We start from the raw sequence: 113666 nt of genomic DNA, 5'->3' as shown, positions 1-113666 counted from the left end.
TGGCGCCAAGCCGCCCGCCGCGCCGCCACCGGCGCATGTCACCGTCGCCGTGCCGCTGCAACGCGACGTGACCGACTGGGACGAATATGTCGGCCGGTTCGAGGCGATCCAGGATGCCGAAATCCGCCCGCGCGTGTCGGGCACGATCGATCGGGTGCTGTTCACCGACGGTCAATATGTCCGCGCCGGGCAGGGCCTGTTCACGATCGATCCGCGCCCCTACCGCGCCACCCTGATGCAGGCGCGCGCGACGCAGGCGAAGGCGCAGGCGACATTGGTCAACGCTCGCAGCGAACTGGCGCGCGCCGCCAAGCTGCTGGAAGCGCAGGCGATCTCCAAGGAGGAGTTCGAGCAGAAGCAGGCCGCCGTCGGCACCGCCGCCGCGGATGTCGAGGCCGGCCGCGCGTCCGTCGCCACCGCGCAGCTCAATCTCAGCTTTACCACCGTGCGCGCGCCGGTGTCCGGCCGCGTCTCGGATCGTCGCGTCAGCAAGGGCAATTTCGCCACCGAGGGCACGACGGTGCTGACCCGCGTCGTCTCGACCGATCCGATCTGGTTCTCGTTCGAGGGCGCGGAAAGCTTCTACCTCAAATATCTCCGTCAGGCGCAGGCCGGCGTGCGCGGATCCTCGCGCACCACGCCCAACCCGGTCGATATCAAGCTGGCCGACGAGCCGACCTATCGCTGGCGCGGTCGCATGGACTTCCTCGATAACGCGGTCGACCAGAATTCGGGCACGATCCGCGCGCACGCTCTGGTCGCCAACCCGCAGGGCTTCCTCACCCCCGGCATGTTCGGACGCGCGCGTCTGCTCGGGTCCGGCAGCTACAAGGCGATGCTGATCCCGGACGAGGCGATCACCACCGATCAGACGCGCAAGCTGGTCTACGTCGTCGGCAAGGACAACAAGGCCGTGCCGCATCCGATCGAGACCGGTCCGCTGGTCGAGGGCCTGCGCGTCGTGAAAACGGGGCTGGGGCCGAACGATCATGTCGTCGTCGATGGGTTCACATCGCTGCAACCCGGCGCGGCGGTGACGCCGAAGCTGATCCGCATGCAGCCGCGCAGCAAGGATACCGGGCCGAACGCGCAGATCGACACCGCGCCGCCGCCATCCGAAGCCACGGCGCGCTGATCCCGTGAAATTCCCGCATTTCTTCATCGAACGGCCGATCTTCGCGGCCGTCCTGTCGATCCTGATCGTCGTGTTCGGGCTTGTCGCCTATCCCGGCCTGCCGGTCGCGCAATATCCCGAGATCGCGCCGCCGACCGTCGTGGTCAGCGCGACCTATCCCGGCGCCACGGCCGAAACCTTGGCCGAAACCGTCGCCGCGCCGCTCGAGGAATCGATCAACGGCGTGGAGGACATGATCTACATGTCCTCGTCCAACACCGGCGACGGCGTGATCGCGATCACCGTGACGTTCAAGCAGGGCGTCAATGTCGATCAGGCGCAGGTGCTGGTGCAGAACCGCGTCGCCACCGCCGAGCCGCGCCTGCCCGATCAGGTGCGCCAGATCGGCGTCACGGTGCGCAAGAACTCGCCCGACATCCTGATGGTCATCGCCTTGACCTCGCCCAATGGGTCGCTGTCGGAGCAGTACGTTTCGAACTATGCGACGACGCAGATCATCGATCGCATCTCGCGCATTCCCGGCGTGGGCGGCGTGCGCTCGTTCGGCGGGCGCGATTATAACATGCGCGTGTGGATCGATCCCGATCGCGCCTCCTCGCGCAACCTCACCGTGGACGAGATCGTCACGCAGATCCGCGCGCAGAACGCTCAGGTCGCGGTCGGCTCGGTCGGTGCGCCGCCGTTCAACCAGGGCACCACTGCGTTTCAGTTGGGCGTGCAGACCGAAGGCCGCCTGACCAATCCTGATCAGTTCGGCGAGATCATCATCAAGCGCGACGATCAGGGGCGGCTCACGCGTCTGCGCGACGTGGCGCGGATCGAACTCGGTGCGCAGGATTACACGATCAACGCGCGCTTGGGCGGCAAGCCGATGACGGCGCTCGGCATCACGCAGCTGCCGGGGTCGAACGCACTGACCACGGCGGACGCGGTGCGCAAGGAAATCGCCGAAGCGTCCAAGAGCTTCCCGGCGGGCATGGCTTATTCGATTCCATACAACCCGACCGAATACATCTCGGAATCGATCAACGCGGTGTATCACACGCTGGGCGAGGCGATCGTGCTCGTTGCCCTGGTCGTCCTGCTGTTCCTGCAAACGTGGCGCGCGACGATCATCCCGCTGGTCGCGGTGCCGGTGTCGCTGATCGGCAGCCTGATGGCGATGGCGCTGTTCGGCTTCTCGATCAACAATTTGTCGCTGTTCGGCATGATCCTGGCGGTCGGCATCGTCGTCGACGACGCGATCGTGGTGGTCGAGAATATCGAGCGCCTGATGGAGGAAAAGGGCCTGTCTCCGCGCGAAGCCGCGCATGAGACGATGGACGAAGTGTCCGGCGCGCTGATCGCGATTTCGCTCGTGCTGTGCGGCGTGTTCATCCCGACCAGTTTCATTCCGGGCATTTCCGGTCAGTTCTACAAGCAGTTCGCGCTGACGATCGTCTCGGCGGCGGTGATCTCCGCGTTCGTGTCGCTCACGCTGTCGCCGGCGCTCGCCGCGTTGATCCTGAAGCCGAAGCACGATCATGAGCCGGCCCCCGGCTGGCGCGGCGCGCCGACGCGCTTCGCCAACGGTTTCAATCGCGGGTTCCAGAAGGTCGCCAACCGCTTTGGCCGCTTCACCGCGCGTGCGGTGCGGTCGCTGGCATTGGTCGGCATCGTCTATGTCGCGCTCATCGCACTGGCCGGCTGGCGCTTCGGCGAGACGCCGTCCGGGTTCATTCCGGCGCAGGATCAGGGCTATCTGATCGCGGTCATCCAGTTGCCGCCGGGCAGTTCGCTGCAACGGACCAATGCGGTGATGGATCAGGCGGCGAAGATCGCGCTCGCCAATGGCGCGACCAATACGACGGTCGCCTTCTCGGGGCTGGACGGCGCGACCTTCTCGACCGCCTCCAATGCCGGCGCGATGTTCATTCCCCTGAAGGCGTTCGGCGACCGCAAGAGCGCAGACGAAGTGGCGAACGAAATGCGCAAGGCGTTCGGCGCGATCTCCGGCGGCAACGTGCTGGTCATCCCGCCACCACCCGTACGCGGCATCGGCACCGGCGGCGGCTTCAAGATGATCATCGAGGATCGCACCAACCTCGGCTATCAGGCGCTCGAAAAGGCCGCCTTCGGCATGATGATGAAGGCCAATACGACCGAGGGCCTGACCAGCGTCTTCACGACGTTCAACACCAAGACGCCGCGCGTGTTCGCCGATATCGACCGCGAGCGCGCCGAGCAATTGGGCGTCCCGGTGGCCAACGTCTTCTCGACGCTCGGCACCTATCTCGGCTCGACCTATATCAACGACTTCAACTTCCTTGGCCGCACGTTCCGTGTGACCGCGCAGGCCGATGCGCCGTATCGCGACCAGATATCGGACATCGGCCGGTTGAAGACGCGATCGGCCTCGGGCGGGATGGTGCCGCTGGATTCGGTGATGACGCTGAAGAACGACAGCGGGCCGTACCGCGTGGTGCGCTACAACCTCTATCCCAGCGTCGAATTGCAGGGCGATACGGTGCGCGGCTTCTCCTCCGGGCAATCGCTGACGACGATGGCGGGCCTTGCGGGTCAGATTCTGCCAAAGGGTATGACCTATGAGTGGACCGAGCTAGCGTTCCAGCAACAGCAGGCGGGCAATACCGCGGCGATCGCGTTCGCGCTGGCCGTGCTGTTCGTGTTCCTGTTGCTCGCGGCGAATTACGAAAGCGTCGTGCTGCCTCTGGCGGTGATCCTGATCGTGCCGATGTGCCTGTTGGCCGCGATCCTGGGCGTCAACGTGATGGGGCTGGATAACAATATCCTGACGCAGATCGGCCTGATCGTGCTGATCGGCCTGGCGGCGAAGAACGCGATCCTGATCGTAGAATTCGCGCGCCAGAACGAGTTGAACGGCATGGATATGTATGCCGCTGCCGAACATGCCGCCGAACAGCGCCTGCGACCGATCGTGATGACCTCGATCGCCTTCATCCTCGGCGTGTTGCCGCTGGTGATCGGCTCCGGCCCGGGCGCGGAGATGCGTCAGGCGCTGGGCGTGGCGGTGTTCTTCGGGATGATCGGCGTGACGACTTTCGGCCTGCTTTTCACCCCGGCCTTCTACATCATCTGCCGCAAGCTCGGCGATTGGGTGACCGGCCTGTGGCGCGGCAAGAAATCGGACCAGCATCCCGATAATCCCCCCAACGATACGGGGTCGCCACCGCCGATCGCACCGGATCATCAGGTGGTGCCGGTATGAGGACGCGCATCGCTTCGATCCCAGCGCTTACATCGGCGCTGGCACTGTCCGCCTGCGTGGTCGGCCCGAACTATGTAAAGCCGACGACGCCCGCCGCAACGGCGGACACGGCTGCCTTTGCCGAGGCGGCGCGGACCCAGGCGGTCAGCGCCAGCCAGTTGCCGCCCAATTGGTGGCGGCTGTACGACGATGCGGTGCTCGATCGGCTGGTAACCGAAGCGCTGGCGCACAATACCGACATCCGCGTCGCCGCCGCCAATCTGGCGCGCGCGCGGGCAATATTGTCGGAACAGAAGGGCGCGCGGTTGCCCAGCACCGATCTGTCGGCGTCCGCCACCTATAACCGGATCAATCTCGCGGCGAGTGGGATGGGAGCAGATGGCGGCGGAGCGATCGACACCGATCTCTATTCCGTCGGCTTCGATGCGGCGTACGAGGTCGATCTGTTCGGCGGTGTGACGCGCGCGATTCAGGCGGCACGCGGCGATGTCGCGGCGGCGGCGGCACAGCTGGACGCATCGCGCGTCGCGGTCGCGGCGGAAACGGCGCGGGCCTATTCCACCGCCTGCGGCAATGCCGCGCAGCGTGCGGTGGCGCTGGAAACCGTGGCGTTGCAGCAGAAGACGCTCGGTTTGACCAAGACCCTGTTCGACGCCGGGCGCGGCACGCGCCGCGATGTCGAGCGTGCCGACGTGCTGCTGGCGCAGACGCAGGCGACGATCCCCAGCTTCGAGGCCGAACGCCGCGCCTCGCTCTATGCGCTCGCCACGATGACCGGGCGTGCGCCCGAACAGATCGATGCCCAGGCGGACCTGTGCAAGACGCCGCCGCGCGTGAAGACGGTGATCCCCACCGGCGACGGCGCGGCCCTGCTCGCGCGCCGCCCGGACGTGCGTGCGGCCGAACGCACGCTGGCAGCGGATACCGCGCGTGTCGGCGTAGCGACGGCGGCTTTGTATCCCTCGATCCGCCTGCTGGGCAGTATCGGGCTGGGCGGTACATCGCCATCGACCACGTTCAGTTCCGCGGGCCTGTCCTTCTCGCTCGGGCCGATGATCTCCTGGTCCTTCCCCAACCAGACGATCGCGCGTGCGCGCATCCGTCAGGCGCGGGCCGGTGCGGACGCCAGCCTCGCGACGTTCGACGGCACGGTGCTGACCGCGCTGAAGGAAGTGGAACAGGCGCTGGCGCGCTACGCCGGGGCGCTCGATCGCAATGCGGCGCTGGTGCGCGCGGAGAAATCGAGCAACGAGGCGGCGCGCCTGTCACGGCTACGCTTCGATTACGGCGCGGACAGTTTCCTGCTGCTGATCGACGCCGAACGCGACCGCGCGAGCGCCCGCGCTACCCTGGCATCGTCGGATGCGGCGGTGGCGGATGCGCAGATCAGCCTGTTCAAGGCGCTCGGCGGCGGCTGGGAGAATGCGGCGGTTCCGACGCGGCGCGATCCGGCCGGGGCGACGGAGACGCCGTAGTTGTTGCGTCACCCCGGATACTTCGACTTCGCTCAGCAGAGCCTTGTTCCGGGGTCCACCGTGCGGCAATGGCAAGAGGAGAGGCTCAAATCCCGAGCATGACGCTTGGTGGACCCCGGAACAAGTCCGGGGTGACGGGTGTGGGTCTCGCAGGAGCAAGCATGACCACCCGTTCCCGCCGCAGCGCCCTGTTCATGCCCGCCTCCAACGCCCGCGCGATCGAAAAGGCGAGGGGCCTCGACTGCGACGTGGTCATCCTCGATCTCGAAGACGCCGTCGCGCCTGATCTCAAGGCCAGCGCGCGCGCCGCCGCCATCGCCGCCGTGGAGCAGGGCGGCTTCGGCGCGCGCGAACTGATCGTGCGCGTCAACGGCCTCGACACCGAATGGGGCGCGGACGATTGCGCCGCGCTCGGCCGCGCCGCACCGGATGCGATCCTGCTGCCCAAGGTCTCCACGCCCGCCGATCTCGCCATCGCCCGCGCCGAAACGGGCAGCAACGTGCCGCTCTGGGCGATGATCGAGACGTGCGCGGCGGTGACGGGGATCGGGGCGCTCACCGCATCTGCGGCACAGCACGGCCTCACCGGCCTGATCGCCGGTACGAACGATCTCGCCAAGGAAATGCGCTGCCGCCCCGATGCCGCACGCACGCCGCTGCTGCCGGCGTTGGCGGCGCTCGTCATGGCGGCGCGGGCGACCGGCCTGATCGTGCTCGACGGGGTGTGCAACGTGCTGGAGGACGGGCCGTTGCTGGCCGCCGAATGCGAACAGGGCGCGATGTTCGGCTTCGACGGAAAATCGCTGATCCACCCCGCCCAGATCGCCGCCGCCAACCGCGCCTTCGGGGCAAGCGAGGCGCAAATGGCGTGGGCGCAAGCGGTGATCGCGGCGTTCGCGCGCCCCGAAAATGCCGACAAGGGCGCGATCCGGGTGAATGGCGAAATGGTCGAACGCCTGCATCTGGAACAGGCGGAACGGATCATCGGTTAGCCGAAGAAGAATCCCACCAGCAGCTTCACGTTCAGCACGATCACCACCGCCGCTATCCCCCAGGCCGCGATCTTCAGCCACCACGGATTGGCGAACGCCCCCATCTGCGCCTTGTCCCCGGTAAAGCGCACCAAAGGCACGATCGCAAAGGGCAGCTGCAAGCTCAGTACCACCTGGCTCAACACCAGCAACTGCGTCGCCCCCTCCGCACCCTTCATGCCGACCACGATCACTGCCGGCACGATCGCCAGCAACCGCGTCACCATCCGCCGCAGCCACAGCGACATGCGCAGGTTCAGGAACCCCTCCATCACGATCTGCCCGGCCAGCGTGCCGGTAACGGTGGAATTCTGCCCCGAGGCAAGCAACGCGACCGCGAACACCACGCTCGCCATGCCCGCGCCCAGGGTGGGGGAGAGTAGTTTGTACGCCTGGTCGATCTCCGCCACGTCGGTCCGACCGTTCACGTGGAAAGCCGCCGCCGCCAAGATCAGGATCGATGCGTTGATGAACAGGGCGAGGAACAGCGCCACGGTACTGTCGATCGTCGCATGGCGCACCGCGTCGCGCTTGCCCGCCTCGTCCTGATCGTATGCGCGCGTCTGCACGATCGAGGAGTGGAGGTAGAGGTTGTGCGGCATCACCGTCGCGCCGAGGATGCCGATCGCGATGTACAGCATCGCCGGGTTGGTGATCACCTGCGCCTGCGGGATCAGTCCGGCGGCGATGCCCGACAGGCTCGGCTGCGCGATCGCCAGTTCGAACGCGAAGCAGCCCGCGATCACGATCAGCAACGCGACGATGAACGCTTCCAGCTTGCGGAACCCGAAGCGTTGCAACGCCAGGATCAGCATCACGTCGAACGCGGTGAGGCACACGCCCGCCACCAGCGGCAATCCGAACAGCAATTGCAGCGCGATGGCGGTGCCCAGCACCTCGGCCAGATCGCAGGCAATGATCGCCAGTTCGCACAGCAGCCACAGCGAGAAATTGACCACCGGGCCGTATCGCGCGCGGCATGCCTGCGCCAGATCGTGCCCCGTGACGATACCGAGCTTCGCCGACAGCGATTGCAGCACCATCGCCATGATGTTCGAAATCAAGATGACGGACAGCAGGGTATAGCCGAACGCCGATCCGCCCGCGAGGTCGGTCGCCCAATTGCCCGGGTCCATGTATCCGACCGCGACCATGTAACCCGGCCCGGCAAACGCGCCGATCTTGCCCCAGAAGCGACCCTTTCCGGTCGGCACGCGCACCGTGCGATAGCTTTCGGCCAGCGACGGGCGGCGCTCCTGGCCGGAATCGGCGAAGGTGGAGAAAGGCGGCGACATGCTCCATCCCCTCTCGCAAGCGCGCCGCGCCGTCAATCGACATGGGTTAGGAAGAGCGTGGCCGTGAGTACAAGCGTCGTTTTTTGGCCATCATGCGCTGCCAGGGAGGCGCTCCTTCGCCACGGTTACGGCGGATCGAGAGGTTTCTCATGCGATTGACGACTTGGGCGATAGCGTTGTCGCTGGTTTCCGCGACGGCGGCGCAAGCGGCGGAGCCGGTTGCCGGCCGCTGGATGACGCAGAACAAGAAAGCGGTGGTGCAGATCGAACCGTGTGGACGGGCGATGATGTGCGGCCGCATCGTCAAGCTGCTGCCCGCCGCCGATTACGGCAAGACGGTGGACGAGCGCAACAACGACCCGAAACAGCGCGGTCGCCCGCTGGTCGGCCTGCCGCTGCTGCTCGATTTCGCCGATGGCGGGGACCGCTGGCACGGCAATCTCTACGATCCGCAATCGGGCGACACCTATACCGCGACGCTGGATCGGTATCCGGACGGGTCGCTGAAGGTGCGCGGCTGTTTCTTCATCATCTGTAAGACGCAGCGCTGGCCGAAGGCGGAGTAACCGCCCTTCAAATCACTTTCATGTCGCTGCCATAATGGTGCCACGTGAAGATCGCCGCCGCGCCGCGATGCGGGCGCCACGCCTCCGCCAGTTCGCGGGTGAGCTTTTCCGAAGGCCGCGTCTCGTGGCCGAGGATGCGACCGATCTCGATCTGCACCGCCAGGTCGCCCGCCGGCCAGATGTCCGCGCGCCCTTCCGCGAACAGCAGATACACCTCCGCCGACCAGCGCCCGATGCCCTTCACCGCGACCAGCGCCCTTATCGCTTCCTCATCGTCTTCGGGAAGATCGGCGAGATCGAGTCGCCCGCTCGTCACCTCGTCGGACAGGCTGCGCGCATAGCCGGCCTTCTGGCGCGACAGGCCCGCCGCGCGCAGCTGTTCGTCGCTCGCGCGGGCGATGTTGCCGGGGTCGGTCAGGTCGCCGACGATCCCCTCCAGCTTGGTCCACACCGATTGCGCGGAGGCGACGCTCACCTGCTGGCCGATGATCGTGCGCAGCAACGTGGCATAGCCGCGCGGGTTGATCCGCGGCTGCGGATACCCGGCCCGCGCCACGGCGTCCGCGAAGGCCGGTTCGCGCTCGCACAAAGCATCGATCGCGGTGCGGAGCTGGTCGGCGCTCAGGCCCATGCGGGATATCCTTGATCGGGGCGGCATCGCACGGCATGGCGGGAAGACATATTTGCCGGGAGACCCAAGATGCCGAAGCTTATCGTCGTGACACGCGAAGGGGAAGAACGCGAGATCGATGGCGAGGCTGGGCTGTCGGTGATGGAAGTGATCCGGGATGCCGGGATCGACGAGATCCTGGCGCTGTGTGGTGGTTGCTGTTCGTGCGCGACGTGCCACGTGCATGTCGACCCGGAATTTGCGGCCAAACTGCCCAAGATGAGCGAAGACGAGAACGACCTGCTCGATTCGTCGAGCGAGCGCGACGAGTTTTCGCGCCTGTCTTGCCAGGTGGATTTGACGGATGCGTTGGACGGGTTGAAGGTCAGGATCGCTGCAGAAGATTGATCGGCCAAGGTCGCGGCTTTCACTCACTCTAAACCCCGTTCGCCCTGAGCCTGTCGAAGGGCATGTTTAGGGCATGTGCTTCGACAAGCTCAGCACGAACGGGGTTGGCATTACAGCGTCATCAACCTCGAGTCTGATGACGTGAGGTTAAACCACATCTTCCGTCATTCCCGCGAAGGCGGGAATCCATACTGGCTGAACTGAGTGGGTCTCATGACGCGCAGTGATTATGGATTCCCGCCTTCGCGGGAATGACGATGTAGGAAAACCGCGATTCAAACCAAAGTCATCAAACTTTAGACCCGCGTCGTCACCGCATATAGCGCGATCGCCGCCGCATTCGACACGTTCAGACTCTCCACCTTGTGCGAGATCGGCAGCTTGGCGAGTTCGTCGCAATGTTGGGCGGTGTTGTGGCGCATGCCTTCGCCCTCGGCCCCCAGCACCAAGGCGACGCGCGCCTGCTGGCCGATCGCCTTGTCCAAGGTCTGGGTCGCCTCGCCGGCCAGCCCGACACGCCAATATCCCGCCTCGCCGATCTCATCCAACGCCCGCGCGAGATTGACCACGCGAACCCACGGCACTACCTCCAGCGCGCCCGAGGCCGAGCGCGCGATCGTGCCCGATTCGGGCGGGGCGTGGCGATCCGGCGTGATGATGCCCAGCGCATCGAACGCCGCCGCCGAGCGCAGGATCGCGCCGACATTGTGCGGGTCGGTCACCTGATCCAGCACCAGCAACGGGCGATTGTCATCCGCGCCCTGCTGCAACAGATCGCCGAGCCAGATATCCTCCAGCGGATCGACCTCCGCCACCAGCCCCTGATGCGGCGCGTCGCCCGGCACCATTCGGCCGAGATCGGCGACGTCGGCGAACACGATCGGCACGACCGGCGGGATATCGAGCGCCGCCATCGCCTCGCGCGTCGCCCAGATCTTGCGCACCACGCGTTCGGGATTGGCCAAAGCGGCGATCACCGCGTGACGGCCCCAGAAGCGCGGGCGGCCCCCGGCGGCCTGGGATGGGCGATGTCCTTTGCGGGCCATTTATGCGCGCCTTATTTTGTCACCCCAGCGAAGGCTGGGGTCTTGATGGGGATGGGGCGACACGCGCCCCGTTGAGATGCCAGCCTGCGCTGGCATGACGATCGAAGGAAAGTCACGCTCAATCCTCGTCGTCACTATACGCGAACGGATCGGTCACCGCCGGCTTGGTCGGCAATGGCGGACGCGGCAGCGCCTTGTCCGCATTGGCGGCATTGGCGAGGAACGATGCCAGCACGATCGATCCCTGGCGCAGATCGTCGCCCTTCAAATGATCGAACGTGTCGATGCTCGAATGGTGCACGCGGGTGTCGTAATCCAGCGGATCCTGGATGAACTGGAAGCCGGACAGGCCAATCGCCTGCATATAGACGTGATCGGTGCCGCCGGTCTTCTGGATCACCACGTCCTTCGCGCCCATCGGGCCGAAGGGGGCGAGCCAGTCGCGGAAGATCGGCACCACGGCGGGATTGTTCTCGACATAGATGCCGCGCACCTTGCCGGAGCCATTGTCGAGGTTGAAATACGCTGCGAGGTCGCCGTAACCCGGCTTGGGGTTCACCGGCCAGCGGTTCGCCCAGTTGGAATACCATTTGCCACCCGGCTGCGGTGGATCGTTCGGTAGACCGCGCGTCGCCAGATGCGCATTGATATACGCGAGGCTGCCGAGCAGCCCCTGTTCCTCGCCGACCCACAAGGCGAAGCGGATCGTGCGCTTCGGGCGGATTCCGGTGGCGGACAGGATGCGCGCCGCCTCCATGATCATCGCCGTGCCCGCGCCGTTATCCGCCGCGCCGTCGCCCGCGACCCACGAATCGAGATGCGCGCCGGCCATCACATATCCCGCCTTGGGATCGGTGCCGGGGATTTCGGCGATGATGTTGTACGCCTTGCTGTCGCTATCGTCGAAGCGCACGTCGCTGTTGATCTCGACCACCGGGGCCGGGCCGACCTTGGCGAGGCGCGCGAGCCGGCGGTAATCCTCTGCCGCGATCTGCACGCCCGGCACCGTGGCCGTGTCGCCGACGCCGAACAGCGAACCCTCGCCGCTCACCAGCTTGCCGTCGCGATACGCCATCGTCGCATAAGCGACCGCGCCTTCGCTCTTCAGGAACGCGTCGAGCTTCTTGGCGTAATCGACGCGCTTCAGCCGGCGGTCGATCGCGGCGGGGTCGTAGGTCGGCTGGCGATATTGATCGAGCTTCGAGATATCCTCGGAGGTCAGGCGCTGGAACGGTGCCTCCTTCGGTTCGCTGCCGGTGTTGGGCAGAGTGATCATCACGATCCTGCCCTTCAATTGCCCGCGATATTTGTCGAAATCGCGCTCGCGGCGGATCGGCGCGACGATCACCGGCGCGCTGATCGTGCCGTTGGTCGAAGGCGACCAGGCGATCGGGATCGCGACGAGCTGGATCGGGCGCGGTGAGACCATCTTCACGCTGCTGGAAACGATCGACCAGCCCCGGCCGAATTCGAACCCTTCCTTATGGACGTTCTTCAGCCCCCATTTCGCGAACTGCTCCTGCGTCCACCCTTCCGCGACGCGCATCGACGGCGAATTGGTCAGCCGCGGGCCGATCACGTCGGCCAGATGCTGCGCCGTCACCATCACCTCGCTGTGCGACGTTCCTTCGTCGATGATGCGCGTCGCCTGGCTGCGGTCCACGCTCTGCGCGAACGCCGGCGACACGATGGCGATGGCCGCGACGGCGGCGAGGAGATTCGAGCGCATGGAAACACCTGTCCGAACGGAAGCAACAATGTTGCGCACGCTATTCGCGGGGGCCGCGCGGTGCAAGCTTTCACCGCCGCGTACGAACGGGCGTTGACAGGGGCCTCCCGGCTTGGCAGGGGACCGCCTCGCTTTTCGGGCGACACCTGGACAGGTGGCCGAGTGGTTAAAGGCAGCAGACTGTAAATCTGCCGGAGTTTCTCCTACGTAGGTTCGAACCCTACCCTGTCCACCATACCCCGCCGGAGGTTCCGGCGCGTATCCGGGCCGGTATCGTCCAAGCGAAATGTTGACCGCGATGCCGCGTTCGTGGCACTCGGTCCGATAGCGCGGGTATAGCACAATGGTAGTGCAGCAGCCTTCCAAGCTGAATACACGGGTTCGATTCCCGTTACCCGCTCCATCCCCATAAAGAATGCTCCGAAGCAGCGCACATAGTGCTGACCTGTCGGTATCGGCGCCAACCCAACCCCGTTCGCCCTGAGCCTGTCGAAGGGCTGCTTTTCTGCGCCGCGCAATGCATTGCCGAAGGATCAGGAGGGCCGGGCTTCGACAAGCTCGGCACGAACGATTTTATGGAATATCGAATAGCGACGAACGTGGGGGAGAGCGCTCATGGCAAGCTCGATCCCCCACACTGCAATCGCGCCGGTGCCGGTCTGACCCGGCTGGCTCCACTCCACGAACATTGTTTTTATTGTTCGGCGTGACGACAGCGTGGCGAGGCCTATCCGAAATCACGCGCAAAAAAAAGGGGCCAGCCCTATAAAAGGCCGGCCCATGAAAGTTTTAGGAGAGGATGCCTGAAAGGCACCCCCTTTGTGCAGCGCAGCATGATTTGGTGCAAGTGCGAAACGATGCAGTGCGATTGCGTTTTTTGCACTCGTGAGCGAGCCGGCGTCCGGTCGTCGCGAACATCCTTCACGGCTTGCTTACCATTGTCGCGCTAGAGCGGCGGCCATGTTTCACGATCCCGCTTTGGCGCGCGCGGTCCGCACCGCCGATCCGCGCCCCGTCTCCGCCGTCAGCACCGGGTGTGGGCTGGCCGGTCTGGCCGGGCTGCTGGCCTGGGTCGGGGTCGCGCGGTATTTCCAGATGGATGGCCCGTATGCCGCGTTGCTGAACGTCGCGGCGTGCGGCGTGCCGATGATGCTGTGGGCGGTGCTGGTCGACAAGGTCCACCGCAATCCCTCCACCGGCTTCGACTGGGATCATGCCCGGCCGTGGCGCGAGACGATCGACATCAGCCTGACCAAGCTGGCCGGCCTGTGGGCGACCTGGGCGGCGATCGGCCTGATCTATGCCACGGGCCGCTTCTATTGGGAGGGTAACTTCCAATTCTCGATGTGGTGCTTCACGCGCGCCGCGCCGGTGCTGTTCGCGGTGTCCATCCCCTACATCCTCTGGCTGGACCGCCGTGCGATCGATCCGAAGGACGGATGCTGGGCGTTCGGCGCGTGGCTGATGGGCCTGAACGAACCGACCGACACCGCCGCGATCCACAATCACCTGCGCAGCTGGGGCGTGAAGGCGTTCTTCACCGCCTTCATGCTGGCGATCGTCCCGCCCGGCTTCGGCGAGTTCATCCGCGGCGATACCAGCCGGGTGCTCAGCGATCCCGTCGCGCTGTCCAACTGGCTCATCACCTTCATGTTCATGATCGACGTCGCCTTCGCGACGGCGGGGTACATCCTCGCGCTCAAGCCGCTCGACTCGCACATCCGCACCGCCACGCCTTATGCGGCGGGCTGGATGGCGGCGCTCATCTGCTACCCGCCGTTCATCCTGATGGGGCCGGGCGGGCCGTTCGATTATCATCCCGGCACGTCGGAATGGTCGTACTGGTTCGCCGGGCATCCGGTGATCCTGACGCTGTTCGGCGCGGTGCTGGTGGGGCTGACCGCGATCTATGCCTGGGCGACGATGGCGTTCGGCTTCCGCTTCTCCAACCTCACCAATCGCGGCATCCTGACGCACGGACCGTATGCCTTCTCAAAGCATCCCGCCTATCTGTCGAAGAATCTGTTCTGGATGATCTCGACCATCCCGTTCCTCACCACCGGCTCGCTGACCGACGCGGCCCGCGCGACGATCCTGATGGGGCTGGTGGCGGGCATCTATTACTGGCGCGCCCGCACCGAGGAGATGCATCTCGGGCTAGACCCCGCGTACCGCGAGTACAGCGCATGGATGGCGCGCAATGGCTTGGTGCCGCGGTTTTTTGGTTGGGTTGTGGGACGAGGTGGGTGATGGGGCGAAAGGCCTGACCCAAACTTAGCCCCTCCCCTTCAGGGGAGGGGTTGGGGTGGGGCGTCTCAGTCTCATTGAGCCCTGCCTATGTTCTTGCGGCACGGCCCCACCCCAACCCCTCCCCTGAAGGGGAGGGAGCTTTAGATGGGCTCAAAACGTCAGTTCGTCGTAGACCTTCGAAACATCACCGCCCCAGACGCCGTGATACTTCTCCAACAGCACCTCCGCCGGCACCTTGCCGCTCCGCACCACCTCGCGCAGTGGATCGAGAAAGCCGGTCTCGTTGCTGCCACCGGCATCCAGCCGTGCCCGCGCCGTCAGCCCGGCATTGGCGATGTCCAGCACCTCCCCCGCGATATCGCGCAGCTTGCCGCCACCTGCGATCGGCGCGTCCAGCCCCAGCTTCGGCACCGCATCGCGCAAAGCCTGACGTTCCTCGATCGTCCAGCTCTTCACGACGTCCCACGCCGCATCCAGCGCACCCTGATCGTACAACAGCCCGACCCAGAAGGCCGGCAACGCGCAGATCTTGTTCCACGGGCCGCCATCGGCACCGCGCATTTCCAGGAACGTCTTCAGCCGCACTTCCGGGAAGGCGGTCGATAGATGGTCGGTCCAGTCGTCCAGCGTGGGCTTCTCGCCCGGCAGGACCGACAGTTCACCCTTCAGGAAATCGCGAAACGACAGCCCCGCCGCGTCGATATACCGGCCCTCGCGATAGACGAAGTACATCGGCACATCGAGCGCATAGTCGGCATAGCGTTCATACCCGAAACCATCCTCGAACACGAACGGCAGCATGCCGGTGCGCGCCGGATCGGTGTCCGACCAGATATGGCTGCGATAGCTCAGCATGCCGTTCGGCCGCCCTTCCGTGAACGGCGAGTTCGCGAAGAACGCCGTCGCCAGCGGCTGCAACGCGAGGCCCACACGGAACTTCTTCGCCATGTCCGCCTCGGTCGCATAATCGAGGTTCACCTGGATCGTGCAGGTGCGCAGCATCATGTCGAGGCCCATCGTGCCGACGCGCGGCATGTGGTTCAGCATGATGCCATACCGACCCTTGGGCATGCGCGGCAGCTCCGCGCGCGTCTTGTCCGGCCACATGCCGAGGCCCAGGAACCCGATGCCGAACTTCGCGCCGATCGCCTTGATCTGCTCCAGATGCCGGCCGGTTTCGGCGCAGGTCTGGTGCAAATTCTCGAGCGGCGCGCCCGACAGTTCGAACTGCCCCGCCGGCTCCAGGCTGACCGATCCGTCCGCGCCGGACAAGGCGATCACGTTCCCGCCCTCGATCACGGGCTTCCAACCATAGGCCTCCAGCGCCTTCAGCAGATCGCGGATGCCGCCCGACTCGTCATAGCTCGGCGCGTGATGATCGGAGAGCGCGTAGACGAACTTCTCGTGCTCGGTGCCGATGCGCCAGTCCGCCGCCGGCTTCTCGCCGCGTGCGAAGCTGGCGATCAACTGATCGCGCGACTCGATGGTCGGCGAAATCTTCTTGGGCGGAGTGCTGGTCGTCATGGCCGCCATGTAGCGGCGGGCAGGGTAGGGCGCTAGTGGTGCCTCACCAATCCCCGCGCGCCGCCATCCACACGCTCACCGCCGCCGCCGCCGCGGTATCCGCGCGCAGGATTCGCGGCCCCAGCGACACGCCGATCGCGCCCGGCACTGCCTTGATCGCCGCGCGCTCCTCGTCGTCGAAGCCGCCCTCCGGCCCGATCAGGATCGCCGCCGCATCGCCGCCCGCCTGCATCGCCGCGAAAGCCGGCACGCCGCCCGCCTCGTCGGCGAAGAACAACGTCCGCCCCGCCGGCCAGTCGCGCAGCAGCGCCGCCAGCTTCACCGTCTCGGCCAATTCGGGAATCGCGGTCCGCCCGCATTGCTCCGCCGCTTCGATCATGTGCGCGCGCAACCGCTCGGCCTTGGGCTTGTCGACCACCGCGCGGCGCGTGATCACCGGCACGATCCGCGCGACGCCCAGTTCGCACGCTTTCTCGACCATCCAGTCGATCCGCCCTTTCTTGAGCGGCGCGGCGCACAGCCACAGATCGGGCACCGCCTCACGCTCCCGCAACCGCTCGGTCACGTCGAGCATCACATCGCGCCGCCCGACCATATTGGCGACCGCGAGCCATTCGCCGGTCGCATCGTCGAACAATTTGACCGGATCGCCCGCCTTCATCCGCATCACCGACACGAGATAATGCGCTTGCGGACCATCGATGCGTAACGGGCCGGGCGCGAGTTCGCCCTCGACGAACAGGCGCGGCGTGGATTGCGGCGGCCAGGCGGGGGTAGCGGGCATTGGGCCGCTCTAGGGTCTTTTCGAACCGAATAGAACAACCTCCGTTCGTCCTGAGCTTGTCGAAGGGCGTGTCCCGGAACACGTCCTCCGACAAGCTCAGGACGAACGGCGAAGGGGGCGTATCAATCGTCCTTTGGCTCCCGAATCTCCTGCCGCGCCCGATCCGGCTTGCCCGGCCGCCCACCCGGGCCGCCCCGCGTATCGATCCGCGGCAATTCCCGCTTCTCGATTTTCCCGTCGCCATTCGTGTCGAGCAGCGCGAAGCGCGCATCCGCAGCCAGCCTGAACTCCACCGGATCGATCCCGCGGTTCAAATTACGATCCGCCGAGGTGACGGGTTCTGGGAAATCGAGATAGCCGAACCGCGCCGCGCCCTGCTTGCCCTCGACGTTGCGCACCGCGCCGCCATTGCCCGAAGCCTCATCCCCGCCGCCGCCGCCGCCGCGCCGGCCGCCACCCATGCCGCCGCCACCCATACCACCGCCGCCCATGCCGCCACCGCGCCCCATGCCGCCGCCCGGACCACCACCGCCGCCTTCGCCACGCGGTGGACGACCTCCGCCGCCGCGCTTTCCGCCCGGCATCCCGCCGCCGCCACGCACGCGGATCTCTGGGGCCAATTCCGTTTCGTAATATTCGATATCGTCGGGATCGATCTCGCCGTCATGCTTCCGGTCGAGCACGAGGAAGAAGCGCGCTGCATCCGCCTCCATTTCCTCGCGCGTGATCACGCCGTCATGATTGGCATCGGCCCGCGCGAACCACTGGTCCTGCGGCGCATCCTCGCCCGGCCCGCCGTGAAACGGCTCCCCCATCGGGCTGATGAACACCCGCCCGCGAAACCCGCCGCCCGGACCACCCGGCCCGAAGCCAGGCGGAGGACCGTCCGGCCGCTCCGCCGGCGGCGCAATCTGTGCGCTCGCAATCCCTGCGCTGCCCGTCAGCAGAAGTGTCGCAACAAGAATTCCGCGCATGGCCGCTCCCTCGAGATGTTGCGCGCTGCGTAGGTCGCATTTGTCGCAAGAGTATGTCGGCGACGAAACGAGGGGCTCAAGGTCGCCGCCGCCAGGGCCAGCGCCCCAACACCAGCCGCACCACCACCGCCAGCACGAACAGCCCCGCCAGTACGATCGCGCCGATCTGCCCGGCAGCCTGCATCATCGCCCAGAACAACGCCTCGAAAAAGCGCCCGACGGCGACCGACAGGCCTACCATGGCCGGGAGAACGGGTTACGCGACACAGTATGGCGGATAGCCGTCCCAAGGCCCTCTGGCAAAGCGGCGTCTGCGCTGCCATGGATGGCCACGATGACGCCGGATACCGAACATCGCGGCATGATCCGCCTGCTGCCCGCCGCCGCCCGACCGTTCGCCCTGCTCGCGCGGTTCGATCGACCGATCGGCTGGTGGTTGCTGTTCTGGCCCGGTGCCTGGGGCGTGGCGCTGGCCGGCGGGGCGATTGCGCGCTGGGATCTGATCCTGTGGCTGTTGCTGGGCGCGATCGCGATGCGCGGCGCTGGCTGCGTCTATAACGACATCGTCGATCGCGATCTCGATGCGCAGGTCGCCCGCACGCGCAGCCGGCCGCTGGCGAGCGGCGCGGTGTCGGTGAAGGCGGCATGGGTGTGGCTGGCGATCCTGTGCCTGATCGGGCTGGCGGTGCTGCTGCAATTGCACCTCTACGCCGCGATCGTCGCCTTGCTCAGTCTCGCGCCGGTCGCCGCCTATCCCTTCATGAAGCGCATCACCTGGTGGCCGCAGGCGTGGCTCGGCCTCGTGTTCAGCTGGGCGGCATTGGTCGGGTGGAGCGACATCGCCGGCGCGCTGACATTTCCCGGCCTGCTGCTTTACGCCGGTTCGATCGCCTGGGTGATCGGCTACGACACGATCTATGCGCTGCAGGACCGGGAGGACGACGCGCTGATCGGCGTGCGTTCGTCCGCGCTGCGCATGGGCGCACACGTGCGGGGCGGGGTGGCGATCTTCTATGCCGTCGCCTTGCTCTTCTGGGCTGCGGCGATGTGGAGCGTGCGGCCCGATCCGCTGGCCCTGGTCGCGCTTGCGCCGCTGGCGGTGCATTTGGCGTGGCAGGTGCTGACGCTCGATCCCGCCAATGGCGACACTTCGCTGCGCCTGTTCCGCAGCAACCGCTTCGCCGGCTTCCTGATGTTCTGCGCCTGCTTCGTCGTCGGCACGACGCTTTAATGATCCTCCCAGTCACGGGGAGGATAGGCGGTTCCATTCTCCACAAAAATCCCTAAGTCCCCACCCATGCTGACCCACGACCAGGCCCGAGACCGCGCCGCCGATATCGTCACCCGCGCCCGCGCCGCCGGGGCCGACGCCGCCGATGCCGTCTTCGCCGCCGATACCGCGCTTGACGTCTCCGTCCGGCTCGGCGCACTGGAAGATGTCGGCCGGTCCGAAAGCGCCGAACTCGGCCTGCGCGTGTTCGTCGGCAAGCAATCCGCCAGCGTCTCGACATCCGATCTGTCGGTGGGCGCGCTCGACGCTCTGGTCGAACGCGCCATCGCCATGGCCCGCGAGGCACCCGAAGACGAATGGGCCGGCCTCGCCCCCGAAGATCGCCTGCTGCAAGGCAACGTGCCCCAACTCGATCTGGATGATGGCGGCGAGGTCGAACCCGCCGCGCTCAAGGCCGCCGCTTTGGAAGCCGAGGATGCCGCCCGCGCCGTTTCCGGCGTCACCAACAGCGAAGGCGGCGGCGCGTCCGCGTCGCGCAGCATCTGGGCGCTCGCCACCAGCCACGGTTTCGCCGCAGCTTATGCCGCCACCTCCTACGGCGTGTCCGCCAGCGTGCTGGCCGGGGAGGGCGGAGCGATGGTCCGAGATTACGATTATCACAGCGCGCGCCACCGCCGCATGCTTGAATCCCCCGCCGAGATCGGCCGCCGCGCCGGGGAACGCACCGTCGCCCGCGTCAATCCCGGCACGGTGAAGAGCGGTGCGGTGCCGATCGTGTTCGATCCGCGCAACGGCGCGTCGATGCTCGGCCATCTGATCGGCGCGATCTCCGGCGCGGCGATCACCCGCAAGACCAGTTTCCTGCTTGATGCGTTGGGCCAGCGCATCTTCGCGTCGGGCGTGACGATCGCCGACGATCCGCACCGCCCGCACGGCCTGCGCTCGCGCCCGTTCGACGGCGAGGGGCTGCCCGTCTCGCCGACCGAATTCGTCACCGACGGCATGCTGGAAACGTGGCTGCTCGACAGCGCCTCGGCCCGCCAGCTCGGACTGGAGCCGACCGGCCACGCTGCGCGCGGCGTCGGCGGCAATCCCGGCGTCGCGACCAGCAATCTGTTCATGGCCGCCGGGTTGGTCCCGCCCGAAACGCTGATCGCCGACATCGCCGACGGCATCTACATCACCGAACTGATGGGCGGCGGCGCGAACGGCGTCACCGGGGATTACAGCCGGGGTGCCGCAGGCTTCCGCATCCAGAATGGCGAGATCACCACGCCGGTCGCCGAATTCACCATCGCCGGCAATGCGCGCGACATGTTCCTCAACCTCACGCCGGCCAACGATCTCGAATTCCGCTACGGCAGCAACGTGCCGACCTTGCGCATCGACGGGATGACGGTCGCGGGTGCCTGATCTCGCCCATATGTCTTTGGGGGGCGAGATCGCGGCCATCGCGGCCGAAGCTGGCGCGCTCGCGCTGAACACATGGCGCACGGACTTCGCACGCTGGGAAAAATCCCCCGGCAATCCGGTGTGCCAGGTCGATCTCGACGTGAACGCCCTGCTCCGCCAGCGGCTCGAAGCGTTGCTGCCCGAGGCGGGCTGGCTGTCCGAGGAAACGGCGGACAATCGCGATCGGCTGGCCTGTGCGAAGGTCTGGGTGGTCGATCCGATCGACGGCACCCGCGATTACATTCGCGGCCGCCCCGGCTGGGCGATCTCGATCGCCTTGGTCGAAAACGGCCAGCCGGTTATCGGCGTGCTCGACGCCCCCGCCCGCAACGAAGTGTGGCGCGCTGCCGCCGGGCAAGGCGCGACCCTGAACGGAATGCCGATCCACGCCGGCAACCGCACGATCTTCCCCGGCGCCCGCGTGCCGACCGACGCGCTGCCCAAGGTCGACAGCGATCTGGTGCTGGTCGAAAAACCCAACTCGATCGCCCTGCGCATCGCCATGGTCGCCTCCGACCGCGCCGACCTCGTCGCCACGCTCCGCTGGGGCCACGAATGGGACATCGCCGCCGCCGTCCTGATCGCCGCCGAAGCCGGCGCGACCGTGACGGACGCGCTGGGCCAACCGCTCGCCTTCAACACCCCCAGTGCGCAAGCCTTCGGCGTGCTGGCGACCGCCCCGAGGATCCACGCGGCGGCCGTACGAAGATTGAGCGAGCGGGCGAAGGCATTGTCTAAATAGTGCCGCAGGAAACGCGTCGTTATCCTGCGGCCATCAGGTCAAAGATCCTTGCAGGTCTTGCAAAGCGGTAATCCGCCGCTGCCCGAAACCCTGTTGTAGGTTTCGATATTATTGCCGACGGTGCACCTGTTGTCGTTGTGATGGACGCCGGTTCCTGGGAGCTTCGACCGGAATGCTGCAACTTTAGCCACGTAATCTCTCCTTTTTCAGAGCCGCAGCTTATGAGTTCGCTAATCCGGTTCCGAGGCCAATCCCCTCCATTCCCGTCGAGACTCGCGCCAGATACGTTTGAAACGGATGTTCAGCCCGATCCGCCCACCCCATCCTCACGATACTTGATCTCCAGAAACCGCCCGCGCGTCGCCAGCAGGTTCAGGTCGCCCTCGGCCAATTGCGCGGACATGCCGGCGATCTGGTCGTCGATCACCTTCAGGCCGTCCGCCAGTTGCTGGTTCGGCGTCTGGCCGTTGCGTTCCACCCCGCGCAGGGCGGTGGGCACGCGGGCATAGCCTTTCAGCAATTCGGGCAATTGTTCGCCCACCAGTTTGCGCACTTCCGCCGCCGCCGGTTCGCGTTCGTCCAGCGTCTGGAGTTGCGGGGCGAGACCTTCCAGTCGCACGCCGATGCCGTCCACCAGCGTCTGCGCCGGGGCGGGAAGGGCGGGGCGCTGCGTTTCCAGCCATTGTTCGGTCTTCAGCGACAATTGCTTCAGCGGCACCTGCACCAGCGTCTCGGCCTTCACCTCGGGCGTCAACGGGAAGATCGCCAGCAGCAAGGTCGCCGCGATCAGTGCGGCCATCACCAGCATCGCGCCGCCGATCCCCAGCGGCACGATCCAGCCGGCCACCAGCGCCGCGATCAGGATCGCGACGTCTGCGGCCGCGATCCGGCCCAGCCGCGTCATGATCGCGGTGCCCTGCCGCTTGCGCCGCCGCGCGTTGAGCGAGGCCGATCGTTCGCGCGTGCGATCGAGATATTCGCTACTCCGCGCGATCTGGCGGTCCACGTCGGTCACGTCAAAGCGCCTCCAGCTTGAACGTCTCGCCGCCGGTGCCGGAATTCTGCGCCGCACCCTCGGCCCGCGCGATATAGCCCTTCGACTTCTCCACCTCGTTGCCGAGCGTGTTGACCGTAGTCTTCATGCTGTCGAGCGCCTTCAGCTTGAACGTGTCGATCGCATCCATCGTGTCGTAGATGTTCTGGAACGCGCGCTGCAGCACCTCGATCGGGATCGTCGCGCTCGCCGCCTGCTCATGGATCGTCGCGGTCTGGCTTTTCAGCAGCTTGCCGGTGGAATCGATGATGTTCGCGGTCGTCGTGTTCAGCGCGGTGATCTGTTCCAGCACCAGCTTCTGGTTGGTCAGCGCCTGCGCCACCGTCACCGCCGTGCGCAGCGCCGACACGGTCGTGGTCGATGCGCGATCGACCCCCTTCACTAGCTCGACATTGTTCTTCTTGACCAGATCGAGCGCCAGATAGCCCTGCACCGTCACCGCCATCTGGGTCAGCAGATCCTGCGTCCGCTGCCGGACGTAGAACAACGCGCTTTCGCGGATCGCCTTGGCCTTGGCGGGATCGCTATGATCGAGCTCGTTGGCCTTGTCCTCCAGCTTGGCGTCCATTTCCTTGGACAGCACGATCATCTGTTCCAGCCGCCCCATCGCGGTCCACAGATTCGCCCGCTCCACGTCGATCGCGGCATTGTCCATCAACAGCTCGTCCTTGCCGCCCGAGAGCGACTTCAGGATCGAGGAGATGTGCGTCTGCGACGATTTGTAGCTGTCGAAATAATTGCGCATCTTGTCGCCGAACGGGATGATGCCGAACAGCTTCTTGGGCGCGGTCAGGTTGCCGCGCCGGCCCGGATCGAGATCCTCCACCGTGCGGCGCAGCTCGGCCAGATCCTTGCCCACGCCGCTGTCCTGATCCATCGCCCGGGTCGGCCGGTCCAGGAAACGGTTCGATTGCCCCGCCGCGTCGCGGATTTCCTTCTGCCCCATCGCGCTGATCGCATCGACGCGCTTGCCGAATTCCGGCGAGTTCACATCCTGCGCGACCAGATCGTCGACGAACGTCTCGACGCGCTTCTGCAGCTCGCTGCGCTTCGTGTCGTCCACCGGCACCAGCCCGACGGCCTTTTCCGGCGCGACGACGGGTACGGGATCGGGCGGGGTCAGCACCAGCGCCGGTTCGGCAGTGATAGTTTCGGGTGCGGTCGCCATGTCGATCTCCAGAACGCTTGTGCCCGATTTTGGGCGCGAACCGCGCGCCGTTCAAGTGTATTATATGAATAATACGCAAATATCGCCGCTCGCAGCATCGCGATGGCGCTCTGACAGCATTGTCACAAAAGTCGCATCGTCATGACACGAAGTCGCAATGCGCCGCACCTAGGCGCTGCCCCACATCATAAGGGGTCGCACATCATGACTAAATCTTTCCTCCGCGGCGGCATCGCCGCGCTGCTCGCCTGCACGTCCAGCGCCGCGCTCGCCCAAGCCGCGATCCAGCCCGACCCGACGGTCGAGACCGGCAGCGAGGACATCGTCGTCACCGCCCAGAAGAGCGAGCAGCGCATTCAGGACGTGCCGATCACCGTCACCGCGCTGACCGGCCAGCACATGGCCGATATCGGCGTCAACTCATTGTCGGAAATGGCATTGTTCGTGCCCGGCCTGCGCATTCAGGAGCAGAGCGCGAACAACCCCGGCATCGTCATTCGCGGCATCACGTCGGACAGCGGCTCGGCGCAGCAGGGCGCGCGCGTGACGCTTTATTACAACGGCGTGGACATCTCGCGCTCGCGCGGCGCGTATCAGGATCTGTTCGATCTGGAACGGATCGAGGTGGTGAAGGGCCCGCAGGCCACCCTGTTCGGCACAGCAGCCGCGATCGGCGCGGTCAGCATCATTTCCGCCGCCCCGCGCCCCGGCGTCTCGGGCGGGATCAACGCGACCTATGGCAATTACAATCGCACGCAGGTGTCGGGCTTCATCAACGCCGGCAACGATACGCTCGCCGGTCGCCTCGCCTTCGCCTACAAATATCGTGACGGCTATGTCCGCAACATCGCCGGCGACCCCAATGTGCCGAACCAGAATCAGGGCAAGATCGATCAGGACGATCTGAACGGCCAGGATCAGCGTGGCATTCGCGGCTCGCTGCGCTGGACGCCGAACAGCAGCCTGCGCGCCGATCTCGTCCTTACCTATGATGGTCAGCGCAATCCCGGCACCGCGTTCAAGAGCCGCGCCTTCGCGCCGACCGGCGGGCAGACCGGCGATTACGGCTATGCCGAACTCTCCGGCTCACCCTACAGCGCGGCGGTGCTCGGCAACGCCAAGCTTGGCCTGACGCGCAACGTATACGATGCGAACCTGACCGTCTCGGTCGATGTCGCGCCGGGCATCACCTTCACCAGCGTCAACGGCTATCGCCGTTTCGACAGCAACGAGGTGTTCGATGCCGATGGCGGCCCGGCCTGGTATCTCGAATTCGCCGAGGACGCGAAGGGCGATCAATGGAGCCATGAGAGCCGCTTCAACTTCACGGGCGATCATTATCGCGCCTCGTTCGGCTTCAACGCCTTCTTCGAAAACGGTTCGCAGCGCGTGCCGTTCTCGACCGAGGAGGGCACGTACATCGCCTGTTCGGTGGCGAGTGCCTATCTGCCGTTCCGCAATTTGCTGAACGCCAACGGCATCCCGACTGGAACGTCCTGTGTCGCGCCGAACGGCACGATCCCCGCCGCGACGCGCGCCAGCGGCGTGCTGAGCGGCGGACGCCTCACTCAGGTGCCCTATGCGGCGGTGTTCACCAATTTCGGCAATAACGACACCTATTCGATGTTCGCCGACGCGACCTGGATCCCGACGCCGAAGCTGGAAATCACCATCGGTGCCCGCGCGCTGATCGAGGATCGCCAGTCGGGCTATAGCTCCACCCAGCCCAATTCGGTGCTGCTGGCGGCGGTCGGCGTCAACACCAGCCTGCTCGGCACCGCCAACACCAATGGCCGCAAGTTCGAGGCGGAGAAGAGCTTCTCGGCCTTCCTGCCGCGCGTCAACGCGCTGTACCGCGTCACCGACGACATCAATGTCTACGCGACCGTCAGCAAGGGCCGCCGCTCGCCGGTGGTGCAGCTCGGCGCGATGACGGTCGCCGGCGTGGTGGTGCCGAACCTGCAGATCGTGCCGGACGAAGTGGTGTGGAACTACGAAGGCGGGCTGAAGGGCAAGGTCGGGCCGTTCAGCGGATCGGTCGGCGTATTCTATCAGAATTATAACGGCTTCCAGGTCTCGGTGACGAACAATGGCGTCACCACGACGCAGAGCGCCGGCTCGGCCAAGAATATCGGCGTGGAAGCGGAGGGCAATCTGCGCCTGGGTCGTGCGCTGCAACTGTTCGGCACCTTCGCCTATATCGACGGCAAGATCGACAGGAACTCGACCTTCGCACCGACCTTCGCCGGCGCGCGTTTCCGCCTGCAGCCGGCCTATACCGCATCGGGTGGTGCGACGCTGAACCTGCCGATCAACGACGCGGTGAAGTTCTACGCCACGCCCTCTGCCAGCTATCAGAGCAAGGTGTTCTTCGAACTGCCGAACACGGAGGCGATCAGCCAGGGCGGTTACGTGCTGGCGAACATCCGCGCCGGCATCGAACTGGCGCGGGGCCGCTATTCGATCGGCGCTTTCGCGCGCAACGTGTTCAACAAGCGCTATCTGATCGACGCGGGCAACACCGGCGGCGGCTTTGGCGCGCCGAGCTATATTTCCGGCGAACCGCGCTTCTACGGCGTGGAACTGGGCGCGAAGTTCTGATTTCGGCCTGAAGCACGGGCAGGGCACGCCGCTTCTGCGCGCGGCGTGCCTTGTTGCCGTGCAACATTTGCGCTAGGGGCGCGCGCTACAACTTCAAGCAAAAGCACCGGATACCCCTATGAGCCTCCGCAATGTGGCGATCATCGCGCACGTCGATCATGGCAAGACCACCCTGGTCGACCAGCTGTTCCGCCAGTCCGGCACGTTCCGCGACAACCAGCGCGTCGAAGAGCGCGCGATGGATTCGAACGATCTGGAAAAAGAGCGCGGCATCACGATTCTCGCCAAGCCGACCTCGATCGAATGGGACGACGGCAGCGGCACGCTGACGCGCATCAACATCGTCGATACGCCCGGACACGCCGATTTCGGCGGTGAGGTGGAGCGCATCCTGTCGATGGTCGATGGCGTCGTCCTGCTGGTCGATTCGTCGGAAGGCGCGATGCCGCAGACGAAGTTCGTCACCGGCAAGGCGCTGGCGCTCGGCCTGAAGCCGATCGTCGTCGTCAACAAGGTCGATCGCCCCGACGAGCGTATCCAGGAAGTGCTGGACGAAGTGTTCGACCTGTTCGTGTCGCTCGACGCGACCGACGAGCAGCTCGATTTCCCCGTCCTCTACGCATCGGGCCGCAACGGTTACGCCAGCGAGGATCCCGCGCGCCGCGAAGGCACGCTGATCCCGCTGTTCCAGAAGATCGTCGATCACGTACCGCCGCCGGCGGCCGATCCGGACGGTCCGTTCAAGTTCCTGGTCACCTTGCTCGATCGCGATCCCTTCCTCGGCCGCATCCTCACCGGCCTGGTCTATTCGGGTTCGGTGAAGACCAACATGCCGATCCATGCGCTGGATAACGACGGCAAGATCGTCGAGACCGGACGCGCCTCCAAGATCCTGACCTTCCGTGGCCTCGATCGCGTGCCGACCGACGAAGCCAATGCCGGCGACATCATCTCGATCGCGGGCCTGACCACCACGACCGTGTCCAACACGATCTGCGACACGAGCGTCAGCGAGCCGCTGCACGCCCAGCCGATCGATCCGCCGACGCTGTCGATGCGTTTTGCCGTCAACGATTCGCCGATGGCGGGCCGCGAGGGCAGTAAGGTGACGAGCCGCATGATCCGCGATCGTCTGGCGCGCGAAGCCGAATCCAACGTCGCGATCAAGGTGACCGAGAGCGAGGACAAGGACAGCTTCGAAGTCGCCGGCCGCGGCGAGCTTCAGCTCGGCGTGCTGATCGAGACGATGCGCCGCGAAGGCTTCGAACTCGGCATCAGCCGCCCGCGCGTGCTGTTCGGTGAAGACGAAGAGGGCAAGAAGACCGAGCCGTACGAAACCGTCATCATCGACGTGGACGACGAATATTCGGGCACGGTCGTCGAGAAGATGAACATCCGCAAGGCCGAGATGACCGACATGCGTCCCTCGGGCGGCGGCAAGACCCGCATCACCTTCTCGGCTCCGTCGCGCGGGATGATCGGCTATCACGGCGAATTCCTGTCCGATACGCGCGGCACCGGCATCATGAACCGGCTGTTCGAGAAATACGGCCCGCACAAGGGCAAGATCGAAGGCCGCAAGAACGGCGTGCTGATCTCGAACGGCGCGGGCGAGGCCAACAGCTACGCGCTCGGCCCGCTGGAAGAGCGCGGCATCCTGTTCGTCGGGCATGGCGAGCAGCTCTATGAGGGCATGGTCGTTGGCGAGAATGCCAAGCCGGATGATCTCGAAGTCAATCCGATGAAGACCAAGCAGCTGACCAACTTCCGCGCATCGGGCGGCAAGGACGACGCGATCCGCCTGACCCCGCCGAAGAAGATGACGCTGGAACAGGCCATCGCCTATGTCGACGATGACGAGATGGTCGAAGTGACGCCGAAGACGATCCGCCTTCGCAAGCGCTATCTGGACGCGAACGAACGCAAGCGCGCAAGCCGCGCCAAGGTCGCAGCTTAAGGCAAGGCGGGCCGGGCCAGCCGCAGCGAAGCTGCGGCGCGCCTCCAGGCCCGCCCGGCCGGCCTCGCCAAAGCGAGGACCGACGACGCGGCTTTGCCGCGGCGCTGGCTAGTTTAAGATCGCCGTCCCACATCCGTTCGCGCTGAGCTTGTCGAAGGGCAAGCACAGCGCGTGGGTGCCCTAACCCCGCGCCCACCCCTCCCGCGCCGGCTCCAGCGTCTCCAGAAACGCCGCCGCACTCGCGCGGTAGTCCGCCCGCGCCTCGTCCGACATCCGTCGCCAGGTCGCGTACATGTTCCCCATCCGTATATTCCCCGCGAGCCGCTTCTCGTGGCGCGCCAGGAAATCCCAATACAGTGCGTTGAACGGACACGCGTCCGGCCCGGTCTTCTGCTTCACGTCGTATCGGCACCGCCCGCAATAATCCGACATGCGATTGATGTACGCCCCGCCCGAGGCATAGGGTTTCGAGGCGATCATGCCGCCATCGGCGAACTGGCTCATGCCGACGACATTGGGCAGTTCGACCCATTCATAGGCATCGAAATACACCACCAGAAACCAGTCCGAGACCGCTTGGGGGCTGACCCCGGCGATCAGCGCGAAATTGCCCAGCACCATCAGCCGCTGGATATGGTGCGCATAGGCCTCGCGCTTCGTCTGCCCCACGCTTTCGCTCAGGCAGCGCAGATCGGTCTCGCCGGTCCAGTAGAATTCCGGCAGCGGCCGCTCCGCCGCCAGCGCGTTGCGCCCGGCGAATTTCGGCATGTCCCACCAATACATGCCACGCATATATTCGCGCCAGCCGATGATCTGCCGCACGAAGCCCTCGACCGAATTGAGCGGCGCGTCCCCGCGTTCATAGGCCGCCACCGCCGCCTCGCACACCTCCAACGGGCACAGCAAACCGATGTTGAGGCACGGCGACAGGATGCTGTGATAGAGATAGTCCTGCCCCGCGACCATCGCGTCCTGATACCGCCCGAAATCGGGCAGGGCGGTGGCGATGAAGTGCGCCAGCGCCTGACGGGCCTGCCCCCGCGTCACTGGTAGTTCGAACGGCAACAGATCGCCGAAATGATCGCCGAACTCCGCCGCGACCAGCGTCAGCACCGCATCGGTGATCTCGTCCGGGACGAAGCGGGAAGGGGAGGGATAGTTCAGCCCGCGCGGTGGCGTCTCGCGATTGTCCTTGTCGTAATTCCACGCCCCGCCCTCGGGCTTGCCCTCGGCGGTCATCAACAGGCCGGTGCGGCGGCGCATATCGCGATAGAAATATTCCATGCGATATTCCTTCCGCCCCTGCGCCCAGGTGTAGAAATCGCTCAGGGGGCAGACGAAACGGTCGTCCTCCAGGATCTCGACCGGCAATCCGGTACGGTCGGCCCATTCGTCCTGAATCTGCCGCACGCGATATTCCGCCCCCGCCACCATGCGGATGCTGCTCGCCTTATGCCGTTCCGCCGCGCGCCGCACCTCGCCGGTGAAGCTCTGCGTATTGGCCGGATCGTCCAGCGCGACGTAATCGACCGTCCAACCGGCCTGCCGCAGCTCGTCGGCGAAGTGTCGCATCGCCGAGAAGATCAACGCGATCTTCTTCTTGTGATGGCGGACATAGTGCGTCTCCGCACGCACCTCCATCAGCAGCACGATCGCATCGGCGCGATCCACCTCCCGCAAACTGGCAAGCGTTTCGGACAATTGGTCGCCAAGCACGGGAATCAGGATCGTCATCGCGGCACAACGTACTGCGCGCGCGCTTGTGTCCTCAACCGCCCATCTTCAGGATCGTGGCCCATTCGGACGCGCTGACCGGCGATACTGACAGCCGTGACTGACGCAGCATTTCCATCCCGGCCAATATCGATTCGGCCTTCATCGCCGTGAGCGTGACTGGCGTGGCGAGCGCCTCCACCGGCTTGATCTCGACCGAAACCCAGCGCGCCTCGTCACCATCCTGCCTGGCCGTACGCGTCACCTCCGCCACGCCGACGATCGCCTTGGGCTTGCCCGAATGATAGAAGAATGCGCGGTCGCCGACCGTCATCGCCTTCAGGTGCAGGGCGGCGGCGGGGTTGCGCACGCCGGTCCATTCGGTCGCCTTTTCCGCGATCAGATCGTCCCAGCTATAGCTGTCCGGTTCCGATTTCAGCAGCCAATATGCCACCCTGGCCTCCTCCGATGCGGCGTCCGCCTGAACCCCGGCTAAACGTCGCATTCCGCGTCCGTTCAGTCCAGCCGGTATAAGGCTTGCAACAAGCTGGCCGGTTCCCGCGTTGTCGGTGGATAGGGAAAAGTGGCTTGCTGGCATGAGGAGTATGAACATGAACAGCATTTTGAAAAAGGCCGGTCTGGGCGTCGCCCTTGCCGCAACTGCAATTACCGCGGCGGCACCGGCCGAAGCACAGCGTTACCGCGGCGATCGTTATTATCATCGCGGCAATGGCAACGGCACGGCGGTGGTTGCCGGGATCGCCGGTCTGGCCATCGGCGCGGCGATCGCATCGAACAGCAATCGTGGCCGTTATTACGATCGCGGCTATTACAACGACGGCTATTACAACCGGGGTTATAATGGTTATTACGATCGCGGTTATAACGGCTATTACGATCGCGGTTATTATCCGCCACGTGGCGATTACTACCGCGAATGCCGCACCGAGCGTCGTTGGGATCCCTATTACGAACGTCCGGTCCGGGTCCGCGTCTGCTACTGATCGGACATTCGGCGCGGGGAGATATCCTCGCGCCGTTTTGGCATCTGGCGTCGCGCGCGATTTTGCGCCAAAGGCAGCGCCCATGACCGACACTCCCCCCGACCGCCTGTCCTCCAATCCGCGCAGCCCGTTCTTCGATGAGGAGAAGCTGTCGCGCGGCATCGGCATCCGCTTCAACGATCGCGAACGCCACGACGTGGAGGAATATTGCCTCTCCGAAGGCTGGATCCGCGTCGCGCTCGGCAAGAAGGTCGATCGCAAAGGCAACCCGTTGACGATCAAATATAGCGGCCCGGTCGAGGCGTGGTTCGAACGCCCGGCGGATGGCGCGGAACAGCCGACCGAGGGTTGAGGGTTCGGCCGGCGATGTCATATCCGGCGCTTCCCCGGCGAAGGCCGGGGCCCAGTCGGGAAACGGTAGTTGGCTGGAGCTGCGCGTCGTAACCTCGACCTTCGCGACTGGGCCCCGGCCTTCGCCGGGGAAGAGTAATTGTCCGAAGATTAGAGTTAACGACGTGTTCCGGCGTGACGCCGCATCCTACCGCCAGGCAAAAGCCGCCTGAGCCGCCTCTTCCACCTGCTTCAGCATCGCGCGATACGGCCGCGGCCCATAACTGATCCGCGCTACCCCGGCCGCCGCCAGTGCCGCCACGTCCGGCCCGCCGGGCAGGGGAATCAGGTTCACTGGCAGATCGGTGCCCGCGCACAGCATCTCGACCAAAGTCAGATCGGCCAGTCCGGCGGCAAAGAAGCCGCTCGCCCCCGCCGCCTCATACGCCTGCGCCCGCACGATTGCCGCCTCGATCATCTCTTCGCTATGCGTCTCGCGCGGTGCCTGCAGGAAGATGTCGGTGCGGGCGTTGATGAAGAAAGCCTCGCCCACCGCCGCCCGTGCACCTGCGATCCGCGCGGCTTGAGCCTCAATCGAATACAGCCCTTCGCCGCCGATCACCTGATCCTCGAAGTTGCAACCGATCGCGCCCGTCGCCGCCAGCCGCGCCACATTCGCGCCGACCTCGTCGGGATCGACCGCATAGCCGCCCTCGAAATCGATCGTCACCGGCAACGCGACCGCACCCGCGATCCGCGCCGCCCCGGCCAGCGCCAGATCGAGCGGCATCGCCTCGCCATCGTCGAACCCTTGCGCCGCCGCGACCGACAGGCTGCCGGTCGCGATCGCGTTCGCTCCGGCATCGGCCACCGCGCGCGCCGATCCGACATCCCATGCATTGTACAGGATCACCGGATCGCCCGGAACGTGCAGCGCCTTGAAAGTCCGAAAGGTGTTGATCACGAACGATACTCCCGCCCCGTTGGCGGGCGCACCCTAGCGCATATCAGTGAACGAAGCGTGCCACCACGTCGCGGTACGATCGCGACACCTTCACCTGAGCGTTCGATTGCAGCACCAGGAAGCATTCGCCATTGGTATGCGGCTTCACTTCCTTGACCAGATCTAGGTTGACGATGGTCGACCGGTGCACGCGCTGGAACCGGCGCGGGTCGAGCCGCTTTTCCAGATCCTTCATCGTCTCGCGCAGGATCAGCGTATTGTCGCCGGTATAGATGCACATGTAATCGCCCGCCGCGTCGATCCGCTCGATCGTATCGACATCGACGCGGAAGATTTGCCCACGATCCTTGATGTTGATCAGCTTTTCGAACCGGTTGGCGGAAACCTGGTCTCCGCCATCGGCGATGTCGGTCACCGTATCGGGCGACACCTCGGCCAGCACTTCCTTCAGCCGATCGACCTCTTCCACGCCGCGCTTCTCGGCCAGCCGCTGGCGCACGCGCTCGATCGTGTCGGCCAGGCGCGATTCCTCGACCGGCTTCATCAGGTAATCCACCGCCTGCGCCTCGAAGGCCTTCAGCGCGTGGTCGCTATAGGCGGTGACGAACACGAACAAAGGCGGCTCCACCTCCATCAGGCCTTGCACGACCGAGAAGCCGTCGAAGCCAGGCATCTGGATATCGAGGAAGACGAGATCCGGCTTGTGCGTCTTGATCGCGCGGATCGCCTCGCGGCCATTCTGGCACTTGTCGATGATCTCGACATCTTCGTGCGCCTGCAGGCGAAGTTCGAGCCCCTGGATCGCCAGTGGCTCGTCATCGACCAATATCGTTCTAATCGTCATGCAACCTCTCTTGCCGGTTCCCTCGCCGGCTCATCGAGCTGGAAGGGTATCTCGATCTCGACCTCATACCCGCCGCCGGGCAGCGAACGGGCTTCGAAACTATGATCGGGGCCATAAGCCTGCGCCAATCGCTCCCTGATATTGGCAAGGCCGACCCCGGTTGAAAGGGATGGACGCGCTTTCATTTCATTCAAGCCCGGTCCGGTGTCGGATACGGCGATCTGCACGCGATCTCCGGCGAGCCGCGCGACGACGGCGATTTCGGCACCTTCTTCCTTCGGCGTGACGGCATATTTGATCGCGTTTTCGACCAAAGGCTGGAGCAGCAGCGACGGCAATCGTGCCTTCTCGACGCGCATATCGACCTCGAAGCGCGGGCGCAGGCGATCCTCGAAGCGCATCTTCTCGATCTCGAGATACAGTTTCAGCGTCTCGACCTCCTGCTGGATCGTCACATGCGCGGTCGGCTCGTTCGCCAGCGTGTAGCGCAGAAACGACGATAGCCGGCTGAGCATCGCATTGGCGCGCTGGGTCTCTTGTAGCAGCACCAGCGTCGAGATCGAGTTCAACGTGTTGAACAGAAAATGCGGGTTGAGCTGATACCGCAGCATCGCCAGCTGCGCCGACGACGCCTGATTGCCCAGCGCGTGCAGCTGATCGATCTGGTCCTCGACGATCAGGTAGAAATTGATCCCGAAATACAGCGCAGACCAGCCCGCCAGCACCGTGAAGTTCAGGAACACCGTACCGAGCACGAGGTTCAGGTTCAGCCCCGGATTGGCGAGCTTGATGAACGAGAACGAGAAGGCGTCGAGCACCGAATAGAGCAATGTCGCCACCGCCAGCGTCACCATCGTCAGCAAAATCGCGCTGATCCGCGGCAGTCCGCGATAGAAGCCGTACAGCGTGGAGAGCAGCACGGTGATGCAATAGCCGACGATCGATTCGATCACGACCGGCACGATCACGTCGAGTGACGGGCCGTTCGAGATGCTGGAGACGCTGCGCAGGATCAGATAGCCGGTCCACCCCGCCGCCTGCAATCGCCAGAATGCGCGGCTCTTCTGTTCGAAAAACGGCCGGGTGAAGAGATCGGGCTTCTTGAGGGCCGGACGGGACAGGGCTGGCATCGGGGCGTCTTACAGGAGCGGGCAGGGGAGCGCAAAGTCGAGCGCGGGGAGCACCAAAGCACCGCTTGCCGGGCCAAACGCCCGCGCCTAAGCGCGAAACTGATGCGACCGAGTTCCATCCTGTCCCGCGCGCGCCACCGCCTGCTGATCGCGGCTTTGCTGTGCGTGCTGCTTGCGCGCGTGGCGGTGCCGGCGGGATGGATGCCGATGCTCACCGCCGATGGCGGTTTCATCCTCGCGCCGTGTTCGGGCATGGGCGCGCTGCCGATGGCGGATGCCCCAAGCCCACAGGGCATGGCCGGCCACGCCATGCCCGGCATGGATATGGCCGCGCATCACGCCGCGCCGGACAAGCCGAACGACCGCCATCCCGATCCCGCCGGCGATCATCCCTGTTCCGGGGCAGGCGTCGCCGTCGCGCTGGCGACGCCGCCGGTCGCGCTGCCCGTCGCGCTCACGCTTGCCGCGATCGCCGTCCCGACGGCGCGGCTGATCCCCAATATCGGCCAGGGCCTCGCTGCCCCGCCACCGCCATCGACCGGACCGCCCGCACTCGCCTGAACCCCGTCCAGCGCCACCGCGCGCATCGTTCAGTCGAGGAACCCATAATGACACGCTCTACACGCGCGCTTCGGCGCGCCGTCTGCGTGGCTGCGCTCGTCGCGGCCATGCCCGCTTATGCCGAAGAAGCGCCCGCCGACGACATCCTGATCGTCGCCCAGAAACAGCAACGGATCGAAAACGCACCCTCATCCCGCGCGGAAATCGACGCGCGCGATATCGCCGCCAGGATCAACGCCGCATCCACCGAGGATACGCTGAAATACCTGCCCAGCCTGATCGTGCGGAAACGCAATATCGGCGACACGCAGGCCCCGCTCGCCACGCGCACCTCCGGTCTCGGCGCGAGTGCCCGCAGTCTCGTCTATGCCGACGGTGCCTTGCTGTCGGCGTTGATCGGCAACAACAATACCAACGCCAGCCCGCGCTGGGGGCTGGTCAGCCCACAGGAAATCGCGCGGATAGACGTGCTTTATGGCCCCTTCTCGGCCGCCTATCCGGGCAATTCGCTGGGTGCGGTGGTCAACATCACCACGCGCTTGCCCGATGCGCTGGAGGCGACCGTCACGGCGGGCACCAGCGTGCAGGATTTCGACCAGTACGGCACCAGGGCGATCCTGCCGGCCTATCAGATCGGCGCGACGATCGGCGATCGCTTCGGCGCGCTCTCGGTCTTCGCCAGCGCCGAGCATATCGACAATCGCGCCCAGCCGCTGACCTACATTACCGCGCTGCGCCCGGCGGCCACCAGCGCCACCGGCACGCCGGCGACCGGCGGGTTCGACGATCTCAACCGCACCGGCGCGGCGATCCGCGTGCTTGGCGCGGGGGCGATCGAGCATCAGTTACAGGACCGTTTCAAACTGAAGGCGGCGCTCGATCTCGGATCGGTGCGGCTCACTTATGTCGGCGGCCTGTTCCTCAACGACGTAAACGCGCGCGCCGACACCTATCTGAACACCGCCGCCGGTCTCGCTTATGCCGGCACATTCAATCTCGACGGGCGCAGCTACACGATTGCACCGGCCACCTTCTCCGCCGGGGTGTATCACAGCGAACAACGACACATCTCGCACAGCCTGTCGGCGAGCGGCGGTGGCGGGCGGTTCGACTGGCAGGTGATCGGCACACTGTTCGATTACGACAAGGATATCCAGCGCACGCCGACCACCGCTCTGCCCAACGCCCAGACCGGCGGCGCGGGCACGATCACGCGGCTCGACGGCAGCGGCTGGCGCACGCTCGACGCCAAGGGTGCCTACCGTGCCGGCGGTCACACGATCAGCGCCGGCGGCCATTACGACCGGTTCGAGATCGCCAGCAATCGCTACCTCACGACCGACTGGATTTCCGGCGGACAGGGCGCGGCGAATCTGCAATCGCGCGGCAAGACGCGCACCGCCGCGCTCTGGCTGCAGGATGCCTGGGCGATCGTGCCGGGCGTGACGCTGACGGCCGGTGGCCGCTACGAATGGTGGAAGGCCTATGACGGTGCGAACCTGCCCGCACTCGGCGCGGCGACGACGATCCAGCCGCAGCGCAGCGCCAACCGCTTCTCACCCAAGGCATCGCTCGCCTGGCAGGTCGCACCGACGCTCACCGCGCGGCTGTCGTTCGGCGAGGCCTTGCGTTTCCCGACGGTCGGCGAACTCTATCAGGTCGTCACGACGCCGGTCGCGACCGTACCGAACCCGAACCTGAAACCGGAACACGCGCAATCCGAGGAACTGGCGATCGAGCAGCACGACGATCGCGGCACGATCCGCCTGTCCGTGTTCAACGAGATCGTCCGCGATGCGCTGATCTCGCAGTCCGGCATCCTGTCGATCGCCGGCGTGCCGACCACCGCGACCTTCATCCAGAATGTCGATCGCACCCGCGCGCGGGGCGCGGAACTGGCGGTGCAGCGTCGCGACGTCGTGCCGCGTTTCGATCTGAGCGGCAGCGTCACCTATGCCGATGCGACGACGCGCGCCGACACGGCCTTCCCGGCGGCGGTCGGGAAACTGCTGCCCGGCGTGCCGCACTGGAAGGCGACGGTCGTAGGCACCTGGCGGCCGACCGATCAGGTCTCCCTCACGGCCGCCGGGCGCTACACCAGCCGGCTCTACGGGCAGCTCGACAATCTCGATCTGGTCGGCAACACCTATCAGGGCTTCTACAAATATCTCGTCGTCGATCTGCGCGCGCAGTTTCGTATCGACCGGCATTATGCGCTCGGGCTGGGCGTCGATAACGTCAACAACGACAAATACTTCCTGTTCCACCCTTTCCCCCAGCGCACCTTCCGCGCCGACGTGACGTGGTCGCTATGAGCGTGAAGCCGCCCGGCAGCCGTTGGTACAATGCGGTGTGGCGCTGGCATTTCTATGCCGCCTTGCTCTGCGTGCCGTTTGTGCTGTGGCTGGCGACGACCGGCGCGCTCTACACTTGGAAACCTCAGATCGAGGCGTGGCTCGATCGGCCGTATGACAGCCTTGCCGTAGCGCCGCCGGTCGGCGCGGATGCTCAGGTCGCCGCCGCGCTTGCGGCGGTGCCGGGCGCGCGGCTGCACAAATACCAGCTGCCCGATGCACCGGGCAGCGCCGCGCGCGTGATCGTCAGCGCAGGGGGCAATCAGACACGCGTCTATATCGATCCCGCTACCGCCCGGGTGCTGAAGACGATCGGCGAGGAAGATCAGCCGATGCGGATCGTCTCGCGCCTGCACGGCACGTTGCTGGCGGGGGATGTCGGCAGCTATCTCGTCGAACTGGCGGCGTGCTGGGCGGTGGTGATGATCCTGACCGGCCTGGATCTGTGGTGGCCGCGCAGGGGCGGCCGGCTGGGTGGCGTGGTCTATCCGCGTCTCAACGGCGGCAAGCGGTTGTTCTGGCGCGATTTGCATGCCGTTTCGGGCATCTGGGTATCGTTGCTCGCGCTCGGTCTGATCCTGACCGGACTGCCCTGGGCAAAGGCGTGGGGCGGTTACTTCAAGGAGGTTCGGGCGATCACCGGCACGGCTGACGGGCCGGTCGACTGGAAGATCGGCGCTGCGCCATCCGGCGAACGCGCGATGCTCGGCGATCATGCCGAGCATTTGGGGATGGGGATGCGCCATATGATGGCCCGGCCCGGCGAACTCGATCGCGTGATCGCCACCGTCACGCCGCTACGGATCGCGCCGCCGGTGATGATCGCACCACCGGGCAAAGCGGCGCATGGGTGGACGGTGACGTCGGATGCCGCCGATCGGCCGTTGCGTTCGCAACTCACCGTCGATGGTGCGACCGGAGCGGTTTTGACGCGGCGCGATTTCGCCCAGCGGCACTGGGTGGATCGCGCAGTTGGTTACGGCATCGCCGCGCATGAGGGGGCGTTGTTCGGGTTGGCCAACCAGCTGCTGGGCACGATGACGGCTGCGTTGCTGGCGACGCTGGCGGTATCGGGCGTCGTGATGTGGTGGCGACGGCGGCCGACGGGGCTGCTCGGAGCGCCGATTCCACTGTCCCGACCCCGCTTTGGGGTATTGCTGATCGGGGCGGTCGTTGCGCTTGGCGTGCTGATGCCGCTGTTCGGGGTGAGCTTGGTGGCCGTGCTGTTGCTGGATCGGCTGGTGTTGCGCGGGTCTGTCGCCGGACGGTGGCTGGGGTTGCACGCTGTTTGATGGGCCGGGGCGGGAGTTAATCCCGCCCCGTCGGTCGCGGCGTCGCCGCGCCGGCCGGCCGTTCGCGTTCGCTTGGCGAACCGGCGATTAGCTGACGCTAATCGCCTCGCTCCGGCTTACCAGATATGCACGCGCTCTGCGGGTGCCAGATACAATTTGTCGCCCGGCTTCACCCCGAACGCCGCATACCAGGCGTCCACGTTCCGGACGATGCCGTTCACGCGGTAGAAGGGCGGCGAGTGCGGATCGGTCAGCAGGCGCGCGCGGGCCGCGCCTTCGCGCAGCTTCGATTGCCATGCCTGCGCATAGGCCAGGAAGAAGCGCTGGTCGCCGGTCAGGCCGTCGATCGTCTTCGCCTTGCCGTGCGTCGCCTGATATTTCTGATACGCGGCATAGGACGTCTCGACGCCACCGAGATCGCCGATATTCTCGCCCAGCGTCAGCGCCCCCTTGATGTGCGTGCCGGGGATCGGCTCGTATCCGTCATATTGCTTGCTCAACGCCGACGTGCGGGCCGTGAACGCCGTCCGTGCCTCGGGCGTCCACCAATTCTCGAACTTGCCGGTGGGGCCGAACTTGCTGCCCTGATCGTCGAAGCCATGGCCCATTTCATGGCCGATGATCGCGCCGATCGCGCCGTAATTCACCGCGGCATCGGCCTTGGGGTCGAAATACGGGGCCTGCAGGATCGCGGCGGGGAAGGTGATCTGGTTGGTGAACGGGCTGTAATAGGCGTTCACCGTCTGCGGCGTCATGTTCCACAGGCTGCGATCGACGGATTTCTTCAATCGATCCAGATCGAGCTGATGCTGGAATTCGCCGGCACGGATCAGGTTCCCGACCGGATCGTTGCGATCGATCTTCAGCGCCGAATAGTCGATATATTTCACCGGATGGCCGATGCGCGGGTCGAATGCGGCCAGCTTGGCCAGCGCCTGCTCCTTGGTCTTGGCATCCATCCAGGTGTTGGCGGTGATGCGTTCCTTATAGGCGGCGCGCAGATTGGCGATCAGCTCGCTCATCTTCGCCTCGCTCTCGGCCGGATAATGGCGCTTGACGTAGATCTCGCCGACCGCCTCGCCCATCGCGCCGTTGACCACGGCAAGCCCGCGCTTCCACCGCGCACGCTGTTCCGGCTGGTCGGACAGGGTCTTGCCGTAGAAAGCAAAGCTCGCCTCGTCGAACGCCTTGGGCAGCACACCGGACATCGAGGTGGCGAGGCGGAATTTCATCCAGTCCTGCCAGGTCGATACCGGCGTCGCGGCGAAGATCTTGCCGATCTCGGTCAGCGCGGTCGATTGCGCCATGATGACGATCGGATAGCCTTCGTACCCGGCGGTCTTCAGCTGCAGATCCCAATCGAATTGCGGCGCCAGCGCCTTGCGCTGTTCGCCGTTCATCGGTTTCAGCAAGGCGGCCAGATCGCGCGATTGTTCCGGCGACCATTGCACCTTGGCCATCGCGGTTTCGAGCGCAACGATCCGGTCCGCCTTCGCACTGGCATCCGCGACGCCCGCCAGCGTCAGCACCTTTTCGACATAGGCGCGATAAACGGTGCGGAAGCCATCATATTTGGCACCCGGCAGCAGATAATAATCGCGCCCGCCCATGCCCAGATCGCCCTGTCCGGCGATCACGGTATAGTGGTTCGGATCGGTCGGGTTGGGGATCTGGCCGACCTCGACCGGTCCTGCAAAACCCACGGTCGAGAACAGGATCTGCAGCTTGGCGGGATCGTTCGCCGCGTCGATCTTCGCGAAATAGGGCGCGAGCGGTGCGGCACCGCGCGCCTCGATCGCGGCCTGATCCATATAGCCGGCATAGAGATCGCCCAATTGCTTTGCGCCCGCGCCGGTCCCGGCCGGATCGCGCGCGGCATCGGCCAGGATCTGCTTCACCTGAAGCTCGGCCTGATCGGCCAGGATCACCGACGGCCCGGCGGAGGTGCGATCGGCTGCGATCTGCGTACGTGCGTCCCATGCGCCGTTCGCGAATGTCCAGAAATCGTCGCCCGGCTTCACGTCCTTCTTCTGCGAGGTCAGATCGACACCGAACGTGCCGTAGACCGGCTTGGTGGTCTTTGCGTCTTGCGACAGAGCGGGCAGGGCGATCGCCATGGCGATCGCGGCGGCGGACAGGCGGACGGCAACGGAAACACGCATTCAAAACCCCTCTTCTGGTGTATTGCCGTCGTATAGGGGTGGGTCGGGGGTAGTGCAATCAGGAAGCTGATCGTCAATCGTCTTCGTGCAGCCATCCGGGGATGTCTCGCTGGGCATGGATCACGCGCCAGACATCGATGTGATCGTCACGCTCGATGTAGATCACTAGATAGGGGAACCGCTTGAGCTTGCGACTGCGCAATCCAGCCAATCCCAAATCGTGAGCAAGAAGGGACGAGCCGATCGCCGGACGGCTTGCTACGACGCGATAGGCAGCATCGAGCGCTTCGGCAAAGCGGATGGCGACGGATTCACCAGCCGTGTCGGCATAATAAGCCGCAGCTTCTTCGATATCTCCTTCGGCAATGACGCGAAGGACGATCGGCTTCGACGTCATTTTTTCGCGCGATTGCGGATGCGAGCTTTCAGGCCTTCGAAATATTGCGCATCGGCCACGGCGCCGGGAGGAGAGTCGGCTCCCTCGAGCAAGAGACTGCGCAGTCGTTCCCGATCCCGCTCTTTGCGTATCAGCTCGCGGATATATTCGCTGCTCGTGCCGAAATCGCGTTCTGTCACCTGTTCGTCCACGAACGCCTTCAGCGATTCGGGGAGGGAGATGTTCATCGTGCTCATCCCCGGCAATCTATCCCGATGGCAAAATTTGGCAAGATCAGATCACGCGGTACGGCACCGTTCCACGCACGTCCGGGTCCACCGCGATACCGCGATCCGCCGGCGGGAAGGCGCGCTGGTCGCAATCGTCGCGGGGGCACAGGCGGCAGGAGATGCCGATCGGCGTCGCGGGTGCGCGTTGGTCCAGTACGTCGGCATAGACGAAATCTGCCGCGTGTTCGGCCTCGCAGCCCAAAGTCACGGCATAGCGGCGTGGCGCGCGCGTGAAGCTGCCCGAGGGTTTGACGAGACCCTTGGCCATCGAGACGTAGCGCACGCCGTCGGGCGTTTCGGCATGCTGCACGACGATGCGATCGGGGATCGCGACCGCCTCGTGCACGATCCATAACGGGCAGGCACCGCCGAAGCGGGCGAACTGGAAGCGCGTGGCGCTGTGCCGCTTGGTGATGTTGCCGGCCATGTCGACGCGGCAGAAATAGAACGGGATGCCCTCGGCTCCGGGACGTTGCAGCGTGGACAGGCGGTGGCAGGCCTGTTCGAAGCTCACTCCGAAGCGGCGGCACAGCCGGTCGATGTCGTGGCGCGTCTCGCGCGCGGCGGCGCGAAAGGCGGTGTACGGCATGGTCAGCGCGCCGGCAGCGTAATTGGCGAGGCCGATGCGCAGCAGATTGTGCGCCGCAGGGCCGCCGTCGATATCGGCCTGGCCGACAATCTCCTCGATCTCGCGCGCGAAGGCGATCGCGGCGAGGCGGTGCGCGATCTGGAACCGGCGGCTTTCCGGCGGCATGGTCGCGTCGAGCGTAAGAATTCGGTCGTCGAAGGTCGCGAGCGGGCCGATCGTCTGATCGCTCAGGCGCACGTCGATGCCGTGGCTCGCCAATGCGGTTTCCAACGTATCGGCGGCAAGGCGTTCAGCTGCCCCATCCAGCGTATCGATATAATTCCCCGCGTCATGAAACCAGTCGCGCACCGCTTCCCACGGCCTGCGCCCGCCGCCGCCGGTGGCCTGCTCCTCCACCATCTGGAGCCGTTCCTCGGCCGCACGCATCGCGGCGTGAAGCGCGATGAAACGGTCGGCGATCTCCGGGCGCTCGGATGCGAGCCGCGCGATGGCATCGGCGGCGGGGGACGGGGGTAGCAGCGGATCGGCGAGCGCGACGGTAAGCGCGGCGAGGCGCAGCGCCGGCGCGGCATCCTCGATATCGCTGAGCGCCGCGGGGTGGTGACGGCGGAGTGCCGCGGTGACGCTGGGGGTCAGCGGACGCACGCCGCCTTCGAGTTGCGACAAGTAACTGACCGACACGCCGAGCCGCGCGGCCATCGCCGCCTGGTTCAGTCCGACCGAGGCACGGAGGGCGCGGAGTTGGTCTCCGGCGAATAGGCGGGTGGGGCGGGGCAGGCGGGGTCCTTTTTCTTAGCCCCTCCCCTTCAGGAGCGACGGGTGAACAGCGCCCCCGCGCTGTTCAGGTCATGCCGGGGGCATGACCGACCCGTCGCTGGGTTGGGGTGGGGAAGTGCCATCTCGAAGAGACCAGCTTCAGTTTCTGCCGCACGGCCCCACCCCAACCCCTCCCCTGAAGGGGAGGGGCTTTAGAGACAACGCTACTTCGCAAAACTCTCCTTCGCAACTTCGCAAGTTCACATTTGCATTTGCGCGGCGGCGGGGGGAGAGAGGCGTCCGCATCTGCTCATCCGGAGTCTGCCCATGTCCTCGACCCTCGCCGAACTGGAACGCAAGCGCGAAGCGGCTCGGATGGGTGGTGGGGAGAAGCGCATCGCCGCGCAGCATGCCAAGGGCAAGCTGACCGCGCGCGAGCGGCTCGACGTGCTGCTCGATCACGGATCGTTCGAGGAACTCGACATGTATGTCGAGCATAATTGCGTCGATTTCGGCATGCAGGACCAGATCGTGCCGGGCGACGGCGTGGTCACCGGATCGGGCACCATCAACGGCCGGCTAGTGTTCGTGTTCAGTCAGGATTTCACCGTGTTCGGTGGCTCGCTGTCGGAACGCCATGCGCAGAAGATCTGCAAGATCATGGATATGGCGCTGAAGGTCGGCGCGCCGGTGATCGGCCTGAACGACAGCGGCGGCGCGCGCATCCAGGAAGGCGTGGCGTCGCTCGGCGGCTATGCCGAAGTGTTCCAGCGCAACGTGCTGGCCAGCGGCGTCGTGCCGCAGATTTCCCTGATCATGGGGCCATGCGCGGGGGGTGCCGTCTATTCCCCCGCAATGACCGACTTCATCTTCATGGTGAAGGATAGCTCCTACATGTTCGTCACCGGGCCCGATGTAGTGAAGACCGTTACAAACGAGATCGTCACGCAGGAGGATTTGGGCGGAGCGGTGACGCATACCACGAAGTCGGGGGTCGCTGACGTGGCCTTCGAGAATGATATCGAGGCGCTGCTCGCGGCCCGCGACTTCGTGGACTTCCTTCCGCTGTCGAACCGCGAAGCGGTGCCGGAGCGCCCCTCGTCCGATCCGTGGGACCGGCGCGAGGACAGTCTGGATACGTTGGTGCCGGCCTCGGCCAACCAGCCCTACGACATGCACGAACTGATCCGGAAGGTGGTCGACGAAGGCGACTTCTTCGAGGTGCAGCCGACGCATGCCGGCAACATCATCATCGGTTTTGGGCGGATCGAGGGCCGCAGCGTCGGCTTTGTCGCGAACCAGCCGATGGTGCTGGCCGGATGCCTGGACATCAATTCGTCAAAGAAGGCCGCGCGCTTCGTGCGCTTCTGCGATGCGTTCGACATTCCGATCGTTACGTTCGTGGACGTGCCGGGCTTCCTGCCGGGTACATCACAGGAACTGAACGGCATCATCAAGCACGGCGCGAAACTGTTGTTCGCCTATGCCGAGGCGACCGTGCCCAAGATCACCGTCATCACGCGCAAGGCTTATGGCGGTGCATACGATGTGATGGCGTCGAAGCATCTGCGCGGCGACCTCAATTATGCCTGGCCGACCGCCGAGATCGCGGTGATGGGCGCGAAGGGCGCGGTCGAGATCATCTTCCGCGGCCGCACCCCGGCCGAGATCGCCGAACAGACGGCGCAATATGAGGCACGTTTCGCCAACCCGTTCGTCGCGGCGAGCAAGGGCTTCATCGACGAGGTGATCCAGCCGCACTCCACCCGCCGCCGCATCGCGCTGGGCCTGCGCAAATTGCGTGGCAAGGCGCTGGAGAATCCGTGGAAGAAGCATGACAATATTCCGCTGTGACGCGGGCATGACTTTTCTAGCGCCAATTCCGGAAACCGCGCTATTCCTCGCCGGTCCGTGTCACGCTTTCGCTATGAGGAATTTCTGATGCTGCTGTTTCTTCTGCTCCAGGCCGCCGCTCCAACTCCCGCCGCCGCCACGCCCCCGCCGCCTGCGCCGTGGGAGCCGCGCGATCGCACCAATGCCAACGGTAGCGTATCGACCTCGGCTGCTGTGATCGCGCGCGATGGATCGTCGCGGCTGACGGTTAAGTGCGACAAGGGGGCGGAACCGGTCGTGTCGGTGCAGTTCGTCGCCAAGCAGGCGTTGGCGGAACCCGCCGAAGATGGTTCCTACGCGCCCAAATCGGTTGGCCTGCGCTTCGATACCGGGCCGGCCATCACCTATGACTGGCAGTTCCAGGGCCGCGTAGCCTATAATGCCGATGCGGCGGCGGTGACCGCGCTGACCATGTTCATCGTCAAGGCGAAGACGATCCAGGTCGAGACGACCACGGCGGCGAAATTCGCTTTCATGGCGACCTTCGACGGCCCGGCGAGCGATGCGCCGATCCGCAAGGTGCTGTCGGCCTGCGGCTACACGCTGGGCGAGGTTCCGCCGCCGCTGCCGGTCAAGAAGAAATGACGCTCACCGCCAAAGGTTTGGGCCGGCTCAATCACGTCGGGGTCGCGACGCCCTCGATCGCAAAATCGATCGCGACGTATCGGGATCTGCTCGGCGCGACGGCGATCGGCGAACCGTTCGATCTGCCCGCGCAGGGGGTGAAGGTGTGCTTCATCGATGCGCCCAACACGCAGATCGAATTGATCGAACCTTATGACGAAAGTTCCCCGATCGCCGGATTCCTGAAAAAGAACCCGGCCGGAGGGCAGCATCACGTCTGTTTCGAGGTGGCTGATATCCATGTAGCGGTAGCCGATCTGAACGCCAAGGGCGCGACGGTGCTGGGCGAACCGCGCATCGGGGCGCACGGCACGCCGATCGTGTTCGTCCACCCGAAGGATTTCGGCGGGCTGCTGGTCGAGCTGATGGAAACGCCGCCGGAATCGCATGACAGCGAAGGGAGCCATTGATGGCCTATGACATGATCCTGAGCGAACGGCGCGGCGACGTGCTGGTGCTGACGCTCAATCGGCCCGAAAGGCTGAACGCCGCGCCGCCGAAGCTGTTCGACGAGTTGCGCGATGCGATCGCCAATCTGGATGGCGCGCGCGCCGTGCTGGTGACGGGCGCGGGCCGGGCCTTTTGTTCGGGCGCGGATGTTGCGGGCGGCAGCTTCGCCGCCGCCGATCCGGCGCAGGCGACCTATGAGGCGCTGACGCAGAACTATAACACGACCATGGCGGCGTTCGCCGATCTGGCGGTGCCGGTGGTGAGCGCGGTGCGCGGGCCGGCGGCGGGGATCGGCTGTTCGCTCGCGCTGGCGGCGGATTTCTGCGTCTGTTCGGAGACGGGCTATTTCCTGCAGGCATTCGTCAACATCGCGCTGGTGCCGGATGGCGGCGCGAGTTGGATGCTGCCACGCGTGATCGGCCGCGCGCGCGCGACGGAAATGATGATGCTCGGCGAGAAGGTGCCGGCGGCCAAGGCGCTCGATTGGGGCATGGTCCACAAGGTGGTGGCGGACGATGCGCTGGATGCCGAGGCGTTCGCGCTGGCTGAGCGGCTGGCGGCTGGGCCGACGGTGGCGCTGGGGCTGATGAAGCGCGGGCTGAACCATGCGCTCGACAGCGAATATGAAGCCGCGATGCTGCGCGAGGCGGAAAACCAGCGTGCCGCCCGGCGCACGGCGGATTCGATGGAGGGCGGGATGGCCTTTATCGAGAAGCGCAAGCCGGTGTTCCGGGGGGCGTGATGGGTTTACCATGCACCGTCTGTCCTGAGCTTGTCGAAGGACTGCACTTCTTTTCGACGGTCGACGAGAAAGGCAGTGCTTCGACAGGCTCAGCACGGACGGTTTTTGGATTGATGTCGTGACCGATAAACCAACCCTCGACCAATGGTCCGCCGCCGCCACAAAAGAGGTGAAGGGCAAGGACCTGACTTGGCCGACGCCCGAGGGCATCGACGTGAAGCCGCTCTACACGGCGGAAGACACGGCCGATATCGATCCCGGCCTGCCCGGTTTCGCACCGTTCACGCGCGGGGTTCGCGCGTCGATGTATGCCGGCCGCCCGTGGACGATCCGCCAATATGCCGGCTTCTCCACCGCCGAGGCATCGAACGCCTTCTACCGCCGCAATCTCGCCGCCGGGCAGAAGGGCCTGTCGGTCGCGTTCGATCTCGCCACGCATCGGGGCTATGACAGCGATCATCCGCGCGTGACCGGTGATGTCGGCAAGGCCGGCGTCGCGATCGACACGATCGACGACATGAAGATCCTGTTCGACGGCATTCCGCTCGACAAGATGTCCGTGTCGATGACAATGAACGGCGCGGTGATCCCGATCCTCGCCTTCTTCATCGTCGCGGGCGAGGAGCAGGGCGTGCCGCAGGCGTTGCTCGACGGCACGATCCAGAACGACATCCTCAAGGAGTTCATGGTCCGCAACACGTATATCTACCCGCCCGAACCGAGCATGCGGATCATCTCGGACATCATCGGCTATACGTCGGCGCATATGCCGAAATTCAACTCGATCTCGATCTCCGGCTATCACATGCAGGAGGCCGGGGCGACGCAGTTGCAGGAACTCGCCTTCACGATCGCCGACGGGCGTGAATATGCCAAGGCGGCGATGGCGAGTGGCCTCGATCTCGATGCGTTCGCCGGGCGGCTGTCGTTCTTCTTCGCGATCGGCATGAACTTCTTCATGGAGGTCGCCAAGCTGCGCGCGGCGCGCAAATTGTGGCACCGCGTGATGACCGATCTCGGTGCAAAGGACGAACGCAGCAAGATGCTGCGCACGCATTGCCAGACCAGCGGCGTGTCGCTGACCGAGCAGGATCCGTACAACAACGTGATCCGCACCACGATCGAGGCGATGGCGGCGATGCTCGGCGGGACGCAGTCGTTGCACACCAATGCGCTGGACGAGGCGATCGCGCTGCCGACCGATTTCTCCGCCCGTATCGCGCGCAACACGCAGATCGTGATCCAGGAAGAAACGGGGATGACCAAGGTCGTCGACCCGCTGGGCGGCAGCTACTACATCGAAAGCCTGACGCAGGAACTCTACGACAAAGCGTGGGAGATCATCGAACGCGTCGAGTCCGAAGGCGGCATGGCGAAAGCGGTCGCGGCGGGCTGGCCCAAGGCGATGATCGAGGAAGCCTCGGCCGGACGCGCGGCGCGGGTCGACAAGGGCGAGGACGTGATCGTCGGCGTCAACAAATACCGGCTGGCCGAAGAGGATGCGATCGACATCCTCGACGTGGACAATGTCGCGGTTCGGGAATCGCAGATCGCACGGATCGCAAGGTCGAAGGCGGGGCGCGACGAGGCGAAATGCACCGCCGCTCTGGACGCCTTGCGAGAGGGCGCACGGGAGACGGAGAATGTGCTCGGCCTCGCGGTCGAATGCGCGCGCCAGCGTGCGACCCTGGGCGAGATCAGCCTGGCGATGGAGGATGTGTTCGGGCGTTACGGCACCAATCCCACGCCGGTTTCCGGCATCTATGGCGGCGCGCATGAATTCGACGCCAAGTGGCTCGGCCTGATCGAGGGCGTTGGCTCGATCGAACACCGAATCGGCCGAAAACCGCGCCTGTTCGTCGCCAAGATGGGCCAGGACGGGCATGATCGCGGGGCCAATCTGGTGAGTTCGGCATTCGGCGATCTCGGCTTCGAGGTTGTACCGGGTCCGTTGTTCCAGACGCCGAAGGAAGCCGCCGCGCTGGCGATCGAGAAGGATGTCGACGTGGTCGGCGCGTCCAGCCTCGCGGCGGGCCACAAGACGTTGATTCCAGAACTCATCGGCCATTTGCGCGATGCCGGGCGCAGCGACATCAAGGTGATCGCGGGCGGGGTGATCCCCGCGCAGGATTACCAGTTCCTGCGCGATGCCGGGGTACAGGGGATTTTCGGGCCGGGCACGAACCTGGTGAGTGCGGCGGGCGAGGTGCTGAAATTGCTCGGGCACAATATGCCGCCGGTGGAAGAGGCTGCGGAATGAAGATTTATCAGTTGATGGCGATGGGCGCGGCGCTGATCGCGGCGCCTGCGATGGCCCAGACCCAGACGCAGATGAATGCGGAGGCTGGGGCGGCCTATGCCAAGGCCGATACCGTGATGGCTCAGGTGTGGAAGACGACCTATGCGCGGATGAAGGCGCGTGATGCGGCGGATACGTCACGCGGCGGCGGGTTCGGTTATGCCGGCGCGTTGCTCGAAAGCCAGCGCGCCTGGCTGAAGTTCCGCGATGCGCAGTGTGTGATCGAGGGCGGCGAATTCGCCGGCGGATCGTTGCAAGGCATGGCGATGACGCAGTGCAAGACGCGCCTGACCGGCGAGCGGACGGCGCAATTGCGCAAACTGGAGTGGCGGCGTTGAGTGATATGATGACTGCCGCGAAAAGCCCCTCCCCTTCAGGGGAGGGGTTGGGGTGGGGCCGTGCCGCAAACGCAGATGCCGGTCTCGGTGAGACCTCCCCCACCCCTTTCCCCTCTCCTGAAGGGGAGGGGCTTATGAGAACCGACTGGACCCGCGCGGAAATCGCCACCCTGTTCGACCTTCCCTTCGACGACCTGATGTTCCGCGCGCAAATCGTGCACCGCGCGCATCATGCCGCCGGTGAGGTGCAACTCTGCACGTTGCTATCAATCAAGACGGGCGGCTGCCCAGAGGATTGCGGTTATTGCTCGCAGTCCAAATCCGCCGACAGTGGCGTGAAGGCGACCAAGCTGATGGACCCGCGCGCGGTGCTGCAGATGGCGGCGCAGGCGAAAGATGCCGGGTCGCAGCGTTTCTGCATGGGCGCGGCGTGGCGCAATCCCAAGGATCGCGACATGCCCGCGATCGTCGAGATGGTGAAGGGCGTGCGCCAGATGGGGCTGGAGACGTGCATGACGCTCGGCATGCTGACGCCCTCGCAGGCGGCGATGCTGGCCGATGCGGGGCTCGATTACTACAACCACAATATCGATACCTCGCCTGAGCGTTACGATCAGGTCATAACCACGCGCACCTTCGCCGAGCGGCTCGATACGCTGCAGCATGTGCGCGAGGCGGGGATCAACGTGTGCTGCGGGGGCATCGTCGGGATGGGCGAGACGCGCAGCGACCGGGTCGGCTTCGTCCACGCGTTGGCCACGCTGCCGCGTCATCCGGAAAGCGTGCCGGTCAATGCGCTGGTGCCGGTGAGGGGCACGGTGCTGGGCGACATGCTGGCGGACACGCCGCTCGCCAAGATCGACGATATCGAATTCGTCCGCACGGTGGCGGTGGCGCGGATCACGATGCCGCTGAGCATGGTGCGCCTGTCCGCCGGTCGCGAGAGCATGAGCGAGGCGACGCAGGCCCTGTGCTTCATGGCTGGGGCAAATTCGATCTTCACCGGCGACAAGCTGCTGACGGCCGGCAATCGCGGCGACAGCGCGGATGCGGCGCTGATGGCGAAACTCGGGCTGCGCGCGATGACCGGCGCGGAGCCGATGCGGGTGGCGGCAACATAGTCCCCCTCCCGCTTGCGGGAGGGGTTAGGGGAGGGGCTGTCCCCCTCACGGATTTCACCGTTTGCGGAAAGGCCCTCCCCCCGGCCCCTCCCGCAAGCGGGAGGGGAGAAGAGCTAAGTGTTCAAGAAAATCCTGGTCGCCAATCGGGGCGAGATCGCGTGTCGGGTCATGCGGACCGCCAAGAAGATGGGAATCGCCACCGTCGCGGTCTATTCGGATGCCGATGCGCGCAGCCCGCATGTGCTCATGGCGGACGAAAGCGTGCGGCTCGGGCCGCCGCCGGCGGGGGAGAGCTATCTGCTCGCCGATCTGATCCTGCTCGCGGCCAAGGAGACGGGCGCGGATTGCATCCATCCGGGCTACGGCTTCCTCAGCGAGCGAGAGAGTTTCGCCAAGGCTTGTGCCGAGGCGGGGATCGCGTTCGTCGGCCCGCCGCCGAACGCCATTGCGGCGATGGGCGACAAGATCGAATCCAAGAAGCTCGCCAAGGCGGCGGGCGTCAACGTCGTGCCGGGCTTCCTGGGCGAGATCGCCGATACCGAAGAGGCGGTGAAAATCGCCACCGATATCGGCTATCCGGTGATGATGAAGGCCTCGGCCGGCGGCGGTGGCAAGGGCATGCGGCTCGCCTATAGCGAGCAGGACGTGCGCGAAGGTTTCGAGGCGACGAAGCGCGAGGGGCTGGCGTCGTTCGGCGACGACCGCGTGTTCATCGAGAAGTTCATCGAAAGCCCACGCCATATCGAGATTCAAGTGATGGGCGACCAGCACGGCAACATCGTCTATCTCGGCGAACGCGAATGCTCGATCCAGCGCCGCCACCAGAAGGTGGTCGAGGAAGCGCCGTCGCCGTTCGTGACGCCGAAGATGCGCAAGGCGATGGGCGAGCAGGCGGTCGCGCTGGCGCGCGCGGTGGGCTATTTTTCGGCGGGGACGGTCGAGCTGATCGTGTCGGGGGCCGATACGAGCGGCGAGGGGTTCTACTTCCTTGAAATGAACACCCGGCTGCAGGTCGAGCATCCGGTGACCGAGGCGATCACCGGCCTCGATCTGGTCGAGCTGATGATCCGCGTTGCCGCCGGCGAGCCGCTGGGGTTCACGCAGGATGACGTGACGCTGACCGGCTGGGCGATCGAGAACCGCGTCTATGCCGAGGATCCGTATCGCGGCTTCCTGCCGAGCATCGGGCGGCTGGTGCGCTACGATCCACCGGAGGATACGCGCCCCGATTACGGCCCGGTCGCGGCGGACGGCGATGCTTATACCCGCGTCGACGATGGCGTGCGCGAGGGCGGCGAGGTCAGCATGTTCTACGATCCGATGATCGCCAAGCTGATCACCTGGGCGCCGACACGCGAAGCCGCGATTGATGCGCAGATCGCGGCGCTGGATGCGTTCGAGATCGATGGGCCGGGCAACAATATCGACTTCGTCTCCGCGTTGATGCAGCACCCGCGCTTCCGCTCGGGCAACATCACCACCGGGTTCATCGCGGAGGAATATCCCGACGGCTTCCACGGCGCGCCTGCGTCCCCGGACCTGATCCGCAGCCTCGCCGCAATCGCGGCCTTCGCCGCCACCGCCGAGGCGGATCGCGCGCGGCGGATCGACGGTCAACTCGGCAAGCGGTTGCGCCCGCCGGCCGACTGGTCGGTGAAGATCGGCAATGCCGAACACGCGGTGTCGATCTCGACCAATGGCGTGACGGTTGATGGCGAGGATCTCGACATCGCGCTGGAATATACGCCGGGCGACCGCACGGTCATCGCGGACGTGGACGACGAGGAATTGATCGTCCGCATTGGCAGAACGCGCGGTGGCTTCAAACTGACGACGCGCGGCGCATCGCATCAGGTGCGAGTGCTGCCCGCCCATGTCGCGCCCTATGCCCAACATCTGATCGAGAAGATCCCGCCCGACCTGTCGAAATTCCTGCTCTGCCCGATGCCGGGGCTGCTGATGCGGCTGGATGTCGGCGCGGGCGACAAGGTGGAGGCGGGGCAACCGCTCGCCGTCGTCGAGGCGATGAAGATGGAGAACATCCTGCGCGCGGAGAAAGCGGGCGTGGTGAAATCGGTGAACGCCAAGCCGGGCGACAGTCTGGCGGTCGATGCGGTGATTTTGGAGATGGAATAAATCACGTCGCCCCGGCGCAGGCCGGGGCCTCCGGATGTGGTGTACGCCGATCGCCCCGAACATTGCGGCCCCGGCCTGCGCCGGGGCGACGGATGACGTACAAATTGCGACAATAAATCGGTGGACGCTTGCGCGCACGCTTGCCATCTCAATCGCATGGTTCGTAACAGACTGTTGCTGGCGCTCGGCGCATCCACGGCTTTGGCGGCGTGTTCGGTCGGGCCGGACTATCACCCCGCCGCGCCCTCCGCGTTGGGGGTGCCCGAGGGCTATTCGGTCAACGTGCCCGCGCAGGCACCGGAAGACATCTCGGCCTGGTGGAACCGCTTCGACGATCCGTTGCTCGCGCGGATCGTGGAGCAGGCGCGGACCAACAATCTCGATATCGCCCAGGCCGTCGCAAGGCTGCGGCAGGCGCGTGAAAGCCTGAAGCAATCGCGCGCGCAATTGCTGCCGACGGTCAGCGGATCGGCGGGCTATTCGCGCGCGTTCGATCTGAAGGGCGCAAGTCCGGTGACGCTGGCGGACGGCACGGTGACGAACATCTCGCGCGGTGCGGGCGACAGTTTTTCGGTCAGCGGCGATGTGTCGTATCAGGTCGGCCTGTTCGGCGAGGTGCGCCGCACGGTCGAGGCGACATCGGCGCAATATGCTGCCAGCGGCTACGATCTCGCGACCGTGCAGATATCGACGGCGGCAGAGGCGGCGCGCAATTACGTGCTGGCGCGGCTGTATCAGGCGCAGCTTGCCAACGCGCGGAACTCGCTTGGCATTCAGGACGACAATCTGGAGATTGCGGGCTTTCGCGTGCAGGCCGGTCTCGTCTCCTCGCTCGACAGCGAACAGGCGCGGACACAGCGTGCGCAGACCGCCGCGACGATCCCGACGATCGAGCAGAATTACAACGCCGCCGTCTCGCGCCTCGGCGTGCTGTCCGGGCAGGCGCCGGGTGCGCTGAAGGCCGATCTCGAAGCGGTGAAGCCGATCCCCAAAGGGCCGGCGAACATCGCGGTCGGCATTCCCGCCGATACGTTGCGCAACCGGCCCGACGTGCGCGCGGCCGAGCGCAACTTGGCCGCCGCCACCGCGCAGATCGGCGTGGCCAAGGCGGCGCTTTATCCGGCGCTTGCGATCAGCGGATCGGTCAGCACCAACGCGACGGTGGTGGGCAGCCTGTTCGACCAGATCGCCGGGCAATTGTTCGCCGGGTTGACCCAGGCGATCTTCAACGGCGGGCGCCTGCGCGCGCAGGTCCGTGCCAACGAGGCGGCGGCGCAAGGATCGTTTGGGCTGTACAAATCGACCGTACTGACCGGCCTCGAGGATGTAGAAAATGCGGTCGTCGCGCTTGATTCCGCCCAGCGCCGCGCCGCGCAATTCACCATCGCACTGGATGCGGCGAACAATTCCGCGATCCTGTCGCGCAGCCAGTATCGCGCCGGCCTCACCGATTTCACCACGCTCAACACCACCGAGAGCAGCCTACTCACCGCGCGTAACGGCCTGTCCCAGGCGCAGTCCGATCAGGCGACGGCGGTGATCCAGCTCTATCTCGCGCTCGGCGGCGGCTGGAATGCCGCGGCCGGTGCACCGCAAGCGCCGCAAGGGTAAGACGATGGCCGATTCCAACCTCGACGAATTCCTCGGCACGAAGCCGGTGCCGGCGTGGCGGCGTTACGTGAAATGGGTCGCCGTCGCGATCGGCGTGGTCCTGTTGCTGTTGCTGCTGAAAAGCTGCTTCGGCGGCAGCAACGTGGTGGAATATTCGACCGAGAAGGTGTCGCAGGGTTCATTCCAAGTGACCGTGTCGGCAACCGGCAAGCTCGCCCCGACCAATCAGGTCGATGTCGGGTCGGAATTGTCCGGCCTCGTCACCAAAGTGGTGGTGGACGTCAACGATCGCGTCACCGCGGGCCAGCCGCTGGCACTGGTCGATCCCTCGCGCTTTCAGGATACGGTGAACCAGAGCAAGGCCGCGCTCGCCGCCAGCGTCGCCGCAGTGGAGCAGGCGCGGGCGACGCTGGCACAGGCAAACGCGACGCTGGCGCGCTACCGCGAGGTCAGCCGCCTGTCCAACGGCCGCGTGCCCGCCAAGACCGAGATGGACACCGCGATCGCCGAACAGGCGCGCGGCATGGCGAACCTGCGCGCCGCGCAGGCCAACGTCCAGTCCGCGCAGGCGACGCTCTCCTCCAACGCGACGCAGTTGGTGAAGACGGTGATCCGCTCGCCGGTCAACGGCGTGGTGCTGGCGCGCCAGATCGAGCCGGGCCAGACCGTCGCCGCCTCGTTCAGCACGCCAACCCTGTTCGTCATCGCGCAGGACCTGTCAGCGATGAAGCTGGAAGTGGCGATCGACGAGGCCGATGTCGGCGCGGTCAAACAGGGGCAGGCGGCGACCTTCACCGTCGATGCTTTTCCCGGCAAGACCTTCCCGGCGACGATCACGCGCGTCGATCTCGGCTCCAATCTCAGCGCGCAGAGCAGCACGACGACCACGACCACGACGACCAACACCGTCGTCTCCTATGCCGCGACATTGAGCGTGGCGAACGCGAACCAGCAATTGCGCCCCGGCATGACCGCGACGGCGGATATCGTGACGACGGCCAAGAACGACGTGCTGCTCGTGCCCAACGCCGCCTTGCGCTTCAAGCCGGTCGATCCGAATGCCGGCGCATCTGGCAGTGGCGGCGGCGGCATCGCCGGTTCGCTCACCTTCCGCCCGCGCCGTGGGGGGCAGGAACGCACCGCGACGGTCGGGCGGGGCGCGACGCAGACGGTCTACGTCAAGGACGAGGCGGGCAAACCCAAGGCGATCAGCGTCGTCGTCGGCGAGACCAACGGCTCCGTCACCGAAGTGACCGGCGGCGATCTGAAGCCCGGCATGGAAGTGATCACCGGCCAGCTCGCCAAGGGCGTAGAGGCAAAGTCGGCCGGCAGCCGGCGCTCGGGCGGCGCTGGCACCGGTGGCGGAACCGGTGGCGGGCAGCGCAGTGGAAACTGACGCTGGCCTGCCCATCATCCGCCTGCGTGGCGTGACCAAGGTCTACGGGCAGGGCGCGACCGCGTTTCAGGCGCTGAAGGGCGTGGACCTCGACATCGCGGCGGGCGATTTCGTCGCGGTGATGGGCGCGTCGGGATCGGGCAAGTCCACGACGATGAACATCCTCGGCTGTCTCGACGTACCGACCGACGGCACGTTCGAATTTCGCGGCCATCACGTCGAGGCGCTCGATCGCGATCAGCGCGCGTTGCTGCGCCGCAAATATCTCGGCTTCGTGTTCCAGGGGTTCAACCTGCTCGCCCGCACCAGCGCGCTGGAGAATGTCGAGCTGCCCTTGCTCTATCGCGGCGATGCCAAGCAGGCGCGACGCGACGCGGCGATGGCCGCGCTCGACAAGGTTGGGCTGAAAGAATGGTGGGATCACACCCCTGCGGAACTGTCGGGCGGCCAGCAACAGCGCGTCGCGATTGCCCGCGCGATCGTCACCGCGCCGCAAGTGCTGCTGGCCGACGAACCGACCGGCAACCTCGATTCCGAACGCTCGGTCGAGATCATGCAATTGCTGACCGATCTCAACCGCGAGAACGGCATCACCGTGCTGATGGTCACCCACGAACCCGACATGGCCGCCTTCGCGCGCACCGTGGTGCACTTCAAGGACGGGCTGGTCGAGCGGATCGAGGCGCAGCATCGCCAGGGCGAAGAGGTGGCGTTGTGAGTTTTGCTCCGCTCACACGTCGTCACCCCAGCGCAGGCTGGGGTCTCAAGCCATGGGGCACACGGCGCGCACAACGGCATGAGACCCCAGCCTGCGCTGGGGTGACGATTGTGGTTGGTCGGGTGGATAAGTAAGGATGTTCGGCACAACCGTCACCCTCGCCCTCCGCTCGATCATGCGCCACAAGCTGCGCTCGATCCTCACCGCGCTCGGTATTATCATCGGCGTGGCGGCGGTGGTGACGATGGTCACGCTCGGCCGCGCAACGACGAAAGCGGTGCAGTCGTCGATCTCCTCGCTCGGCAGCAACATCCTGCAAATCCGTCCCGGTCAGGGCTTCGGCCGTGGCGGCGGCGGCCCGCGCCCGCCCGATTTCAAGCCCGAGGATGCCGAGGCGATCCGCGAACAGATCGCCGGCGTCTCCGCCGTCGCCCCGCAGGCGCAATCGACCACCACCGCGATCTATGACGGGGCGAATTGGTCGACCACGATCAACGGCACTACCAGCGCCTATTTCCAGGTCCAGCCCTGGCCGCTGACCGCCGGCCGCGCGTTCATGCCCGCCGAGGAACAGGCCGGCAAATCGGTGTGCATCATCGGCAGCACGGTTGCCCAGAACCTGTTCCGGGGCGGGCAAGCGGTCGGGCGGCGGATTCGTCTGGGGTCCGTATCGTGCGACGTGATCGGCACGCTCTCGACCCGCGGGCAGCAGGGGTTCGGCGGCGATCAGGACGATGTCGTGATCATGCCGATCAAGACCGTGCAGCGCCGCTTCACCGGCAATCGCGACATCCGCCTGATGCTGGTCGGCGTCGATCCCGCTTATGCCACCGCGACGGTGCAGGCGTCGATCACCGATCTGCTGCGCGAACGGCGCAACATCACCGGATCGAAGGAGGATGATTTCAACATCTTCGACACCAAGCAGATTTCCGATACGCTCACCGCGACGACCACCTTGCTGACCGGTATCGTCACGGCGGTGGCGGCGATCAGCCTGATCGTCGGCGGCATCGGCATCATGAACATCATGCTCGTATCGGTGACTGAGCGCACGCGCGAGATCGGTATCCGCCTGGCGATCGGCGCGGTCGCGCGCGAGGTGCTGCTGCAATTCCTCGTCGAGGCGGTGGCACTGTCGATGCTGGGCGGGGTGATCGGACTGCTGATCGCGCAGGTCGCGATCATCTCGCTCGTGCCGGTGTTGAAGGTCGAATATCTGTTCGTACCGGAAATCAACCTGATCGCGTTCGGGATTTCGGCGGTGATCGGCGTGGTGTTCGGGTACTTCCCGGCGCGGAGGGCGGCGGCGCTCAATCCGATCGATGCGCTGCGGCACGAGTAGAATAACGACCCCTACTATCGTCACCCCAGCGTAGGCGGGGGTCTCAGGCGATTGTGCGAGCGGGTTGCCACAAGCCCGAGACCCCAGCCTGCGCTGGGGTGACGATAGTGGAGAGGGGTGACGGGTCGCAGGCCGGGGCAGGGGGGCTTCACGGCAAAGCCCGCAACCGCTCCAAATCCTCGGGCCGGTCGATGTCCAACAACTCACGGTCCGAGGCGACGACGTGCCTGCCACCCGCGATCAGCGCGCGCGCGCCCTCGTCGCCCTCCAGCGCCAGCAACGCATCGAACCGGTCCGCGCCGAACAGCGCAGGCGGGCACGGCTTCACCCCATTGCTCGACGCCACCACCGCATCCGGCCCGTCGGCGGCGTCCAGCAGGCGGTAGACATGCGCCGCTGTGACGTTCGGCATGTCGGCCAGCGCGATCAGCACCGCTTCCGCGCCGCCCGCCTGCGCCGCCGCAACGCCCAGCTTCACCGAATTGGACATGCCGATTTCGGGCCGGCCGTTATGGATGACCCGATATCCGCGCGCCGCGAAATCGAGTTCCGTGCCGCTCCGTACCACGATCCGGTCGCGAAACGGCACCGCCTCCAGCGCGCTGACGACATGGAAGGCCAGCGGCTGGCCTAGGAAATCCTGCTCCAGTTTGTCGAGCGCCCCGAACCGTTCGGAACGCCCGGCAGCGAGCAGGATCAGCACGGTGCGCTCGGCGGCGATCATGCCCCGGCGACCAGCAGTGAAGCGGCCGGCTTCTTCAATCCATCCCGCGCATTGAACGCGGCGATCATCGCGGCGGCGATCGACAAGGCGATTTCCGCCGGCCCGATCGCGCCGATATCCAGACCGACCGGCGCGTCGATCTGGTCGATCCGCTCCTCGCTCACGCCGGCCGCCGCCAGCCGTTCGCGCCGCGCGGCATGGCTGCGGCGCGACCCCAACGCACCGACATAGGCTGCATCGCTAGCCAAAGCGGCGATCAGCGCCGGATCGTCGATCTTGGTATCGTGGCTGAGCGTGACCACCGCCGTCGAGGGTCCCGGCGCATAAGCCGCAACCGCCTCGTCCGGCCAGCCATCGTCGAGCACCACGCCGGGAAAGCGTTCCTCGGTCAGGAATCGCGCGCGGGGGTCGATCACCACCGTGGCGATGCCCAGTTCGCGCGCCAGCCCCGCCAGCGCCTGCGCGATCTGCACCGCGCCGACGATCAGCAGGCGGCGCGGCGGATCGTAACGATTGACGAACATCGCGCCCTGCGCCGGACGCAGCGAGCTGGCGCCGGTATCCAGATCGGTCGTCACCGACAGCGCCTTGCCGCGGTCGCGCGCTTCCGAAATGCGGTCGAACAATTCGGGGTCGAACCCCTCCGCCGACACCGGCTGCACCATCACCGCGATCTCGCCGCCGCACGGCAGGCCGACTTCCCACGCGGCGGCATCCTCCACGCCGTAATTCTTTACCACGAACGGTGCGCCGGCGATCACATCCGCTGCGGTGGCGAGGATGTCGCTCTCCACGCACCCGCCCGAAACCGATCCCTCGAAGCGGCCATCGGCATGAACGATCATGTGGCTGCCGCGCGGGCGCGGCGCGGAGCCCCAGGTGCTGACCACGGTGGCGATCGCCATCGGCGCGCCCTTCCAGGCGGCGGCAGCGGTCAGGACGGAATCGTTGTCGGCCATGTTCAGTCCCGGATCATCGTCAAAGTGTCATCATTCCTGTGCATCGCCTGCGACGGGCGGAGGTATCGTAAGGTGCTCGGTCGCCCCCGTTGCGCTATGGCGCAGTAACGCGCTGGATTGGGATCGTTTCCGTATGACGCATTTTAAGGCCAAGCGGTATATCATGGCCATCACGGCGCTGCTGGCCGCCGCAAGCGCCGATGGGCAGGAACCCGTGATGACCAAGCAGAAGCCGCTCTCGCCCGTTATCGTAATCGCGCATCGCGGTGTCAGCGGCTTGCGACCGGAACATACGATCGCGTCCTACACGTTGGCGATCGAACAGGGCGCGGATTTCATCGAACCCGATCTGGTGCTGACCAAGGACGACGTGTTCGTCGCCCGCCACGAAAACGACATCACCGAAACGAGCGACGTCGCCAAGCATCCCGAGTTCGCGGACCGCAAGACGACCAAGGTGATCGACGGCGAAAAACATGTCGGCTGGTTCACCGAGGATTTCACGCTCGCCGAACTGAAGACGCTGCGCGCGAAGGAACGTCTGCCGCTGCTCCGCCCCGACAATGCCAAATATGACGGCCAGTTCGAGATCCCGACGCTGGCCGAGATCATCGCGCTGGCGAAGAAGCATTCGGTCGGCGGCCGGGTGGTCGGCATCTATCCCGAGACCAAGCATCCGAGTTACTTCGCCGGCATCGGCCACCCGATGGAGGCGCATTTGGTGCGCGAACTGAAGGCGGCGGGCTGGGACGATGCGAACGCGCCGGTGTTCATCCAGTCGTTCGAGGTGAACAATCTGAAAGCGCTGCACAAGCTGACCAAAATCCGCCTGATCCAGCTGATGGACAAGAAAGGCGCGCCTGCCGACAATGCTGTGCCCAGCTATGCCGCGATGACCACGCTCGAGGGATTCAAGGCCGTCGCGGCCTATGCGTACGGGATCGGCCCGAACAAGGAGATGGTCGATGCCACGCTGGTCGCCAATGCCCATGCGGCGGGCCTGCGCATCCATCCCTGGACCTTCCGTGCGGAGAATTTCTTCCTGCCGCCCGCTTTGTGGTCCGGCGTAAATCCGCGCGCGCATGGCCGTCTTTCGGACGAAATCCGGCGCTACCTGGATCTCGGCATCGATGGCTTCTTTACCGATTTCACCGCCATTGGGGTCGAGGCGCGCGCTGCGTCGCAATCCGGGAAATGAATCATGCGTAAAGCCGTCCTCGTTCTAGCTCTGCTGCCGATCGTGTCGGGCGGCTGCGTCCGCACCGTCGCCAGCATCGTCACCGCGCCGGTGAAGGTCGTCAGCAAAGGCGTCGACTGGACGACGACCAGCCAGAGCGAAGCGGATCGCAATTACGGCAAGAAGATGCGTAAGGCGGAGGAGCGGGAAGGCAAGGAGCGGCGCGCCTGGGAAAAGACCTGCCGCAAGAATCCCGACAATTGCGGACCTTATGACGGTTTTCGCGCGAGCGACATCAGCCGGTGATCCGCTGCGCCGCCGCTCTGTCCTACACGATCCTGCCTGTGCTAAACCGTGCGCCGGCAGTTCTGCCCGCTCTTTGACCTGACCCGAAGATTTGCTCCAGCCGTGCGATGGCGGCCGACGAAAAGCCGCGTACCGTGTGACCTTGTGTGAACTTCGCCCGGATTCAACCGAGAATCGCGGCGTTACATCCCGCCCAATACGCCTGCCACCGCCGCCAGCACCTCGGCGCGCATCTGCACCCAAAGATGGCTGCTCCGCACCTCGATCACCCGGCAGCCCGGTTCGTCCTCTACGCGGCAGATCGTGCCGTTGACGAGCCCGTCGCTGCGGCTCCAGATCGCGGTGGCGGGGACGGGCAGCGGTGCCATGATCTCCGCGCGCTGCACGGTGACGCGATCGGCATCGACCTTCTCGCCGCTGACCAGTTCGAACACACGCCACACATTGGTCGCGTGCGGGTGCCCGGCATAAGGCGAACTGATCGTGATGACCTCGCGCACCGAGCCGGTCACGCGGTGCGCGGCAAGGCGGGCCATGATTCCGCCCAGGCTGATGCCGACCAGTGTGACCGGTTGGTCGGTTTCGGCGTGCAGGCGGCGGATGCGGTCGAACAGCAGATCGCCCTCCACGCCGATCGCCCGGCTGCCGAGATTGCGCCCCAGGCCCCAGCCTTCCGCGCGGTAGCCGAGCGCGTTCAGATAGCGCCGCAGCACGAACGTCGAGCGATCCGAATTGACCAGTCCGGGCAGAATCAGCACCGGCCGCCCGTCGCCGCGCGGCATCGCCATCAGGCGTCGTCGCGCCGCGATCAACGGCGGCAGGCTGGCAAAGGCGCGCGGCACTTCCAGCGCCCAGAGCAATTTGGAGGGAGGGCGTGCACCCGTTTCCTGCAGCATGAAGCCTGTGATATGGCATTTGCATGACCGACGATACGCATGTTCTGGATAACCCGCCCTCCGCCGACTGGACGATCCCGCAGGATTGGTCGCATTACACGGCCGAAGATCATGCGACCTGGGATACGTTGTTCGAACGACAGGCGAAGCTGTTGCCCGGCCGCGCCTCCAATGCGTGGCTGCGCGGGCTGGATGTGCTCAAGCTCAGCAAGCCCGGCATCCCCGATTTCGAGGAACTGAGCGAACGACTGATGCAACTCACCGGTTGGCAGGTCGTCGCGGTGCCGGGGCTAGTGCCGGACGATGTGTTCTTCGATCACATGGCCAATCGCCGCTTCGTCGCGGGCAATTTCATCCGCCGCCCGGATCAGCTCGATTACCTACAGGAACCGGACGTCTTTCACGACGTATTCGGCCACGTGCCGATGCTCGCCGACCCGGTGTTCGCCGATTACCTCGCGGCCTATGGGCGTGGCGGGCAGCGTGCGCTGGGGCTGGATGCGCTCAAATATCTCGGGCGGCTATACTGGTACACTGTGGAATTCGGCCTGATCGCGGAGCCGGAGGGCCTGCGCATCTACGGCTCGGGGATCGTCTCCAGCTTCGCCGAAAGCCGCTTCGCGCTGGACGATCCCTCGCCGAACCGCATCGTCCTCGATCTGGCCCGCGTGATGCGCACCGAATACCGGATCGACGATTTCCAGCAGAACTATTTCGTGATCCCCAGCTTCGACGAACTGCTGCGGCTGACCGTGGAGACGGATTTCGCGCCGCTGTACGAGGAACTGAAGGCCCTGCCCGACATCCCGGTCGCGCAGATCGAGCCGGGCGACGAGGTGATTACACGCGGCACGCAGGACTATGCGTTGGGCAAGGCCTGAAATCCTAAAGCCGAACTAGCCCCCGTTCGGGCTGAGCCTGTCGAAGCCCAGGCGCTGCGCGTGTCCTTCGACAGGCTCAGGGCGAACGGGGTAGACTTTGCCGTCCTCATATATCCAGCGCCCAGCCGTCCCGCCCCTTGGGGTCGAACGGCTTGGTCGGCACATAGCGTTCCGCTCCGGCCGTCAGGCGCAGGATCGTCCAGTCGCCGCGCTGATCGATCGCGTCGAGCGTGACACCGCAGGCCGCGAAGGCATCGACCACGGCTTGGCGTTGCGTTTCCAGTAATCCGGCCAGCACGATTGTCGCGCCCTTGTCCGAGATCGCGGCAAGTTCCGGGGCCATCGAGACGAGCGGGCCGGCGAGAATGTTGGCGATGACGAGATCGTAGGGCGCACGAGCGGTGATCGCGTCGTCCAGCGCGCCGTCTGCGGTGACAAGCGCGATGCCCCCCACGCTGTTCGTCGCGGCATTCTCGCGCGTCACCTCCACGGCGGCCGGGTCGATGTCTGTCGCCATGATCGCGGCGTCCGGCCAAAGGTGCGCGGCGGCGAAGGCGAGCAGGCCGGTGCCGGTGCCGATATCGATCACATTGGCGAAATCGCGGTCGGCCAGTCCGTCGAGCATGTTAAGGCAGCCGCTGGTCGTTGCATGATGCCCGGTGCCGAACGCGTTGCCCGCGTCGATCAGGAAGGCTCGGCCACCCTCAGGCGGTTGGATCGGATGCGCACTGGTGTGGACGACGAAGCGCCCCTCGCGGATCGGTTCGAGCCCGGCCTGGCTCATCGTGACCCAGTCTTCGGGGCTGAGCGCTTCGATCAAGGGTTCGATATCGGCCGCGCTCGGCACCAGCGCCCTGAGCGCGGCGATCATCGCCGGGCCGGGTTCGTCTTCGCTATAGGCGTCGAGCCGCCACGTCTCGACATCGTCCTCGATCGTCTCGGTGGTCATGATCACCGCGTCGATCGCGAGATCGTCGGCGGCGTCGATCGCCTCGGCCTCGGCGCGCGTGCAGGGCAAAGTGAGCTTCCAGGAATCGATCATCCGTCCAACATCCATTCCGTTCGTGCCGCGCCGGTTACGCTTTCGGCCACTCGGGCGCGCGCGAACGGTCTGAGGGTCGCGTGGCGCTCCCCCTCAGCGCACCACCCATTGTACCGTCGGCCCGCAGGTCTTCGTGTTCCACTGATCCTTCTTCCAGCAGATCGGGTCCATGCGCGGGACGAGGATCGTGCGGTCGAAGCCGATGCCGCGCGGGAAACGCTGCTCGCCCCACGGCACCAGCGCGTTGCGGAATTCGCGCATGCGCTGTTTGGCGAGCGTGTGCAGCGAGCCGCGCGGAATGAAGATCGCATCGCGGCCGATGTTCGAGGCGACTTGGCAGAAGCCGTATTGCGCGGCGGTGGTCGAAAAGCTGCCGTAGATGCGCGTACCGAACTGGTCGAGCGCGTTCTGCGCCGCCTTCGGCGCCTTGTTCTTGCGCGCGAAATATTTGGCGAGCGTGGCGTAAGTCGATTTCAATTCGCCGGCGTGATCGATCATCATGCCGTTATATTGCGGCACGGTGAGTAGCGTCGGTGCGAACTGGCATTGCAGAGCGGCGATGTTGAGCGCGGCGCGCAGGTTCCATACCAGGCCGGCGGTCAGTTCCGCCTCGGTCGCGTCGGGCAAGTCTAGGCCGATGCCGGGCTCGTCGCCACGCACCGGCTCACCGCTGAAATCATGCGACTTCATGAAGAACTGTGCCGATGCCGGGCTGGCGGCAAGCACGCCGGCGGCCATTACGGTCGCCAGAACGGAACGCAACACTGTCATCTGCAACACCCTTAACCAAATCGCACGGCTTCGCCCGATTAGGACTTTTCGTGCGCGTTCCCAACCATTTTTATGCCGCCATTACAGCGGCCCGGCGCATCTTCACGGCCTCGCGGTCCGGCCCGTCATCGGGCGGGATTCCGAAGGCGGAATCGAAAGGGGCCGCCCGGCTGCCCGGACGGCCCCTCCACGGATCAGTCCCGAAGGGCTGATTACATCGTGGTGTTGGTCGTCGTGGTGTTGGTCGTCATCATCGTGTCGTTGGTCATGGTGTCGTTGGTCATCGCACCATTGTCCATCGCACCGTCGACGGCGGTCATGTTGTCGGACATCGTGTCCATGCCTTCGGTGGCGTTCAGATCGGTAACCATCGTGTTCTCGGTGGTCGTTTCGGTCTTCGGGCCGCAAGCCGATACCATCAGCGCCGCGCCGGCGATCATGGAACCGGTCAGAACCTTGGAGATGAGTGCACGCATTTGGAAAGCTCCCTAGATAACGGATTTGGCGACGCCTGCTGGCTTTTTGATACCCAAACCGATGTTGACGTTAACGCGATAACGAATCCGCCTCAAGCGGAGTTTTGTGCGCCACAAGAAAGTGTTTCAAGAAACGCATCGCGGTGCAACGCAAGCGCGGCATCAAAAGTTGCAAGATCGGCCTTTTTACCGAGGGTTGCCGCACTCGTCACGCCGTAATCGGCGATACCGCACGGCACAATGCCACCGAAATGCGCAAGGTCGGGCGACAGGTTGACCGAAAAGCCGTGCATGGTGATCCAGCGCTTAACGCGCACCCCGATCGCGCCGATCTTCGCCTCCCGGCCACCGTCTAGCGTCCAGATGCCGATCCGGCCGGGGGCGCGGAACGCTTCGATACCGATCTCGCCGAGTGCCGCGATCACCCAGCCTTCTACGTTATGGACGAAGCATCGCACGTCGCGCCCGCGCTTGTTCAGATCGAGGACGAGGTATCCGATCCGCTGACCCGGCCCGTGATAGGTATAACGCCCGCCGCGCCCGGCCGAGACGACCGGGAAACGCGGGTCGATCAATTCGTCCGGCGCGGCGCTGGTGCCGGCGGTGTAGACCGGCGGGTGTTCGAGCAGCCACAGCAATTCGCCGGCCTCGCCCGTCGCCACGAAGGCGGCGCGCGCCTCCATTTCGGCCAGCGCCGTCGCGTAGTCGGTCAGGCCGGGCGACACGCGCCATTCGGGGGGAAGCTTGGGAATCACGCGACCGCATGTGCGCATGCAAAGGTTGTCGCGCAAGCTCGGGGTTCGCGTGCAAGCATTGGCAAGCGCCGCCGCCATGCGCTAACGCAAGGGCTAGAGCATGTTGCGATGGGGAATGGCGTGAAGATCAGGGTCAACATGGGCAATGTGTGGGACCGCGCGACCGAATTCCTCAGCGACCAGATTTCCGCGATCCTGCCGATCGCCGTGCTGGCGATGGTGTTGCCATCAACGGTGTCGGCGATCATCGCGCCGCTCGGCGCAGCCGGCGGGCTGGCCGCGCTGCCGATCAATCTGCTCTCGCTGGCGCTGACGCTGGTGACCGTCTGGGCGCAGCTAGCGATCGTCGCGTTGGCGCTCGATCGGATCGCGGGGCGCGGAATGGCGATGCAGGTGGCGTTCCGGCGGCTGTTGCCGTTCATCGGCATCATGGCGGTACTGTTGGTCGCGTTCGTGATCGTGATGCTGCCGATACCATTCGTGCTGGCGGGATACGGCATGGATATTCAGGCGGCGATGGCGAGTGGCGCTCAGGTCAACATTCCGCCGGCCGCAGCGGGCATCATCTCGATCTACACCATCGTGCTCGTGCCGGTGTTGATCTTCGTCGGCGCGCGGCTGGCACTGCTGACGCCGGTGGTGGTGTACGAACGGCGCGGGCTGGGGTCGATCGGCCGGTCCTTCGCCCTGACGCGCGGGCTGGTGTGGAAGATCATCGGTATGCTGATCCTCTATGCCATCGTCGCCGGGGTCGCGATTCTCGCGACGCGCACGGTGTTCGGTTCGGTGCTGCGGCTGGCGCTGGGCGGGGAGGGGCTGATCACGCCGGCCGGTGTGCTGACGGCCTTGATCGTCGCGATCGTGCAGGCCGTGTTCGTGCTGCTCGCCTGCGCCTTTACCGCCAAATTGTACCTTGCCGTTCGCGATGCGCGCGGGGCGATCGTCGAGTCGGTATGAGGCTGGATATCATGGGCGTCCTGCGCGACGCCTGGGCGCTGTTCCGGCGCGATGCCGACCTGTTGGTGCGCATCGCCTCGGCCTTTCTGTTCGTGCCGCAACTGGCGATGCTGATGATCGTGCCGGCCATGCCCGCGATCGCCCTGACGCCGGAGATGGGCGAGGCGGAGCAACGGGCGCTGGCGCAGGTGCTGGCCAACTGGATCGCCGCCAATGGCGGCTGGTATCTGGGCGCGACGGTGCTGGTGCATTTCGGTACTTTGGTCGTGCTGTCGCTGTATCTGCGCCGCGACCGGCCCGACGTGAAGATGGCGATGACCGGCGCGGTGCGGCAATTCCCGCGCTTCCTGCTGGCGATGATCATCACCGGGCTGCCGCTTGGGATTGGATTGTATTGGGCGGTGCTGCTGATCCCGGCGCTGTACCTGCTCGGCCGGCTGATGCTGACCGGGCCGGTGCTGGCCGACCGGCAGGCCGGCAAACCGGGCGGCGTGCGTGCGGCGATCGGGCGTAGCTGGCGGCTGACCAAGGGTAATGGACTGGTCCTGTCGGGGCTGGTGTCGCTCACCGTGATCGGGGGCGTGCTGCTCGGCGCGCCGTTCGTGCTGATCGACAAGGCGCTCAGGGCGGATGCTCCCAACCCGATCGTCATCGCGCTGGCCGATATCGGCGGCGCAGCGGCGGTGGCGATCATGCTGCTTGCCGCGATCCTGCTTCAAGTCGCGGTCTATCGCCGGCTGGCGAACGACGGGATCTGAGGCGCGGCATCGGCGGGCAAGGCGCCGCTGATGCGGGGGTCGGGGAACGTCTCGATCGTGCGCGATACGGGCGTGAAACCCGAGGCACGGTAGAAACCGAGCGCGCTCGGGTGATCGAGCGTGCAGGTGTGCACCCACACCCGCTCGACGCCTTTGGCCCAGGCAAGCATCAGCGCATGCGCCATCAGCCAGCGGCCATGGCCTTGCCCGGTCAGTTCGGGGATCAGCCCGACATAGGACAACTCGCACGTGGCGGGGTTGCGGAAATCGAGTTCGAGCATGCCGACCTCGATCCCCGCCGGATCGGTCGCCGCGAATATGCGGACGTCCGGGTGGCGGACGATCGCGGTCAGCGCCGCGTCGTCCATCAGCAGGCGCGAGAACCACAGCCACGGCGCACCCACGCGCCGGAACAGCGCGCGATACTTGTCCGGCGAGGGTGCTTCCCAGCGCACCAGCCGCAGCCGCGATTCGGGCAGCGGGCGGGCCGGGGGCCGCTTCGTCATCTCCAGCGTGGTGACGATTGTCGCCACCTCGTCCTGCGCGACGGGGGTCAGTCCCATGTCGCGACCGGCGGCAGGCTCATCAGGATCGCGTCGATATTGCCGCCGGTCTTGAGGCCGAACAGCGTACCGCGATCATAGACCAGATTGAATTCGGCATAGCGCCCGCGCCATGCGCGCATCGCCGCGATATCCGCGTCGTCGAACGCATCGTTCATCCGCCGCCGCACGATTCGCGGGTAAGTATCGAGAAACGCCCGCCCGACATCCTGCGTGAAGGCGAAATTGGTGGCGAAATCACCCTCCAGATGATCGTAGAAGATTCCGCCGACGCCGCGATGGACCTGGCGGTGCGGAATGTAGAAATAGTCCTCCGCCCATTTGCTGAAGCGCGGGTAATCCCCCGGCGCATGCGCATCGCACGCGGCTCTCAGCGTGGCGTGGAAATCCTCGGTGTCCGCCGCCACCGGCAAAGGCGGGTTGAGATCCGCCCCGCCACCGAACCAGCGCTTCGTAGTAACGAGGAAGCGGCAGTTCATATGCACCGCCGGAACATGCGGGTTGGCCATGTGCGCGACCAGGCTGATGCCGGTGGCGAAGAATTTCGGGTCGTCGCCCGCGCCGTGGATCGTCTTGGCGAAATCGCCCTCGAAACTGCCGCCGACGGTGGAGACGTTGACGCCGACCTTTTCGAACACCTGCCCCTTCATCACCCCGCGCACGCCGCCACCGCCCGGTTCGCCGGAGGGATCGGTGCGGTCCCATGGGATGTATTCGAAATCCGCGTCGGATCCCGCCTCGCGCTCGATCGCCACGAATTCGGCGCAGATCTGGTCGCGCAGGGATTCGAACCAGGTTCGGGCGGCGGTCTGTTCGGAATCGAGTATCATGCCGCCGCCCATAACCGATCCTCACCGTGCCGGGGAGGATTTTACGCCGGCCATCCGCCGGTCTGGCGCAAAGCCTCGCTCGCCACGATGCCCGCCGACACGGAAATGTTCAGGGATCGCATCCCTGCACGCATTGGGATCACCACGCGCACATCGGCGCGATCGTGCACCTCGTCCGGCACGCCAGCGCCCTCACTGCCCATCAACAGCACGTCGTCGGCCCGGAACTCCGCCGCGTGCAGCCGCACCGCGCCCTTCGTCGTCAACAGCACGATCCGCCCCTGCACGTTGGCGACAAAGGCATCCCAATCGGCATGGCGCACCACATCCACCGCGCCGACATAATCCATCCCGGCCCGCGCCAACGCCTTGTCGCTCCACGTAAATCCCATCGGTTCGATCAGATCGACCCCCAGCCCGAGGCAGGCGGCGGTGCGGAGGATGGCGCCGACATTGCCGGCGATATCGGGCTGGTACAGGGCTATGCGCATCTGCGAACCATTCGCACATAGGGCATGCCCGCGACAACAGGCCAAAATGCTGTTGGCAAAGCGTATCTCCCGCGTCTATCAGCACGGCGGCCCCCGCGGGAACGGGGGATCGGGGACGCGTATCTGATCTCGTCGCATAAGCGGCTCCGATGAATCGCCGGATAAGTTGCAAGGGCAAGTGCATGGCTAGTGTGGATACCGCTGTCCCCCCCGGTGAAGATCCGGTCTCGGATCATGACGACGTCTCGGATCCGCGTCGGCGCGACTTCATCAATATCGCAGCCGTCGCCTGGATCGGCGTTGGCGGCGCGACCGTCCTGCTGCCGCTCATCAACCAGATGAGCCCGAGCGCAGACGTGCTGGCGCAGGCGACGACCGAGATCGATCTGTCCAAGATCGTGCCCGGCCAGGCGATCAAGACGTCTTTCCGCAAGCAGCCCTTGTTCGTGCGCAACCTGACCCCGGCCGAGATCGCCGCGGCGGATGCCGTACCGGTCAGCGAATTGCGCGATCCGCAAACGCTCGCCGAGCGCACCAAGGAAGGCAAGAAGAACTGGCTGATCACGATGGGTGTCTGCACCCATCTCGGCTGCGTGCCGCTGGGCGCCGGCGAAGGCGAGAATCGCGGGCCGTTCGGCGGCTATTTCTGCCCATGCCACGGTTCGGCCTACGATACCGCAGCACGTATCCGCAAAGGCCCGGCACCGCTGAACCTGCATGTGCCGGACTACAAGTTTTCGTCAGACACGACCGTGACCGTCGGTTGAGGATCTAGATATGAGCTTTCCCTGGGCCAAGCATTACGCACCGACCAATCCATTCATGAAGTGGATGGACGAACGGCTGCCCGTTCCGCGTCTCGTCTATAACGCGGTCGGCGCAGGCTATCCGGTGCCGCGCAACCTCAACTACTTCTGGAACTTCGGCGTGCTCGCGGGCGCGGCGCTCGGTATCCAGATCATCACCGGCATCGTGCTGGCGATGCATTATGCGGCCAATGGCGGCGTGGCGTTCGATTCGGTCGAACACATCATGCGAGACGTCAACGCCGGCTGGCTCCTGCGCTATGCGCACGCCAACGGCGCGTCGATGTTCTTCATCGTCGTGTATCTGCACATCTTCCGCGGGCTCTATTACGGATCCTACAAGGCCCCACGAGAGATGGTGTGGCTCTTGGGCGTCGTGATCTTCCTGCTGATGATGGCCACGGCGTTCATGGGTTACGTGCTGCCATGGGGCCAGATGAGCTTCTGGGGCGCGCAGGTGATCACTGGCTTCTTCTCGGCGATACCGGGGGTCGGCGAAACGATCCGCGTGTGGCTGCTCGGCGGCTTCGCGCCGGACGATGCGGCACTCAACCGCTTCTTCTCGCTGCACTATCTGCTGCCGTTCGTGATCGCCGCCGTCATCATCCTGCACATCTGGGCGCTGCACATTCCGGGGTCCAACAACCCGACCGGCGTGGCGGTGAAGGGCGAGCAGGATACGGTGCCGTTCCATCCGTACTATACCGCGAAGGACGGCTTCGGCCTGGGCATCTTCCTGCTCGTGTTCGCCGCGCTGTTGTTCTTCTACCCGAACTATCTCGGCCATCCGGATAACTACATTCCGGCGAACCCGCTCTCGACGCCCGCGCACATCGTGCCGGAATGGTATTTCTGGCCGTTCTACGCGATCCTGCGCGCCTTCACCGCAGACTTCATCCTGCCGGCGAAGCTGTGGGGCGTGCTGGCGATGTTCGGTTCGATCCTGCTGCTGTTCTTCCTGCCCTGGCTGGACAGCTCGCCGGTGCGGTCGAACAATTATCGTCCGAAGGCGCGGATCGCGTTCTGGATCCTGGTGCTCGACGTGCTGGTGCTCGGTTATTGCGGCGGTTCGCCTGCCGATCCGGCCTTTGTCATCGCCAGCCAGATCGCCGCGATCTATTATTTCGCGCACTTCCTGATCATCCTGCCGATGATCTCGCGTTCGGAACGGCCGCTGCCGCTGCCGAATTCGATCACCGAAGCGGTGCTCGCGAAGCATGGCGGCACCAGCCCCGCGCACAGCGCGCTGGCGTCGTAAGCGAACAAGAGGGGTATCGACATGGTTCGCTTTATCGCAATGCTCGTCGGGATCGCCTTTGCCGGCGTCCTCGCGATCGCTCTGTTCAGCAGCGTTTCCGGCGTGATCACCGATCCGCCGGCACCGACCGCCGAGCATGAATTCCATCTGCATCCGAAGGAACTCGATCTGGCCAGCAACGGCCCGCTCGGCAAGTTCGACATGCGTCAGGTCCAGCGCGGCCTGCAGGTGTACAAGGAAGTCTGCTCGGCCTGCCACTCGCTGCGCCTCGTGTCGTTCCGCGACATCAAGGACATGGGCTATAGCGACGGCCAGGTGAAGGCGTTTGCCGCCAGCTACGACAACATCCCGTCGATCAACCCGGATACGGGCGAAGTCGCGACGCGTAAGGGCGTGCCGTCGGATCGCTTCCCGTCGCCGTTCGCCAACGACGTCGCTGCGCGCGCCGCGAACAACAACGCGCTGCCGCCAGACCTGTCGCTGATGACCAAGGCGCGTCATGACGGTTCGGCCTATATCTATTCGCTGCTGACCGGGTTCCAGAACCAGCCGGCCGAACTGCTGAAGAAATTCCCGGACGCGAAGACGCCGACTGGCCTGCACTACAACCCGTATTTCGCGAACCTCAACATCGCGATGGCACCGCCGCTGACCGCCGAGGGCCAGGTGACGTACACCGACGGCACCAAGCCGACGGTCGACCAGATGGCGAAGGACGTCGCGGCGTTCCTGACCTGGACGGCGGAACCGAAGATGCAGACCCGCCACAGCGCCGGCCTCGCGGCAATGCTGTTCCTCCTGATCTTCTGCTTCCTCGCTTATGGCGCGTATCAGAACGTTTGGCGGAACGTGAAGCACTGATCGGGCAGCGGATTAGCGCAAGCTAATCCGCGTCTCGGCCCCGATCACGGTCGGCGGGCCAAAGGCCCGACCGACGGCGCGGCTTCGCCGCGACGCGCGACCAAGCGCCGAGCCAGTTTAAGGCGCGCTACCTACCCCGTTCGGGCTGAGCCTGTCGAAGCCCAAGCGCTGCGCGTGCCCTTCGAGAGGCTCAGGGCAAACGAGTTGGGGAATTACCAAGCCCAAGCCACCACCGTCATCCCCGCGAAGGCGGGGATCCCGCTTCTTCTACTTAGTGCGGGGCAAGGCAGCGGGATCCCGGATCAAGTCCGGGATGACGAGTTAGCGGTCATCCCGCTTCACCCAGCATACACCCAGCCGCCACGGAACGATATCCGTCAGCCCCTCGTTCTCCCCAGGTCTGCGGCGCGCGTCACGCCGCACTCCGCGTTCAGGAGATTCAAAATGCTTCCCACGAAAATGAAATTCGCCGCGCTTGGCCTCGTCGCAGCCGTCGGCCTTGGCGGCTGCGTCGACGATTACGGCTATGGCGGCATGTCGGTCGGCTACAACAATGGCGGCTATTATGGTGGCTATGGCGACGGCTATTATGGTGACGGCTATGGCTATCCCGCCAATTATTATGGCGGTTACGGTGGTGGTTATTTCGGCTGGTACGGCGACTATTATTATCCCGGCACCGGCTATTACGTCTACGGCCGCGATCGTCGCCCATATCGCTGGAACGACCAGCAGCGTCGCTATTGGGAAGGCCGGCGCGGCAACAATTGGGGCAATGGCCAGGGCCGCACCAACTGGCAGGGCTTCAACGGCGATCGCGGCCGCGATCCGCAGGGTGGTCGCCCCGATTGGCGCGGTGATCGGCGCGGCTTCCAGCAGGGGCAGGGCACGCGACCCGACTTCCAGGGCAGAGGCGACCGGCCGGCTTTCCAGCAGGGACAGGGCGCACGCCCCGATTTCCAGAGGGAACGCGGCGATCGTCAGTCGTTCCGGCAGGAAAATCGTCCCTCAGCCGGGCAGGGCGCGGCGCAGGGCCGTCAGCAGGTCAATCGTGGCGGCGGGCGGCGCGGACGCGACTGAGATTGGCCAGCACTCCAAATGTTTGTCATCCCCGCCTTCGCGGGGATGACGGTGGAGATTGCTAGGCCGGCCGCGTCTGCACCAGCCCGATCGAGGTGAACGTCATCACTGCCACGTCGTCCTGATTCAACACCAACATCTTCGATCGGAAACTGCCCATTTCCGGCCGGCTCTGCGACGCGCGCTTCTCGATGATCTCGGTTTCGCAGCGCAGCGTATCGCCCGGAAATACCGGCTTCAGCCAGCGCAGTTCGTCGATCCCTGGAGAGCCCAACCCCGCCTGCCGGTTCGCCTTAAGATTGGCGACGACCATTGACATGACCATCCCGCAGGTATGCCAGCCGCTCGCCGACAGCCGTCCGAAATGCGTCTGCGCCGCCGCTTCGTCCGACAGGTGGAAGGGTTGCGGATCGAACTTCTCGGCATAGGCGATCACCTCGTCACGGGTGACGTGATAGCTGCCGAAGCTGGCCTTGCTGCCGACCTCGATATCCTCGAAATATTGCATGCGTCTTTAGTCCTTCAGCACGCCCCGGAACGGCGCGTCCGTGCCGTCGATATTGGTCGCAGGCGGCAAGCCGATCAAGCGGCGCAACAATGGCGCGATATCGACATTGTCGAACGCGGGCAGCACGCCCTGCGGCTTGATCGCGGGTCCGTTGGCGATGAACAGGGCCGCCATATCGGGCGCGAAATTGTCGTAGCCGTGCGTGCCCCCGTCGATCGTGTCGTCGGGCTTGGGTGCGCTCTTGTTCAGCATCCAGCCGGTCTCCGGCAGGCAGAAATAGGGCGGGACGCGCGGGTTCGCACCATAATGGAACCGTGCCGGGATTTCCGCCTTGCGCCAGCAGTCGAAATGGTCGTGATGCCCGAGCAACGCGCGCTCCAGCGCCCGTTCATGCCCCGCAACGGGATAGAAGCTGGCGAACGGGCCGGAATCGAATTGGCGATAGGTGCGGGGATCGGCGATCTTGTCCATCGCGATCGTGCGCGCCGGCGAAATCGCGGCCATGCCGTGATCGGCGACGATCACCAGATTGGCCGGCTGCCCCAGCGCGCGCAACCCCGCGACCAGCGTCCCGATCGTCCGGTCGACATCCGCGACCGCCGCCGTCACCTCGGGCGAATCCGGGCCGAATTCATGCCCGGCGCTATCGACCGTATCGAAATAGAGCGTGAGGAAGCGGGGCCGCGTTTCGGCGGGGCGGCGCAGCCAGTCGAGCGCACCCGCCACGCGTTGGCTCGCGGGCACCGCGCCATCGAAGGGCCACCAGTCTTCCGGTCGAATGCCGCCCACCGCATGGCCGCCATGGTCCTTGGCCCAAGTGCCGCTCCACGCGACGTTGGATCCCGGCCAGAACATCGTCGCGCTGCGAATTCCGGCCTTCTCCGCCGTCACCCAGATCGGCTCAGCGGCGTTCCACCAGAACGGATTCTTCGAATCGTCCATGGTGAATTTCACGCCGGGCAGTTGGGTATCCTCCATCGAATTGGCGACGATGCCGTTCCGGTCCGGGCGCAGGCCGGTCACCAGCGTCCAATGGTTGGGAAACGTCTTCGACGGAAAGCTCGGCCGCATCGCCGCGCTGATGCCCCCGGCCGCCAGTGCATCGAGATTGGGCGTGACGCCGCGCGCGCGATAATCGGGCCGGAAACCGTCGATCGAGATCAGGATGGTGACGGGCGCGCGCGCCTCGACCGGGGCGGTCTGCGCTATGGGTTGGGGCGGCGCCGATGTGGCAGCGCAGGCGGAAAGCAGAGCGAACATGGTCGCTGCGGCGATAGGTTTGATCCAGTGCATCACCGCTCCTTGCTATCCTCCTGCGACATGATTGTGACGACGGCCTTGAATCGGCACGTCACCCCGGACGCGTTCCGGGGGCCGCCGTGCCGCAAACCCATCCACGGAATGTGTGCGGCACGGTGGATGCCGGAACAAGGCCGGCATGACGGTTTATTATCGCCGCGCGGTCAACTCCCGAGTGATAGCTTCGCGAACAGCGTGAAGCTTACCGGCATCTTTCCGTACGCCCGGTCCAGCGCGGCGGGCAGGAAATAGGTGCCGACCGTCCCGCCGAGTGCCACGTTCACCGGCCCGACCAGCTTCACGCGCCGGGCATAACCGCCCTCCAATTTGCCGACGCGAAAGCGGCGGTGGTGCAGCGGGCTGGCCTCGTCCGGAAACAGCTCGTCGTTCGCGACATTCTCGAACCGGCCGAATACGCTGTTGTGCGCGTCCAGATCCCAGTTCGCCTCGCCCAGGAACGCGGTCAGCGTGCGGCCCGGTCCCTTATCCTTGGCCGAGAAGGCGAAGGTCGTGGTCAGCGGCCCGGTCGCATATTGCACGCTGGCGGTGGTGCGGCGTTCGTTGCCGTCCGGCTCCAGTTCCTCGGGCGATTTTAGATGGCCGTAGCTGACCTGCAACGCCCAGGCGGGGGAGGGTGTCCAGGTGCCACGCACGCTCCACGAATCGAGCTTCGGCGTCTCGATGTTCCAGCGCCGCTCGTCCGGTTCGCGACCGCGAAAGGCGGACGCTTCAATCTGGAGCTTCGGCGTCGCGTATCCCGCCGTCACCACACCGTACGTGATATGCGTGCTGTCGAACCAATGATGCGTGATCGGCGCCAGCGGATTATATTGCGCCGACTTGCGGTGCATGAACGCCGATGGCCCGAGCGCCGGCTCACCCACCGGGCCGCCATACAGGAACACGCGGCTGTTCTCGCCCACATCCACGTCGAGCTTGCCGGAGAGTTCCATGAACAGATCGTGCGGATGTTGCCGGTCGATCAGCGGTTGCCCGTTCGCCGCCTCGCCGGTGGCGAGCAGGCTGGGATAGCCCCGCGCGCCCATCAGCGGCTCCAGGCTGAGCATCGTCTGCAAGCGCAGGCGCACGCCGTCCGACAGCGGCCGTTCGGCGGTGATCATCGCCATGGACTGCACGAACGCCATGTTGTCGCCGCGCGGGCCGCCCTGGTCGGTATAGGCGCCCCAGGCATAGCCGTGCGCCATCAGCATCCAGTCGCCGGTCATCAGGTGCACGCCCTGCATCATGCCCTCGTTCGCGGGCAGGCGCGACGTGCCGGACCCTTCGGCATAGTCGCTGCCGCCCATGCCCATCTGCATGGTCATGCCGGGCATGTCCTTCGCATCCATCGTCATCGTACCGGACATACCGGTATGACCCATCTGGGTATGATCCATTTGTGAATGGTCCATCTGCATCGCTGGGGCGGGAACGGAAGGCATTCCTCCTTCCTGCTTCCCCGGCGAAGGCCGGGGCCCAGTCGCGACGTCCGGCGTAACGACGGGCGGCGCTTCGTTGCCAGCGTCTCCCGACTGGGCCCCGGCCTTCGCCGGGGAAGCGGAAGCGGAAGCGGAAGGGGCGGGGGCGGCGCGCTTCTTCTTGGGCGCGGGTTTGGCCTTCGCCTTCGGCGCAGGCTTCATCGGCATCGTCATGCCGTGCATATCGTGGTCCATCCCCTGAGCCATCACCGGCACGGGAGATAGAAGCACCGCGGCACAGGCCGCGCGCAAACAAGTCTTCATCGCAATATCTTTCGCATGGAAATCATGAACATCGGGGAGAGACCTCCCCGTCGATCATGCGTCCGTGCGTGGCGGCGGCGTCGCGGGCGGCGAAGACCGCCCCGCATCGAACCGGACGAGCGCAACGATCCGCATCGCCCCTTCGGGCCGCAACGGCACGGCGAACGCCGGCCGCACCAGACTGGCTGGCGGAATGCATCCCATGCAGCTATGCACCGCGATCGCCTTTTCGTGGTCCCGCATTGGCGCGGGCGCAGGCGCGTCGTGGCCCATCGTCATGCCCGTCATCTTGCCCGACCCGTCATGGCACGGCGCACTCGCCATCGCCGGCAGGGCGAAGGCGGCCAGCAGCAGCGCAAGGATCAGCCGGGCGATCATGTCAGCTGTGCAGGAAGTGCATCACGTCGCCGTCCTGCACGACATAGGTCTTGCCCTCTGCGCGCAGCTTGCCGCCTTCGCGCGCGCGCGCTTCGCCGCCCAAATTGACGAAATCGTCGAACGCGATCGTCTCGGCGCGGATGAAGCCCTTTTCGAAATCGCTGTGGATCTCGCCCGCCGCCATCGGCGCGGTCGCGCCGACATGCGTCGTCCAGGCGCGCGTTTCCTTGGGGCCGACGGTGAAGAAGGTGAGCAATTGCAGCAGCGAATAGCCGGCGGTGATCACGCGGGCGAGGCCGGTTTCCTCCAGCCCGAGTTCGCTCAGGAATTCGCCGCGTTCGTCGGGCGCCATCGTCGCGATCTCTGCCTCGATCGCCGCCGAGACGACGACTGCCTGCGCGCCCTCGGCCTTGGCCTTCTCGAACACCTTGGCCGACAGCGCGTTGCCGTTCGCCGCATCGACCTCATCGACGTTGCACACGTACAGCACCGGCTTGGCGGTCAACAATTGCGCTTGCGAAAACACGCGCGCCTCGTCCTCGTCCTTGGGCACCGTCAGCCGCGCGGGTTTGCCGTCGCGGAGCAGGTCCAGCGCCTGGCCGAGCACAGATGCGGCGATCTTCGCCTCCTTGTCGCCCTGCGTCGCCTTCTTGGCGAACGCCGGCACGCGCTTCTCCAGCGATTCCAGATCGGACAGCATCAGTTCGGTCTCGACCGTCTCGGCATCGGCGATCGGATCGACCTTGCCTTCGACATGCGTCACGTCGGTTTCGGTGAAGCAGCGCAGCACATGGACGATCGCGTCCACCTCGCGGATGTTACCCAGGAACTGGTTGCCCAGACCCTCGCCCTTGGACGCGCCACGCACCAGTCCGGCAATATCCACGAAACCCAACTGCGTCTCGATGATCTTCTGCGATCCCGCGATCGCCGCCAGCTTGCCGAGCCGCGGATCTGGCACCGCCACGTTGCCGACGTTCGGCTCGATCGTGCAGAACGGATAATTCGCCGCCTGCGCCGCCGCCGTTTCGGTCAGCGCATTAAACAGGGTCGATTTGCCGACATTCGGCAGTCCGACGATACCACAACGAAAACCCATCTTGTACGCCTTGAGATCATGGATGCCGGGCACGCCGGCGACATGGGCACGCGCGATACGGAATAAGCGGCGAAAACGCCAGCATGCTTAGCCAGCGTGCTTGGAATGCCATCACGTTCAGGTATTGGTCCGCTCCAGATGCAGATAGCCGGAGGTGAAATCGCCGACCTGCTGTAATCCGCGCCAGTCCGCCACGGTGACGGAGCGCTTGTGGCGCTTGATCAGCCCGCCCGTTTCCAAGGCTTTCAGCGTGCGGTTCACGTGCACTGCCGTCAGGCCAAGCGTATCGCCGAGTTGTTCCTGCGTCATCGGCAGGTCGAACGTCTCGCGCGGGCCAAGCCCGGCATGTTCGCGCCGCATCGCCATCTCGCACAACATATGCGCGGTGCGCGCACGTGCATCGCGCCGCCCGACGTTGACGATCCATTCCCGCATCAGCGATGCCTCGACCAGGGTCTCGCGCCACAGCGCCTTGGCGATCGAGGGATGCGTCGTGGCGGCCTGAATCAGTTCTTCCACGGAAACCATCAGCGCCGTCGCGATGGTCAGGGCCTGGATATTATGGTCGGATTGATCGAGCAGAATATTCTGCACGTCGATGAAATCGCCGGCCAAGTGGATCGACACGATCTGCCGCCCGCCATCCCCGACGATCTTGTGGCGATAGACATAGCCACTCTGCAGGAACGAACAATATTTCGGCCGGTCGCCTTCGCGCAGCAGATACTGGCCGGGTTCGAATTCGCGCTCGAAGAAATCCAGTTCGTCCAGCGCGGCGATCTCGCGCGGTCCTTGCGGATAATGCGCGGCCAAACGGGCACTCAACCAATGTTGCGACGACGATCCGGCCACACGCTTCCTTCCAATGCGGAAGAGGCGGCTGGCTCCTTAGCAGAGCCGGCAATTCCGGTAGTCGTTACGGCTAGGGCGAAACGTCCGATCGGTCGCTGATGTAGAGCTGTCGGCTATATCACAACATATGTTACGATACCCGAATATTCGGACCATGACGGCTAAGTGCCGTTCAACGATAATTGAAGCTGATGCTGATCCGGTCCTGCTTGCCGTTGCCGCCGGGCACCTCATGCCGCAGCCAGCTTTCCCATAACAGGATCGTGCCATCTTCCGGCGTAACATAGACGAACGGTTGCAGCTCTTCCGGCGCATCCCCCGTGCGGGTCGGCGCGGCCATCATCATCGGCAGGCGCGGGTCTTCCAGCTTCAGCCCGGCCGATCCTTCCGGCAGCGCGATGTAGATCGTGCCCGACACCACCGAATGCGGGTGGATATGCCCCGAATGCGCGCCCTTCGGTTTCAGGACGTTGACCCACAGACTGTCGAGCTTCAGCTTTTTGCCGCCCAGGTCGAACGCGCAGTCCTTCGCGAATGCCGCGACATGCTTGTTCAGGTGCCGCACCAGATCGCCGAATGCGGGGTCGCGATGCGGCAGATCGTCGAGCGAGGCGTAGGAGGTGTAACCGCGATAGCCATGCGCCTTCGACCATGCCCGCCCGGCATGATCGTCCTCGGCCAGCATGCGGCACGATCGGTCGAGATCGGCGAGAAGATCCTCATCGCCGAGCGGTGCTTCGTACAGGCGGGTGGCGAACAGTGAGCGGATGGTCATGCCGCCAGCCTTACCGCAACGTCGCTCATAAAGCGCCCGTCATCCCCCGCTGCCAGCCAAGGTGCTTCGGCGGAGACGGCGCCGAGGAGATCAGCCAGTTGGTCCATCTCCGCTTTGGCATAATTACCAAGAACATAGCCGTGGACGCGATCCTTGTGGCCGGGGTGCCCGATGCCGAGCCGCACGCGGCGGAAATCCGGCCCCAGATGCTGGTCGATCGATTTCAGGCCGTTATGTCCGGCCGTGCCGCCGCCGGTCTTCACCTTCACCTTGAAGGGGGCGAGATCGAGTTCGTCATGGAAGACGGTCAGCGCGGACACGTCCAGCTTGTAGAAGCGCAAAGCGTCGCCGACGGAGCGGCCGCTTTCGTTCATGAAGGTGGCGGGCTTGAGCAGAAGCACTTTCTGCGTGCCGACGCGGCCTTCCTGCGTCCAGCCGAGAAATTGCTTCTTGGGCGGCGCGAAGCCGTAAACATCGGCGATCGTATCGGCGACCATGAAGCCGACATTGTGCCGGTTCAGCGCATATTGCGTGCCCGGATTTCCGAGGCCGACCCAGAGTTGCATCTTCTAAAAACTCCCCTCCCCCTCGGGGAGGGGTTGGGGGAGGGGCAGTCCGGAACGCTGACGTCCGCGTGACTTCCCCACCCCAACCCCTCCCCTGAAGGGGAGGGGCGTTTAGATCACTCGGCCTTGTCGCCTTCGGCGTCGTCGCCTTCAGCAACTTCGGCTTCAGCCTCGGCTGCTGCTTCGGCATTCGCCTCGGCAACCGCTGCGTCCAGCTCTTCGTCCTCGGCCGTCGGCACGGTCGGCGGAACGATCGTCGCGATGGTGAAGTCGCGGTCGGTGATCGCCGGCTCGACGCCCTTGGGCAGCGTGATGTTCGAGATGTGGATCGAATCGCCGATCTCACGACCCTTCAGCGAGACGGTGATCTCGCTCGGGATTTCGGATGCGTCGCACACCAGCTCGATCTCGTGCTGCACGATGTTCAGCACGCCGTTGCCCTTGGTGATGCCCGGCGCGTCGTCTTCATCGGTGAACACGACGGGCACGCTGACATGCACGGTGGTGTGCGCGCCGATGCGCAGGAAATCGACATGCGTCGGGCGATCGCTGACGACGTGGAACGACACGTCCTTCGGCAGCGTCAGCACGGACTTGCCGCCGACTTCGATCGACACGGTGGAATTCATGAAATGCCCGGTCATCAAGGCGCGCATCAGCGCCTTTTCCTCGAGGTGAATCGAGATCGGGTCTTGCTTGTTGCCGTAGATCACGGCGGGTACGCGGCCTTCGCGGCGCAACAAACGGGAGGCTCCCTTGCCAACCTGTTCGCGCGTCTCGGCTGCGAGCGTCAGTTTTTCGCTCATCATATGCTCCGAAATGCAGGTTCAAATCCGCCCCAGGCCTCCAGGGATGACCCTGACGCGGAAGCGCGCGCCTTTATGCGAAAAGTGCGGGAAACGCAACTATTGCACGCGCGACACCTTGAGTCCCCGCGCCGCCAGCATCGCCACCACCGAATCCTGCCCCACCAGATGCCCTGCGCCAACTGCAACCAGCACATGCCCCGGCGCGCCCATCCGCCGCGCGATCCAGCCCGCCCAGCGCGCGTTGCGTTCCGTCACCAGCGTGCGTTGCAATTCCGGCGCACCCCGGAACGCCGGTTCGAAACTCGCCGCCAGCGCCCGCACGTCGCCCGCTTCCCAGGCGGCGAGCGTCGGCGCATAGCCATCCGTATCCCTCAACGCCCGCGCCAGCAACACGCGCTGCGCCGCCTCGGGCAGAGCATTGAAGATCGCCAGCTGTTCCCCCTGAGTCTCTAGTGCATCCCGCCGCCGCCCGGCGAAACGCGCGGCCAGCGCCGCCTCCACGCCATGCTCGGGCGAGGCCCCCGTCGCGCGCATCGGCCCGGCCGCCAACGTCACCGCCGCCGCCCAGGTCCGCAGCCCGTTCAGCGTCTCGATCGAAACCCCCGCCGCCTCCGCCGCGTCGGCCAGCACGGCATGCTGTTCCGGCGCGACACGCTCCGAGATCGGCGGCAATCCCTTCGCCGCCGCGAATTTGGCGAACTCAACGCCAGCCGTCTCGGGCGACGCCGCCGCGATCTCTGTCACCAAAGTATCCGCCCCGTCGATCGCCCGCGTCACCGCAGGCGTCTCCCAGTGCACGCCGGGCGGCAGCGCATGGATCGTACCGAGCAGCCAGATCTCGGTATCGCCGTCGCTCACCCGCCACAAAGCCGGCCGCGCCTCGACCGCCGGCCTGCCGCATCCCGCCAGCGCCAGCAGCGCCAGGAACAGACAGCGCCGGAAACCGATCAATATTTGATCCGCACCGACGTTACGTGCCGTGCCTTCAGTTCGTCCAGCACGCTACCCTTGCCCGCCAGATGCCCCGCGCCCACTGCGACGAACACGACGCCCGGCTGATCGAGCCGATCCTTGATCCAGTCGGCCCAGCGTTTGTTGCGATCGAGCAGCAGCACCTTGGCGACTTCCGGCGTGTCCTTCATGTCTCCGTTCATCGAATCGGCCAGCGCCTTGGGCTGTCCGTGCGACCAGTCGGCGACCATCTCGTTCAGCTTCGGCCCGATCTTGGGCAGGTCGCGCACCGTGGAGGTCAGGAATTTCACCTGCACGTTCTCGGGCAGCTTGGCGAAATACCCCAATTGCTGCTCCGCCGTTTCCAGCCCGATCACCGGCTTGCCCGCGCTCTTCGCCGCCGCCGTCAGCACCGTCTCCGGGCCGTTTGCAGGATCGTATCCCATCTTCAGGATCGGCAGCAGCGTCAGGTTCGTCGCCGCCAGCCACGGCTGAAAGCGGTCGAACGCCGCCGCCGGCAGGCCGAGGCCCGTCACCGCCTTCGTATAAGCCGGGCGGTCCTTCGCCGGCAGGCGCTCGGTCAGCGTCGGCCCGGCGGGCGAGGTGCCCAGCTTCATCACCAGCGCCTGCATCACCGGCGTTTCCGGCGCGACCATTTCAAGCACCAGTTGCTGGCTGGAATCGAACGCCGTCTTCACCGCGTCGTCGAACCAGGCGATGCCGGGTTTCAACACATGGATCGTGCCGAACAGGTAGATCGTCGTGTCCGCATCCTTCACCACCCACAGCGCCGGATCGGCCTGCGTGACGGCCGGCGCGGGCGCGGCGGTCTGCGCGACGGCCGGGGCGGCCAGAAGAAGGGCGAGGGCGGCGAGCGGGCGGCGATAGGTCATGCCGCCGTCTCTACCCGTCCGCCGCGCGGATGCAACGCACGCGATTTAACCACGATGCTCCACCCGTGCGGCATTAACCTCGCCCGGTTGACCCTGTCGGAGCCTTGCGCCAAAGCGTCCGCGCTTGTCTTCTCGCACCTGCGAACGCGTCTTTTGGGGTTTTACTTTTGGGCCAGCCGCTCAGCTTCCAGCGCATGATCCTGAAGCTCCACGATTACTGGAGCGAACGCGGCTGCCTGATCCTGCAACCTTACGACATGGAAATGGGCGCCGGCACCTTCCACACCGCGACCACGCTGCGCGCGCTCGGCCCGGAGCCGTGGAACGCCGCCTTCGTCCAGCCCTGCCGCCGCCCGACCGATGGCCGTTACGGCGAGAATCCGAACCGGCTGCAGCATTATTATCAGTATCAGGTGATCCTGAAGCCCAGCCCGTCCGACCTGCAGGAACTGTATCTCGGCAGCCTTGCCGCGATCGGCATCGATTTCACCAAACACGACATCCGCTTCGTCGAGGACGATTGGGAATCCCCCACGCTCGGTGCCTGGGGCCTGGGTTGGGAAGTGTGGTGCGACGGCATGGAGGTGACCCAGTTCACCTATTTCCAGCAGATGGGCGGCTTCGACTGCAAGCCCGTCGCCGGCGAGCTGACCTACGGCCTCGAACGCCTGGCGATGTACATCCAGGACAAGGACAGCGTGTACGATCTCGCCTTCAACGATGCGGGCGTAAGCTATGGCGACGTGTTCCTCGAAAACGAGAAGCAGATGTCGAAGTGGAACTTCGAGGTGGCGAACACCGAGGCTTTGTTCGACCTGTTCCGCAAACATGTGGCCGAATGCGAGAATTCGCTGGAGGCGGTACTCCCGATCCCCGCCTACGAACAGGCGATCAAGGCCAGCCACGTCTTCAACCTGCTGCAGGCGCGGGGCGTCATCTCGGTGGCGGAACGCCAGGCCTATATGGGCCGCGTCCGCGATCTCGCGAAGGGCAGTTGCCAGGCCTGGATCGACCATCGCACGCCCGACTGGCAAGCGGCGTATCCGGGGTGGACGGCATGACCGCTTTCCTCCTCGAACTCCGCTCCGAAGAAATCCCCGCGCGCATGCAGGACAAGGCGCGGGACGATCTCGCCCGCCTGTTCGCCGCCGAACTCGCCAAAGCCGGCATCGTCGCGTCCGGCATCACCACCTACGCCACCCCGCGCCGCCTGACGCTCATCGCCCGCGATTTGCCGGCAGAGACGGCGGCGGTCAGCGAAGAGACCAAAGGCCCGAAATCCAGCGCCCCCCCGCAGGCGCTCGAAGGCTTCCTGCGCAAGACCGGCCTGACGCGCGAGCAACTGGTCGAGCGCGACGGCATCCTGTTCGCGGTTATCGACAAGCCCGGCCGCGCCACCGCCGACGTGCTGGCCGAGGCGATTCCGAACATCGTCCGCGCCTTCCCCTGGCCGAAATCGATGCGCTGGGGCGCGGCCAGCACCACGACCGAGAGCCTGAAATGGGTCCGCCCGCTGCAAGGGATCGTCGCCCTGCTCGGCGAGGAGGTCGTGCCGTTCGAGATCGCCGGGATCACCTCCGGCGCGGCCACGGTCGGCCACCGCTTCCACAATCCCGGCGTCATCACGATCGGCAGCGCCGCCGATTATGCCGAGACGCTGCGCGAGGCCCATGTCATCGTCGATCAGGACGAACGCCGCCAGATCATCGCGCTCGGCGCGACGATGGCCGCGCGCAAGGCCGGGCTGGAACTGGTGCAGGACGAAGGCCTGCTAACCGAGAATGCCGGCCTGACGGAATGGCCCGTGCCGCTGCTCGGCCGCTTCGACGAAGCGTTCCTGGATGTGCCGCCGGAGGTGATCCAGCTCACCGCGCGCGTGAACCAGAAGTATTTCGTGTGCCGTGATGCGGACGGGAAACTGGCGAACGCCTTCGTCTGCACCGCCAATATCGATGCGGTGGATGGTGGTGCGAAGATCGTCGAGGGCAACCGCAAGGTCCTCGCGGCAAGACTGTCGGACGCGAAGTTCTTTTACGATACCGATCTGAAGGTCGATCTGGAGGAACAGGCGAAGAAACTCGGGGCGATCGTCTTCCACGAGAAACTCGGCACGGTCGCCGACAAGGTCGATCGCGTCGCGAAACTGGCCCGGTGGCTGGTGGAGGAAGGTATTGTCTCTTCTTCCCCCCTCCCGCCTGCGGGAGGGGCCGGGGGTGGGCTCGCGCTCTCCACGACCGCTACCGCCAGCGGTGAGCGCGAGCCCACCCCTAACCCCTCCCGCAAGCGGGAGGGGGACAAGACGCTGGCGGACCAAGCCGAACGCGCCGCCCGCCTCGCCAAGGCGGATCTCGTCACCGGCATGGTCGGCGAATTCCCCGAGCTGCAAGGCCTGATGGGCGGCTATTACGCGCTCGCCCAGGGCGAGGACGCGGCGGTCGCGGAAGCGATCCGCGATCACTACAAGCCGGTCGGCCAGGGCGACGACGTCCCCACCGCGCCGGTCACGGTGGCGGTGTCGTTGGCGGATAAGCTGGATACGATAGCTTGCTTCTTCTGCATTGATGAAAAGCCAACCGGGTCGAAGGATCCGTTCGCACTACGTCGGGCTGGCCTAGGTGTACTGAGGATCATGGTTGATCATCAACTACGGGCTTTGTGGGGTAACGTTTTTCAGCATGTAGTGGCCAAAGCAACTGAAACCGCGTCTGGCTCTGAAGGCAGCGCCTTCGATGGATTAAAGGCTCAGTTTTCTGAGCAGCTCGTTCAGTCCTCCGCGAGATTGCAGGGCGTCGCCGCAGTTATTGAACATATGGAAACGCTGCAAGCTCAGCAAATTGTTCAGTTTCTGGTAGACCGCCTCAAAGTCCAGCAACGCGAAGCCGGCGTCCGGCACGACCTGATCGACGCGGTGTTCGCTTTGGGCGGCGAGGACGATCTCGTCCGTCTGCTCGCCCGCGTACATGCGTTGCAGGCGTTCGTCGGTACGCCCGATGGCGCGAACCTGCTCGCCGGGTACAAGCGCGCGGCGAATATCCTGAAGAAGGAAAACCACGTCGTCCCGGCGAAGGCCGGGACCGCTGGGTCATCCGGCGAAACGGCTGCCCCGAACGCAGCGGTCCCGGCCTCCGCCGGGACGACGGATTTCGGGCTGTCCTACACGCCGGAAAAGGACGAAGCTGCTCTCATCACCGCGCTCGACGCCGCTGCCCCCCGGGCGCAGGCCGCCGTCGAGCGTGAGGATTTCGAAGGGGCGATGGCGGCACTCGCAACGCTGCGCGCCCCGATCGATGCGTTCTTTGAAACCGTGACCGTCAACGATCCCGAGCCCGATAAGCGGACAGCCCGCCTCGCGCTGCTCGCCCGCGTGCGCGCCGCGGTCCATACGGTCGCCGATTTCTCGAAGATCGAGGGGTAGATCGGCGTCGACAGTGTGACCCTAGTGTGACCTTTTAATCGCCTCCCAAGCGAAATCAGATACTTAGAGGATGACGATGACTCAGTACGTATATCGGTTTGGCGGCGGCGTGTCGGATGGCGGCAAGGGCGACAAGAACCTGCTCGGCGGCAAGGGCGCGAACTTGGCGGAAATGGCCTCGATCGGCCTGCCCGTGCCCCCCGGCTTCACCATCTCGACCGAATTCTGCGAAGTCTATTACGACGAGGGCCGCGCGTTTCCGCAAGGGCTGCGCGATGAAGTGGCGAAGGGCATCGCCCATATCGAGGGCATCACCGGCAAGGTGTTCGGCGACGCGGCCGATCCGTTGCTCGTCTCGGTCCGCAGCGGCGCGCGCGCCTCGATGCCGGGCATGATGGATACGGTGCTAAACCTCGGCCTCAACGACGAGACGGTGAAGGGTCTCGCCGAAACCAGCGGCGACGCGCGTTTCGCGTGGGACAGCTATCGCCGCTTCATCCAGATGTATTCCGATGTCGTGCTGGAGCTCGATCACGCCGCGTTCGAGGATGCGCTGGAGATCGCCAAGGAAGATAACGGCTATTATCTCGACACCGATCTGACCGCGCAGGATCTTCAGGCGCTCGTCGCCGAATACAAGAAGCTGGTCGAGGCGCAGTGGAACAAGCCGTTCCCGCAGGACGTGCATGACCAGCTATGGGGCGCGGTCGGCGCGGTATTCGGATCGTGGCAGTCGGAGCGCGCCAAGGTCTATCGCCGCCTGAACGACATCCCTGCCGCCTGGGGCACCGCCGTCAACGTGCAGGCGATGGTGTTCGGCAATATGGGCGACACCTCCGCGACCGGCGTCGCCTTCACCCGCGATCCCGCCAAGGGCGACCGCGCGTATTACGGCGAATTCCTGATCAATGCGCAGGGCGAAGACGTCGTCGCCGGCATCCGCACGCCGCAATATCTGACGGTCGCCGCCCGCGAACTGGCCGGCGCGAAACCCGCCTCGATGGAAGAGGCGATGCCGGAGGTGTACGGCGAACTCGCCAAGGTGTTCGACCTGCTGGAGACGCATTACCGCGACATGCAGGACATCGAATTCACCGTGCAGCAGGGCAAGCTGTGGATGCTTCAGACCCGCTCGGGCAAGCGCACCGCCAAGGCCGCGCTGAAGATCGCGGTCGACATGGCCGAAGAGGGGCTGATCACTAAGGAGGAGGCTGTCGCCCGCGTCGATCCGCAGGCGCTCGACCAGTTGCTCCACCCGACGCTCGACCCCAAGGCCAAGCGCGACGTGCTGACCAAGGGCTTGCCCGCCTCGCCCGGCGCGGCCAGCGGCGCGGCGGTGTTCGACAGCGACACGGCGGAAAAGCGCGCGGCGGCAGGCGACGCGGTGATCCTGATCCGCACCGAAACCAGCCCCGAAGACATTCACGGCATGCACGCGGCCAAGGGTATCCTGACGGCGCGCGGCGGGATGACCAGCCACGCGGCGGTCGTCGCACGCGGCATGGGCCGCCCCTGCGTGTCCGGCGCAGGCACGATCTCGATCGATGCCAAGGCCGGCGTGATGCGCGTGGCTGGGCGCGAAATCCGCACCGGCGATATCGTCACGATCGACGGCACCACCGGCGAAGTGATGGCCGGCGCGGTGCCGACCGTGCAGCCCGAACTGTCGGGCGATTTCGGCACGCTGATGGCCTGGGCCGACGGCGTCCGCCGCCTGAAGGTCCGCGCCAATGCCGAGACGCCTTTGGACGCCAAGGTGGCGCGCGAATTCGGGGCCGAGGGCATCGGCCTGTGCCGCACCGAACACATGTTCTTCGATGCCGCGCGCATCACCGCCGTGCGCCAGATGATCCTGGCCGAGGACGAGGCCGGCCGCCGCGTCGCGCTCGACAAATTGCTGCCCGAACAGCGCAGCGACTTCGTGGAATTGTTCGAGGTGATGGCCGGCCTGCCGGTCACGATCCGCCTGCTCGATCCGCCGCTGCACGAATTCCTGCCGCACGAGGAAGCCGAATTCGCCGAAGTCGCCAAGGCGGCGGGTGTGGACGTCGATGTGCTCAAGCGCCGCGCGGCGGAACTGCACGAATTCAACCCGATGCTCGGCCATCGCGGTTGCCGCCTCGGCGTGACGTACCCCGAAATCTACGAGATGCAGGCGCGTGCGATCTTCGAGGCGGCGATCGAGGTCGCGGTGAAATCCGGTGCCGCGCCGATCCCCGAGGTGATGATCCCGCTCGTCGGCACGCGCCGCGAACTGGAACTGATGAAGCAGGTGGTCGACAAGGCCGCGCAGGCCGTGTTCGCCGAAAAGGGACAACGAATCGAATATCTCGTCGGCACGATGATCGAACTGCCCCGCGCCGCCTTGATGGCGGGCGAGATCGCCGAGATCGGCGAGTTCTTCAGCTTCGGCACCAACGATCTGACCCAGACGACGCTCGGCGTGTCCCGCGACGACGCTGCGCGCTTCCTGACGACCTATGTCGAGCGCGGCATCTACGCCAAGGATCCGTTCGTCAGCCTCGATATCGAAGGTGTCGGCCAGTTGATCGAGATGGCCGCCGAGCGGGGCAGGGCGGCGCGCCCCGGCATCAAGCTCGGCATCTGCGGCGAACATGGCGGCGATCCCGCGTCGATCGCGTTCTGCGAAGCGACCGGCCTCGATTACGTCTCCGCCTCGCCATACCGCGTGCCGATCGCACGGCTGGCGGCGGCACAGGCGGCGCTCGCGGCGAAGGGCTGAACATCCTATCCATCCTCTCCGTAAGCCGATATCGTCGGTGAAAATGGCGGGGATGGTTCGATGAAACCCTGGGCGCGCTATCTGATCTGCACGATTGCCGGCACGGGCCTCGGCCTTGGTGGCGCGGTCTATACGGTGCGCGCCGGCGCGCTCGGCAACAATGTCACGATCGGTCCGTGGGCGACCGGCACGCAGTTCGGATCGGCCGATGCCGACGCCTATACCCGCGCGGTCGTCGCATTGAAGGGCTTGCTCGCGCTCCCCGCCCACGAAGCGCGCTATTACACCGCCGCGAACGATAGCGCAGGGCGACCGCTCGACGGCCGTTGCCGTTACCGCATCACCGGCGGTGCCTTGCCCGCCGCGTGGTGGAGCCTCACCGCCTACGATCCCGACGGCTATCTCATCGCCAATCCGGCGAACCTCTATTCGGTCGCCGGTTCGGCCTTCCCGGATCAGGGCGCGGAGGGCTGGGCGCTGACGCTGTCGCCGGCCCGCCAACCCGGAGCGTGGCTGCCGAGCGGCGGGATCGCGCATCTTGAACTCACGCTGCGCACCTATCTGCCGCGTGACGGCGGCGGCGGAAATCCGCCCGCGTCCGTTCTGCCCGCGATCGTTCGGGAGGCCTGCTGATGCGCCGCTGGATGCTCCCGATCCTCGCCGGGCTGATCGTCGCCGGTGCGGTCTATTACATCGCGTTGCTGCGCGCGCCGGACGTGCTGATGATGGCGGCGATGAAGCGTGTGTCTGCCGGCGGCGTCAACCGCTTCACCCACAGCCCGCTCGCCACGGCGGCGGCGCGCAAGATCGTGCGGCCCAGCCCCGATCTGGCCTATTCGTCCTGTCCGTTCGACGTGTCCGACGGGCCGGTGCTGATCGACGCCGTGCCGGTGCCAGCCCCTTATTGGTCGCTGTCGATCTTCGATTCGCACACCGATGCCGTGTTCGTGCGCAACGCGTTGCAGGCGCGGGGCGTGCCGTTCAAGCTGGCCATCGCCCGCGTCGGGCAGGTCGTTCCGGCGGGCTACGAAGCCGTACAGGTGGGTGGCGATCGCGGCATCGCTTTGGTCCGCATCCTGGTCACCGATAGCGCCCGTTTCGCCCCGCTCGATGCGGCGCGGCGCACGACGACCTGCGGGCCGTTGGAATAAGCGTCAGTCCTGGGGGAAGCGTTCGGCGTGCTCGGCATCCTGGCCGGTGCGTAGCAAACGTGCCTGCTCCCGCCACTGTTCGCGTGTGATGTAGCCGGCCGGTACGCCCAGTCGCTGTTCCAGCGCCATCTCGTCCTCGTCGGTCAGATTTTCGATATCGCCGAACTCCGTCACGCCGAGGGCGAACAACTTGGTCTTCAGGACCGAATCGATGCCCCGGATGCGGGAAAGGTCACGATTTTTGGAAACCGGCGCGGCGGCGGCCACGATCGGCGCGGCGGTGGCCGCCGAAGCCGCGACCACCGGAGCCGCAGCCATCGGAGCCGCGACCGCGGTCGGCTCGGCCGTCGGCTGATCCACCACGACGCGATCCTGCGCCTTGGCCAGTTCGGCCTCCAGTACGCCGATACGCTGATTGGACTCGCGCTGCGCCTTGTCCGCCACGCGGCGGAAGGCGGCGTAATTGTCGCTCTCGTCCTTGAAGCGCTTCTTCCACTTCGCTCCGCCGGGATGCAGGCCGAGCCCGACGAACAGGCCGGCGACGAACAGGATCAGCAGCGCAATCACTTGCGGAAAGGTGGAGAACAGCATCGTCGTCGCCTGTTTACAATGGGGTACCCATCCTGACCGCGAGTTCGCCCGCGATCAAGGGCGCTTAGATCCCACCCTTGAACGCGTCGGAGATCGAACAGGCCGCCGGGCCAAGGATGACGATGAACAGCACCGGCAGGATGAACAGGATCAGCGGCACGGTCATGATAGCGGGCAGACGCGCGGCCTTTTCCTCGGCGCGCATCATGCGTTCGTTGCGGAATTCGGCAGATAGAACGCGGAGTGCGGACGCCAGCGGCGTGCCGTATTTCTCGGTTTGCACCATGGTCGTGACGACGCCTTTGATCGCGTCGAGGTTCACGCGCATCGCCAAATTCTCGAACGCCTGACGCCGCTCCGACAGGAAGCCGAGCTCGATCGCGGTCAGCGTGAATTCGTCGCCCAGCTCGGGATAGGCGCGACCCAGCTCGCGCGCCACGCGTTGGAATGCGGCGTCCACCGTCAAGCCGGCCTCGGCGCAGATGACGAGCAGATCGAGCGCATCCGGCAGGCCCTTGCGGATCGCATCCGAACGCTTGCTGATCTTGTTCTTCAGGAAGATGTCCGGTGCCTTATAGGCCAGCACGAACGTACCCGCGACGATGCCGTAGCGCTTCAGCGAGCCGTAATCGGGGAACATCTCCGCGACATAGACGCAGTAGATCGCCATCGCGCCGAACACGATCGGCAGCACGAGGCGGCCGAAGATGACGGCGACGGCATATTCCTTCGATCGGATGCCGGCCTGCATCAGCTTGATCTGCGCGGCCTTGACCTGACTGTCCTGCAGCACCTTCATGCCGGAAAGCAGCGCCTTGATCCGGTCGGTCGTCTCGTTCTTCGTCACCAGCTTGGCGCGACGTTTGGTCGAGGCGGTGATGCCGGCCTTCAGCTGTTCGCGCCGGTCGTTCAGCGCCTTGACGCGCTTGGTGCCCGGATCGCGCACCGTGGTCACGGCGTAGATCGCCAGCAGCACGGCGAACGCGGCGACGCCGGCGAGCAATGTCGCCGCCATCATCACATCGACCCCGAGGATCTTAGGTCCGGCGCCTTCGCCCATGATTGCTACCGATGCCCCATATTGAATTGCGTTTCAGATTTCGAAGTTGATCATCTTGGCCATGATGAATGCGCCGATGGCCATCCAGCACAGGCCACCGCCACCGGCGACCATCAGCCGCTGATCGATGAAGAAGGTCTGCATGTAGCTGCTGTTGATCATCCAGATCATGCCGAAGACGATGAACGGCAGCGACCCGATGATGTAGGCAGACGCCTTGGATTCGGACGACATCGCCTTGATCTTCAGCTTCATCTGCCCGCGCATGCGCAGCACGGTGGCGAGATTGGCGAGCGTTTCGGCCAGATTGCCGCCGGTCTCGCGCTGGATCGCGATCGAGATGACGAAGAACTGGAATTCGGGTGTGCCGAGCCGGTCGGCGGTATCCTGAAGGGCGGCGTCCATCGTGCGCCCGATCTTCATCTTGTCGGTCACGGCGCGGAATTCGACGCCGATCGGCCCCTTCATCTCGCTGCCGACCACGGCGATCGTCTCGGTTATCGGCAGGCCGGACCGCAGGCCGCGCACCAGCAACTCGATCGCGTCGGGCAGTTTGACGGTGAACTGGTTAATGCGGCGCTTGATGAAGAAGCCGACCGCGAAATGCGGCAGGCCGGCCCCCAGCATCACGCCGATCAGCAACGCGAGGAGGAAGGGCAGGCCTTTCAGCCAGCCCAACGTGGCCACGACCACGACGATGCCCAGTGTCACCATGCCGTACTGGCCGACCGTCCACGGCTTGCCGGTGCGCGACAGGCGCTTCTTCAGCTCGGCGGGGCGCGGCAGGAATTGCGCGGCGAAGCCGTCCATCTTGTTGCTGCGCGCGGCGGCGATGCGACGCGCCATCTGCGCCTCGACCACGTTTTCGGTGCCGCTGTGGCGCAGTTTGAGCGACCCCAGCCGACGCGATTGCGCGCGCGCGGCCGACGGCCCGGAAAAGGCGAAGGCAATCATCGTCAGGAAGACGCATGCGCCCCCGACCATCATCATGAACGGCATCAGTTCCATGCTGCTATCATGCGCTCCGCTTCGTTACCGTGCCGTCAATCGACCGCACGCGCCCATCACATTATTTTTCGGCGTTATTTCTTCGGCTTCTTCGACAGCATCGCCTTCAGATCGAACTTGCCGATCAGCGAGCCACCCGTCTTGGCCGACCCCTTTTTCGGCGCATCTTCCGCCACGGCATCGCCGAAGGCCATCAGCTGCGTCGTGAGTTCACCGATCGGCGCGACGGTCTTCGAACCCTTGCCCGCCTCCGCCATCGGCTTGCCGAGCTTGGCCGACTGTGCGGCGAGTTTCTGGTCGAACGGCACGACGAAATCGATCTTGCGTTCGATCGATCCTTCGAAATCCTTGCGGCTGATCTCCAGCTGCCCGGCATGGACGCGGTTGGCGACCACGAAGACGTTGGTCTGCGGCGCGTTCGATTTCAGCCAGGACAGGATACGGATCGTGTCGCGGGCGGCGGCCAGCGTCAGTTCCGTCACCAGCACGGCGATCTGCACGTCGGCGATCAGGTGCGGATGCTGCACCAGCATGCCGCGCGGCAGATCGACCACGGTGCATTCGAACGCGGCGCGCATTTCTTCCTGCAATTGGTAGAAGGCGCTGCCGTCGGTCATCACGGGCGAATTGATCGGCGCTTCGGCCGACAGCACCGACAGCGTGTCGCTCGACCGCACCATCGCGCGTTCGATGAACAGCCCGTCGATACGGCTGGGGTTTTCGATCGCGTCGGTCAGGCCGCGGCCCGGTTCCAGATCGAGCGTCAGCGCGCCGGTGCCGAAATGCACGTCAAGATCGAGCAAAGCAGTCGTGCGCTTGGCCTTGTCGCTCAGCAGCCACGCGATCGACGTTGCGATGGTCGATGCGCCGACGCCGCCACGCGCGCCGATGATCGCGGTCGAGCAATGCGGGCGTTCGGTGCCGGCCTCGGCGTTCTTCGGCGCGTTGAGGATCGTCTGCGCATGCGTGAACGCCTCGCGCAGCATGTCCGGGCCGAGCGGCTTGAGCAGATAATCCTGGATGCCGCTGACGACCAAGTCGCGGTACAGGCGCACGTCGTTGACCTGGCCCGCCGCGATTACGACGGTGCCCGGTTCGCACACTTCGGCCAGCGCGTTGATGTCGTTCAGCGGATCGCCGCTTTCCGAAAGATCGACGAACAGGATTTGCGGGGATGCCGAGACGGACAAAGACTGGACCGCGTTGCGCAGCCCGCCCTTGTTCACCTTCTCGGGTGCCCAGCCCATTTCACCGACGATCGGGCGCAGCGCCTCGGCCGTGGTTTCGTCACAGACATAGGCGACGAAAGGGTCGCGGTGCGCGAGCTTTGCGGGGTTGAAGGGTGCGTTCATGGCTTATTTGCTTCCCTTGCCCGGCGCGGCCTTGCGATAGACATCGACCGCCTTGGCCGCGGTGGCCGTGTCGGTGGCGTCCGCGCCGGGCTGGCCCAGCACCAGATCGCCCGGGTTGGCGACCATCGCGGCGAAATTGGCATTCATCGCGCAGCCGTGATTGGACGACGTGTTGCTGTCGAACTCGATGCCCGAGACGCGGCTGTAATCGGGGCAGCCCGGCACGGTCGCCTTCATGCGGCTGACCACGACGCGCACCGTGCCCGGCGCGATCGGCGAATTGGTCGGCGGGGCGTTGTCGGCCACGAGCAGGCCGTAGCGCGAGAGCTGGGTCTGCACGTCGTCGCGCACGCCGTTGCTGGCGCCCGCCGGATCGTCGACCGAGACGCGGTCGCCATAGCCGAGGCGCAGGCCCGCCATCCAGCCGGCGAGCCGCTGGCTCTCCCCGGGCGCGAGGCGATTGCCCGCGCTGCCGACGTCGAACACATAATCGGTGCGCGAGACGACCGGTTGATGCGCCGGCTCGAGTCCGCGGTTCGTCGTGCCGCATGCGCCCAGCAACAAGGCCGGGGCAAGGGCGGAAGCGATCAGGATGCTACGCGTGAAGTTGGGCGAGACCATGGGGTTTCTTCCTGCCTGAACGATCAATTGAACGAGAAGCCGGGAGCGGCGGTCGCGCCCTTCTTCGATTTCGGCGGTTCGGCCTTTTCCTCGCGACGAACGTCCGCCTTGGGAGCGGGCAGCGTCGGCGCGACGGCACCGAGCGCCGGGGTCGCGGTTTCCGGCGCGGCCATGCTCGGCTTTGGCCGGCTGCCGCCCGTCGTGCCGCCGCTAATCTTGCCGAGCAGCACGCGGTCCAGATCCGTCGGTGCCTGATAGCCGTCGGTCGGCAGGACGATGTCGTTCGCGTTGACCGGTTTCACGAGATACGGCGTGACGACGATGACCAGTTCGGTCTCGTTACGCTTGAAGCCGTTCGAGCGGAACAGCGCGCCCAGGATCGGCACGTCGCCAATGCCAGGTGTCTTGTCGATTGAATTGTCGTGGTTGTTCTGCAGCAAGCCGGCGGTCATGAAGCTCTGGCCAGAACCGAGCTCAATGGTCGTTTCGGTGCGCCGGGTGCTGATTCCCTGAATAACGGTATTGTTGAGCTGGACCGAACCTGCCGCCGTCAATTGTGACACTTCGGCGCGCAGGCGTAGCGAGATGCGGCCATCGGCTAATACCGTCGGGGTATAGGTCAGGCTGATCCCGTAAGGCTTGTATTCGACAGATACGGCACCCTGGCCCTGACTGATCAGGATTGGGACTTCGCCGCCGGCGAGAAACGTGCCCGTCTCGCCCGACATGGCAGTGAGATTCGGCGTTGCCAGCGAGGATACCTGGCCGGTCGTCTCACCGAGATCGAGCGAACTCAGCAAGTCCAGTCCGAAAACCTTGCCAGCGAGGCCCAGCACTGTGCCAGCCCCACTACCGATTAAGCTGCCGGTTGCAGGTGCGGTGGTGAAACCTACGCCCAGCGGGCCGCCAGGCACGAATTGGCCAGCGGCAGCACCGCGAGTGGCACCGAACTTGGTCCCGCCGGTCTGATCGACCGTGGCAAACTTGGTGCCGATATTCTTGATAAAGCTGCGGCTGACTTCGGCGAACTTGACCTGCAAATTCACCTGAAGCGGTGTGGCGGTCTTGAGGTGACTGAGGACCTTCGTGCTGTCGCCAACAAAGGCCTGGACGAGGCGCGCTGCTTCTTCCGCATCGGCAGGGGACAGAACCACGCCGGTCAGCAATACCAGTCCGTTCATCGGCGTGGCAACGATCTGCGCCTCGGGCATCGCCAGACTGAGCATCTGCTGGATCGAATCGAGGTTGTTCCCGACCCTTACCGTGGCCGAATATACGACCGCTCCGCCCTTGGCGGTTGCCGAGATGGTCGTCTCGCCGGTCGCCTTGCCGAAGATGTAGATCTGCGTCGGCGATTTGACCTGCACGTCGGCGATCGCATCGCTGGCGACGAAGATGTCGGTGATCGGGCGGGGCAGGGTGATCAGGCGGCCACGACCGGTATTGACCTGAAGGACAGGTGCGCCGGCGGTGCTCTGTGCGGGGGCCTGCGATGCCGTCCCCGTCAGAGTGGCGGCCATCATCGCCGCAGCGAGCGGCCAGCCGATCGGCGTGTTCGCGATACGCATCACTTCTTCCCCCCGACCGGAACATCGGTCACAGAATTACCGCGCGCGATGCGCACCATAGGCCCGGTCGCAACCGCTGCCCCGGGATATGCCCCTGCCGCCGCCGGGACCGGTCCGCCATTCGGCGTTTCCGCCGCAGCGGCGGACTTGCCCGGCACCGTGCGGCGCTGGAAGCGCGACACGTCTCCGCCGACGGCGAAGGTGTTGTTGCCGGTTGCCGGCTGGCTCGCCAGCTTCGCGAACATCGCCTTCTCGGCCTTGGGGTCGTTGCCCTCCGGCACCTTGATATCGCCATTGGCGATCGCTTGTTCGAGTTCAGAATTGTTATCGGCGATCGACCGCAGCGACAGCGAGAGCGTGCCGAGCGTCTGGGCCACGGCGATCCGTTCGGCGAGCGACGGCGAGGCCTCGATCGTCACGTTGGAGAAGCCGCGCACCACCGTCTTGCCGTCTTCGCCGACCGTGTTGTCGGTGCGCTGGTCGGTCGCCAGCACGCGCAGGTTGCGCATGATCGTCTCGGAGGCCTTGAGCGGCGGGCCATCGCCGCCACCCGGCACGGTCTGCGTCAGGATCAGGTCGATGCGGTCGCCCGGGAAGACGAAGCCGGCAACGCCTGCCTGCGCCGAAATCGGGATCGTCACGGCGCGCATGCCAGGCCCGAGTGCCGCAGCGAGGAAGCCACGATCGCCTGGCTTGACCAGCGAGCCTTGCGTCAGTGGCTGGCCCGCGGTGATCGCGGCGCGGACCACGGTGCCCTGCAGCGCCTTGAGGTCGGTGCCGGCCTTCAGATAATAAGCGTTCTCGACGAGATCCTTCGGCCACGGCTGAAACTTCAGCGCGGTCGCATCCAGGATCGTGCCGACCGGCAGGGCGCGCGTCGCGACGAGCACTTCCGGCCCGTCGATCGGCGCACCGGCCACCGTCGCGCCCGCCTGGGGCGTGGCGCTGCCGGAGATCAGGCTCCTGGCCATGAACGCGGTAAGGGCTGCGACAAGCAGCGCACCCACCAGCAGGACGATCTTACGGGTATCCATGACGCTTCGTACCTCTCGGACGCGGATCGGTTGATCCCGCGTTAATCAATCACGTAAATTGGTTAAAAATCGGTTCGCGAATGGCGAATAAAGCGGCGATCGCGATCGCCACACCGTAAGGAATTTCGATTCCGCCGCTCTTTTTCTTCAGCTTTTGTTCGATCATCATCACGATTGTCAGCGCACCGCCGACCAGCGACATCACGATCAGCAACCAGGACAGAGCGGCGAACGGAAACCACAAGGCCAGCGCCCCGATCATCTTCACATCGCCGCCGCCCATCCAGCCGAAGTGGAACGCGACGCAGAACAGGCCGAGGACCGTGACGGCCACACCCAGTTGGACGGCCATGTCCGGCCACATCTGCAGGCCGTTCGCCCACCACCACAATGGCGCTAGCAAGGCGATGGCGGCGTTCTTCCAATTGGCGATCTCGCGCACCCGTGCGTCCTGGATTCCGGCGGAGACCAGAAGCAGCACCAAAGCGCCCAGCAGCAAAGCAGTCGGATTTCCCCAGCCCATCGGGGAATTTCCTAGACTATCGGCCTTTCCAAAAAGTAACCATCGGCCGATGTCTTTTGCCCCCGCACATTATCGCCGTGAGATTCCCGCCGATGCGGCGATCACCACTTGGCGCGCGCCCGACGGTTGGGAGATGCGCCGGTTCGATTGGCCGGCGGCCGGGGCGGCTCGCGGGTCGATTCTGTTTCAGACGGGGCGGGGGGACATCTTCGAGAAGTATTTCGAAGCATTCGCGCACTGGCACGATGCGGGCTGGTCGGTCAGCGCGCTCGACTGGCGCGGGCAGGGCGGATCGGGTCGACTCTCGCCCAACCGTCACGTGGGTCATGTCGAGGATTTCGCGACTTATATAGCCGATTTCGCCGCGTTCTGGCCGGAATGGGTCGCCGCGACGCCGGGGCCGCAAGTGCTGATGGGGCATTCGATGGGCGGGCATCTCGTGCTGCGTGCCCTAACGGAAGGCGTAGCGAATCCGGACGCCGCCGTGCTGATCGCGCCGATGCTCGGGCTGCACTCTCCGATCGGCGCCCGGGCCGGCGAATGGCTGGCGCGGATCGTGTGCGGCCTCGGCAATCCCGCGCGGGCGGCGTGGAAGGGCAACGAGCGCCCCGCGACGACCAGCACGCGGCAATCGCTGCTGACGCACGATCCCGATCGTTATGCGGACGAGATATACTGGCAGCAGGCAAAACCGGAGATCGTGCTCGGCCCGCCGAGCTGGAAATGGCTGGTCGAAGGATTTGCCTCGACCCGGCTTCAGCGCGCCGACCCTCGCCTCGCGCAGATGCGCGTGCCGACGCTGATGATCGTCGCCGACGCCGACCAACTGGTCGATCCCAAGGCGGCGCTGTTCGTCGCGAGCAAGCTGCCCGACGCCGAGGTCGTGCGTTTCGGCACCGAATCGGCGCACGAGGTGCTGCGCGAGGCGGATGGCGTGCGCGACACGGCACTGGCCGCGATCGACACCTTCCTCGCTGCGCAAGCGCCGCCACGTTGAACGCACGCTACGATATCGCGATCGTCGGGGCCGGCATCGCCGGTGCGAGTCTTGCCGCTGCGATCGGCGGCCGGGCATCGGTACTATTGCTCGAGGCGGAGGATCTGCCCGGCTATCATGCCACCGGGCGATCGGCGGCTTTCTGGTCGGAAAGCTATGGCGGCCCGGGCGTACAGCCGCTGACCACCGCATCCGGTCCGGCGTTGCGCGATGGTGGCTTTCTGCAACCGTTGGGATCGCTACACATCGGGCGCGTGGAAGATGCGGCGAAGATCGATGCGTTTCTTGCCGAATTCGCCGGCACGGGGGTGGTGCTGAACACGGTCGATCCGGCCGCCCTGGTGCCGGGGCTGCGGCCCGAATGGACGCTCGGTGTGATGGAGGCGAGCAGCGCCTATATCGATGTCGCTGCCCTGCATGCAGACTGCCTGGCAAGGGCGAAGCGGTCGGGCGTGACGCTGGCGACGCAAGCCGGGTTGCGCGGGGCGGAGCGTATTGGCGGCACGTGGCGGCTGGATACCGAAGCAGGTGCATTTGAGGCGGACGTTCTCGTCGATGCCGCCGGGGCCTGGGCCGATTCGATCGCCCGGATCGCCGGCGCGAGGCCGATCGGCATCCAGCCGTATCGCCGCACGGTCGTGCAATTGCGCACCGATCCGCCCTCGCACGACGGGTTGCCGCACGTCGCGGACATCTCTGGCAATTTCTACTTCAAGCCCGAAGCGGGCGGGCGGCTGTGGCTCAGCCCGCATGATGAGACGCCGGTGGATCCGCATGATGTGCAGCCGGAGGAACTGGACGTCGCGATCGGCATCGACCGGTTCGAACGCGTCGTGGATTGGCGCGTGACGGTCGTCGAACGGCGCTGGGCCGGGCTGCGCAGCTTCGCGCCCGATCGCCTGCCGGTCTACGGCTTCGATGCCCGGGTGCCGGGCTTCTTCTGGTGCGCGGGGCAGGGCGGCTTCGGCATCCAGACCGCGCCTGCGGCTGCGACGCTGGCTGCGGCGTTACTGCTGGGGGTTACGCCGGACGAAAGCGTGGCCGCTATCGATCCTGCCGTCTACGCGCCTGGAAGGTTCGATTAAAATCCTCGCCGTTCCGGGAAGGAGCTTAATACCTATCGTTCAGGATCGCCCCGCGAACACTGCAGCATCGCTCGCCAATTTATCGACGCGCTCATTGTCCGGGTGGCCGGCATGGCCCTTCACCCACACCCAGTCGATGCGGTGCGGCTTGGCCGCGTCGAGCAGGGCCTGCCACAGATCGGCATTCTTCACCGGTTGCTTGGCGGCGGTCTTCCAGCCGTTCTTCTGCCAGCCCTTGATCCACTTGGTCAGGCCATCCATCACATAGCGGCTGTCGGTCGACAGCGTGACGCGGCACGGCCGTTTCAGCGCGTTCAGCCCTTCGATCGCCGCCGTCAGCTCCATGCGGTTGTTCGTCGTCAGCTTCTCGCCGCCGGACAATTCCTTCTCCGCCGCGCCGGATCGCACCAACGCTCCCCAGCCGCCGGGGCCGGGATTGCCCTTGCACGCCCCATCCGTGGCGATCTCCACGCGCGACATTTCTTTGGTCGGTTCGGTCATGTGTTGGCGAGTTCCGGGGCATAGTGAGCAAGCCGCCGCCAATAGGCGAGCGGATCCTTGCGCGTCACCAGCGCATCGGCCGGCGTGTTCAACCAATCCCACGCGCGCGACAAGGCGAAGCGCAGGCACGATCCGCTGGCGAGTAGCGGGAATTGCGCGCGTTCGAATTCGGTGAGCGGGAAATGGGTTTGATAACCCGCGATCAGCGCATCGCCGACCGCCGAATCGTAGTCCCGGCCGGTCGCATCGAACGCCCACGCGCTGTGCATGATCGCCAGATCGTAGACCCGGATGTCGGTACACGCGAAATAGAAGTCGATCAGGCCGCCGACATCGTCGCCGCGCATCAGCACGTTATCGGGAAACAGATCGGCGTGGATCACGGATATGTCATGCGCGCTCGCATCCCAGCGGCCGATGACGGAATCGAGCGCGCGACCGAGATCGTCGTAAAGGCCGGGCGCGATATCGTTCAGGCTGTGTCCGCAGCGCTCGTACAATGGCCGCCACGTTTCGACTCCCATTGAATTCGGCCGCGTCAGCGGGAAATCTTTCAGCGATTGGTGCATTCGCCCCATGGCGGCACCCGCCGCGAGCGCCTGCGCCGCCGTCGGATGCGACAGCGACACGCCCGGCAGGAACTGGATCAGACACGCCGCCCGGCCCTCCAGCATCTGGATCGTCACGCCGTCGCGATCCTTGATCGCCGGCGGTACGGGGTTCCCGCGCTCCGCCAGATGATCGAGCATCGCGAAGAAGAACGGCAAATCGCCGGCATCGACGCGCTTTTCGTACAGCGTCAGGATGAAGCGGCCCTTGGTCGTATCGACCAGATAATTGCTGTTCTCGACTCCCTCGGCGATGCCCTTGGCGGAGATCAGGTCGCCAACATCATAGCGCGCGAGGAAGGCGGCCAACGCCTCGGCCGAAACGTGCGTGTAGACGGCCACTCAGGCAGCGGCGGCTTCGAGGCCGCGGGGCAGCTTGAAGGAGATGGTCTCGCGGTTGGTTTCCACTTCGCGCTCGCTGACCTCGAAATGTTCGGACAGCCGCGCGACCACTTCGCGCACCAGCACTTCCGGGGCCGAAGCGCCAGCGGTGATGCCAAGCGTCCGTACGCCATCGAGAAACGCCAGATCGAGCGCATCCGCGCGTTGGATCAAAATCGCGCGCGTCCCCTCGCGCTCGGCGACTTCGACCAGACGGACGGAGTTGGACGAATTGGGCGCGCCGATCACCAGCATCGCATCGCACATCGCAGCGATCGCCTTCACCGCCGTCTGGCGATTCGACGTGGCGTAGCAGATGTCGTCCGGGCGCGGTGCCTGGATCGCCGCGAACCGCCGCTGCAACGTCGCGACCACTTCGGCGGTGTCGTCCACCGACAGGGTCGTCTGCGTCAGGAAGGCGATATTGTCGGGATCGGCGGGCATGAACGCCTCGGCATCCGCCACCGTCTCGATCAACGTCATCGCGCCCGGCGGCACCTGGCCGAACGTTCCGATCACTTCCGGATGGCCGGCATGGCCGATGAACACGATATGCCTGCCCTGCGCCACCAGTCGTTCGGCCTGGCGATGCACCTTCGAGACGAGCGGGCAGGTCGCGTCGAGATAGGTCAGCCCGCGATCCTCGGCCGCCGCCGGCACCGATTTGGGCACGCCGTGCGCGGAGAACACTACCGGCACGCCTTCGGGCACTTCGCTTAATTCCTCCACGAAGATCGCGCCCTGCGCGCGCAGCGTATCCACGACATATTTGTTGTGCACTATTTCGTGTCGCACATAGACCGGGGCGCCATGTTTCTCGATCGCCAGTTCGACGATCCGGATCGCGCGGTCCACGCCCGCACAGAAGCCGCGCGGCGCGGCGATCAGCAGTTCGAGCGGTGGTTTTGCGGCGATACCCATGCCGCTTGCCCTACGCGATTGCTTGCACGGGCGAAAGCCGGTTCCTATGGTGCGCGCCATTCCAGCCTGGGCGCCAATTCGGCGTCCGGCCATCCCATTGAGTAAGGTGCGTATGCGCGTGACAGCCCGGAATTCCTTCGCCCCGATCCTTCTGGCGGCCGGCCTCGCGGCTTTGCTCGGCGGTTGTGCCAAGAAGGGCGAGATCGATCTGGCGGGCGGCGTCGGCATCACCGCCGTGCGTTCGGCCTGCCCCAGTGTCGGTATCCCTGCATCGACCGGCGACATCACCCTGTTCGATCCGCCGGCCAGCCGCGACGCGGCGGCGATCGACGTCACTGCGCTGATGACCAACGTGCGCTCGACCTGTAACGAGGCGGGGGCCGATATCGAGACCAGTGTCACCTTCGATGTCCGCGCGAGCCGGATCAACGCCTCCGCCGCCCGTGACGTGAAGTTGCCGTATTTCATCGCCATCGTGCGCGGCGGCACGGCGGTGACGGCCAAGCGCGTCGGGCGGGTGACGATCCATTTCGACGCCGGCCAGACCCGCGCCTCGACCAGTGGCCAGGCGAGCACGAACATCTCCCGCGCCGCTGCGACGCTGCCGGACGACGTGCGCAAGAAGCTGACCGAGAAGCGCAAGGCCGGCGACGACGATGCCGCGGTCGATCCGTTGTCGCGTCCGGATATCCGCCAGGCGGTGAAGAGCGCAAGCTTCGAGGCGTTGGTCGGTTTCCAGCTTACCGACGAGCAGCTGAAATATAACGCCACACGCTAATCCCGTTTGACTCGTTTGCTGCGGCGCGGCACATCGGACGGGTCGATGCCGGGCAACCGGTATAGGCGCTGCGCGGGAGAGCGCGGGCGGGTCTTTCAGGCTCGGCCCGCCGCCGAAGGAGCAACCGCCCCGGAATCTCTCAGGCAACCGGACCGCGCAGGGCTAACGACACTCTGGAAAGCGCTTCCGCGTCAGTGGGAGCCACCGAAGGGGTAAGCCGCGCGGCAAATGCGTGGTCAAAGCTCTCAGGTTCCGTGACAGAGGGGGCAGCGGACGTTCGTGCACAGGTACGAGCGATTCGTTGCACCCGAGATCCGGAGACCGACAGTGACAGACGCCTTCGACAATATTGGGGAAGACGGCCCCGAAATCGAAAACGAATTGCTGCCGCTCGACGCATGGCATCGCGCGCGGGGTGGCCGGATGGTGCCGTTCGCGGGCTACGAAATGCCGGTCCAGTATGAAGGCATCATGGCCGAGCATCTGTGGGTGCGCGAGAATGCCGGGCTGTTCGACGTATCCCATATGGGGCAGCTGTATCTTTCGGGCGACGGGCTGGACGCGGCGCTCGAGGCGCTGATCCCGGCGGACGTGAAGAGCCTGAAGCTCAACGCGCAGAAATATTCGCTGCTGCTTGCTGACAACGGCGGCATCCTCGACGACCTGATGTTCACCCGCTGGGAGAACGGCCTCTACATGGTCGTCAACGGCGCGGTGAAGTATGACGACATCACGCATCTGCTCGATCATCTGCCCGACGACATCACGATCAACCACATGGCCGATCAGGCGCTGCTCGCGCTGCAGGGACCGAAGGCGGTCGATGCGCTGTCGCGGCTCGTGCCGGGCGTCGAGGCCCTGGTGTTCATGACCGGCGGGCGCTTCACCTGGCGGCACCAGTCGATCTGGATCAGCCGCTCGGGCTATACCGGCGAGGACGGGTTCGAGATTTCGATTCCCGCCGAGGACGTGACCGATTTCGTCGATGCGCTGTGCGCCGAGCCGGAAGTGAAGCCGATCGGCCTGGGCGCGCGCGATTCGCTTCGGCTCGAGGCGGATCTGCCGCTCTACGGCCACGATCTCGATACCGAGACGACGCCGATCATGGCCGCCTTGAACTTCGCCGTCGCCAGCAAGCGCCGCCGCGAGGAGGCTAATTTCCCCGGTGCCGCGCGCATCCTGCTGGAGCGTGAGAACGGTGCGGTCACCAAGCGTGTCGGGCTCGTCATCGACGGTCGCCAGCCGGTGCGCGAAGGTGCCGCGGTGATCGACAAGGACGGATCCGATGTCGGCAAAATCACTTCGGGCGGTTTCGCGCCGAGCCTCGGCGCGCCGATCGCGATGGCCTATGTTCCGCTGGCGATGGCCGAGATCGGAACGGTCATCCAGATCGCGCAGCGCGGCAAGGTCCATACCGGCACCGTCACCGCGATGCCCTTCATTCCCCATCGTTACGTTAGAGGAGCCAAGTGAAATGAGCCGTTATTTCACCGAAGACCATGAATGGATCGACGTCGATGGCGACGTCGGCACCGTCGGGATCAGCGAATATGCCCAAGGCCAGCTCGGCGACATCGTGTTCGTCGACGTGCCCGAGGACGGCAAGGAACTGACCAAGGGCGACGAGGCCGCCGTGGTCGAATCGGTCAAGGCCGCGTCCGACGTCTATTCGCCGGCCAGCGGCATTGTGGTCGAGAGCAACGACGACCTCACCGACACGCCCGGCCTGGTCAACGAGGATCCGGAAGGCGACGGCTGGTTCTACAAGATCACGCTGAGCGACCCGAGCGAGCTGGAATCGCTGATGGATGAGACGGCCTACGCGGCGTTCGTCGCGAAGCTCTAGTTCGCGCGTTGCCCCGGCGGAGGCCGGGGCCGCTACGTTGTCGCTCGCAACGTCGGCCGCGTGCCTTACCCAAGCGGCCCCGGCCTCCGCCGGGGCGACGGGAATTCCCATGCGCTACCTGCCCCTGACGCCCCAAGACCGCACCGAGATGCTCGCCGTGATCGGCGCATCATCGATCGATGACCTGTTCGTCGATGTGCCCGAGATCGCGCGGCTCGACGGGCCGATCCACGGACTGCCGATGCATGCCAGCGAACTCGCGGTGGAACGGCACATGACGGCGCTTGCGCGCAAGAACGTCGCCGCCAGCGACGGTCCGTTCTTCCTCGGCTGCGGCGCGTACAAGCATCACGTGCCCGCCAGCGTCGATCATCTGATCCAGCGCGGCGAATTCCTCACCGCTTATACGCCGTACCAGCCGGAAATCGCGCAGGGCACGCTGCAGATGCTGTTCGAATTCCAGACTCAGGTCGCGCGGCTACTCGGTACGGACGTGGCGAACGCATCGATGTACGACGGATCGACCGCGTGCTGGGAGGCGATCGGCATGGCGCGGCGCGTGACCAAGCGGGCCAAGGCGATCCTGTCGTCCGGCCTGCACCCGCATTACGTTTCGGTCGCCAAGACGATGGCGAAATTCACCGGCGACGTGCTGGAAACCTCCGCGCCGCAACTGGCGCCAGAGGGCGACATCGCCGATCTGATCGCGGCGATCGACGGCGATACGTCGTGCGTCGTGGTGCAATATCCCGACATCCTCGGCCGCATCGCCGATCTGTCCGAACTCGCCGCCGCGTGCCAGGCGAAGAAGGCGCTGCTGATCGCCGTCGTCACCGAACCGGTGGCGCTGGGCGCGATCCGGTCGCCGGGCGAGATGGGCGCGGACATCGTGGTCGGCGAGGGCCAGTCGATCGGCGTCGGCCTGCAATTCGGCGGGCCCTATGTCGGCCTGTTCGGCTGCAAGGAGAAATACGTTCGCCAGATGCCGGGTCGCCTGTGCGGCGAGACCCAGGATGCGGACGGGCGGCGCGGCTTCGTGCTGACGCTCTCGACGCGCGAACAGCATATTCGGCGCGAGAAGGCCACGTCGAACATCTGCACCAATAGCGGCCTGTGCGCTTTGGCCTTCTCGATTCACATGACGCTGCTCGGCGAAGCGGGCCTGCGCGCATTGGCCGAGACCAACCATGCCGGTGCGGTGGCGGCGGCGGAGCGGCTCGTGCAAGTGCCGGGCGTCGAACTGGTGACGCCGGTGTTCTTCAACGAGTTCACGCTGAAGCTGAGCCAAGAGGCGCGCCCGATCGTGCGTGCGTTGGCCGACAAGGGCATTTTGGCCGGTGTGTCGCTGGGCCGCCTGTATCCAGGTGAGGATGCGCTGGCGAACGGTTTGGTCGTCGCGGTGACGGAAACGACGACGGCGGAGGACGTGGAAACGCTGGCCGCCGCATTGCAGGAGGTTCTGGCATGAGCATCAACGCAAGCGGCTGGCGCCCCGAAGCGCCGCAGCAGGGCACGAGCGCTGCCCCGACCTTTACCGGCAACAAGGCGCTGATGCTGGAAGAGGCGCTGATCTTCGAGATCGGCGACACGACCACCACCGGTGTCGAGGTCGCGCCCCCCGCGAAGGTGCAGTCGCGGCTCGGCAACCTCGCCCGCGCAAAGACGATCGGCCTGCCGGGCCTGTCCGAACCCGAAACGGTTCGCCATTACACGCGCCTCAGCCGCCAGAATTACGGCATCGATCTCGGCTTCTTCCCGCTGGGCAGTTGCACGATGAAGCACAATCCGCGCCTCAACGAGAAGATGGCGCGGCTGCCCGGGTTCGCCGATGTCCATCCGCTGCAGCCGGTCGATACCGTGCAGGGTGCGCTAGGTGTGATCAATGAGCTGGCGGTGTGGTTGATCGAGCTGACCGGCATGTACGGCGTGGCGATGACGCCCAAGGCCGGCGCGCATGGCGAGTTGTGCGGCATATTGTGCATCAAGGCGGCGCTGGAGAAGCGTGGCGAGGGCCATCGCAAGGTCGTGCTGGTGCCGGAAAGCGCGCACGGCACCAATCCCGCGACGGCGGCGTTTGCCGGCTTCAAGGTCGAGGATATTCCGGCGACCGCGGAGGGGCGGGTCGATCTCGATGCGCTGAAGGCGCGGCTCGGGCCGGACGTTGCGGCGGTGATGATCACCAACCCGAACACCTGCGGCCTGTTCGAACGCGATATGAAGGCGATCTCCGACGCGGTCCATGCCGCCGGCGGCTACGTCTATTGCGACGGCGCGAACTTCAACGCGATCGTCGGGCGCGTGCGGCCGGGCGATCTCGGCATTGATGCGATGCACATCAATCTGCACAAGACCTTCTCGACGCCGCACGGCGGTGGCGGCCCGGGTTCGGGTCCGGTCGTGCTGTCCGAGGCGCTGGCCCCGTTCGGTCCGCTGCCGTTCACCGAACGCCATGCCGACGGCCATATCACGTTGGTAGAGGAAGAAAGCGTCGACGATCGTCATCCCGACAGTTTTGGCCGGATGACCGCGTTCAACGGCCAGATGGGCATGTTCACCCGCGCGCTCACCTATATCCTCAGCCACGGCGCGGACGGACTGCGTCAGGTCGCCGAGGATGCCGTGCTCAACGCGAACTACATCCTGCGCTCGCTCGACAAGACCCTGGTTGCGCCGTTCGGCCCCTCGGGTCCGTGCATGCACGAGGCGTTGTTCAGCGACGAGAACCTTGCCGAGGGCTTCTCCACGATCGACGTCGCCAAGGGGCTGATCGACGAGGGCTATCATCCGATGACGATGTACTTCCCGCTCGTCGTGCACGGCGCGATGCTGATCGAGCCGACCGAGACCGAGAGCAAGGCGGCGTTGGACCAGTTCATCGGCGCGCTGCGTTCGGTGGCGGAACGCGCCAAGGCCGGCGACATTGCGCTGAAATCCGCGCCGCACTTCGCCCCCCGCTCGCGCCTCGACGAGACGCTGGCGGCGCGCAAGCCGGTGCTGGTGTGGAAGGATCCGATGCTGGCCGAGGCCGCGGAATAAAGCGTGAATTGGGCTGGAGCGGCGGTGTTTCACCCTGCTATGACAGCAAGGTCGTAGCGAAAGGGAATCGCCATGCAGGTGCACGCCGTCCAGCCCAACCAGTGGATCCAATATGCGATCACCGCAGTGATCGTGATGATCGTTCTCGCGCTGCGCCTGCGCGGGATGCGCAAGATGCGGCGGCTACGGCTGGAGACGTTGTGGATCGTGCCCGCGATCTACCTGCTGTTCGCCGGCATCATGTTCTACGAATTTCCGCCCACCGGCGTCGCCTGGGCGGTGTGTGCGGCGGCTTTGCTCGTGGGGGCGGCCATCGGCTGGCAGCGCGGCAAGCTGATGCAGATCCATGTCGATCCCGAAACCCATATGCTGAACCAGAAGGCATCGCCCGCCGCGTTTCTGTTCATCGTCGTGCTGATCGTGGTGCGCATGGCGGCCAGGGGCGTGCTGGCCGAGGGCGGCGGCTATGGCTTCCACCTCAATGCGATGGTCGTCACCGATGTGCTGATCGCGCTGGCGCTGGGTCTGTTCTCAGCCACCCGCCTGGAAATGTATATCCGTGCGAAGCGTCTGCTCGACCAGGCAAAGGGCGTCCGCGCGATTTGAGCGGGGCCGATCGGCGATATCGCCCCGCGCTCGATTATCGGAAGAACGGCAAGTCGGGCGATTGACGCCCGACCTATTTGAAGCGGTAGCTGAGCGACACGCCGTAGCGGGCGGGCATGCCCGTGCTGCGCGTGTCGAAATCGAACGACCGGCCGGCGCGGGTCACGTAGAAGGTATCGAACACGTTCGTGCCCCATACCGACAGCCGATAGGCCCCCGATTTGGATTCGATGCCGGCGCGCAGATCGACCAACGTATAGGCCTTCAGCGCATAGACGTTGGCCTGCCCCAATGCGGCGTTGGTCCTGCTCTGATACGACAAATTGCCACCGGTGAAGGCCGACCAGCCGTTGCTGATGCTCCATTGATATTCCGCGCCGCCGTTCGCCTGCCAGCGCGGGGCATAAGGGAAACTCTCGCCGACAAAGCTCTGCACGACGCCCTGCGGGGTGAAGTTCGTGAACGTGCCGAGGATTTTGGAATTCATGTACGTCGCCGACGGGGTCAGCGTCAGCCCGGCGAACGGCCGCCAGTCCGCGGACAATTCGAACCCGTAGACGCGCGATTGCGGGATCGTAACCAGCTTGGACAGGCGTCCGAACACCGCATCGATATAGGTGCCGCCGATCTGCTTGTCGGTATAGTCGTAATAGAAGGCCGATGCGTTGAGCTGCAACGTGCGCCCGATTTTCGATTTGATGCCGGCCTCGTAGGCGAGCAGTTCCTCCTGCGGCACGGGCACATATTGCGCGGTCGATGCGGCGGCGGCGAGCGGGAAGCTGCCCGATTTATAGCCCTTGCTGACGTTCGCGTAGACGAGCGTGCCGGGGATCGCCGTCCAATTTGCGCCGACGCGCCAAGACACGTTGTTTTCCTTCAGCGTGCCGGTGAACAATGTCGGCGTGTAGGTGGAATCCAGCGTGACGCATCCGCCGGGCGGGATCGCGACGATCGGCGACGTCTTCAGGCCCGACCCGGCCAGGGCGGTCTGGATGCGCAGGAAGATCGCCGAGAAGGTGCCGTCGCCGCGATCCGCCGAACACCCGGTGTTGACGCGATCCGCCTTGGTGTAGCGGATGCCGGCCTGCAGCGACAAATTGGGCAGCACCGGATAATCGGCATTGCCGTAGATCCCGTAGGTCGAGATCCGGTTGGTCGAGATCGTCACCGACCCCGGATTGGGCAGCCCGAACAGGATGCGCGACGTCGCCAGCGGGTTCAGCGTGCTGGACTGGTCGAACGTCTTGTCGTGTTCGTAATTCCCGCCGACGATCCAGTTGCCGGCGCCGAACAGGGCACCGCTGGCGCGCAGCTCCTGATACACGCTCTCCACCTTGCCCTGATAGCCGTATTGCAGAACCTGATAGGGCGTGCCGTCGATCTCCTGCGCGGGAACGTAGCGGTTGTATTTCTGGTAGGCCGAGATTGAGGTGATGGTCGCGCCGCCCAGATCGTAGGCGATGCGCGCGGTGGCCTCCTTCCAGCGATTGTTCTGCGCATAATCCACGCCCGGATCCCATGATGCAGCGCGATTGTCGGACGGTGCCGAGGGGAAGGCGAGAATGTCCGCGCTGAGCGGATTCGATGCCGAAGACGGGTTCGGCCGGACCAGTTGCGGGGCCTGGGTTTCGGAGCGGTCGCGCCGGAGGTTGACGTTCAGGGACACTTTCAGGCGATCGGTCGGGGTCCAATCGAGCAGCAGGCGGCCGCTGAGGCGGTTCTGTTTGCCGAGCGTATCGGAGCCGGCGACGCTGCCGGTCGGCACGATGCCGTAGCGTTTCTGCCAGCCGTCGCCCTGGACCGACCGGAACGCGAACCGCGCGCGCAACGTGTCCGTGATCGGCCCGCTGAGAAAGCCCGAAATGTCGCTCGTCGCGAAACGGCCATAAGTGACGTCGAGGCCGGCCTGGAACGTCTTGGTCGGCTTGGCCGCGACATAGTTCACCGCGCCGCCGGTCGAGTTCTGGCCGAACAAGGTACCCTGCGGTCCCTTCAGGATCTCGACCCGCTCGATATCGTAATCCGCGCCGATCGTCTCCTGCGCGAAGGGCATCGGCACTTCATCGGAATAGATCGCGACGGTCTGGCCCGAGGCGAGGCTGGAATCGTGGAAGCCGATGCCGCGGATCGAATAGACCGGCTGGCCGCCGACCGCGCCTTCATAGGTGAAGCCGGGCACGACCTTGGCGAGATCGGCGGTGCTGGCGATGCCTTGCTGGAGCAGCTGGTCGCCGGTCTGGGCGGTGATCGACATGCCGACCTTGTTGATGCTTTCCGACCGCTTCTGCGCGGTGACGATGATGTCGCCGGTTTCCTCCGGTGCGCTGGCTGCGGCGTCCGGGGCGGTCGCCGCCGGGGTCGATTGGGCCTGCGCCTCCGACGTGGCCAGAACGAACAACGATGCGCCGACTAGCAGATGATTGATCGTGATCTTCATCATGAACCTCCCCAAAAAAAGGCTCATGTCGTCGTTGCCGGCGACTGCCTCTTGGTGGGCGAGCCTGGAGGGTCGGGTAAGCGCGGCGGATCGATTGCGGTACGGTAACGACCGTGCGCGGCCCGTTATTCAATATGTGATTTGGCGCTGTCGACCCCTGCTAAAATGGCGTGGGAGTTCATGGATGTGATGTTGTGCAGGCGTTGGGCGGCGTCGTTGCCGCGATCCGATGGCGCACCTACCCAGCGCTCAACAAGCAGGTCGAAATCAGGGAGACGGCGGATGGCGCACAGGCTCGAACACGAGACGAAGGATCATCCTGCCGTTCGCACGCTCGATGCGCTCGTCGTGGGGCAGGGGTTCGGCGGCATGTACATGCTGCACCGTGCGCGGGGCATGGGGCTGGACGTGCTGGCGATCGAGGCCGGGGACGATGTCGGCGGCACCTGGTACTGGAATCGCTACCCCGGCGCGCGCTGCGACGTGATGAGTATCGACTATAGCTACTCCTTCTCAAACGATATCCAGCAGGCCTGGACGTGGAGCGAGCAATTCGCTGCGCAGCCCGAAATCTGGTCCTATGCGAAATGGGTCGCCGACACGCTGGACCTGCGCCGCGACATCCGCTTCGAGACGCGCGCGACGTCGGTAACGTTCGACGACGACCGCAAGCTGTGGGTGGTGAAGACCGATCGCGGCGACGTGTTCGAAGTAACCTATCTGATCATGGCGACGGGGCCGCTTTCGGTGCCGAAGGGACTGGATATTCCCGGCAAGGAGACGTTCGCGGGCGACATCCACCTGTCGGGGCGCTGGCCGCACCAGCCGGTCGATTTCGCGGGCAAGCGCGTCGGCGTGATCGGCACCGGATCGACCGGAATCCAGATCGTCCCCGTCGTCGCCGAGCAGGCCGAACACCTCGTCGTTTTCCAGCGTACGCCGAGCTTCACATTGCCGATGCGCAACCGCAAACTTGACGCGGAGTATGTCGCGCAGATCAAGGCGCATTACCCCAAGCTGCGGGCGATCGCGCGCAACAGCTTCAACGGCGGCGTCCGCGCGGTATCGACGCGGCCCGTGTTCAGCGTGCCGGCCGACGAATGCGAACGGCTGATGGAAGAAGCCTGGCAGCATAGCGGCATCGCGTTCCTCGGCCTGTTCTCCGATCTGCTGTTCGATCAGGAGGCGAATGACGTCGTCGCCGATTTCGTCCGCCGCAAGATTCGCGAGACCGTGAATGACCCCAAGACCGCCGATGCGCTGACCCCGCGTGACTACCCGATCTTCGCGCGCCGCCCGTGCCTCGACACGCATTATTACGAGGCGTTCAATCGCGACAACGTGACTTTGGTCGATTGCCTGAACGAGCCGATCGTCGCGATCACCGAGAATGGCGTGCGCACCGGCACGCGCGAGATCGCACTCGACATCATCATCGCCGCCACCGGATATGACGGACTGACTGGCGCGATGCTGGCGGTGGATGTGATCGGCCGCGAGGGCCGCAGCCTGCGCGAGAAATGGGCCGGCGGCGCGCATTCGCATCTCGGCCTGATGATGGAGGGTTTTCCCAATCTGTTCATGATCGCCGGCGCGAACGGGCCATCGGCGCTCGCCAATTTCATCATCCTCAACGAACAGAATGCCGACTGGATCTGCGACTGCATCGCCCATCTGCGCGCCAACGGCCACCGCACGATCGAGGCGACCAGGGAGGCGGAGGATGCCTACATGACGCTGGTGACGGACATCGCCAACCGATCGCTCATGCCCAAGGCGAACACCTGGTATGTCGGCGCGAACATTCCCGGCAAACCGCGCTTCTTCCCGATCTTCGCCGGCGGACTGACCAAGTATCGCGAACTGTGCGCGGAGGCTGCGGCGGCGGGCTATCGTGGCTTCACGCTCGATCAGGTGGGCAGCGCGTCCACCCAGCCGCAGCGCGCGTTGGCGACGCCGCAACCCGCGCCCTGACGAAGGATCACTCGATCTCGAACACCTGATACATCGGCCCCTCGACCGCGCGGTGGCCGTTGGCGACTGCGATCACGCGGTTGAGCCAGGCATAACGCGGATCGCTGGTCTCGAAGCGGGGCGTGGTGCGGATGTAGCTGTCCTCATAGGCGATCACCTCGCGGCGTTGCAGTGCCGCCTGCGCGTCGGGCGTGCGCGCGCATAACAGGCCGACATAGTGCATCGCGATCAGCGCATCGTCGTGCGTCAGCAGCATCAGCCGGACGTCGATGACCATCGCGCCATCGGGCCGCCACGTCACCCAGTCCGCGCCGTCGCCGAGCACGGTGCCGCGCAGTCGATCGCCCTCGAACCGCCCGCCATCGACGGGAAACATGCCGCGACGCCCCGCCGGAACATCGCCGACGATCCGGGCGCGGGCATAGGCGACGTCGAGATACATGGTCATCAACGGCCGGTAGGCGAGGGTATCGATCATTGCCGTATCTCCTTGAATATCAGGCGCCGGCGGTCGCGATCTCGACCGCGCGGCGATAATCGCCCTTGCCGCTGGCGTGGCGCGGCAGATCCGGCAAGACCAAGATCCGCTTTGGCAGCTTGTAGGCCGCCAGTTCGGCGAGCATCGCGGCGCGCGCGGTCGCCTCGTCATAATCGGGCCCGACCGCCGC

The 113666-nt window shown here is 65.3% G+C and carries 106 protein-coding genes, 2 tRNA genes and 1 riboswitch (2 of these 109 only partly in view); of the genes, 54 read left to right on the top strand and 54 right to left on the bottom strand.

Annotation, left to right across the window (positions count from 1 at the left end; genetic code table 11):
- From U1738_RS07515 to U1738_RS07500, 4 genes are all read left to right on the top strand, one after another.
- A protein-coding gene (locus U1738_RS07515) for an efflux RND transporter periplasmic adaptor subunit (protein WP_332788424.1) crosses the window boundary here: on the top strand, positions 1–1135 show its 3' portion. 71 nt of this gene lie to the left of the window's left edge; only the last 1135 of its 1206 coding nucleotides appear in the window; its start codon lies off the left edge, out of view; its stop codon occupies positions 1133–1135.
- A 4-nt stretch (positions 1136–1139) separates the two neighbouring features.
- Positions 1140–4364 (top strand): efflux RND transporter permease subunit, encoded by a 3225-nt coding sequence (locus tag U1738_RS07510; protein ID WP_332788423.1) that lies wholly within the window; start codon positions 1140–1142, stop codon positions 4362–4364.
- Positions 4361–5839, top strand: coding sequence for an efflux transporter outer membrane subunit (locus U1738_RS07505; RefSeq protein ID WP_332788422.1), 1479 nt, complete (start codon positions 4361–4363; stop codon positions 5837–5839). Before U1738_RS07510 ends, U1738_RS07505 begins: the two co-directional genes overlap by 4 nt.
- A gap of 161 nt (positions 5840–6000) precedes the next feature.
- The gene (locus U1738_RS07500) at positions 6001–6831 is read left to right on the top strand and encodes an HpcH/HpaI aldolase/citrate lyase family protein (RefSeq protein WP_332788421.1); all 831 of its coding nucleotides are present in this window, start codon (positions 6001–6003) and stop codon (positions 6829–6831) included.
- Here the strand turns inward: U1738_RS07500 and U1738_RS07495 are convergent.
- Positions 6828–8165, bottom strand: coding sequence for an Nramp family divalent metal transporter (locus U1738_RS07495; RefSeq protein ID WP_332788420.1), 1338 nt, complete (start codon positions 8163–8165; stop codon positions 6828–6830). The genes U1738_RS07500 and U1738_RS07495 overlap by 4 nt on opposite strands.
- A gap of 149 nt (positions 8166–8314) precedes the next feature.
- Between U1738_RS07495 and U1738_RS07490 the strand changes: the two genes are divergently transcribed.
- Positions 8315–8731: a DUF2147 domain-containing protein gene (locus U1738_RS07490; RefSeq protein WP_332788419.1), complete on the top strand. Its 417-nt coding sequence runs from the start codon at positions 8315–8317 to the stop codon at positions 8729–8731.
- A gap of 7 nt (positions 8732–8738) precedes the next feature.
- Here the strand turns inward: U1738_RS07490 and U1738_RS07485 are convergent, their stop codons facing one another.
- Positions 8739–9362, bottom strand: coding sequence for a DNA-3-methyladenine glycosylase family protein (locus U1738_RS07485; protein ID WP_332788418.1), 624 nt, complete (start codon positions 9360–9362; stop codon positions 8739–8741).
- 69 nt (positions 9363–9431) lie between these two features.
- Here U1738_RS07485 and U1738_RS07480 point away from each other — a divergent pair, with 69 nt between their 5' ends.
- Entirely contained in the window at positions 9432–9749 is a 318-nt protein-coding gene (locus U1738_RS07480; protein WP_332788417.1) for a 2Fe-2S iron-sulfur cluster-binding protein, read from the top strand.
- Positions 9750–10045: 296 nt separating this feature from the next.
- Here U1738_RS07480 and rlmB read toward each other — a convergent pair whose 3' ends face one another.
- Together rlmB and U1738_RS07470 are read right to left on the bottom strand one after the other, a co-directional pair.
- The gene (gene rlmB, locus U1738_RS07475; RefSeq protein WP_332788416.1) at positions 10046–10795 is read right to left on the bottom strand and encodes a 23S rRNA (guanosine(2251)-2'-O)-methyltransferase RlmB; all 750 of its coding nucleotides are present in this window, start codon (positions 10793–10795) and stop codon (positions 10046–10048) included.
- A 118-nt stretch (positions 10796–10913) separates the two neighbouring features.
- Complete coding sequence (locus U1738_RS07470; RefSeq protein ID WP_332788415.1) at positions 10914–12524, bottom strand: M20/M25/M40 family metallo-hydrolase; 1611 nt, start codon at positions 12522–12524, stop codon at positions 10914–10916.
- 148 nt (positions 12525–12672) lie between these two features.
- Here U1738_RS07470 and U1738_RS07465 point away from each other — a divergent pair.
- The 3 genes from U1738_RS07465 to U1738_RS07455 all read left to right on the top strand — a co-directional run bounded on the left by U1738_RS07465 (position 12673) and on the right by U1738_RS07455 (position 14774).
- Positions 12673–12759, top strand: a tRNA-Tyr gene (locus U1738_RS07465).
- A gap of 94 nt (positions 12760–12853) precedes the next feature.
- Positions 12854–12927 (top strand) — tRNA-Gly (locus U1738_RS07460).
- A 557-nt stretch (positions 12928–13484) separates the two neighbouring features.
- Entirely contained in the window at positions 13485–14774 is a 1290-nt protein-coding gene (locus U1738_RS07455; RefSeq protein ID WP_332788414.1) for a methyltransferase family protein, read from the top strand.
- Between the two features lie 150 nt (positions 14775–14924).
- On the opposite strand, the gene U1738_RS07450 is transcribed toward U1738_RS07455, so the two are convergent.
- The 4 genes from U1738_RS07450 to U1738_RS07435 form a co-directional block, all read right to left on the bottom strand.
- Entirely contained in the window at positions 14925–16298 is a 1374-nt protein-coding gene (locus U1738_RS07450; protein ID WP_332788413.1) for a glutamate--cysteine ligase, read from the bottom strand.
- A 43-nt stretch (positions 16299–16341) separates the two neighbouring features.
- Positions 16342–17082, bottom strand: a complete 741-nt coding sequence (locus tag U1738_RS07445) for a 16S rRNA (uracil(1498)-N(3))-methyltransferase (RefSeq protein WP_332788412.1) — start codon at positions 17080–17082, stop codon at positions 16342–16344.
- Positions 17083–17204: 122 nt separating this feature from the next.
- The gene (locus U1738_RS07440) at positions 17205–18056 is read right to left on the bottom strand and encodes an EF-hand domain-containing protein (protein WP_332788411.1); all 852 of its coding nucleotides are present in this window, start codon (positions 18054–18056) and stop codon (positions 17205–17207) included.
- A 76-nt stretch (positions 18057–18132) separates the two neighbouring features.
- Entirely contained in the window at positions 18133–18297 is a 165-nt protein-coding gene (locus U1738_RS07435) for a hypothetical protein (protein WP_332788410.1), read from the bottom strand.
- An 84-nt stretch (positions 18298–18381) separates the two neighbouring features.
- Here U1738_RS07435 and ubiA point away from each other — a divergent pair, with 84 nt between their 5' ends.
- The 3 genes from ubiA (at position 18382) to U1738_RS07420 (ending at position 21481) form a co-directional block, all read left to right on the top strand.
- Positions 18382–19287: a 4-hydroxybenzoate octaprenyltransferase gene (gene ubiA / locus U1738_RS07430; protein ID WP_332788409.1), complete on the top strand. Its 906-nt coding sequence runs from the start codon at positions 18382–18384 to the stop codon at positions 19285–19287.
- A gap of 66 nt (positions 19288–19353) precedes the next feature.
- Positions 19354–20700: a TldD/PmbA family protein gene (locus tag U1738_RS07425; protein ID WP_332788408.1), complete on the top strand. Its 1347-nt coding sequence runs from the start codon at positions 19354–19356 to the stop codon at positions 20698–20700.
- Between the two features lie 10 nt (positions 20701–20710).
- Positions 20711–21481: a 3'(2'),5'-bisphosphate nucleotidase CysQ gene (locus tag U1738_RS07420; protein ID WP_332788569.1), complete on the top strand. Its 771-nt coding sequence runs from the start codon at positions 20711–20713 to the stop codon at positions 21479–21481.
- A gap of 301 nt (positions 21482–21782) precedes the next feature.
- Here the strand turns inward: U1738_RS07420 and U1738_RS07415 are convergent, their stop codons facing one another.
- Together U1738_RS07415 and U1738_RS07410 are read right to left on the bottom strand one after the other, a co-directional pair.
- Positions 21783–22496: a hypothetical protein gene (locus U1738_RS07415; RefSeq protein ID WP_332788407.1), complete on the bottom strand. Its 714-nt coding sequence runs from the start codon at positions 22494–22496 to the stop codon at positions 21783–21785.
- 1 nt (position 22497) lies between these two features.
- Positions 22498–23703: a toxic anion resistance protein gene (locus U1738_RS07410; RefSeq protein ID WP_332788406.1), complete on the bottom strand. Its 1206-nt coding sequence runs from the start codon at positions 23701–23703 to the stop codon at positions 22498–22500.
- 204 nt (positions 23704–23907) lie between these two features.
- Between U1738_RS07410 and U1738_RS07405 the strand changes: the two genes are divergently transcribed.
- Together U1738_RS07405 and typA are read left to right on the top strand one after the other, a co-directional pair.
- On the top strand, positions 23908–26304 hold the full coding sequence (locus U1738_RS07405) for a TonB-dependent receptor (protein ID WP_332788405.1): 2397 nt from the start codon (positions 23908–23910) through the stop codon (positions 26302–26304).
- 118 nt (positions 26305–26422) lie between these two features.
- Positions 26423–28261: a translational GTPase TypA gene (gene typA, locus U1738_RS07400; protein WP_332788404.1), complete on the top strand. Its 1839-nt coding sequence runs from the start codon at positions 26423–26425 to the stop codon at positions 28259–28261.
- A 180-nt stretch (positions 28262–28441) separates the two neighbouring features.
- Here typA and U1738_RS07395 read toward each other — a convergent pair whose 3' ends face one another.
- On the bottom strand, positions 28442–29995 hold the full coding sequence (locus U1738_RS07395; protein WP_332788403.1) for a cryptochrome/photolyase family protein: 1554 nt from the start codon (positions 29993–29995) through the stop codon (positions 28442–28444).
- 34 nt (positions 29996–30029) lie between these two features.
- Entirely contained in the window at positions 30030–30479 is a 450-nt protein-coding gene (locus tag U1738_RS07390) for an EVE domain-containing protein (protein WP_443026992.1), read from the bottom strand.
- A 106-nt stretch (positions 30480–30585) separates the two neighbouring features.
- On the opposite strand from U1738_RS07390, the gene U1738_RS07385 reads away from it, so the two are divergent.
- Together U1738_RS07385 and U1738_RS07380 are read left to right on the top strand one after the other, a co-directional pair.
- The gene (locus U1738_RS07385) at positions 30586–30978 is read left to right on the top strand and encodes a hypothetical protein (RefSeq protein ID WP_332788402.1); all 393 of its coding nucleotides are present in this window, start codon (positions 30586–30588) and stop codon (positions 30976–30978) included.
- 82 nt (positions 30979–31060) lie between these two features.
- Positions 31061–31330 (top strand): DUF3297 family protein, encoded by a 270-nt coding sequence (locus U1738_RS07380; RefSeq protein ID WP_332788401.1) that lies wholly within the window; start codon positions 31061–31063, stop codon positions 31328–31330.
- A gap of 186 nt (positions 31331–31516) precedes the next feature.
- Here U1738_RS07380 and U1738_RS07375 read toward each other — a convergent pair whose 3' ends face one another.
- The 3 genes from U1738_RS07375 to U1738_RS07365 are packed head-to-tail and all read right to left on the bottom strand — an operon-like array spanning position 31517 to position 34246.
- Positions 31517–32272, bottom strand: coding sequence for an isocitrate lyase/PEP mutase family protein (locus U1738_RS07375; RefSeq protein WP_332788400.1), 756 nt, complete (start codon positions 32270–32272; stop codon positions 31517–31519).
- Between the two features lie 43 nt (positions 32273–32315).
- Entirely contained in the window at positions 32316–33116 is an 801-nt protein-coding gene (locus U1738_RS07370; protein ID WP_332788399.1) for a LytR/AlgR family response regulator transcription factor, read from the bottom strand.
- Positions 33113–34246, bottom strand: coding sequence for a sensor histidine kinase (locus U1738_RS07365; protein ID WP_332788398.1), 1134 nt, complete (start codon positions 34244–34246; stop codon positions 33113–33115). The genes U1738_RS07370 and U1738_RS07365 overlap by 4 nt, the downstream gene beginning before the upstream one ends.
- Before the next feature lie 102 nt (positions 34247–34348).
- Here U1738_RS07365 and U1738_RS07360 point away from each other — a divergent pair, with 102 nt between their 5' ends.
- Genes U1738_RS07360 through U1738_RS07350 form a run of 3 tightly spaced genes read left to right on the top strand, consistent with a single transcriptional unit; the run spans position 34349 to position 38453 of the window.
- Positions 34349–34807 (top strand): hypothetical protein, encoded by a 459-nt coding sequence (locus U1738_RS07360; protein ID WP_332788397.1) that lies wholly within the window; start codon positions 34349–34351, stop codon positions 34805–34807.
- Positions 34808–34854: 47 nt separating this feature from the next.
- Positions 34855–37122 (top strand): TonB-dependent receptor, encoded by a 2268-nt coding sequence (locus tag U1738_RS07355; protein WP_332788396.1) that lies wholly within the window; start codon positions 34855–34857, stop codon positions 37120–37122.
- The gene (locus U1738_RS07350) at positions 37119–38453 is read left to right on the top strand and encodes a PepSY-associated TM helix domain-containing protein (protein ID WP_332788395.1); all 1335 of its coding nucleotides are present in this window, start codon (positions 37119–37121) and stop codon (positions 38451–38453) included. The genes U1738_RS07355 and U1738_RS07350 overlap by 4 nt, the downstream gene beginning before the upstream one ends.
- A 116-nt stretch (positions 38454–38569) precedes the next feature.
- On the opposite strand, the gene U1738_RS07345 is transcribed toward U1738_RS07350, so the two are convergent.
- The 4 genes from U1738_RS07345 to U1738_RS07330 form a co-directional block, all read right to left on the bottom strand.
- Complete coding sequence (locus U1738_RS07345) at positions 38570–40615, bottom strand: M13 family metallopeptidase (RefSeq protein ID WP_332788394.1); 2046 nt, start codon at positions 40613–40615, stop codon at positions 38570–38572.
- A gap of 73 nt (positions 40616–40688) precedes the next feature.
- Positions 40689–41012, bottom strand: a complete 324-nt coding sequence (locus U1738_RS07340; RefSeq protein ID WP_332788393.1) for a type II toxin-antitoxin system RelE/ParE family toxin — start codon at positions 41010–41012, stop codon at positions 40689–40691.
- Positions 41009–41248, bottom strand: a complete 240-nt coding sequence (locus tag U1738_RS07335; RefSeq protein ID WP_332788392.1) for a type II toxin-antitoxin system ParD family antitoxin — start codon at positions 41246–41248, stop codon at positions 41009–41011. The genes U1738_RS07340 and U1738_RS07335 overlap by 4 nt, the downstream gene beginning before the upstream one ends.
- Positions 41249–41285: 37 nt before the next feature.
- A complete protein-coding gene (locus U1738_RS07330) occupies positions 41286–42647 on the bottom strand; it encodes a helix-turn-helix domain-containing protein (RefSeq protein ID WP_332788567.1) in 1362 nt (453 codons plus the stop codon).
- A gap of 306 nt (positions 42648–42953) precedes the next feature.
- Here U1738_RS07330 and U1738_RS07325 point away from each other — a divergent pair, with 306 nt between their 5' ends.
- The 12 genes from U1738_RS07325 (at position 42954) to U1738_RS07270 (ending at position 57299) form a co-directional block, all read left to right on the top strand.
- Positions 42954–44480 carry an acyl-CoA carboxylase subunit beta gene (locus tag U1738_RS07325; protein WP_332788391.1) on the top strand — a complete coding sequence of 509 codons (1527 nt, stop codon included), beginning with the start codon at positions 42954–42956 and terminating at the stop codon, positions 44478–44480.
- Positions 44481–44567: 87 nt separating this feature from the next.
- Entirely contained in the window at positions 44568–45104 is a 537-nt protein-coding gene (locus U1738_RS07320) for a hypothetical protein (RefSeq protein WP_332788390.1), read from the top strand.
- Complete coding sequence (mce, locus tag U1738_RS07315) at positions 45101–45553, top strand: methylmalonyl-CoA epimerase (RefSeq protein ID WP_332788389.1); 453 nt, start codon at positions 45101–45103, stop codon at positions 45551–45553. The genes U1738_RS07320 and mce overlap by 4 nt, the downstream gene beginning before the upstream one ends.
- Positions 45553–46335, top strand: coding sequence for an enoyl-CoA hydratase-related protein (locus tag U1738_RS07310; RefSeq protein WP_332788388.1), 783 nt, complete (start codon positions 45553–45555; stop codon positions 46333–46335). The genes mce and U1738_RS07310 overlap by 1 nt, the downstream gene beginning before the upstream one ends.
- A gap of 118 nt (positions 46336–46453) precedes the next feature.
- A complete protein-coding gene (scpA, locus tag U1738_RS07305; protein WP_332788387.1) occupies positions 46454–48595 on the top strand; it encodes a methylmalonyl-CoA mutase in 2142 nt (713 codons plus the stop codon).
- On the top strand, positions 48592–48972 hold the full coding sequence (locus U1738_RS07300) for a lysozyme inhibitor LprI family protein (protein ID WP_332788386.1): 381 nt from the start codon (positions 48592–48594) through the stop codon (positions 48970–48972). Before scpA ends, U1738_RS07300 begins: the two co-directional genes overlap by 4 nt.
- Before the next feature lie 134 nt (positions 48973–49106).
- Positions 49107–50093: a biotin synthase BioB gene (gene bioB / locus U1738_RS07295; protein ID WP_332788385.1), complete on the top strand. Its 987-nt coding sequence runs from the start codon at positions 49107–49109 to the stop codon at positions 50091–50093.
- A gap of 117 nt (positions 50094–50210) precedes the next feature.
- Positions 50211–52229, top strand: coding sequence for an ATP-binding protein (locus U1738_RS07290; RefSeq protein ID WP_443026991.1), 2019 nt, complete (start codon positions 50211–50213; stop codon positions 52227–52229).
- 156 nt (positions 52230–52385) lie between these two features.
- Positions 52386–53840, top strand: coding sequence for an efflux transporter outer membrane subunit (locus U1738_RS07285; protein ID WP_332788384.1), 1455 nt, complete (start codon positions 52386–52388; stop codon positions 53838–53840).
- Between the two features lie 4 nt (positions 53841–53844).
- Positions 53845–55236 (top strand): efflux RND transporter periplasmic adaptor subunit, encoded by a 1392-nt coding sequence (locus tag U1738_RS07280; protein WP_332788383.1) that lies wholly within the window; start codon positions 53845–53847, stop codon positions 55234–55236.
- Positions 55226–55954 carry an ABC transporter ATP-binding protein gene (locus U1738_RS07275; protein WP_332788382.1) on the top strand — a complete coding sequence of 243 codons (729 nt, stop codon included), beginning with the start codon at positions 55226–55228 and terminating at the stop codon, positions 55952–55954. The genes U1738_RS07280 and U1738_RS07275 overlap by 11 nt, the downstream gene beginning before the upstream one ends.
- A 136-nt stretch (positions 55955–56090) precedes the next feature.
- A complete protein-coding gene (locus U1738_RS07270; protein ID WP_332788381.1) occupies positions 56091–57299 on the top strand; it encodes an ABC transporter permease in 1209 nt (402 codons plus the stop codon).
- Positions 57300–57447: 148 nt separating this feature from the next.
- On the opposite strand, the gene U1738_RS07265 is transcribed toward U1738_RS07270, so the two are convergent.
- Together U1738_RS07265 and U1738_RS07260 are read right to left on the bottom strand one after the other, a co-directional pair.
- Entirely contained in the window at positions 57448–58023 is a 576-nt protein-coding gene (locus U1738_RS07265; protein WP_332788380.1) for a nucleotidyltransferase family protein, read from the bottom strand.
- Positions 58020–58982 carry an XdhC family protein gene (locus U1738_RS07260; protein ID WP_332788379.1) on the bottom strand — a complete coding sequence of 321 codons (963 nt, stop codon included), beginning with the start codon at positions 58980–58982 and terminating at the stop codon, positions 58020–58022. Before U1738_RS07260 ends, U1738_RS07265 begins: the two co-directional genes overlap by 4 nt.
- A gap of 133 nt (positions 58983–59115) precedes the next feature.
- Between U1738_RS07260 and U1738_RS07255 the strand changes: the two genes are divergently transcribed.
- Both U1738_RS07255 and U1738_RS07250 read left to right on the top strand, forming a co-directional pair.
- Positions 59116–60180, top strand: coding sequence for a glycerophosphodiester phosphodiesterase (locus tag U1738_RS07255; RefSeq protein WP_443026990.1), 1065 nt, complete (start codon positions 59116–59118; stop codon positions 60178–60180).
- Positions 60181–60183: 3 nt separating this feature from the next.
- Positions 60184–60465 carry a hypothetical protein gene (locus tag U1738_RS07250; protein WP_332788378.1) on the top strand — a complete coding sequence of 94 codons (282 nt, stop codon included), beginning with the start codon at positions 60184–60186 and terminating at the stop codon, positions 60463–60465.
- Between the two features lie 182 nt (positions 60466–60647).
- On the opposite strand, the gene U1738_RS07245 is transcribed toward U1738_RS07250, so the two are convergent.
- Positions 60648–61361, bottom strand: coding sequence for an alpha/beta hydrolase (locus U1738_RS07245; protein ID WP_332788377.1), 714 nt, complete (start codon positions 61359–61361; stop codon positions 60648–60650).
- 23 nt (positions 61362–61384) lie between these two features.
- Here U1738_RS07245 and phhA point away from each other — a divergent pair, with 23 nt between their 5' ends.
- Complete coding sequence (phhA, locus tag U1738_RS07240) at positions 61385–62242, top strand: phenylalanine 4-monooxygenase (RefSeq protein ID WP_332788376.1); 858 nt, start codon at positions 61385–61387, stop codon at positions 62240–62242.
- A gap of 106 nt (positions 62243–62348) precedes the next feature.
- On the opposite strand, the gene U1738_RS07235 is transcribed toward phhA, so the two are convergent.
- The 4 genes from U1738_RS07235 to lipB all read right to left on the bottom strand — a co-directional run bounded on the left by U1738_RS07235 (position 62349) and on the right by lipB (position 65304).
- Entirely contained in the window at positions 62349–63284 is a 936-nt protein-coding gene (locus U1738_RS07235) for a 50S ribosomal protein L11 methyltransferase (RefSeq protein ID WP_332788375.1), read from the bottom strand.
- A gap of 93 nt (positions 63285–63377) precedes the next feature.
- A complete protein-coding gene (locus U1738_RS07230) occupies positions 63378–64055 on the bottom strand; it encodes a hypothetical protein (RefSeq protein ID WP_332788374.1) in 678 nt (225 codons plus the stop codon).
- 212 nt (positions 64056–64267) lie between these two features.
- Positions 64268–64531, bottom strand: coding sequence for a hypothetical protein (locus U1738_RS07225; protein WP_332788373.1), 264 nt, complete (start codon positions 64529–64531; stop codon positions 64268–64270).
- Positions 64532–64623: 92 nt separating this feature from the next.
- Positions 64624–65304: a lipoyl(octanoyl) transferase LipB gene (gene lipB / locus U1738_RS07220; protein ID WP_443026989.1), complete on the bottom strand. Its 681-nt coding sequence runs from the start codon at positions 65302–65304 to the stop codon at positions 64624–64626.
- 102 nt (positions 65305–65406) lie between these two features.
- Here lipB and U1738_RS07215 point away from each other — a divergent pair, with 102 nt between their 5' ends.
- Positions 65407–66243: a hypothetical protein gene (locus U1738_RS07215; RefSeq protein ID WP_332788372.1), complete on the top strand. Its 837-nt coding sequence runs from the start codon at positions 65407–65409 to the stop codon at positions 66241–66243.
- Positions 66240–67001, top strand: coding sequence for a hypothetical protein (locus tag U1738_RS07210; RefSeq protein WP_332788371.1), 762 nt, complete (start codon positions 66240–66242; stop codon positions 66999–67001). The genes U1738_RS07215 and U1738_RS07210 overlap by 4 nt, the downstream gene beginning before the upstream one ends.
- On the opposite strand, the gene U1738_RS07205 is transcribed toward U1738_RS07210, so the two are convergent.
- From U1738_RS07205 to U1738_RS07195, 3 genes are read right to left on the bottom strand one after another with little or no spacing between them, the layout of a single operon-like run.
- Entirely contained in the window at positions 66971–67564 is a 594-nt protein-coding gene (locus tag U1738_RS07205) for a GNAT family N-acetyltransferase (RefSeq protein WP_332788370.1), read from the bottom strand. The genes U1738_RS07210 and U1738_RS07205 overlap by 31 nt on opposite strands.
- Complete coding sequence (gene hemF / locus U1738_RS07200) at positions 67555–68394, bottom strand: oxygen-dependent coproporphyrinogen oxidase (RefSeq protein ID WP_332788369.1); 840 nt, start codon at positions 68392–68394, stop codon at positions 67555–67557. The genes U1738_RS07205 and hemF overlap by 10 nt, the downstream gene beginning before the upstream one ends.
- Positions 68395–68435: 41 nt before the next feature.
- Complete coding sequence (locus tag U1738_RS07195) at positions 68436–68885, bottom strand: tRNA (cytidine(34)-2'-O)-methyltransferase (protein ID WP_332788368.1); 450 nt, start codon at positions 68883–68885, stop codon at positions 68436–68438.
- 182 nt (positions 68886–69067) lie between these two features.
- Between U1738_RS07195 and petA the strand changes: the two genes are divergently transcribed.
- From petA to U1738_RS07175, 4 genes are all read left to right on the top strand, one after another.
- The gene (gene petA / locus U1738_RS07190; protein ID WP_332788367.1) at positions 69068–69652 is read left to right on the top strand and encodes a ubiquinol-cytochrome c reductase iron-sulfur subunit; all 585 of its coding nucleotides are present in this window, start codon (positions 69068–69070) and stop codon (positions 69650–69652) included.
- Between the two features lie 10 nt (positions 69653–69662).
- Positions 69663–70949, top strand: coding sequence for a cytochrome b (locus U1738_RS07185; protein ID WP_332788366.1), 1287 nt, complete (start codon positions 69663–69665; stop codon positions 70947–70949).
- A gap of 21 nt (positions 70950–70970) precedes the next feature.
- Positions 70971–71810, top strand: coding sequence for a cytochrome c1 (locus tag U1738_RS07180; protein ID WP_332788365.1), 840 nt, complete (start codon positions 70971–70973; stop codon positions 71808–71810).
- A 444-nt stretch (positions 71811–72254) separates the two neighbouring features.
- On the top strand, positions 72255–72890 hold the full coding sequence (locus U1738_RS07175; protein ID WP_332788364.1) for a hypothetical protein: 636 nt from the start codon (positions 72255–72257) through the stop codon (positions 72888–72890).
- Positions 72891–72951: 61 nt separating this feature from the next.
- Here U1738_RS07175 and U1738_RS07170 read toward each other — a convergent pair whose 3' ends face one another.
- The 11 genes from U1738_RS07170 to U1738_RS07120 all read right to left on the bottom strand — a co-directional run bounded on the left by U1738_RS07170 (position 72952) and on the right by U1738_RS07120 (position 82762).
- Positions 72952–73398 (bottom strand): MaoC family dehydratase, encoded by a 447-nt coding sequence (locus U1738_RS07170; RefSeq protein WP_332788363.1) that lies wholly within the window; start codon positions 73396–73398, stop codon positions 72952–72954.
- Between the two features lie 6 nt (positions 73399–73404).
- Positions 73405–74691 (bottom strand): alkaline phosphatase family protein, encoded by a 1287-nt coding sequence (locus U1738_RS07165; protein WP_332788362.1) that lies wholly within the window; start codon positions 74689–74691, stop codon positions 73405–73407.
- A gap of 170 nt (positions 74692–74861) precedes the next feature.
- Positions 74862–76094: a hypothetical protein gene (locus U1738_RS07160; RefSeq protein WP_332788361.1), complete on the bottom strand. Its 1233-nt coding sequence runs from the start codon at positions 76092–76094 to the stop codon at positions 74862–74864.
- A 399-nt stretch (positions 76095–76493) separates the two neighbouring features.
- A complete protein-coding gene (locus U1738_RS07155; RefSeq protein ID WP_332788360.1) occupies positions 76494–76817 on the bottom strand; it encodes a hypothetical protein in 324 nt (107 codons plus the stop codon).
- Between the two features lies 1 nt (position 76818).
- Positions 76819–77916 (bottom strand): redox-regulated ATPase YchF, encoded by a 1098-nt coding sequence (gene ychF, locus U1738_RS07150; protein WP_332788359.1) that lies wholly within the window; start codon positions 77914–77916, stop codon positions 76819–76821.
- Between the two features lie 117 nt (positions 77917–78033).
- Entirely contained in the window at positions 78034–78741 is a 708-nt protein-coding gene (locus U1738_RS07145; RefSeq protein ID WP_332788358.1) for a Crp/Fnr family transcriptional regulator, read from the bottom strand.
- A 199-nt stretch (positions 78742–78940) separates the two neighbouring features.
- Positions 78941–79543 (bottom strand): TIGR02466 family protein, encoded by a 603-nt coding sequence (locus tag U1738_RS07140; RefSeq protein WP_332788357.1) that lies wholly within the window; start codon positions 79541–79543, stop codon positions 78941–78943.
- Positions 79540–80109, bottom strand: a complete 570-nt coding sequence (pth, locus tag U1738_RS07135) for an aminoacyl-tRNA hydrolase (protein ID WP_332788356.1) — start codon at positions 80107–80109, stop codon at positions 79540–79542. The genes U1738_RS07140 and pth overlap by 4 nt, the downstream gene beginning before the upstream one ends.
- 116 nt (positions 80110–80225) lie before the next feature.
- The gene (locus tag U1738_RS07130; RefSeq protein WP_332788355.1) at positions 80226–80915 is read right to left on the bottom strand and encodes a 50S ribosomal protein L25/general stress protein Ctc; all 690 of its coding nucleotides are present in this window, start codon (positions 80913–80915) and stop codon (positions 80226–80228) included.
- A gap of 99 nt (positions 80916–81014) precedes the next feature.
- On the bottom strand, positions 81015–81869 hold the full coding sequence (locus tag U1738_RS07125; RefSeq protein WP_332788354.1) for a TraB/GumN family protein: 855 nt from the start codon (positions 81867–81869) through the stop codon (positions 81015–81017).
- Entirely contained in the window at positions 81866–82762 is an 897-nt protein-coding gene (locus U1738_RS07120) for a TraB/GumN family protein (protein WP_332788353.1), read from the bottom strand. The genes U1738_RS07125 and U1738_RS07120 overlap by 4 nt, the downstream gene beginning before the upstream one ends.
- A gap of 194 nt (positions 82763–82956) precedes the next feature.
- On the opposite strand from U1738_RS07120, the gene U1738_RS07115 reads away from it, so the two are divergent.
- From U1738_RS07115 to U1738_RS07095, 5 genes are all read left to right on the top strand, one after another.
- Complete coding sequence (locus U1738_RS07115) at positions 82957–83823, top strand: glycine--tRNA ligase subunit alpha (protein ID WP_332788563.1); 867 nt, start codon at positions 82957–82959, stop codon at positions 83821–83823.
- Positions 83820–86177: a glycine--tRNA ligase subunit beta gene (glyS, locus tag U1738_RS07110; protein WP_332788352.1), complete on the top strand. Its 2358-nt coding sequence runs from the start codon at positions 83820–83822 to the stop codon at positions 86175–86177. Before U1738_RS07115 ends, glyS begins: the two co-directional genes overlap by 4 nt.
- A 76-nt stretch (positions 86178–86253) precedes the next feature.
- Positions 86254–88920, top strand: coding sequence for a pyruvate, phosphate dikinase (gene ppdK / locus U1738_RS07105; RefSeq protein WP_332788351.1), 2667 nt, complete (start codon positions 86254–86256; stop codon positions 88918–88920).
- 60 nt (positions 88921–88980) lie between these two features.
- Complete coding sequence (locus U1738_RS07100; RefSeq protein WP_332788350.1) at positions 88981–89553, top strand: DUF1214 domain-containing protein; 573 nt, start codon at positions 88981–88983, stop codon at positions 89551–89553.
- Complete coding sequence (locus tag U1738_RS07095; RefSeq protein ID WP_332788349.1) at positions 89553–90071, top strand: DUF1254 domain-containing protein; 519 nt, start codon at positions 89553–89555, stop codon at positions 90069–90071. Before U1738_RS07100 ends, U1738_RS07095 begins: the two co-directional genes overlap by 1 nt.
- 3 nt (positions 90072–90074) lie before the next feature.
- Here U1738_RS07095 and U1738_RS07090 read toward each other — a convergent pair whose 3' ends face one another.
- From U1738_RS07090 to U1738_RS07055, 8 genes are all read right to left on the bottom strand, one after another.
- Positions 90075–90662 (bottom strand): helix-hairpin-helix domain-containing protein, encoded by a 588-nt coding sequence (locus U1738_RS07090; RefSeq protein ID WP_332788348.1) that lies wholly within the window; start codon positions 90660–90662, stop codon positions 90075–90077.
- 64 nt (positions 90663–90726) lie between these two features.
- Positions 90727–91722 (bottom strand): type II secretion system F family protein, encoded by a 996-nt coding sequence (locus tag U1738_RS07085; protein WP_332788347.1) that lies wholly within the window; start codon positions 91720–91722, stop codon positions 90727–90729.
- A 33-nt stretch (positions 91723–91755) separates the two neighbouring features.
- Positions 91756–92730, bottom strand: coding sequence for a type II secretion system F family protein (locus U1738_RS07080; protein WP_332788346.1), 975 nt, complete (start codon positions 92728–92730; stop codon positions 91756–91758).
- Positions 92731–92804: 74 nt separating this feature from the next.
- Complete coding sequence (locus U1738_RS07075) at positions 92805–94082, bottom strand: CpaE/TadZ family protein (RefSeq protein WP_332788345.1); 1278 nt, start codon at positions 94080–94082, stop codon at positions 92805–92807.
- A gap of 3 nt (positions 94083–94085) precedes the next feature.
- Complete coding sequence (locus tag U1738_RS07070) at positions 94086–94703, bottom strand: CpaD family pilus assembly protein (protein ID WP_332788344.1); 618 nt, start codon at positions 94701–94703, stop codon at positions 94086–94088.
- Positions 94704–94726: 23 nt separating this feature from the next.
- Positions 94727–96271, bottom strand: a complete 1545-nt coding sequence (locus tag U1738_RS07065; RefSeq protein ID WP_332788343.1) for a type II and III secretion system protein family protein — start codon at positions 96269–96271, stop codon at positions 94727–94729.
- A complete protein-coding gene (cpaB, locus tag U1738_RS07060) occupies positions 96271–97305 on the bottom strand; it encodes a Flp pilus assembly protein CpaB (protein WP_332788342.1) in 1035 nt (344 codons plus the stop codon). Before cpaB ends, U1738_RS07065 begins: the two co-directional genes overlap by 1 nt.
- Positions 97306–97354: 49 nt before the next feature.
- A complete protein-coding gene (locus tag U1738_RS07055) occupies positions 97355–97828 on the bottom strand; it encodes an A24 family peptidase (protein WP_332788341.1) in 474 nt (157 codons plus the stop codon).
- A 49-nt stretch (positions 97829–97877) separates the two neighbouring features.
- Between U1738_RS07055 and U1738_RS07050 the strand changes: the two genes are divergently transcribed.
- Together U1738_RS07050 and U1738_RS07045 are read left to right on the top strand one after the other, a co-directional pair.
- A complete protein-coding gene (locus U1738_RS07050) occupies positions 97878–98825 on the top strand; it encodes an alpha/beta fold hydrolase (protein WP_332788340.1) in 948 nt (315 codons plus the stop codon).
- Positions 98822–99910: an NAD(P)/FAD-dependent oxidoreductase gene (locus U1738_RS07045; RefSeq protein ID WP_332788339.1), complete on the top strand. Its 1089-nt coding sequence runs from the start codon at positions 98822–98824 to the stop codon at positions 99908–99910. The genes U1738_RS07050 and U1738_RS07045 overlap by 4 nt, the downstream gene beginning before the upstream one ends.
- 39 nt (positions 99911–99949) lie before the next feature.
- Here the strand turns inward: U1738_RS07045 and rnhA are convergent, their stop codons facing one another.
- From rnhA to ispH, 3 genes are read right to left on the bottom strand one after another with little or no spacing between them, the layout of a single operon-like run.
- Positions 99950–100411, bottom strand: a complete 462-nt coding sequence (gene rnhA, locus U1738_RS07040) for a ribonuclease HI (protein ID WP_332788338.1) — start codon at positions 100409–100411, stop codon at positions 99950–99952.
- Entirely contained in the window at positions 100408–101361 is a 954-nt protein-coding gene (thrB, locus tag U1738_RS07035) for a homoserine kinase (protein WP_332788337.1), read from the bottom strand. The genes rnhA and thrB overlap by 4 nt, the downstream gene beginning before the upstream one ends.
- Complete coding sequence (gene ispH, locus U1738_RS07030; protein ID WP_332788336.1) at positions 101362–102321, bottom strand: 4-hydroxy-3-methylbut-2-enyl diphosphate reductase; 960 nt, start codon at positions 102319–102321, stop codon at positions 101362–101364.
- 112 nt (positions 102322–102433) lie between these two features.
- Here ispH and U1738_RS07025 point away from each other — a divergent pair, with 112 nt between their 5' ends.
- From U1738_RS07025 to U1738_RS07000, 6 genes are all read left to right on the top strand, one after another.
- Positions 102434–103099 (top strand): hypothetical protein, encoded by a 666-nt coding sequence (locus U1738_RS07025; RefSeq protein ID WP_332788335.1) that lies wholly within the window; start codon positions 102434–102436, stop codon positions 103097–103099.
- A 63-nt stretch (positions 103100–103162) separates the two neighbouring features.
- Positions 103163–103264, top strand: a riboswitch (glycine riboswitch).
- Positions 103265–103426: 162 nt separating this feature from the next.
- Complete coding sequence (gcvT, locus tag U1738_RS07020; RefSeq protein ID WP_332788334.1) at positions 103427–104572, top strand: glycine cleavage system aminomethyltransferase GcvT; 1146 nt, start codon at positions 103427–103429, stop codon at positions 104570–104572.
- A 1-nt stretch (position 104573) separates the two neighbouring features.
- Entirely contained in the window at positions 104574–104945 is a 372-nt protein-coding gene (gene gcvH, locus U1738_RS07015; protein ID WP_332788333.1) for a glycine cleavage system protein GcvH, read from the top strand.
- A 109-nt stretch (positions 104946–105054) separates the two neighbouring features.
- Positions 105055–106413, top strand: a complete 1359-nt coding sequence (gene gcvPA, locus U1738_RS07010; RefSeq protein WP_332788332.1) for an aminomethyl-transferring glycine dehydrogenase subunit GcvPA — start codon at positions 105055–105057, stop codon at positions 106411–106413.
- A complete protein-coding gene (gcvPB, locus tag U1738_RS07005) occupies positions 106410–107981 on the top strand; it encodes an aminomethyl-transferring glycine dehydrogenase subunit GcvPB (RefSeq protein ID WP_332788331.1) in 1572 nt (523 codons plus the stop codon). Before gcvPA ends, gcvPB begins: the two co-directional genes overlap by 4 nt.
- A gap of 72 nt (positions 107982–108053) precedes the next feature.
- Positions 108054–108587 (top strand): CcdC protein domain-containing protein, encoded by a 534-nt coding sequence (locus U1738_RS07000; RefSeq protein WP_332788330.1) that lies wholly within the window; start codon positions 108054–108056, stop codon positions 108585–108587.
- Positions 108588–108660: 73 nt separating this feature from the next.
- Here the strand turns inward: U1738_RS07000 and U1738_RS06995 are convergent, their stop codons facing one another.
- Positions 108661–111024, bottom strand: a complete 2364-nt coding sequence (locus U1738_RS06995) for a TonB-dependent receptor (RefSeq protein WP_332788329.1) — start codon at positions 111022–111024, stop codon at positions 108661–108663.
- Positions 111025–111306: 282 nt separating this feature from the next.
- On the opposite strand from U1738_RS06995, the gene U1738_RS06990 reads away from it, so the two are divergent.
- A complete protein-coding gene (locus U1738_RS06990) occupies positions 111307–112998 on the top strand; it encodes a flavin-containing monooxygenase (RefSeq protein ID WP_332788328.1) in 1692 nt (563 codons plus the stop codon).
- A 7-nt stretch (positions 112999–113005) separates the two neighbouring features.
- Here the strand turns inward: U1738_RS06990 and U1738_RS06985 are convergent, their stop codons facing one another.
- Both U1738_RS06985 and U1738_RS06980 read right to left on the bottom strand, forming a co-directional pair.
- Entirely contained in the window at positions 113006–113476 is a 471-nt protein-coding gene (locus tag U1738_RS06985) for a DUF3237 domain-containing protein (protein ID WP_332788327.1), read from the bottom strand.
- A gap of 19 nt (positions 113477–113495) precedes the next feature.
- Positions 113496–113666, bottom strand: the final stretch of a protein-coding gene (locus U1738_RS06980; RefSeq protein ID WP_332788562.1) for an AMP-binding protein. Its footprint extends 1404 nt past the window's final position; only the last 171 of its 1575 coding nucleotides appear in the window; its start codon lies beyond the right edge, outside the window — the gene reads right to left on this strand; the stop codon is at positions 113496–113498.

The sequence above is a fragment of the Parasphingomonas caseinilytica genome (assembly GCF_036663755.1).
Taxonomy (GTDB): Bacteria; Pseudomonadota; Alphaproteobacteria; order Sphingomonadales; family Sphingomonadaceae; genus Sphingomonas.
This window is presented reverse-complemented; position numbering and strand designations above follow the sequence as displayed.

Bases quoted from the DNA above. Each gene is read 5' to 3' on its own strand.
- U1738_RS07025 (WP_332788335.1), top strand. From the start codon at position 102,434: ATGCGCGTGACAGCCCGGAATTCCTTCGCCCCGATCCTTCTGGCGGCC.
- U1738_RS07000 (WP_332788330.1), top strand. From the start codon at position 108,054: ATGCAGGTGCACGCCGTCCAGCCCAACCAGTGGATCCAATATGCGATC.
- U1738_RS07420 (WP_332788569.1), top strand. From the start codon at position 20,711: ATGTCTTTGGGGGGCGAGATCGCGGCCATCGCGGCCGAAGCTGGCGCG.
- U1738_RS07490 (WP_332788419.1), top strand. From the start codon at position 8,315: ATGCGATTGACGACTTGGGCGATAGCGTTGTCGCTGGTTTCCGCGACG.
- U1738_RS07055 (WP_332788341.1), bottom strand. From the start codon at position 97,828: ATGGGCTGGGGAAATCCGACTGCTTTGCTGCTGGGCGCTTTGGTGCTG.
- U1738_RS07100 (WP_332788350.1), top strand. From the start codon at position 88,981: ATGAAACCCTGGGCGCGCTATCTGATCTGCACGATTGCCGGCACGGGC.
- U1738_RS07175 (WP_332788364.1), top strand. From the start codon at position 72,255: ATGCTTCCCACGAAAATGAAATTCGCCGCGCTTGGCCTCGTCGCAGCC.
- U1738_RS07455 (WP_332788414.1), top strand. From the start codon at position 13,485: ATGTTTCACGATCCCGCTTTGGCGCGCGCGGTCCGCACCGCCGATCCG.
- U1738_RS07505 (WP_332788422.1), top strand. From the start codon at position 4,361: ATGAGGACGCGCATCGCTTCGATCCCAGCGCTTACATCGGCGCTGGCA.
- gcvH (WP_332788333.1), top strand. From the start codon at position 104,574: ATGAGCCGTTATTTCACCGAAGACCATGAATGGATCGACGTCGATGGC.
- U1738_RS07385 (WP_332788402.1), top strand. From the start codon at position 30,586: ATGAACAGCATTTTGAAAAAGGCCGGTCTGGGCGTCGCCCTTGCCGCA.
- U1738_RS07095 (WP_332788349.1), top strand. From the start codon at position 89,553: ATGCGCCGCTGGATGCTCCCGATCCTCGCCGGGCTGATCGTCGCCGGT.
- U1738_RS07235 (WP_332788375.1), bottom strand. From the start codon at position 63,284: ATGATCGATTCCTGGAAGCTCACTTTGCCCTGCACGCGCGCCGAGGCC.
- U1738_RS07310 (WP_332788388.1), top strand. From the start codon at position 45,553: ATGGCCTATGACATGATCCTGAGCGAACGGCGCGGCGACGTGCTGGTG.
- gcvPB (WP_332788331.1), top strand. From the start codon at position 106,410: ATGAGCATCAACGCAAGCGGCTGGCGCCCCGAAGCGCCGCAGCAGGGC.
- ppdK (WP_332788351.1), top strand. From the start codon at position 86,254: ATGACTCAGTACGTATATCGGTTTGGCGGCGGCGTGTCGGATGGCGGC.
- U1738_RS07390 (WP_443026992.1), bottom strand. From the start codon at position 30,479: ATGCGACGTTTAGCCGGGGTTCAGGCGGACGCCGCATCGGAGGAGGCC.
- U1738_RS07160 (WP_332788361.1), bottom strand. From the start codon at position 76,094: ATGGATCATACCCAGATGGGTCATACCGGTATGTCCGGTACGATGACG.
- U1738_RS07195 (WP_332788368.1), bottom strand. From the start codon at position 68,885: ATGCGCATAGCCCTGTACCAGCCCGATATCGCCGGCAATGTCGGCGCC.
- U1738_RS07255 (WP_443026990.1), top strand. From the start codon at position 59,116: ATGACGCATTTTAAGGCCAAGCGGTATATCATGGCCATCACGGCGCTG.
- U1738_RS07325 (WP_332788391.1), top strand. From the start codon at position 42,954: ATGTCCTCGACCCTCGCCGAACTGGAACGCAAGCGCGAAGCGGCTCGG.
- hemF (WP_332788369.1), bottom strand. From the start codon at position 68,394: ATGATACTCGATTCCGAACAGACCGCCGCCCGAACCTGGTTCGAATCC.
- U1738_RS07165 (WP_332788362.1), bottom strand. From the start codon at position 74,691: ATGCACTGGATCAAACCTATCGCCGCAGCGACCATGTTCGCTCTGCTT.
- gcvPA (WP_332788332.1), top strand. From the start codon at position 105,055: ATGCGCTACCTGCCCCTGACGCCCCAAGACCGCACCGAGATGCTCGCC.
- U1738_RS07120 (WP_332788353.1), bottom strand. From the start codon at position 82,762: ATGACCTATCGCCGCCCGCTCGCCGCCCTCGCCCTTCTTCTGGCCGCC.
- U1738_RS07270 (WP_332788381.1), top strand. From the start codon at position 56,091: ATGTTCGGCACAACCGTCACCCTCGCCCTCCGCTCGATCATGCGCCAC.
- U1738_RS07350 (WP_332788395.1), top strand. From the start codon at position 37,119: ATGAGCGTGAAGCCGCCCGGCAGCCGTTGGTACAATGCGGTGTGGCGC.
- U1738_RS07180 (WP_332788365.1), top strand. From the start codon at position 70,971: ATGGTTCGCTTTATCGCAATGCTCGTCGGGATCGCCTTTGCCGGCGTC.
- U1738_RS07260 (WP_332788379.1), bottom strand. From the start codon at position 58,982: ATGGCCGACAACGATTCCGTCCTGACCGCTGCCGCCGCCTGGAAGGGC.
- petA (WP_332788367.1), top strand. From the start codon at position 69,068: ATGGCTAGTGTGGATACCGCTGTCCCCCCCGGTGAAGATCCGGTCTCG.
- U1738_RS07065 (WP_332788343.1), bottom strand. From the start codon at position 96,271: ATGCGTATCGCGAACACGCCGATCGGCTGGCCGCTCGCTGCGGCGATG.
- U1738_RS07410 (WP_332788406.1), bottom strand. From the start codon at position 23,703: ATGGCGACCGCACCCGAAACTATCACTGCCGAACCGGCGCTGGTGCTG.
- U1738_RS07500 (WP_332788421.1), top strand. From the start codon at position 6,001: ATGACCACCCGTTCCCGCCGCAGCGCCCTGTTCATGCCCGCCTCCAAC.
- U1738_RS07340 (WP_332788393.1), bottom strand. From the start codon at position 41,012: ATGACGTCGAAGCCGATCGTCCTTCGCGTCATTGCCGAAGGAGATATC.
- U1738_RS07425 (WP_332788408.1), top strand. From the start codon at position 19,354: ATGCTGACCCACGACCAGGCCCGAGACCGCGCCGCCGATATCGTCACC.
- U1738_RS07225 (WP_332788373.1), bottom strand. From the start codon at position 64,531: ATGCGTGCACTCATCTCCAAGGTTCTGACCGGTTCCATGATCGCCGGC.
- U1738_RS07445 (WP_332788412.1), bottom strand. From the start codon at position 17,082: ATGCCCGCTACCCCCGCCTGGCCGCCGCAATCCACGCCGCGCCTGTTC.
- U1738_RS07320 (WP_332788390.1), top strand. From the start codon at position 44,568: ATGCTGCTGTTTCTTCTGCTCCAGGCCGCCGCTCCAACTCCCGCCGCC.
- U1738_RS07395 (WP_332788403.1), bottom strand. From the start codon at position 29,995: ATGACGATCCTGATTCCCGTGCTTGGCGACCAATTGTCCGAAACGCTT.
- U1738_RS07485 (WP_332788418.1), bottom strand. From the start codon at position 9,362: ATGGGCCTGAGCGCCGACCAGCTCCGCACCGCGATCGATGCTTTGTGC.
- U1738_RS07435 (WP_332788410.1), bottom strand. From the start codon at position 18,297: ATGGTAGGCCTGTCGGTCGCCGTCGGGCGCTTTTTCGAGGCGTTGTTC.
- U1738_RS07080 (WP_332788346.1), bottom strand. From the start codon at position 92,730: ATGGAACTGATGCCGTTCATGATGATGGTCGGGGGCGCATGCGTCTTC.
- U1738_RS07280 (WP_332788383.1), top strand. From the start codon at position 53,845: ATGGCCGATTCCAACCTCGACGAATTCCTCGGCACGAAGCCGGTGCCG.
- U1738_RS06985 (WP_332788327.1), bottom strand. From the start codon at position 113,476: ATGATCGATACCCTCGCCTACCGGCCGTTGATGACCATGTATCTCGAC.
- U1738_RS07090 (WP_332788348.1), bottom strand. From the start codon at position 90,662: ATGCTGTTCTCCACCTTTCCGCAAGTGATTGCGCTGCTGATCCTGTTC.
- ispH (WP_332788336.1), bottom strand. From the start codon at position 102,321: ATGGGTATCGCCGCAAAACCACCGCTCGAACTGCTGATCGCCGCGCCG.
- U1738_RS07170 (WP_332788363.1), bottom strand. From the start codon at position 73,398: ATGCAATATTTCGAGGATATCGAGGTCGGCAGCAAGGCCAGCTTCGGC.
- glyS (WP_332788352.1), top strand. From the start codon at position 83,820: ATGACCGCTTTCCTCCTCGAACTCCGCTCCGAAGAAATCCCCGCGCGC.
- U1738_RS07250 (WP_332788378.1), top strand. From the start codon at position 60,184: ATGCGTAAAGCCGTCCTCGTTCTAGCTCTGCTGCCGATCGTGTCGGGC.
- U1738_RS07210 (WP_332788371.1), top strand. From the start codon at position 66,240: ATGAGGCTGGATATCATGGGCGTCCTGCGCGACGCCTGGGCGCTGTTC.
- lipB (WP_443026989.1), bottom strand. From the start codon at position 65,304: ATGCGCACATGCGGTCGCGTGATTCCCAAGCTTCCCCCCGAATGGCGC.
- U1738_RS07115 (WP_332788563.1), top strand. From the start codon at position 82,957: ATGATCCTGAAGCTCCACGATTACTGGAGCGAACGCGGCTGCCTGATC.
- typA (WP_332788404.1), top strand. From the start codon at position 26,423: ATGAGCCTCCGCAATGTGGCGATCATCGCGCACGTCGATCATGGCAAG.
- U1738_RS07185 (WP_332788366.1), top strand. From the start codon at position 69,663: ATGAGCTTTCCCTGGGCCAAGCATTACGCACCGACCAATCCATTCATG.
- U1738_RS07335 (WP_332788392.1), bottom strand. From the start codon at position 41,248: ATGAGCACGATGAACATCTCCCTCCCCGAATCGCTGAAGGCGTTCGTG.
- U1738_RS07380 (WP_332788401.1), top strand. From the start codon at position 31,061: ATGACCGACACTCCCCCCGACCGCCTGTCCTCCAATCCGCGCAGCCCG.
- rlmB (WP_332788416.1), bottom strand. From the start codon at position 10,795: ATGGCCCGCAAAGGACATCGCCCATCCCAGGCCGCCGGGGGCCGCCCG.
- U1738_RS07495 (WP_332788420.1), bottom strand. From the start codon at position 8,165: ATGTCGCCGCCTTTCTCCACCTTCGCCGATTCCGGCCAGGAGCGCCGC.
- U1738_RS07440 (WP_332788411.1), bottom strand. From the start codon at position 18,056: ATGCGCGGAATTCTTGTTGCGACACTTCTGCTGACGGGCAGCGCAGGG.
- pth (WP_332788356.1), bottom strand. From the start codon at position 80,109: ATGCAACTCTGGGTCGGCCTCGGAAATCCGGGCACGCAATATGCGCTG.
- U1738_RS07070 (WP_332788344.1), bottom strand. From the start codon at position 94,703: ATGGTCTCGCCCAACTTCACGCGTAGCATCCTGATCGCTTCCGCCCTT.
- U1738_RS07050 (WP_332788340.1), top strand. From the start codon at position 97,878: ATGTCTTTTGCCCCCGCACATTATCGCCGTGAGATTCCCGCCGATGCG.
- bioB (WP_332788385.1), top strand. From the start codon at position 49,107: ATGAGAACCGACTGGACCCGCGCGGAAATCGCCACCCTGTTCGACCTT.
- U1738_RS07470 (WP_332788415.1), bottom strand. From the start codon at position 12,524: ATGCGCTCGAATCTCCTCGCCGCCGTCGCGGCCATCGCCATCGTGTCG.
- phhA (WP_332788376.1), top strand. From the start codon at position 61,385: ATGACCGACGATACGCATGTTCTGGATAACCCGCCCTCCGCCGACTGG.
- U1738_RS07300 (WP_332788386.1), top strand. From the start codon at position 48,592: ATGAAGATTTATCAGTTGATGGCGATGGGCGCGGCGCTGATCGCGGCG.
- U1738_RS07355 (WP_332788396.1), top strand. From the start codon at position 34,855: ATGACACGCTCTACACGCGCGCTTCGGCGCGCCGTCTGCGTGGCTGCG.
- U1738_RS07365 (WP_332788398.1), bottom strand. From the start codon at position 34,246: ATGCCAGCCCTGTCCCGTCCGGCCCTCAAGAAGCCCGATCTCTTCACC.
- U1738_RS07230 (WP_332788374.1), bottom strand. From the start codon at position 64,055: ATGACAGTGTTGCGTTCCGTTCTGGCGACCGTAATGGCCGCCGGCGTG.
- U1738_RS07450 (WP_332788413.1), bottom strand. From the start codon at position 16,298: ATGACGACCAGCACTCCGCCCAAGAAGATTTCGCCGACCATCGAGTCG.
- rnhA (WP_332788338.1), bottom strand. From the start codon at position 100,411: ATGACCGAACCGACCAAAGAAATGTCGCGCGTGGAGATCGCCACGGAT.
- U1738_RS07265 (WP_332788380.1), bottom strand. From the start codon at position 58,023: ATGATCGCCGCCGAGCGCACCGTGCTGATCCTGCTCGCTGCCGGGCGT.
- U1738_RS06990 (WP_332788328.1), top strand. From the start codon at position 111,307: ATGGCGCACAGGCTCGAACACGAGACGAAGGATCATCCTGCCGTTCGC.
- U1738_RS07205 (WP_332788370.1), bottom strand. From the start codon at position 67,564: ATGGGACTGACCCCCGTCGCGCAGGACGAGGTGGCGACAATCGTCACC.
- mce (WP_332788389.1), top strand. From the start codon at position 45,101: ATGACGCTCACCGCCAAAGGTTTGGGCCGGCTCAATCACGTCGGGGTC.
- U1738_RS07075 (WP_332788345.1), bottom strand. From the start codon at position 94,082: ATGAACGCACCCTTCAACCCCGCAAAGCTCGCGCACCGCGACCCTTTC.
- ubiA (WP_332788409.1), top strand. From the start codon at position 18,382: ATGGCCACGATGACGCCGGATACCGAACATCGCGGCATGATCCGCCTG.
- U1738_RS07480 (WP_332788417.1), top strand. From the start codon at position 9,432: ATGCCGAAGCTTATCGTCGTGACACGCGAAGGGGAAGAACGCGAGATC.
- cpaB (WP_332788342.1), bottom strand. From the start codon at position 97,305: ATGGATACCCGTAAGATCGTCCTGCTGGTGGGTGCGCTGCTTGTCGCA.
- U1738_RS07370 (WP_332788399.1), bottom strand. From the start codon at position 33,116: ATGACGATTAGAACGATATTGGTCGATGACGAGCCACTGGCGATCCAG.
- ychF (WP_332788359.1), bottom strand. From the start codon at position 77,916: ATGGGTTTTCGTTGTGGTATCGTCGGACTGCCGAATGTCGGCAAATCG.
- U1738_RS07345 (WP_332788394.1), bottom strand. From the start codon at position 40,615: ATGCGTGTTTCCGTTGCCGTCCGCCTGTCCGCCGCCGCGATCGCCATG.
- U1738_RS07405 (WP_332788405.1), top strand. From the start codon at position 23,908: ATGACTAAATCTTTCCTCCGCGGCGGCATCGCCGCGCTGCTCGCCTGC.
- U1738_RS07360 (WP_332788397.1), top strand. From the start codon at position 34,349: ATGCGACCGAGTTCCATCCTGTCCCGCGCGCGCCACCGCCTGCTGATC.
- U1738_RS07155 (WP_332788360.1), bottom strand. From the start codon at position 76,817: ATGATCGCCCGGCTGATCCTTGCGCTGCTGCTGGCCGCCTTCGCCCTG.
- U1738_RS07140 (WP_332788357.1), bottom strand. From the start codon at position 79,543: ATGACCATCCGCTCACTGTTCGCCACCCGCCTGTACGAAGCACCGCTC.
- U1738_RS07085 (WP_332788347.1), bottom strand. From the start codon at position 91,722: ATGGGCGAAGGCGCCGGACCTAAGATCCTCGGGGTCGATGTGATGATG.
- U1738_RS06995 (WP_332788329.1), bottom strand. From the start codon at position 111,024: ATGAAGATCACGATCAATCATCTGCTAGTCGGCGCATCGTTGTTCGTT.
- U1738_RS07130 (WP_332788355.1), bottom strand. From the start codon at position 80,915: ATGAGCGAAAAACTGACGCTCGCAGCCGAGACGCGCGAACAGGTTGGC.
- U1738_RS07245 (WP_332788377.1), bottom strand. From the start codon at position 61,361: ATGCTGCAGGAAACGGGTGCACGCCCTCCCTCCAAATTGCTCTGGGCG.
- U1738_RS07285 (WP_332788384.1), top strand. From the start codon at position 52,386: ATGGTTCGTAACAGACTGTTGCTGGCGCTCGGCGCATCCACGGCTTTG.